Origin of the sequence: Gluconobacter cerevisiae, assembly GCF_015244675.1 — a bacterium.
Classification (GTDB): Bacteria; Pseudomonadota; Alphaproteobacteria; order Acetobacterales; family Acetobacteraceae; genus Gluconobacter; species Gluconobacter cerevisiae.
In genome coordinates, this window is sequence record NZ_JABCQO010000001.1 from 288,358 (window position 1) to 400,471 (window position 112,114).

The 112,114-nt window shown below is 60.1% G+C and carries 113 protein-coding genes, 1 tRNA gene and 2 pseudogenes (2 of these 116 running past the window's edge); 70 read left to right on the forward strand and 46 right to left on the reverse strand.

The features are described 5' to 3' along the window. The 5 genes in view from HKD21_RS01205 to pstC are tightly spaced (at most 38 nt apart) and all read right to left on the reverse strand, a layout consistent with a single transcriptional unit that may run on beyond the window. A protein-coding gene (locus HKD21_RS01205) for a response regulator (protein ID WP_194253842.1) crosses the window boundary here: on the reverse strand, window positions 1–15 show its beginning. 708 nt of this gene lie to the left of the window's left edge; the window shows 15 of its 723 coding nt (coding positions 1–15); it begins with the start codon at window positions 13–15; its stop codon lies off the left edge, out of view. Then, window positions 12–746: a phosphate signaling complex protein PhoU gene (phoU, locus tag HKD21_RS01210; protein WP_194253843.1), complete on the reverse strand. Its 735-nt coding sequence runs from the start codon at window positions 744–746 to the stop codon at window positions 12–14. The genes HKD21_RS01205 and phoU overlap by 4 nt, the downstream gene beginning before the upstream one ends. 6 nt (window positions 747–752) lie before the next feature. Further along, the gene (gene pstB, locus HKD21_RS01215) at window positions 753–1,541 is read right to left on the reverse strand and encodes a phosphate ABC transporter ATP-binding protein PstB (protein WP_194254083.1); all 789 of its coding nucleotides are present in this window, start codon (window positions 1,539–1,541) and stop codon (window positions 753–755) included. A 38-nt stretch (window positions 1,542–1,579) separates the two neighbouring features. Next, window positions 1,580–2,452 carry a phosphate ABC transporter permease PstA gene (gene pstA, locus HKD21_RS01220; protein ID WP_194253844.1) on the reverse strand — a complete coding sequence of 291 codons (873 nt, stop codon included), beginning with the start codon at window positions 2,450–2,452 and terminating at the stop codon, window positions 1,580–1,582. Beyond that, window positions 2,449–3,429, reverse strand: a complete 981-nt coding sequence (pstC, locus tag HKD21_RS01225) for a phosphate ABC transporter permease subunit PstC (RefSeq protein WP_194253845.1) — start codon at window positions 3,427–3,429, stop codon at window positions 2,449–2,451. The genes pstA and pstC overlap by 4 nt, the downstream gene beginning before the upstream one ends. 363 nt (window positions 3,430–3,792) lie before the next feature. Here pstC and dps point away from each other — a divergent pair, with 363 nt between their 5' ends. Beyond that, window positions 3,793–4,332, forward strand: coding sequence for a DNA starvation/stationary phase protection protein Dps (gene dps / locus HKD21_RS01230; RefSeq protein ID WP_194253846.1), 540 nt, complete (start codon window positions 3,793–3,795; stop codon window positions 4,330–4,332). Window positions 4,333–4,394: 62 nt separating this feature from the next. Here dps and HKD21_RS01235 read toward each other — a convergent pair whose 3' ends face one another. From HKD21_RS01235 to HKD21_RS01270, 8 genes are all read right to left on the reverse strand, one after another. Continuing rightward, on the reverse strand, window positions 4,395–4,838 hold the full coding sequence (locus HKD21_RS01235) for a hypothetical protein (RefSeq protein ID WP_194253847.1): 444 nt from the start codon (window positions 4,836–4,838) through the stop codon (window positions 4,395–4,397). Between the two features lie 111 nt (window positions 4,839–4,949). After that, a complete protein-coding gene (locus HKD21_RS01240; protein ID WP_194253848.1) occupies window positions 4,950–6,176 on the reverse strand; it encodes a glycosyltransferase family 4 protein in 1,227 nt (408 codons plus the stop codon). 136 nt (window positions 6,177–6,312) lie between these two features. Further along, window positions 6,313–7,269 carry a hypothetical protein gene (locus tag HKD21_RS01245; protein ID WP_194253849.1) on the reverse strand — a complete coding sequence of 319 codons (957 nt, stop codon included), beginning with the start codon at window positions 7,267–7,269 and terminating at the stop codon, window positions 6,313–6,315. Between the two features lie 182 nt (window positions 7,270–7,451). Then, entirely contained in the window at window positions 7,452–10,415 is a 2,964-nt protein-coding gene (locus tag HKD21_RS01250; RefSeq protein WP_322782886.1) for a glycosyltransferase, read from the reverse strand. Window positions 10,416–10,420: 5 nt separating this feature from the next. Then, window positions 10,421–12,193, reverse strand: a complete 1,773-nt coding sequence (locus HKD21_RS01255) for a tetratricopeptide repeat protein (RefSeq protein ID WP_194253850.1) — start codon at window positions 12,191–12,193, stop codon at window positions 10,421–10,423. Between the two features lie 94 nt (window positions 12,194–12,287). Continuing rightward, complete coding sequence (locus HKD21_RS01260) at window positions 12,288–13,748, reverse strand: HlyD family type I secretion periplasmic adaptor subunit (protein WP_194253851.1); 1,461 nt, start codon at window positions 13,746–13,748, stop codon at window positions 12,288–12,290. Between the two features lie 2 nt (window positions 13,749–13,750). Then, window positions 13,751–15,901, reverse strand: a complete 2,151-nt coding sequence (locus HKD21_RS01265) for a peptidase domain-containing ABC transporter (protein ID WP_194254085.1) — start codon at window positions 15,899–15,901, stop codon at window positions 13,751–13,753. A gap of 430 nt (window positions 15,902–16,331) precedes the next feature. Beyond that, complete coding sequence (locus HKD21_RS01270; protein ID WP_194253852.1) at window positions 16,332–17,105, reverse strand: SDR family oxidoreductase; 774 nt, start codon at window positions 17,103–17,105, stop codon at window positions 16,332–16,334. A gap of 121 nt (window positions 17,106–17,226) precedes the next feature. On the opposite strand from HKD21_RS01270, the gene HKD21_RS01275 reads away from it, so the two are divergent. Together HKD21_RS01275 and HKD21_RS01280 are read left to right on the forward strand one after the other, a co-directional pair. Next, the gene (locus HKD21_RS01275) at window positions 17,227–18,144 is read left to right on the forward strand and encodes a LysR family transcriptional regulator (protein ID WP_194253853.1); all 918 of its coding nucleotides are present in this window, start codon (window positions 17,227–17,229) and stop codon (window positions 18,142–18,144) included. Window positions 18,145–18,223: 79 nt separating this feature from the next. Beyond that, window positions 18,224–19,678: a protein adenylyltransferase SelO gene (locus HKD21_RS01280; RefSeq protein WP_194253854.1), complete on the forward strand. Its 1,455-nt coding sequence runs from the start codon at window positions 18,224–18,226 to the stop codon at window positions 19,676–19,678. An 18-nt stretch (window positions 19,679–19,696) separates the two neighbouring features. Here the strand turns inward: HKD21_RS01280 and HKD21_RS01285 are convergent, their stop codons facing one another. Next, window positions 19,697–19,903, reverse strand: a complete 207-nt coding sequence (locus tag HKD21_RS01285) for a hypothetical protein (protein WP_099285674.1) — start codon at window positions 19,901–19,903, stop codon at window positions 19,697–19,699. A 222-nt stretch (window positions 19,904–20,125) separates the two neighbouring features. On the opposite strand from HKD21_RS01285, the gene HKD21_RS01290 reads away from it, so the two are divergent. The 7 genes from HKD21_RS01290 (at window position 20,126) to mdoH (ending at window position 28,550) form a co-directional block, all read left to right on the forward strand. Then, a complete protein-coding gene (locus HKD21_RS01290) occupies window positions 20,126–21,415 on the forward strand; it encodes an adenosylmethionine--8-amino-7-oxononanoate transaminase (RefSeq protein ID WP_194253855.1) in 1,290 nt (429 codons plus the stop codon). Next, window positions 21,412–22,590 (forward strand): aminotransferase class I/II-fold pyridoxal phosphate-dependent enzyme, encoded by a 1,179-nt coding sequence (locus HKD21_RS01295; protein WP_194253856.1) that lies wholly within the window; start codon window positions 21,412–21,414, stop codon window positions 22,588–22,590. The genes HKD21_RS01290 and HKD21_RS01295 overlap by 4 nt, the downstream gene beginning before the upstream one ends. Then, the gene (locus HKD21_RS01300; protein ID WP_194253857.1) at window positions 22,587–23,213 is read left to right on the forward strand and encodes an alpha/beta hydrolase family protein; all 627 of its coding nucleotides are present in this window, start codon (window positions 22,587–22,589) and stop codon (window positions 23,211–23,213) included. The genes HKD21_RS01295 and HKD21_RS01300 overlap by 4 nt, the downstream gene beginning before the upstream one ends. After that, a complete protein-coding gene (locus tag HKD21_RS01305) occupies window positions 23,200–23,994 on the forward strand; it encodes a methyltransferase domain-containing protein (RefSeq protein WP_194253858.1) in 795 nt (264 codons plus the stop codon). The genes HKD21_RS01300 and HKD21_RS01305 overlap by 14 nt, the downstream gene beginning before the upstream one ends. Beyond that, the gene (bioD, locus tag HKD21_RS01310; RefSeq protein WP_194253859.1) at window positions 23,991–24,641 is read left to right on the forward strand and encodes a dethiobiotin synthase; all 651 of its coding nucleotides are present in this window, start codon (window positions 23,991–23,993) and stop codon (window positions 24,639–24,641) included. The genes HKD21_RS01305 and bioD overlap by 4 nt, the downstream gene beginning before the upstream one ends. Window positions 24,642–24,804: 163 nt before the next feature. Then, window positions 24,805–26,388 carry a glucan biosynthesis protein gene (locus HKD21_RS01315; RefSeq protein WP_194253860.1) on the forward strand — a complete coding sequence of 528 codons (1,584 nt, stop codon included), beginning with the start codon at window positions 24,805–24,807 and terminating at the stop codon, window positions 26,386–26,388. Beyond that, window positions 26,364–28,550 (forward strand): glucans biosynthesis glucosyltransferase MdoH, encoded by a 2,187-nt coding sequence (gene mdoH, locus HKD21_RS01320; protein WP_194253861.1) that lies wholly within the window; start codon window positions 26,364–26,366, stop codon window positions 28,548–28,550. The genes HKD21_RS01315 and mdoH overlap by 25 nt, the downstream gene beginning before the upstream one ends. A gap of 85 nt (window positions 28,551–28,635) precedes the next feature. On the opposite strand, the gene HKD21_RS01325 is transcribed toward mdoH, so the two are convergent. Continuing rightward, complete coding sequence (locus HKD21_RS01325) at window positions 28,636–29,127, reverse strand: DUF2501 domain-containing protein (RefSeq protein ID WP_194253862.1); 492 nt, start codon at window positions 29,125–29,127, stop codon at window positions 28,636–28,638. Window positions 29,128–29,324: 197 nt separating this feature from the next. Between HKD21_RS01325 and HKD21_RS01330 the strand changes: the two genes are divergently transcribed. Continuing rightward, entirely contained in the window at window positions 29,325–31,436 is a 2,112-nt protein-coding gene (locus HKD21_RS01330) for a S9 family peptidase (RefSeq protein WP_194253863.1), read from the forward strand. A 108-nt stretch (window positions 31,437–31,544) separates the two neighbouring features. Here HKD21_RS01330 and HKD21_RS01335 read toward each other — a convergent pair whose 3' ends face one another. From HKD21_RS01335 to HKD21_RS01350, 4 genes are all read right to left on the reverse strand, one after another. Then, on the reverse strand, window positions 31,545–32,495 hold the full coding sequence (locus HKD21_RS01335; RefSeq protein ID WP_194253864.1) for an efflux RND transporter periplasmic adaptor subunit: 951 nt from the start codon (window positions 32,493–32,495) through the stop codon (window positions 31,545–31,547). 39 nt (window positions 32,496–32,534) lie between these two features. Then, on the reverse strand, window positions 32,535–32,735 hold the full coding sequence (locus HKD21_RS01340; RefSeq protein ID WP_062027417.1) for a DUF1656 domain-containing protein: 201 nt from the start codon (window positions 32,733–32,735) through the stop codon (window positions 32,535–32,537). Next, complete coding sequence (locus HKD21_RS01345) at window positions 32,729–34,738, reverse strand: FUSC family protein (protein ID WP_194253865.1); 2,010 nt, start codon at window positions 34,736–34,738, stop codon at window positions 32,729–32,731. The genes HKD21_RS01340 and HKD21_RS01345 overlap by 7 nt, the downstream gene beginning before the upstream one ends. Window positions 34,739–34,906: 168 nt before the next feature. Beyond that, window positions 34,907–35,344, reverse strand: coding sequence for a hypothetical protein (locus HKD21_RS01350; protein WP_194253866.1), 438 nt, complete (start codon window positions 35,342–35,344; stop codon window positions 34,907–34,909). Window positions 35,345–35,560: 216 nt separating this feature from the next. On the opposite strand from HKD21_RS01350, the gene ykgO reads away from it, so the two are divergent. The 3 genes from ykgO (at window position 35,561) to HKD21_RS01365 (ending at window position 36,691) form a co-directional block, all read left to right on the forward strand. After that, window positions 35,561–35,686, forward strand: a complete 126-nt coding sequence (gene ykgO / locus HKD21_RS01355) for a type B 50S ribosomal protein L36 (protein ID WP_194253867.1) — start codon at window positions 35,561–35,563, stop codon at window positions 35,684–35,686. A 17-nt stretch (window positions 35,687–35,703) separates the two neighbouring features. Beyond that, on the forward strand, window positions 35,704–36,357 hold the full coding sequence (locus HKD21_RS01360) for a tetratricopeptide repeat protein (protein WP_228120709.1): 654 nt from the start codon (window positions 35,704–35,706) through the stop codon (window positions 36,355–36,357). Window positions 36,358–36,448: 91 nt separating this feature from the next. Further along, window positions 36,449–36,691 carry a hypothetical protein gene (locus tag HKD21_RS01365; RefSeq protein ID WP_194253868.1) on the forward strand — a complete coding sequence of 81 codons (243 nt, stop codon included), beginning with the start codon at window positions 36,449–36,451 and terminating at the stop codon, window positions 36,689–36,691. Window positions 36,692–36,701: 10 nt separating this feature from the next. On the opposite strand, the gene HKD21_RS01370 is transcribed toward HKD21_RS01365, so the two are convergent. After that, window positions 36,702–38,942 carry a primosomal protein N' gene (locus tag HKD21_RS01370; RefSeq protein ID WP_194253869.1) on the reverse strand — a complete coding sequence of 747 codons (2,241 nt, stop codon included), beginning with the start codon at window positions 38,940–38,942 and terminating at the stop codon, window positions 36,702–36,704. A gap of 45 nt (window positions 38,943–38,987) precedes the next feature. Between HKD21_RS01370 and HKD21_RS01375 the strand changes: the two genes are divergently transcribed. Further along, window positions 38,988–39,941 carry a tyrosine recombinase XerC gene (locus tag HKD21_RS01375; RefSeq protein ID WP_194254087.1) on the forward strand — a complete coding sequence of 318 codons (954 nt, stop codon included), beginning with the start codon at window positions 38,988–38,990 and terminating at the stop codon, window positions 39,939–39,941. Next, entirely contained in the window at window positions 39,938–40,852 is a 915-nt protein-coding gene (locus HKD21_RS01380; protein WP_194253870.1) for a retroviral-like aspartic protease family protein, read from the forward strand. Before HKD21_RS01375 ends, HKD21_RS01380 begins: the two co-directional genes overlap by 4 nt. A 15-nt stretch (window positions 40,853–40,867) precedes the next feature. Here HKD21_RS01380 and HKD21_RS01385 read toward each other — a convergent pair whose 3' ends face one another. The 5 genes from HKD21_RS01385 to HKD21_RS01405 form a co-directional block, all read right to left on the reverse strand. After that, window positions 40,868–41,455: an NMCC_0638 family (lipo)protein gene (locus HKD21_RS01385; RefSeq protein ID WP_194253871.1), complete on the reverse strand. Its 588-nt coding sequence runs from the start codon at window positions 41,453–41,455 to the stop codon at window positions 40,868–40,870. 191 nt (window positions 41,456–41,646) lie between these two features. Continuing rightward, window positions 41,647–42,192 carry a hypothetical protein gene (locus tag HKD21_RS01390; protein ID WP_194253872.1) on the reverse strand — a complete coding sequence of 182 codons (546 nt, stop codon included), beginning with the start codon at window positions 42,190–42,192 and terminating at the stop codon, window positions 41,647–41,649. Between the two features lie 73 nt (window positions 42,193–42,265). Next, a complete protein-coding gene (locus HKD21_RS01395; protein ID WP_194253873.1) occupies window positions 42,266–43,540 on the reverse strand; it encodes an ammonium transporter in 1,275 nt (424 codons plus the stop codon). After that, window positions 43,540–43,878: a P-II family nitrogen regulator gene (locus HKD21_RS01400; RefSeq protein ID WP_174694216.1), complete on the reverse strand. Its 339-nt coding sequence runs from the start codon at window positions 43,876–43,878 to the stop codon at window positions 43,540–43,542. Before HKD21_RS01400 ends, HKD21_RS01395 begins: the two co-directional genes overlap by 1 nt. Window positions 43,879–44,014: 136 nt before the next feature. Then, complete coding sequence (locus HKD21_RS01405) at window positions 44,015–45,238, reverse strand: mechanosensitive ion channel family protein (protein ID WP_194253874.1); 1,224 nt, start codon at window positions 45,236–45,238, stop codon at window positions 44,015–44,017. A 294-nt stretch (window positions 45,239–45,532) separates the two neighbouring features. Here HKD21_RS01405 and HKD21_RS01410 point away from each other — a divergent pair, with 294 nt between their 5' ends. Genes HKD21_RS01410 through cysE form a run of 3 tightly spaced genes read left to right on the forward strand, consistent with a single transcriptional unit; the run spans window position 45,533 to window position 48,258 of the window. After that, window positions 45,533–46,210 carry a hypothetical protein gene (locus tag HKD21_RS01410; RefSeq protein WP_194253875.1) on the forward strand — a complete coding sequence of 226 codons (678 nt, stop codon included), beginning with the start codon at window positions 45,533–45,535 and terminating at the stop codon, window positions 46,208–46,210. A 54-nt stretch (window positions 46,211–46,264) separates the two neighbouring features. Beyond that, window positions 46,265–47,482: a UbiH/UbiF/VisC/COQ6 family ubiquinone biosynthesis hydroxylase gene (locus tag HKD21_RS01415; RefSeq protein ID WP_194253876.1), complete on the forward strand. Its 1,218-nt coding sequence runs from the start codon at window positions 46,265–46,267 to the stop codon at window positions 47,480–47,482. Further along, window positions 47,479–48,258: a serine O-acetyltransferase gene (cysE, locus tag HKD21_RS01420; RefSeq protein ID WP_194253877.1), complete on the forward strand. Its 780-nt coding sequence runs from the start codon at window positions 47,479–47,481 to the stop codon at window positions 48,256–48,258. The genes HKD21_RS01415 and cysE overlap by 4 nt, the downstream gene beginning before the upstream one ends. Window positions 48,259–48,301: 43 nt before the next feature. On the opposite strand, the gene HKD21_RS01425 is transcribed toward cysE, so the two are convergent. Further along, the gene (locus tag HKD21_RS01425) at window positions 48,302–49,462 is read right to left on the reverse strand and encodes an aldose epimerase family protein (RefSeq protein ID WP_194253878.1); all 1,161 of its coding nucleotides are present in this window, start codon (window positions 49,460–49,462) and stop codon (window positions 48,302–48,304) included. A 316-nt stretch (window positions 49,463–49,778) separates the two neighbouring features. On the opposite strand from HKD21_RS01425, the gene HKD21_RS01430 reads away from it, so the two are divergent. Together HKD21_RS01430 and HKD21_RS01435 are read left to right on the forward strand one after the other, a co-directional pair. Then, window positions 49,779–50,597: an MlaA family lipoprotein gene (locus HKD21_RS01430; protein ID WP_194253879.1), complete on the forward strand. Its 819-nt coding sequence runs from the start codon at window positions 49,779–49,781 to the stop codon at window positions 50,595–50,597. 10 nt (window positions 50,598–50,607) lie between these two features. Further along, window positions 50,608–51,201: an MlaC/ttg2D family ABC transporter substrate-binding protein gene (locus HKD21_RS01435; RefSeq protein ID WP_194253880.1), complete on the forward strand. Its 594-nt coding sequence runs from the start codon at window positions 50,608–50,610 to the stop codon at window positions 51,199–51,201. Window positions 51,202–51,275: 74 nt separating this feature from the next. Here the strand turns inward: HKD21_RS01435 and HKD21_RS01440 are convergent, their stop codons facing one another. The 4 genes from HKD21_RS01440 to HKD21_RS01455 form a co-directional block, all read right to left on the reverse strand. Further along, the gene (locus HKD21_RS01440) at window positions 51,276–51,617 is read right to left on the reverse strand and encodes a pilus assembly protein N-terminal domain-containing protein (RefSeq protein WP_322782887.1); all 342 of its coding nucleotides are present in this window, start codon (window positions 51,615–51,617) and stop codon (window positions 51,276–51,278) included. A 111-nt stretch (window positions 51,618–51,728) separates the two neighbouring features. Then, the gene (locus HKD21_RS01445) at window positions 51,729–52,226 is read right to left on the reverse strand and encodes a GNAT family N-acetyltransferase (protein WP_194253881.1); all 498 of its coding nucleotides are present in this window, start codon (window positions 52,224–52,226) and stop codon (window positions 51,729–51,731) included. A gap of 75 nt (window positions 52,227–52,301) precedes the next feature. Further along, window positions 52,302–53,981, reverse strand: coding sequence for an energy-dependent translational throttle protein EttA (gene ettA / locus HKD21_RS01450; RefSeq protein ID WP_194253882.1), 1,680 nt, complete (start codon window positions 53,979–53,981; stop codon window positions 52,302–52,304). Between the two features lie 76 nt (window positions 53,982–54,057). Then, a tRNA-Ile gene (locus HKD21_RS01455) sits at window positions 54,058–54,131 on the reverse strand. A gap of 218 nt (window positions 54,132–54,349) precedes the next feature. On the opposite strand from HKD21_RS01455, the gene HKD21_RS01460 reads away from it, so the two are divergent. The 6 genes from HKD21_RS01460 to HKD21_RS01485 all read left to right on the forward strand — a co-directional run bounded on the left by HKD21_RS01460 (window position 54,350) and on the right by HKD21_RS01485 (window position 61,802). Further along, entirely contained in the window at window positions 54,350–56,518 is a 2,169-nt protein-coding gene (locus HKD21_RS01460; RefSeq protein ID WP_194253883.1) for an FUSC family protein, read from the forward strand. 146 nt (window positions 56,519–56,664) lie between these two features. Continuing rightward, window positions 56,665–57,066, forward strand: a complete 402-nt coding sequence (gene adhS, locus HKD21_RS01465; protein ID WP_194253884.1) for an alcohol dehydrogenase subunit III — start codon at window positions 56,665–56,667, stop codon at window positions 57,064–57,066. A gap of 173 nt (window positions 57,067–57,239) precedes the next feature. Next, window positions 57,240–57,761, forward strand: coding sequence for an inorganic diphosphatase (gene ppa / locus HKD21_RS01470; protein WP_194253885.1), 522 nt, complete (start codon window positions 57,240–57,242; stop codon window positions 57,759–57,761). 213 nt (window positions 57,762–57,974) lie between these two features. Continuing rightward, window positions 57,975–59,561, forward strand: a complete 1,587-nt coding sequence (locus tag HKD21_RS01475; protein ID WP_228120711.1) for a carbohydrate porin — start codon at window positions 57,975–57,977, stop codon at window positions 59,559–59,561. 428 nt (window positions 59,562–59,989) lie between these two features. Further along, entirely contained in the window at window positions 59,990–61,249 is a 1,260-nt protein-coding gene (locus tag HKD21_RS01480; RefSeq protein WP_146887078.1) for a tyrosine-type recombinase/integrase, read from the forward strand. A gap of 106 nt (window positions 61,250–61,355) precedes the next feature. Continuing rightward, window positions 61,356–61,802 carry a helix-turn-helix domain-containing protein gene (locus tag HKD21_RS01485; RefSeq protein WP_029329636.1) on the forward strand — a complete coding sequence of 149 codons (447 nt, stop codon included), beginning with the start codon at window positions 61,356–61,358 and terminating at the stop codon, window positions 61,800–61,802. A gap of 258 nt (window positions 61,803–62,060) precedes the next feature. On the opposite strand, the pseudogene tnpC reads toward HKD21_RS01485, so the two are convergent. The 4 genes and pseudogenes from tnpC to HKD21_RS01505 all read right to left on the reverse strand — a co-directional run bounded on the left by tnpC (window position 62,061) and on the right by HKD21_RS01505 (window position 67,220). Further along, window positions 62,061–63,650: pseudogene (tnpC, locus tag HKD21_RS01490) on the reverse strand (IS66 family transposase). A 65-nt stretch (window positions 63,651–63,715) separates the two neighbouring features. After that, on the reverse strand, window positions 63,716–64,063 hold the full coding sequence (gene tnpB / locus HKD21_RS01495; RefSeq protein WP_010515587.1) for an IS66 family insertion sequence element accessory protein TnpB: 348 nt from the start codon (window positions 64,061–64,063) through the stop codon (window positions 63,716–63,718). Beyond that, window positions 64,060–64,500 carry an IS66-like element accessory protein TnpA gene (gene tnpA / locus HKD21_RS01500; protein WP_010515588.1) on the reverse strand — a complete coding sequence of 147 codons (441 nt, stop codon included), beginning with the start codon at window positions 64,498–64,500 and terminating at the stop codon, window positions 64,060–64,062. The genes tnpB and tnpA overlap by 4 nt, the downstream gene beginning before the upstream one ends. Before the next feature lie 293 nt (window positions 64,501–64,793). Next, window positions 64,794–67,220 carry a heavy metal translocating P-type ATPase gene (locus HKD21_RS01505; RefSeq protein WP_077813805.1) on the reverse strand — a complete coding sequence of 809 codons (2,427 nt, stop codon included), beginning with the start codon at window positions 67,218–67,220 and terminating at the stop codon, window positions 64,794–64,796. A 43-nt stretch (window positions 67,221–67,263) separates the two neighbouring features. Here HKD21_RS01505 and HKD21_RS01510 point away from each other — a divergent pair, with 43 nt between their 5' ends. From HKD21_RS01510 to HKD21_RS01550, 9 genes are all read left to right on the forward strand, one after another. Next, window positions 67,264–67,536 carry a metal-sensitive transcriptional regulator gene (locus tag HKD21_RS01510; protein ID WP_194253886.1) on the forward strand — a complete coding sequence of 91 codons (273 nt, stop codon included), beginning with the start codon at window positions 67,264–67,266 and terminating at the stop codon, window positions 67,534–67,536. 2 nt (window positions 67,537–67,538) lie between these two features. Continuing rightward, window positions 67,539–67,946, forward strand: a complete 408-nt coding sequence (locus HKD21_RS01515; RefSeq protein ID WP_231502865.1) for a hypothetical protein — start codon at window positions 67,539–67,541, stop codon at window positions 67,944–67,946. Between the two features lie 76 nt (window positions 67,947–68,022). Further along, a complete protein-coding gene (locus HKD21_RS01520) occupies window positions 68,023–69,855 on the forward strand; it encodes a copper resistance system multicopper oxidase (protein WP_146887085.1) in 1,833 nt (610 codons plus the stop codon). Next, a complete protein-coding gene (locus HKD21_RS01525; RefSeq protein ID WP_018307593.1) occupies window positions 69,852–70,658 on the forward strand; it encodes a copper resistance protein B in 807 nt (268 codons plus the stop codon). Before HKD21_RS01520 ends, HKD21_RS01525 begins: the two co-directional genes overlap by 4 nt. Window positions 70,659–70,738: 80 nt before the next feature. Continuing rightward, the gene (locus HKD21_RS01530) at window positions 70,739–71,131 is read left to right on the forward strand and encodes a hypothetical protein (protein ID WP_018307592.1); all 393 of its coding nucleotides are present in this window, start codon (window positions 70,739–70,741) and stop codon (window positions 71,129–71,131) included. Between the two features lie 66 nt (window positions 71,132–71,197). Beyond that, window positions 71,198–71,761, forward strand: a complete 564-nt coding sequence (locus HKD21_RS01535; RefSeq protein WP_007284535.1) for a c-type cytochrome — start codon at window positions 71,198–71,200, stop codon at window positions 71,759–71,761. Between the two features lie 133 nt (window positions 71,762–71,894). Then, window positions 71,895–74,030: a 2Fe-2S iron-sulfur cluster-binding protein gene (locus HKD21_RS01540; protein ID WP_194253887.1), complete on the forward strand. Its 2,136-nt coding sequence runs from the start codon at window positions 71,895–71,897 to the stop codon at window positions 74,028–74,030. After that, window positions 74,030–74,758 (forward strand): hypothetical protein, encoded by a 729-nt coding sequence (locus tag HKD21_RS01545; protein ID WP_077814491.1) that lies wholly within the window; start codon window positions 74,030–74,032, stop codon window positions 74,756–74,758. The genes HKD21_RS01540 and HKD21_RS01545 overlap by 1 nt, the downstream gene beginning before the upstream one ends. Further along, a complete protein-coding gene (locus HKD21_RS01550; RefSeq protein WP_077813803.1) occupies window positions 74,755–75,537 on the forward strand; it encodes a cytochrome c family protein in 783 nt (260 codons plus the stop codon). Before HKD21_RS01545 ends, HKD21_RS01550 begins: the two co-directional genes overlap by 4 nt. A gap of 270 nt (window positions 75,538–75,807) precedes the next feature. Here the strand turns inward: HKD21_RS01550 and HKD21_RS01555 are convergent. Beyond that, window positions 75,808–76,562, reverse strand: a protein-coding gene (locus HKD21_RS01555; protein ID WP_352130247.1) for an IS5 family transposase whose coding sequence is annotated in 2 segments (ribosomal slippage) — window positions 75,808–76,221 and window positions 76,224–76,562 — 753 coding nt in all. Because the reading frame shifts where the segments join, the coding sequence is not laid out codon by codon here. A gap of 837 nt (window positions 76,563–77,399) precedes the next feature. Between HKD21_RS01555 and HKD21_RS01560 the strand changes: the two genes are divergently transcribed. Continuing rightward, window positions 77,400–79,457, forward strand: coding sequence for a ParB/RepB/Spo0J family partition protein (locus HKD21_RS01560; protein ID WP_194253889.1), 2,058 nt, complete (start codon window positions 77,400–77,402; stop codon window positions 79,455–79,457). 97 nt (window positions 79,458–79,554) lie between these two features. On the opposite strand, the gene HKD21_RS01565 is transcribed toward HKD21_RS01560, so the two are convergent. Then, window positions 79,555–80,277: a hypothetical protein gene (locus HKD21_RS01565; protein WP_029604276.1), complete on the reverse strand. Its 723-nt coding sequence runs from the start codon at window positions 80,275–80,277 to the stop codon at window positions 79,555–79,557. Window positions 80,278–80,580: 303 nt separating this feature from the next. Between HKD21_RS01565 and HKD21_RS01570 the strand changes: the two genes are divergently transcribed. After that, window positions 80,581–80,778, forward strand: coding sequence for a hypothetical protein (locus HKD21_RS01570; protein ID WP_010516885.1), 198 nt, complete (start codon window positions 80,581–80,583; stop codon window positions 80,776–80,778). A 26-nt stretch (window positions 80,779–80,804) separates the two neighbouring features. Here HKD21_RS01570 and HKD21_RS01575 read toward each other — a convergent pair whose 3' ends face one another. From HKD21_RS01575 to HKD21_RS01590, 4 genes are read right to left on the reverse strand one after another with little or no spacing between them, the layout of a single operon-like run. Next, entirely contained in the window at window positions 80,805–83,939 is a 3,135-nt protein-coding gene (locus HKD21_RS01575) for an efflux RND transporter permease subunit (protein ID WP_010516883.1), read from the reverse strand. Then, window positions 83,939–84,973 (reverse strand): efflux RND transporter periplasmic adaptor subunit, encoded by a 1,035-nt coding sequence (locus tag HKD21_RS01580; protein WP_003618801.1) that lies wholly within the window; start codon window positions 84,971–84,973, stop codon window positions 83,939–83,941. The genes HKD21_RS01575 and HKD21_RS01580 overlap by 1 nt, the downstream gene beginning before the upstream one ends. Beyond that, entirely contained in the window at window positions 84,970–86,412 is a 1,443-nt protein-coding gene (locus tag HKD21_RS01585; protein ID WP_012813328.1) for a TolC family protein, read from the reverse strand. The genes HKD21_RS01580 and HKD21_RS01585 overlap by 4 nt, the downstream gene beginning before the upstream one ends. Further along, the gene (locus HKD21_RS01590; RefSeq protein ID WP_010516881.1) at window positions 86,405–87,055 is read right to left on the reverse strand and encodes a cation transporter; all 651 of its coding nucleotides are present in this window, start codon (window positions 87,053–87,055) and stop codon (window positions 86,405–86,407) included. Before HKD21_RS01590 ends, HKD21_RS01585 begins: the two co-directional genes overlap by 8 nt. A 73-nt stretch (window positions 87,056–87,128) precedes the next feature. Here HKD21_RS01590 and HKD21_RS01595 point away from each other — a divergent pair, with 73 nt between their 5' ends. The 5 genes from HKD21_RS01595 to HKD21_RS01615 all read left to right on the forward strand — a co-directional run bounded on the left by HKD21_RS01595 (window position 87,129) and on the right by HKD21_RS01615 (window position 91,890). Further along, window positions 87,129–87,527, forward strand: a complete 399-nt coding sequence (locus HKD21_RS01595) for a MerR family transcriptional regulator (RefSeq protein WP_070325597.1) — start codon at window positions 87,129–87,131, stop codon at window positions 87,525–87,527. A 353-nt stretch (window positions 87,528–87,880) separates the two neighbouring features. Next, window positions 87,881–89,083 (forward strand): hypothetical protein, encoded by a 1,203-nt coding sequence (locus tag HKD21_RS01600; RefSeq protein ID WP_062497132.1) that lies wholly within the window; start codon window positions 87,881–87,883, stop codon window positions 89,081–89,083. Between the two features lie 83 nt (window positions 89,084–89,166). Next, complete coding sequence (locus HKD21_RS01605; protein ID WP_010517766.1) at window positions 89,167–89,607, forward strand: hypothetical protein; 441 nt, start codon at window positions 89,167–89,169, stop codon at window positions 89,605–89,607. Beyond that, complete coding sequence (locus HKD21_RS01610) at window positions 89,594–90,640, forward strand: DUF7146 domain-containing protein (RefSeq protein WP_010517764.1); 1,047 nt, start codon at window positions 89,594–89,596, stop codon at window positions 90,638–90,640. The genes HKD21_RS01605 and HKD21_RS01610 overlap by 14 nt, the downstream gene beginning before the upstream one ends. Before the next feature lie 320 nt (window positions 90,641–90,960). Continuing rightward, window positions 90,961–91,890, forward strand: a complete 930-nt coding sequence (locus HKD21_RS01615; protein WP_010517762.1) for a DUF2493 domain-containing protein — start codon at window positions 90,961–90,963, stop codon at window positions 91,888–91,890. Between the two features lie 30 nt (window positions 91,891–91,920). On the opposite strand, the gene HKD21_RS01620 is transcribed toward HKD21_RS01615, so the two are convergent. Together HKD21_RS01620 and HKD21_RS01625 are read right to left on the reverse strand one after the other, a co-directional pair. Continuing rightward, window positions 91,921–92,244 carry a helix-turn-helix domain-containing protein gene (locus tag HKD21_RS01620; RefSeq protein ID WP_010517760.1) on the reverse strand — a complete coding sequence of 108 codons (324 nt, stop codon included), beginning with the start codon at window positions 92,242–92,244 and terminating at the stop codon, window positions 91,921–91,923. Further along, a complete protein-coding gene (locus HKD21_RS01625; RefSeq protein WP_010517758.1) occupies window positions 92,228–92,614 on the reverse strand; it encodes a type II toxin-antitoxin system RelE/ParE family toxin in 387 nt (128 codons plus the stop codon). The genes HKD21_RS01620 and HKD21_RS01625 overlap by 17 nt, the downstream gene beginning before the upstream one ends. On the opposite strand from HKD21_RS01625, the gene HKD21_RS01630 reads away from it, so the two are divergent. Together HKD21_RS01630 and HKD21_RS01635 are read left to right on the forward strand one after the other, a co-directional pair. Further along, complete coding sequence (locus tag HKD21_RS01630) at window positions 92,613–92,765, forward strand: hypothetical protein (RefSeq protein WP_010668868.1); 153 nt, start codon at window positions 92,613–92,615, stop codon at window positions 92,763–92,765. The genes HKD21_RS01625 and HKD21_RS01630 overlap by 2 nt on opposite strands. Window positions 92,766–92,881: 116 nt before the next feature. Further along, window positions 92,882–93,322 carry a hypothetical protein gene (locus HKD21_RS01635; protein ID WP_010517753.1) on the forward strand — a complete coding sequence of 147 codons (441 nt, stop codon included), beginning with the start codon at window positions 92,882–92,884 and terminating at the stop codon, window positions 93,320–93,322. 367 nt (window positions 93,323–93,689) lie between these two features. Here the strand turns inward: HKD21_RS01635 and HKD21_RS14330 are convergent, their stop codons facing one another. Then, a complete protein-coding gene (locus HKD21_RS14330; protein ID WP_010517748.1) occupies window positions 93,690–93,920 on the reverse strand; it encodes a hypothetical protein in 231 nt (76 codons plus the stop codon). Here HKD21_RS14330 and HKD21_RS01640 point away from each other — a divergent pair. The 17 genes from HKD21_RS01640 to HKD21_RS01720 all read left to right on the forward strand — a co-directional run bounded on the left by HKD21_RS01640 (window position 93,919) and on the right by HKD21_RS01720 (window position 104,193). Beyond that, entirely contained in the window at window positions 93,919–94,245 is a 327-nt protein-coding gene (locus HKD21_RS01640; RefSeq protein WP_018308129.1) for a DUF736 domain-containing protein, read from the forward strand. The two genes, HKD21_RS14330 and HKD21_RS01640, sit on opposite strands and share 2 nt — an antisense overlap. 340 nt (window positions 94,246–94,585) lie before the next feature. Beyond that, window positions 94,586–94,738, forward strand: a complete 153-nt coding sequence (locus HKD21_RS01645; protein ID WP_010518334.1) for a hypothetical protein — start codon at window positions 94,586–94,588, stop codon at window positions 94,736–94,738. A gap of 180 nt (window positions 94,739–94,918) precedes the next feature. Continuing rightward, window positions 94,919–95,203, forward strand: coding sequence for a helix-turn-helix domain-containing protein (locus tag HKD21_RS01650; protein ID WP_018308128.1), 285 nt, complete (start codon window positions 94,919–94,921; stop codon window positions 95,201–95,203). Window positions 95,204–95,333: 130 nt separating this feature from the next. Next, window positions 95,334–95,597 carry a DNA -binding domain-containing protein gene (locus HKD21_RS01655; protein WP_010518332.1) on the forward strand — a complete coding sequence of 88 codons (264 nt, stop codon included), beginning with the start codon at window positions 95,334–95,336 and terminating at the stop codon, window positions 95,595–95,597. 138 nt (window positions 95,598–95,735) lie between these two features. After that, on the forward strand, window positions 95,736–95,954 hold the full coding sequence (locus tag HKD21_RS14335) for a transcriptional regulator domain-containing protein (protein ID WP_010518331.1): 219 nt from the start codon (window positions 95,736–95,738) through the stop codon (window positions 95,952–95,954). Between the two features lie 88 nt (window positions 95,955–96,042). After that, window positions 96,043–96,522 carry a DUF2285 domain-containing protein gene (locus tag HKD21_RS01665; RefSeq protein WP_231867261.1) on the forward strand — a complete coding sequence of 160 codons (480 nt, stop codon included), beginning with the start codon at window positions 96,043–96,045 and terminating at the stop codon, window positions 96,520–96,522. A gap of 222 nt (window positions 96,523–96,744) precedes the next feature. Next, a complete protein-coding gene (locus HKD21_RS01670) occupies window positions 96,745–96,996 on the forward strand; it encodes a helix-turn-helix transcriptional regulator (protein WP_010668883.1) in 252 nt (83 codons plus the stop codon). Further along, window positions 96,993–98,084, forward strand: coding sequence for a replication initiator protein A (locus HKD21_RS01675; protein WP_018308126.1), 1,092 nt, complete (start codon window positions 96,993–96,995; stop codon window positions 98,082–98,084). Before HKD21_RS01670 ends, HKD21_RS01675 begins: the two co-directional genes overlap by 4 nt. After that, a complete protein-coding gene (gene parA / locus HKD21_RS01680; RefSeq protein ID WP_018308125.1) occupies window positions 98,081–98,719 on the forward strand; it encodes a ParA family partition ATPase in 639 nt (212 codons plus the stop codon). Before HKD21_RS01675 ends, parA begins: the two co-directional genes overlap by 4 nt. Further along, complete coding sequence (locus tag HKD21_RS01685; protein ID WP_018308124.1) at window positions 98,716–99,459, forward strand: DNA-methyltransferase; 744 nt, start codon at window positions 98,716–98,718, stop codon at window positions 99,457–99,459. Before parA ends, HKD21_RS01685 begins: the two co-directional genes overlap by 4 nt. Further along, the gene (locus tag HKD21_RS01690; RefSeq protein ID WP_018308123.1) at window positions 99,456–99,698 is read left to right on the forward strand and encodes a ribbon-helix-helix protein; all 243 of its coding nucleotides are present in this window, start codon (window positions 99,456–99,458) and stop codon (window positions 99,696–99,698) included. Before HKD21_RS01685 ends, HKD21_RS01690 begins: the two co-directional genes overlap by 4 nt. Beyond that, complete coding sequence (locus HKD21_RS01695) at window positions 99,695–100,195, forward strand: DUF2840 domain-containing protein (protein WP_146893096.1); 501 nt, start codon at window positions 99,695–99,697, stop codon at window positions 100,193–100,195. The genes HKD21_RS01690 and HKD21_RS01695 overlap by 4 nt, the downstream gene beginning before the upstream one ends. Further along, a complete protein-coding gene (locus tag HKD21_RS01700; protein ID WP_010666222.1) occupies window positions 100,192–100,749 on the forward strand; it encodes a S26 family signal peptidase in 558 nt (185 codons plus the stop codon). Before HKD21_RS01695 ends, HKD21_RS01700 begins: the two co-directional genes overlap by 4 nt. Window position 100,750: 1 nt before the next feature. After that, complete coding sequence (locus tag HKD21_RS01705) at window positions 100,751–101,089, forward strand: DUF736 domain-containing protein (RefSeq protein WP_010666221.1); 339 nt, start codon at window positions 100,751–100,753, stop codon at window positions 101,087–101,089. Between the two features lie 4 nt (window positions 101,090–101,093). Further along, window positions 101,094–101,765 carry a lytic transglycosylase domain-containing protein gene (locus tag HKD21_RS01710; RefSeq protein WP_010666220.1) on the forward strand — a complete coding sequence of 224 codons (672 nt, stop codon included), beginning with the start codon at window positions 101,094–101,096 and terminating at the stop codon, window positions 101,763–101,765. 294 nt (window positions 101,766–102,059) lie between these two features. Then, the gene (locus HKD21_RS01715; protein ID WP_010666219.1) at window positions 102,060–103,799 is read left to right on the forward strand and encodes a relaxase/mobilization nuclease domain-containing protein; all 1,740 of its coding nucleotides are present in this window, start codon (window positions 102,060–102,062) and stop codon (window positions 103,797–103,799) included. Window positions 103,800–104,037: 238 nt separating this feature from the next. Continuing rightward, entirely contained in the window at window positions 104,038–104,193 is a 156-nt protein-coding gene (locus HKD21_RS01720; protein ID WP_186812895.1) for a hypothetical protein, read from the forward strand. Between the two features lie 71 nt (window positions 104,194–104,264). Here the strand turns inward: HKD21_RS01720 and HKD21_RS01725 are convergent, their stop codons facing one another. Both HKD21_RS01725 and HKD21_RS01730 read right to left on the reverse strand, forming a co-directional pair. Next, window positions 104,265–104,489, reverse strand: a complete 225-nt coding sequence (locus HKD21_RS01725; protein WP_081107315.1) for a GDCCVxC domain-containing (seleno)protein — start codon at window positions 104,487–104,489, stop codon at window positions 104,265–104,267. After that, window positions 104,482–104,844: a mercuric reductase gene (locus HKD21_RS01730; protein ID WP_062497130.1), complete on the reverse strand. Its 363-nt coding sequence runs from the start codon at window positions 104,842–104,844 to the stop codon at window positions 104,482–104,484. The genes HKD21_RS01725 and HKD21_RS01730 overlap by 8 nt, the downstream gene beginning before the upstream one ends. Before the next feature lie 69 nt (window positions 104,845–104,913). On the opposite strand from HKD21_RS01730, the gene HKD21_RS01735 reads away from it, so the two are divergent. The 7 genes and pseudogenes from HKD21_RS01735 to HKD21_RS01760 all read left to right on the forward strand — a co-directional run bounded on the left by HKD21_RS01735 (window position 104,914) and on the right by HKD21_RS01760 (window position 110,145). Beyond that, window positions 104,914–105,345, forward strand: coding sequence for a MerR family transcriptional regulator (locus tag HKD21_RS01735; protein ID WP_062497128.1), 432 nt, complete (start codon window positions 104,914–104,916; stop codon window positions 105,343–105,345). Between the two features lie 427 nt (window positions 105,346–105,772). Beyond that, on the forward strand, window positions 105,773–106,114 hold the full coding sequence (locus HKD21_RS01740; RefSeq protein WP_194253891.1) for an ArsR/SmtB family transcription factor: 342 nt from the start codon (window positions 105,773–105,775) through the stop codon (window positions 106,112–106,114). A gap of 8 nt (window positions 106,115–106,122) precedes the next feature. Further along, window positions 106,123–106,461, forward strand: a pseudogene (locus tag HKD21_RS14345) (arsenate reductase ArsC); the annotation flags it as partial. A 141-nt stretch (window positions 106,462–106,602) separates the two neighbouring features. Further along, complete coding sequence (gene arsC, locus HKD21_RS14350) at window positions 106,603–107,040, forward strand: arsenate reductase (glutaredoxin) (RefSeq protein ID WP_231100611.1); 438 nt, start codon at window positions 106,603–106,605, stop codon at window positions 107,038–107,040. Further along, entirely contained in the window at window positions 107,040–108,335 is a 1,296-nt protein-coding gene (locus HKD21_RS01750; protein WP_062497122.1) for an arsenic transporter, read from the forward strand. The genes arsC and HKD21_RS01750 overlap by 1 nt, the downstream gene beginning before the upstream one ends. A gap of 23 nt (window positions 108,336–108,358) precedes the next feature. After that, on the forward strand, window positions 108,359–109,057 hold the full coding sequence (gene arsH, locus HKD21_RS01755; protein ID WP_062497199.1) for an arsenical resistance protein ArsH: 699 nt from the start codon (window positions 108,359–108,361) through the stop codon (window positions 109,055–109,057). Window positions 109,058–109,065: 8 nt separating this feature from the next. Continuing rightward, complete coding sequence (locus HKD21_RS01760; RefSeq protein ID WP_062497120.1) at window positions 109,066–110,145, forward strand: ArsO family NAD(P)H-dependent flavin-containing monooxygenase; 1,080 nt, start codon at window positions 109,066–109,068, stop codon at window positions 110,143–110,145. 132 nt (window positions 110,146–110,277) lie between these two features. Here the strand turns inward: HKD21_RS01760 and HKD21_RS01765 are convergent, their stop codons facing one another. Then, window positions 110,278–110,694, reverse strand: coding sequence for a hypothetical protein (locus HKD21_RS01765; protein WP_062497118.1), 417 nt, complete (start codon window positions 110,692–110,694; stop codon window positions 110,278–110,280). A 1,309-nt stretch (window positions 110,695–112,003) separates the two neighbouring features. On the opposite strand from HKD21_RS01765, the gene HKD21_RS01770 reads away from it, so the two are divergent. Further along, window positions 112,004–112,114 carry the 5' portion of a conjugal transfer protein TraG gene (locus HKD21_RS01770; protein WP_146892499.1) on the forward strand. 1,881 nt of this gene lie beyond the right edge of the window, so 111 of the gene's 1,992 nt are visible here — the first part of the coding sequence; it begins with the start codon at window positions 112,004–112,006; its stop codon lies off the right edge, out of view.

Sequence of the window (112,114 nt, forward strand, 5' to 3'; positions counted from 1 at the left end):
GGATGGGCCCTTCACCGGACGTCGGGCTCCTGCATCGTTTCCGTCGCCGTCAGGACAGGAGTCGGGCCACCGCGCGGCCGCAGGGACGGAAGATTATCGCCCGTCACGGCGTAAAAGACGCGTTCGGCGATATTGGTCGCATGATCGCCGATCCGCTCCAGGTTCTTGGCGATGAACAGCAGTTCCGTGCAGGCGCGGATGTTGCGGGCATCTTCCATCATGTACGTCACAAGTTCACGGAACAGGGCCGTGTAGTATTCGTCCACCGCGCGGTCCGAATGCCAGACTTCCATGGCGCGGTTGGAATCCTGCTGCGTGATCGCATCGATCGAACGACGCAGGTTTTCCTGCACGAGACGTCCCATGCTGCGCAGACCCGAGAGCGAAATCTGGTTTTCCGGCATCCGAATCCGCAGCGAACGGCGCGCGATGGAAGACGCGTAGTCACCAATCCGCTCCAGATCGCCCGTGATTTTCAGCGCCGCCACAATCTCGCGCAGATCGCCCGCCATCGGGCTTCGCAGTGCCAGAAGACGGATGGCAAGACCTTCCACCTCACGTTCGAGCTGGTCCACTTCCGGGTCCTGACGCGCCGCCGCATCGGCTGCTTCCTCGTTGCGATCCGCAATAGCAGACAGCGCAAGGGCAACCTGATTTTCCACGATGCCGCCCATCTGCGCCATCATGGAGCGGAGCTGGCCCAGCTCCTGTTCGTAGCTTTTGACGATGTGGGATCTGTCAGCCATGACGCGTTATCCAAACCTGCCGGTGATGTAGTCCTGGGTCTGCTGCTGCTTCGGATTGGTGAACATCCGGTCTGCACTGTCCACTTCAATCAGACGTCCCATGTAGAAGAAAGCGACCTGATCCGCACAGCGTGCAGCCTGTTGCATGTTGTGTGTCACAATCGCAATCGTGAATTCTTCCTTGAGTTCGTCAAGCAGTTCTTCGATACGCGCCGTGGAAATTGGGTCCAACGCCGAGGTCGGCTCGTCAAGCAGCAGGACTTCAGGTCGCGTCGCAATGGAGCGCGCAATGCACAGACGCTGCTGCTGACCGCCGGAAAGACCGGAAGCGGGAGCGTTCAGGCGGTCCCGGACTTCATTCCACAGCGCCACGCGTGTCAGAACGTCCTGAACGCGCGCATCCATGTCTGCTTTGTTCAGCTTTTCATGCAGACGTACGCCAAACGCGATGTTGTCATAGATGGACATCGGAAACGGTGTCGGCTTCTGGAACACCATACCCACACGGGCACGCAGAATATTCAGGTCCAGATCATGTTCCAGAATATTGCGCCCGTCGAACATCACTTCGCCAGTAGCACGCTGGCCGGGATACAGATCGTACATGCGGTTAAAAATCCGCAGCAGCGTGGATTTACCACAGCCACTCGGCCCGATCATGGCCGTTACCCGACGGGCCTGAAAATCCATCGAAATGTCATGCAGAGCGTGATTTTCGCCATAATAGAAATTCAGGTTGCGGACAGCCAGCGCCACTTCAGGGCTCTTCGCCACCTGCGGATCAGTCTTGGTCATCATGGAATCCTGTGTCATCTCCTGCAGTGTTCCCGGGGTCATGCGCGTCGCGCCGAAACGCGGACGGCAATATTGATGGCCAGCACACCCATCGTGACCAGCAGCGCACCGGCCCAGGCAAGCTGCACCCAGTCTTCATAGGACGCACCGGCATACTGGTAGATCGTCACCGGCAGGCTCGCCATCGGGCGGGTGAGGCTGAAGGACCAGTTCTGGTTGCCCAGCGATGTAAACAACAGCGGCGCCGTCTCGCCACTCACACGCGCCAGCGCCAGAAGGATGCCCGTCAGAACGCCCGTCTTGGCAGAGCGCAGGCACAGCGAGAGCGTCACTCGCCAGCGCGTCGCACCCAAGGCCGCGCCCGCTTCACGCATGGCGGTCGGGACAAGACGCAGCATATCCTCGGTCGTGCGAACAATGATCGGCACAGCCAGAATGGCCAACGCAACAGAGCCAGCCAGCGCAGAGAAGTGTCCGAACGGCGCGACCATGACCTGATAGACGAACAGACCGACCAGAATGGACGGCACCGACATCAGCACGTCCGAGACGAACCGGACGCAGGATGCGAATTTATTGGTGTCCGTGCCGTATTCTGAAAGATAGATCCCGCATCCGAGCCCGAGCGGCGTCGCGAGCAGCAGTGCCAGAAACGTCTGGATCAGGCTGCCCACAATTGCATTCGCCAGACCCGAAGATGATCCCGGCGGCCCCATCGGCTTCATGATCGCAGCAGCGGACAGACCGGCAAGACCACGGGACAGAAGAGTCCACAGAATGGACGCCAAAACCAGCACGAGGATGCCGGCCATGACCATCCCGAAAGCGGTGGCCACATGATCGGCGCTCCGGCGACGGGCCGCACGGGGGTTGGGCTTCCAGCCGCTTATGGAGACGACAGTATCGCTCATTTCGTATTTCCCCGCAGCATCCGCGCAAGCGCCAGGCTGGCGAATGACAGCAGCATCAGGATGAAGCCCAGCGCCAGCAGCGCAGACAGACGCAGCGACCCAGCCGGACTTTCCGGAAACTGAAGGGCGATCAGAGACGCAACCGTGCTTCGTGGCGCAAACAGCGACCACCCAACATCCGTCACATTGCCAATCACGAAGGTGACGGCCATGGTCTCACCCAGTGCGCGCCCCATACCCAACACGATCGCACCGATCATGCCAGAGCGAGACCACGGCACTACGACCTTCCACATCACGTCCCAGCGTGTGGCCCCAAGACCATAGGCGCTTTCACGCAGCATGTTGGGCATCGCCGCAAAGACGTCCCTCATCACTGCCGTCATGAAAGGCGCGATCATGACAGCCAGAACCAAGCCGGCCGTCATGAGACCCGTTCCAAAAGGTGCGCCATGAATGATGAATTTTATGCCCGGAACATGCTTGAAATGATGGGTCAGAAACGGCTGAACCGTCCGGGCCATGAAGGGGACGATGGTGAAAAAGCCCCACATACCAAAGATGATTGAAGGCACGGCAGCGAGAAGCTGCACAGCCGTACCCACGATCGCAGCGATCCGGGGCGGCGCCATTGCCGTCAGCCAGAATGCCGTACCAAAGGCCAGTGGCAGCGCAATCGCCACACCGATCAGCGTACTGACAATCGTTCCGAACAGCGGCGCCCAAGCACCATAAAGATCGGCGACAGGATTCCAGACATCATGGACGGCAAATCCAAGACCAAACGTCCGAAAAGCCTGGCTTCCGCCAACCCCCATGAGGACCACAAGGCCGCCCAGCACCACGAGAACCAGCAGCGCCGAGGCCGCCACCAGAAAGTGGAATGCGGTATCAGGCCCGCTGCGGCGGCTTCCACTTCTGGAAGCACCGGCCTTGTCGCGGGCCTCTTCGGACGGCGTGGCTGTGGCAAGGGTCATGCGTGAAAAGCTCTGACTTTAAAAACGGGCGTTATCCGGCGACCGAAGCCACCACATCAGTGCATTAGCCCTCCTGTCAGGGAAGAACAACCGGAACAGGAACGACACCGGATGAAAGATTTATGTCATCCCCGCACCAAACGCCCGAAACATGCCTTGTCGAACCCTCGGAAAAGCAGGGGAAAACAGTTTTCCAAAACAGAAAATCATCCTCTCACAAACAGGGCTGCCCCAGATAAGGAACCTCCATACGGATGACACGTTTGGGACACTGACAGCCCCGCTGTAAAAGCGGAGTGCCAAGGTATTTTAACGGTCCGGACAGCCCGAAAAGGCTACAGACCGATGTTCAGGAGTATTCCCATGATTTCGAGAACAGACCGCCACGTGACGCAGAACAACACTGCGGACAACACAAAGAATGTTTCCATCGAAACGCTGAATGCACGTCTGTCAGATCTGATTGATCTGGCATTGATCACCAAACAGGCGCACTGGAACCTCAAGGGACCGCAGTTCATCGGCGTCCATGAAATGCTCGATGGTTTCCGCACCAGCATCGATGATTTCTCAGATACGGTTGCCGAACGCGCTGTCCAGCTTGGTGGTACGGCTCTGGGCACCGTGCAGGACGTCTCCAAGAACAGCGCCTGTACGCCTTATCCGAACAACATCTACCGCGTTGCAGACCATCTCGCAGCCCTGATTGACCGCTACGCGACAGTTGCGAACAACATGCGTGAGTCCATCAAGGTGACGGACGAAGCGGGGGATGACGATACGGCAGACGTCTTCACGGAAGTGTCCCGTGGCCTCGACAAGCACCTCTGGTTTCTTGAAGCCCATGTTCAGGAGCCTACCGGCCAGATGCGTGATGGCGACCACAAGGGTAGCCGTAGCTGATCTGGACGATCTTCATAAAGATATCAAAAGGCCCCGCAGGTTTCTGCGGGGCCTTTTGATGTTCAGAGACAGCGCTCAAGATGCTCCCGGGCGAAAACAAGCTGTGTAGGGTCATGAAGCCGAAAATCCGCATCCGAATGCGGCAACAGGCAGGCTTCAGAACTGTTCTGTAGCGGCTCATGCGACACAGAAGCAGAAGACGATTGTTCTTCTGACAGGGCCGCCGTAGTCAAAGCCGCCAGATGTTCAAAATCACTGGTTCCTAATGGCCCCGGCTCAACGTGGGGCCTTTGGTGAACGATCCAGTTTTTTGTCAGCTCTTTCAAACTGCCCCATTCCCTCACACCCTCCAAAGACGGCGTCTCAGCCATTCCCTCTGTTGTCGCAACAGCAAGAGCCTGAAAATCGGAGTCTGTAAGCAGGGCAGGATGGGACGATACGTCCTTTCTGCAAACCCAACTCCTCAGAGAGTTTTTTATAGCCGAAACAACTTCGTTCTTAACCATGACCTGCGCGCTTCATCATGTTTGACCGATGCCACATGCGGAAATTAGTCAGTTTTGCCGTCAGAAACGGCAACAAAAGGAAACCGAATTCCTGTTTTTTGCCTTTCGACGTCATTTCGTCTTCATGATCCGCTCAACCAGCTCGTCATAGCGATCCAGATAATCATTCAAGCACAGTTCGGCCTCAGCATAGCGTCGGGCTTCCTGCCCCAATCGACGGGCGCTGCGACGATCATCCAGAAGCTGCAATGTTGCCTCCGCAATTGCGTCTGAGTCCAAAAACGGCACCAGACGCCCTGTGACATCATGCGTGATGAATTCCCTGACCGGCGCTGTATCGCTCCCGATAACCGGACAACCTGTCGCCATGGCTTCACGCAGGGACCAGGACGCAACGAACGGATAGGTCAGATACAAATGAGTATCCGAACGCCGCAGCAAGGCTCGGAAATCATCGTATTCGACCTTTCCGACAAAATGCACACGATTGAGGTCCAGCTTACCCTCCAGTTCGCGCAACATGAATTCACGCCAGCTTCCACCGCCGGGAGGAAGTGTGCCGTAACTGACCCTGTCTCCCCCCACAAGAATGATCTGTGCATCCTTGCGTTCGGCCAGAATACGCGGGAGCGCACGCATGACCACATGGAACCCCCGATAAGGCTCAAGGTCCCGCGCAACATAAGTGACAAGTGCATCTTTGGGTGTGATCCGGACGCCGTTCACGACGAGATTGCGCCGTTTGGCCTGAGGCTCGGGCGAACAGAGATCCAGATTAACCCCTTCCCGCAGCAGGGAAATTTTCTCCCGCGCCCATTCAGGATAGGTTTCGCGCTGGAATTTTGTGGGGCTCTGACCATAACCGTTTGTCAGACAAAGCGCCTGCAGATTAATTGAATTCTTGACCCGCACAGCAGCTGCCAGCTCCGCAGAAGGCGGAAACTCCGGATCAAACCCTACGTCATTCTGATCTGCGTGATAGAAAAACTCGAAATATCCGAGGATCGGGCAACCGGGGAAGACATCGCACAGATTAAGAAGTTCACCCCAGCCGTGATGTCCGACAATAATATCAGGCTCATAGCCCAAGCCCTTGAGCGTGCGGGCCGCAGTTGCAACGGCTTCGGCACGGAGCAGGCCATATTCAAACTCTCTCAGATGAGGATGCGTCTCCATCGAAGGCAGGCGCGGGACGCGGTAAATGGCGCGTCTGACACCGGGAATATGGTTATTGTTCGCCTCCGAAATAAAGACGATCTCGTGACCCTGTGCGAGAAGATGACGGACAAAATGAAGAAATTGCCCGGGAAAATTCTGATGAACGAATAAGTAACGCACGTTTTCTCCGGAGCGACTGGAAACCTCCGTGAAGTCCTGTTCGCGCACGGAGAAGACAGCGGATGACAGAGGCTTTCAAAGCGGCCGGGGGAACAAAAGTTCCTTCCCCGGTCACTACGTCAGGCCTCAATGGCAGTCAGGAAGCCGCAGCAGATTTGCGCTTTCTGGATGCGGCGGGTTTGGCCGGAGCATCAGCGGCTTTTGCCGCGCGGGCCTTCGGAGCAGCTTTTACAGGAGTTTCCTGCGTCTCTTTTTCAGGCACGATTTCAAGGAGGAAGGCTTCCAGCGGGGCGAGGCTTTCAGCTTCAAGCGCCTCGGACCCATCAACAGGGCCAAGACGTGTTCCATCCGTGAAGGAAGCCGTAAGGCGAACCTTCAATGTTTTCGCGGATTCGCCCTTCAGGCGAACGCGCAACCCAAGGATAGGAAGCGCCATGCCACGCGACCCACAATACTGACCGCCTTCAGCCCAAGGGGAAAGCCATCCCTTGCCGAGGACGGCCTGATATTCAATGTCAGAAGCCGGAACGCCATTTTCGGGAGCGACACTGAATCCCTCGATCCAACCCTGGCTGCCTGGAACGCCCATCCAGTGCCCGATACCACCCGTCACATCGCCACGACGTTGAATATGTGCGGAAATATCCTTGGAAACATCCTGCTCCGCCGCCGCTTCAGCCTTTTCAACAATGGGAGACGCGGGAGCAGCCTCTGGAACAGCAGCCTGAGCAGGTGCTGTAGTCACAGGACCGGCAAGCTGTGCAACCTGCAGACGGGGTGCCGCATGGAGGCTGTCAGGCTCCTGATACGTCGTCACCAGAACAGCGGCCGGACCACGCATGACCCGCACCAGAGCAGCGCCGTTTGAACCACCGATCCAGCCATCTTCTTCAAAGGTGCTGACGGTCACGATCCCGGGAGGCGTACCCGGCGCACGTGAAATCCGGACGCCCGGCAATCCGGCAGGACCTGCAGGAGCCTGACCAGCAGCATGGAAGATGCAGAAAATTCCTGCATCCAGCACCATCATATGTGCCCCGGCCTTAAGGTCGATGACCCGGTTCTGTCGTGGTGCTTCGGCGGCGTTAGACATTCCCTACTCCCAATTGCGTCCGTTCTTGCGGGCAATAATACTGGCATGTTTCTGGACTGTCACGAATGGTCGTCACAGTTGTGGGCGGTATTCCGACGATATGTTGCAACAGCTTTCGACAAATACCGGTTTCTGTTCAAGCACCATAATGGACTGTTTCGATAGAAAAGGTAAACCATCCCTCACTGAAACGTCCCCCAACGCCGAATCAAGATCATGGCAAGCTGAAACGGCGGTATCCCAAGCGGTACAGCCAGACCAGTTCCGCTTCGCGCGACCCGCTCTCCCTGTGCTCCCAGATCGAAACAGACCGCCTCCAGACCACTACGCCAGACATGGCCCAGAGCATAGCACCAGGTCTCCGGCGCGATAGACGGAATCAGCCCGACATCCGGCTGCTGCTGACGGATCAGGGCCTCCACTTCGTCTTCACGATATTCACCCGTAACCCGCACTCCGAGCGACATCAGGGCATCATCATCATGCGTGTGCCCAACCAGAGAAAGCTCAATCGGCAGGCGGTGTTTCTGGATCTCGGTGGCCAGCGCCAGCAGGACATCATACCCTTTCCAACGACTGATCCCACCCACGACACAAACCCGCAGCGGCTGCCCGTATGCGGCGTGATGACCTGTCCGGATACTCTTGCGAAGCGTAGCATCATTTTCCAGTGCGACAACTTCAATGATTACGCTAGGGAAGTGTCGCCTGATCCGACGCACAGTGTCTTCAGAAGGCGCCATGAGTCTGCGGGCGTCAGACAGCTCCTGTCCTGAGCGTGCCACAAGATCAGAAACCGAAATCTCTTCTCCGAGATAACTCCCCCAGCGTGTCACACACTGTTCACATCCCGTTATATCCGGCTCGCCACAATAACGCCCCTCCCCATCGCAGAGCGAAATACGGGGGCAAAACCAGACATGGTCGTGAATAAACACGTCATACGGCACCCCAAGTCGCTCATGTAATGTTCTGACGCAGGGCGCATGACCTATCAGATGATGCCATTCGACGGACTGGACCCGCACGGCCCGAAGCACGTCCAGCAGACACGGAAGCTCCTCGGGAAGGCGGAACGTCAGGTTGGGGAAGCGCTTGTCGTCCAAAGCATCTTCCAGACAACATCCTTGTTCATGGGGGCGCAGAGCAAGCGCAAAGCCACCCTCAGCCTCGAACACCTTCGAGCGCTCACGCACCACCCGCCCTACGCCACCTCCCGCATCATGCTGCACCATCAGGATAGCAGCCCTGCCCTCGGCCACGCGGATCAGACGTGTGATATCCAAGCTGCGCCGCATTGCATGCAGCGGATCGGCGTCGATAAAGCGCTTCACCAGAAGATCATAGCCAGGATGCAGGGCATTAAGGATCTTCAGATTTCGTGCGCCAAGAGACTTTCTCGCTGTCCCGAATGACACCGACCCGATATGGGCGACAAACAGTTCGGGTGCGGGGATATGACGAAAACCGCCCGCAGACGCCCGAAGACAAAAGTCGTTTTCCTCGCCATACCCCTGACCGAACAGATCCTCCCGAAACAGACCAATCTCGGCCAGACAGTCTGCGGAAATCGCCATACAGAACCCATGAGCGGTGGGGAGGTCCGGCCCGTCACAAGAGGTCTTGCCCGTTGCTTTGAATGTCTCCTGACACAGCCGGTCCAGCGCCCGCATATCCGCAAGTGACGGAACCGGATTGGGGCGATCTACGGCGGGATAGGACAGGATCGTCGCGTCATTGGAGAATGGCGTCACCGTTCCGACGTCGGTGAAGGCCAACCTTGCCCGCATCCGTTCAACCCAGCCTGCTGGAACGAGCGTGTCGCTGTTGAGCAGCAGAACATCCCTTCCCTCCGCCGCCCGCATGCCGTCATTGGCGGAGATCGGAAAACCCTGGTTCTGGAAATGGCGGATCAGAACGATCCGGCCTTCCGCTGCCAGTTCATCAAGCGCTTGTGCCAGACGAGGCTCGGGGGTCGCGTCGTCCACGACGATCACCGACACATCAGCCGGGCATGTCCCCAGCACGGTGCGCAAACAGGCCATCGTCCGACGCAGATCCGCGTAAACCGGGATTACGACCGCACATCCAGGACTTACTCGGGGGCAGCACGGACGCGACTTCCAAGGTCTGACTTTCACGGGCCGCAACCGAGCCGGAAGGCCGCCCCGCCGCCTCGCCGCCAGTCGCCCTACGAGCGGATCCACCGGGGCTCCCGTCAACAGACGTCCATTTTCGTCGCGCAGTGCCAGAGGACCAGTGTCGCTTTCTGGAACATTGCTGGTCGGGATATGAAAAACCTTCGTGCGGGCCAGAGGAATGTCGCTGTCCACATCCTCTGCGAATGTCTCGGCCCGGAAGGAAGACCCATCCCAGAGAGTGACACGAGGGCTGTATTCAGGCTCAGCCGGAGCCCAGATCCAGCCTCTCAGGCCGTCGGACGTTGCTTCAACAAAAGATTCACATCGCGTCAGGACAGCAATATCCAACGGACTGCCGAGAACATGCCGACGACCAACACGCACTTCCAAAGAGCGGGCCGAACGCCAGCCTTCCGGCAAATCGTATGTGCCGCCTTCGTTTCCCTCAATCCGTTCCTGCCCGTCCAGAAACAGTCTGAATGGTCGGGAGACTTCGATGAAAACGGTGTCTGTATTGGATGCGGTCATCCAACCTGGACGTCCCGCCGCAGCAGCGATCTGTCTGGCCAAAGAATGCGTTTGCGGTGTGGCATGGAAACGCGAAAGAGCAGCCTGCATTCTGTGGATGGCCTCTTCCATGCGCTCGAGCCGCACAAGGCAGATCGCCTCCAGAAACGCCGCTTCCCGCAGACCGAAATCCTGACGCAAATCCTCCATTCGCACCAGACAGTCGCTGATCCGCCCTGCCGACAGGCAGGCCAGCCCGACAGACCATTTCAGATTGGGATTATGTCGGGACATCCTCTCTGCCCGCTCCAGCCAGAACAGGCCCAGAGAGGTATTGCCCGTCTGAAGGGCGGCCTGTCCTCTGGCAAAAGCCTCCTGCGCTCTGCGGCTCATGGCCTCGCGCCACCGGAGCCGGTCTTCTTCGCTGACAGCCCGACCAAAGCCCGCGAATGACGCACTCAGTTTCTGTTCGCTGGATGCGGAACGGTCAGAAGACACGCAGATCAGTCATCGTCATCGGGCTGCGCTTCATCCAGAAGGGCCAGTTCTGTTTCTGCATCCTTGATATTCTGTGCTTTCGCACGTTCCAGCCAGATTCGCCCTTCAACCGGGTCCGTCACACCGGCCAGTCCACGACAGAGGTAACGCCCCAGCATCATCTGGGCCAGCCCATTACCGCGTTGTGCGGCTTTGCGGAACCATATCTGCGCCTGAGGCCGGTTTTCGGGGATATCATGTCCCCCACCATAAAGTGCTGCCAATGAGAACATAGCATCCACATTGCCGCTTTCAGCAGCATTCTGGTACAGCGCCAAGGCTTTCTCATGATCCCGACGTCCGTTGACGCTTCCATCAACAAGCAGCCCGGCAACCGCAACCTGAGCCTCGGCCATGCCGGCGTCCGCAGCCTTTTCCATCCAGTACAACGCTTGTGTTGGATCGGGTTGTACGCCGCGCCCTTCAAGGAGCATTCTGCCATACCAGTACTGGGCGTTCACCACACCGTCTGCAGCTTTCTGCATCCAGCGTGCAGCCTCGCGCCCATTCTGTTCGCCAGTCACGCCCTCGGCAAAACATACGCCGAGATTGTAAGCCCCTACCAGATCGCCTTTTTCAGCCGCTTTTTCAAAACGGGCGTGCAGAGCCTGTTTTTCATCAACTGTGGCTGCGGCTCCTGCAAGGATCAGGTTTCCAAAATCAGCATCTGCATGCACATCCCCGGATTCAGAAGCGATTTTGAACCAGTGCGATGCGACATCAGGGTCCTGATGCACTCCGTTTCCGGTCAGATACAACAGCCCCAAAGCCCGCGCGGCGCCGGCGTGTTTCTGTTCTGCGGCCAGCCGATACCATTTGGATGCTTCGACGAGATTGGGCGGCAGATCTCCACCATTGGCGCACAGATCGCCAAGCAAGGCGGCAGACTGGGTGTCACCATTTGTCGCGGCCCGTTTCAACCAGGTTTCCGCACGTCCATAATGTCGGCCTATTCCGGTGCCTTCCAGAAGCATCAAGCCGTACCGGGCCTGCGCAGTAACGATATTGCGTTCTGCGGCCTGGTGGAAATAGCTGGCAGCCTTGCCGAGATCGCGCGGCACGCCCGAACCCGATTCATACATCCGGCCAAGAATATCAAACGCCGTCCCAAGACCTCCTTTCGTCGCTTCCATCAAATGACGGGCGGCAGAAGAAAGCTCCTCATCTGTCCGGGCAGTGTCGAGAATGGAAAGCGCCACCCCCAGATGCCCCTGCGAACATCCGGCAGCAGCAGAACGGTCGTACCATGAACGGGCCTGCGACAGATCCCGCAGGTCTTCAGGCCCACTCGTAAGAATATAGCCCAGAAGCGCCTGCGCATCCGGAGAGCCTGCTTCCGCAGCGATTTTGGCCCAATGGAGGCCAAGATGAAAATCCGGATGTCTGGGACCAGAGGTTGGAACGTGAGAAAGATCCAGTCCATCGCGGACTGACTGAATTTCAAACCCTTCCGGAAGCCCTACCGTATAAAGCGTTGCCAGAACGAAAGCTGCTTCAGTATGCCCCGCTTGGGCAGCCTGATAGATCCAGCGGGCTCCATCTCCCAGACTGGGAGGAACGCCGATCCCATCCAGATAGGCACGCCCGACACGGAAGGAGGCTTCCCCGTCTCCAGTCGCCGCGAGGCGACTGAAAAGAGCAAATCCCTGAACCGTCTTCCCACTTTCCGTCAGACGGATCGCGTATTCCAGCTTCCCTTTTGACGAAAACAGAGCAGCAAGGCGAGATTTGAATGACATGGGCAGCACGGGTCCTGAATCACTGTCATGTTGGAACGCCCGAACTTTGCCGGGCGTTCCACTTGAGTGTTTTTAGAAACGCTCAAGTTCGTTGTTACGGCTCCCTCATACCATTCGTAAGGGCAGGCGTAAGGTTGTTGAACAGATACTGCAGTACGGTCCGTTTTCCGACGTCGATATCAGCAGTCAAAGACATGCCCGGCATAGGATGGAAGAACGAAGGCTGACCATGCAGCGTGTAACGGTCAATCCGCAAACGAACACGATAAACGCCCAACGCAGTGGAATCTTCTGAAGACGCACCTCCATTTCCACCAGCTGCACCATTCTGCGACGATGGCGTGAAAGCATCGGCACTGATGACACGAACCGTTGCTTCTGCACCCCCATACTGTTCGTAAGGAAACGTCGAGAATTTCAGGATTGCGTGGTCTCCGACCTGAACGAAACCTACGTCCTGTGACCGCATCACGGCTTCCATCTCCAGTCCGTATCCTGTGGGAACAAGGGTGATGAACTGCCCCGCAGACTGAAGAACAGAGCCGACCGATCCCTGCGCGATAGTCAGGACAATACCGTCTTCCGGAGCACGCAGAAGAACAAGATCCTGACGTAGTCGGGCTTTTTCAAATGAACTGCGATATTCCGACAGATGATGACCAGCTTCCGTCAGTTCCGAGTAAATCTTGGCCTGCCAATTCCCGATATAACCGTCACGTTCCGCCTTCATGGCGGCCAGCTTTTTCTCGGCAGAATTGGCGCTCTGCTGGGCGGATATCTCCGCGCGCTCGGCTTCCATCATTTCGGTCTGGGCACCGAGGGTTGAAAGACGGGATCCGACCTGATCGGCCTGTTCCCGCTGACGCATCTGAAGGACTTCGGACGCAACCCGCATTTTGCTGCCATACATGGCCGCATTGGCACGGTAACCCTGAATGTCGCTCTGAAGACCGGCGATCTGCTGATCGTAGTTTTCGATATGGCCCTGATATTCGGCCTTGCGGCGCAGGAATGCAGCCCCCTGCTCCACAGATGCCGGATCGTTCAGATCGACCTTGTAGTCCTGACCGGCAGCTTCTGCTTTCAGGCGGTTATATTCCGCCTGATAGGCATCGCGCTGCATCCGCATATTCGTGATGTCAGCTTCGGTAACGGTCGGATCGAGATGGGCAAGAACCTGGCCCTTCTTCACGAAATCGCCAACCCGCACATCAATCGAACGAATAATTGCCGTTTCTAGCGGCTGCACAACGATCGTCGGCTGCGTGGAAATCAGGCGTCCGGGCGTTGAAACAACACGGTTGATCGGGAAAAATGCCATGGCGGCCAGGGACGCCATAAACAGCCCCCCGATCAGCAGGATAACGTAACGCGCTGAGGGCGTGGCCGGAAGATTGACGAGCCCGGCTGTCGGCGAGTGGAATTCCAGCAACGCCAGCGGAATATCATCAGGAGCAAACGGGTCCGCAGCAGAGCGCGGAATATGCTGGTTGAAATCTTCGTCACCCTGCTGGGGCGTCCGATCATCTTTCGGAATCATGTCGGAAGAGCTCATGATTACTCTCCTTCAGTCAGTTGCCCGGCTGTGCCAGGAACGTCGTTATCTGTCATGTGCCGGTTCTGCTGAAGCCAGAGCATCCGGTAAATCTCGCAGCGTTCGAGCAGAATCTTGTGCGGTGCGATATCGACCAATTTACCCTTATCCATGACAGCGATCTGATGGCAGTTCACAAGAGAGGAAAGACGATGGGAAACAATCACCATCGTACGCCCCTTGCCGATCCGTTGCAGATTGGCGTTGACGAGTGCTTCAGATTCCGGGTCCAGAGCCGAAGTCGCCTCATCCAGGATCATCAGTTTCGGATCACTGATGACAGCACGTGCAATCGCAAGTCTCTGCCGCTGCCCACCCGAAATATTGGTCGAGCCTTCTTCAATCCATGTGTCGTAGCCGGCAGGCATACGCTCAATGAACTCCTCAGCACCCGCAAGGCGTGCCGCCCGGATGGCATCATCAATCGTCAGACCAGGCCGACCAGCCGTAATATTGTCACGGATAGTGCCACGGAACAGGAAGTTGTCCTGAAGAACAACACCAAAAGAACGGCGCAGATGGGTAAGGTTAATTTCCCGAAGATCCACCCCGTCGAGGCGCAGATAGCCGGTGTAGTTACGACTGACGCCTTGCAGAAGGCGCGTTACTGTAGATTTTCCTGACCCGGAACGTCCCACCAGACCCAGCATCGTACCAGCCGGAATATCGAACGTCACATCATTCAGGGCCTTGGTGGTCGATCCCGGATAAGAGAAATCAACATTTACGAAAGACAGCGCCCCTTTGATGACAGGACGCATTCCGGTCGTCAGCGCCTTGGTCTCCGTCGGCTGGTTCAACACTTTTCCGGCTTCGCTGAGGGAAACACTGACCTCATTGAATGCTTCCATCAGTCTGGCAAGATTGACGAGCGGACTGGCAACACGCCCACCCAGCATCATGAAGCCCATCAGCGCGCCAGCCTGAATCGAACTTGCATTTGTAAGAATCAGATAGGCACCGATCAGGATAATGCCGCGGTTGATGAAAATTTCGAATGGCATGGCAAGCGTCTGCGGCCAGCTGGCCATACGTCCGGCTGCCAGCTTCCATCGGACAACTTCGGCCGTCCGCTCATCCCATACTTCACGTCGTGTCGATTCAAGGGCAAGCGTCTTGACCGTCCGGATACCAGCGACAGTCTCGTAGAGAACAGAGCCACGCTTCATTTCTGCCAAAACCTGTCGGCCGATAACGCGCGTGACAGGAGGCAGGAAGATTACCACGATGAGACCGATACATCCGGCGGCGGCAATCGTCATCCAGGCAAGGGTAGCACTGAGGATGAACAGAACAGGAAGGATCACAACAAGCGTGAACAGATCCAGCAGGGTTGTCATCAACTGACCGGTCAGAAAGTCTCTGACCTTGAAGACGGACATGAACCGGCCCAGAATCTCACCCGTCTGTTCGCGTTCATAGAACTCGAGTGGAAGTGCGAGAAGCCGGTTGAAAGCATGCAGCGAAATTCTCGCATCCAGACGGGTAGAGAGAATCAGGGAAAGCTCGCGTCGGGCGTAGGTCAGCAGAATTTCATAGAACGACAGAATAATGACAAAGCCGCTCAGCGAAATGAGGGTCGCCATGGAGTGGTAATTCACCACCCGGTCGACGACCTGCATAACGATCAGTGCCGGAAAGATCTGAAGGATGCTCAACACCAGCGACGCAAAGGCGATGTCGCGCATGACCTTCTTTTCGCGGAGCACCATCTTGGAGAACCACAAAAGGTCGAACTTGGCGTCTGCTTCAGATTCGTCACGACGGCGTTTGACCAGCAGGACATCTCCGGTCCAGACCTGCATGAGTCGCAGCTCATCGACCGGAACTGGCGCATCCCCTTCTCCACCCATCGGATCGCGGAGCCAGACCACGCCTTTTTCAGCATCAGCACGGACCATAAGGCCAGCTGATCCGTCCTTGAACATCAGGACAACAGGCGGCGCATTGCGGATCTTGATCAGGTAGCGCCACCGAAGGCGCATCCCCTTGGCAACGGCACCCTGTTCATTGAGCCATCTTGCCAGAGTGGCGGGGGACGGTGTGTCCTCTCCTGGCTCAGCCGCAAAATCGCGGATATCCAGTTCCAGACCGTGGTAACGGGCTGCGGCCAGGACGGCGTAAAGCCGGATGACGGTCGGACTGACTCTTCCGCCCGGGCCTGACAAGCTCTGGGTATGCTCCACGAAATGTCCTTTATGCTGTTGCTACGCCCGGGGCGAACCAAAAGGCGACACCAAGGCAGGAACGCCAGTTTATTTTCTCATGAATAGAGAAGACTCTCTTTTCCGTCACCACCCCTACAGGCCGGAACGGAAAAATACCTGACATCAGCATAGTCCAGGAGGATCAAAAACTCATTAACAGCTTTGGGAACAACATCAATTATCACGCAGGCCGCTTTATCAAAGACCCACATAACATTAGAAAATTCGAATCCGGGTCTCGTTATTCCCGGTCAAGGCCTTTCATTCCTGCTGTTTTTATCAAGGCATTCCAGTCTTGAAGGCACGCTTTTCTTGCGCGCCCAAGACTGGAAACCCATTACTTCGTCGTATAGCCACCATTGACCAGAATTGTCTGACCAGTCATCCACCAGCCGTCCGAAACCAGGCAACGAACAATCGGGACGATATCTTCAATATCCGTCAGGCCAGTCCGGCTCAGTGACGACAGCGCGGCTGCGGTCTTGTGATAGGCCACGGCTTCAGGCGCTTCCTGACCGTAGAAGAAGGGCGTGTCCATCGGACCCGGACCAATGGCATTGACGGAAATGCCGCGACTTCCGAATTCTTTTGACGCCGCGCGTGTCACATGTTCGACGGCAGCCTTCGAGCCGGCATAGGTGGAATAGAACGGCGTATAAGCACCCAGCAGGGACGTCACGATCGTGAGCAGCTTGCCGTTATCGTTCAGATGACGTCCGGCTTCCTTGATAAAGAAATAGGCGGCTTTCGCGTTGACCGCGAACATCTCGTCATACTCGCCCTCGGATGTCTCGAGGATTGGCTTCTTAAGAACTTTTCCGGCTGTGTTGATGGCGATATCAGGCTTCCCGAAGGCTGCAACAACCTCTTCGAACAGTCTGGAATTCGCCCCGGCAGTGGTCAGATCGCCCTGAAATGCCTGCGCCTGAACACCGAGTTTCGTGAGCGCCACCACCGTCGCGTCCGCATCCGCTTTCGTGGCGGCACTATTGTAATGGATGGCGATGGCAGCCGCGCCCTGAGCGGCAAGATCCAGAGCAATCAGTCTGCCGAGATTTTTGGCGCCTCCCGTGATGAGAGCGGTTTTTCCCTTGATGCTGTGATCGGCCATGAGAGGATATCCTCGCGTTAATGGATGATGAAAGGGACTATGATTTGTCGATAAATCTGGAAAAAGCATGAAATTCTGACATCATATGTCAGAAAATCCGAACAGACACACGGAAGACATCATGGACCGGATCGACCTGCTTCGTATTTTCATCCGCGTTGCGGAAAGCGGCAGTTTCACACATGCGGCCGATACACTCCAGATGCCCCGCTCCACGGTTTCGACCGCCATTCAGGAGCTGGAAAACCGGCTCGGCACGCAATTGCTGGCGCGGACGACGCGTTCCGTAAGGCTCACCGATGACGGACAGAGATTTCAGCAGACAGCCCAGCGGCTGCTGGGCGATTTCGAGGAAGCCGAGAACCAGTTCCGGCTTCATAGTTCGGAAACGCGCGGTCATGTGCGGGTCAACCTGCCCAGCCGGATCGGGCGACTGGTGGTGGCCCCCGCCCTGCCCGCGTTTCTGGAGCAGTATCCGGGGCTCGATATCGAGCTCGGCATGACGGATCGCAGTATCAATCTGGCCGAAGACGGGACCGACTGCGTGCTCCGGGTCGGCCCCTTGCAGGATTCCAGTCTGATCGGGCGCAGGCTCGGCCTTCTGCCAGTCTTCAATGTCGCAAGCCCGTCCTATCTGGAGCGTTTCGGCATTCCCCTGACGCCGGATGACCTGTCAGCCCATCAGGCCGTTCTCTATGCCTCGCCATCCACCGGGCGGATCGAGGCATGGGAATGGGAGCGGGACGGACGGGAGGAAAGCCGTGCCGTTCAGGGACGCGTAACGGTGAACAGCGCGGAAGGGGCGGTCGCCTGCTGTCTGGCTGGCCTCGGCCTCGCGCAGTTGCCAGCCTATGATGTTCTTCCTCATCTCCGGCGTGGAGAACTTGTGGACGTCCTGCCGCAATGGCGGGCCGCATCCTTGCCGATGACGCTGCTCTTTCCACACAGAAAGCATCTCTCCCGCAGGCTCGAAGTCTTTACGGAGTGGCTGACGGGGCTTTTGGAGCAGCACTGCTTCCCAGTTGAACTCCAGGACTGAATGAAGAAGACAGCTCTTCCCTTTTGGACTTCTGTGGGCCATCTAAAGACAGACTTTTCCAGTCCTGATTGGATCTCCGATGCAGCTTTCCCGCATCTATGCGTCCCTGCCCGAGCAGTTTTCCGCCCCCCTCACCCCGACGCCGCTGTGCAATCCGCAGATCGTGGCCCTGAACGAGCCCTTGGCGCGGGAACTGGGAATGGACCCGGACTGGCTCCGCAGCCCTCCGGGACTTGCATTTCTGAGTCAGGGAAGCCGACCGGATGGCACACCTCCGGTGGCAATGGCCTATGCGGGGCATCAGTTCGGGCATTTCGTTCCAAGCCTCGGAGACGGGCGGGCGATGCTGGTCGGAGAAGTCACGGATCGGGCGCGGCGGCTTCGGGACATCCACCTCAAAGGCTCCGGGCCGACGCCGTTTTCACGACGCGGAGACGGACGGGCGGCTCTGGGGCCGGTCCTGCGGGAATATGTGGTGAGCGAGGCCATGCACGCGCTCGGCATTCCAACCACGCGCGCACTGGCCGCCCTGACAACGGGCGAAGACGTAGTGCGCGAAACCATGCAGCCCGGCGGCGTCATCGTGCGGATTGCGTCCAGCCATGTGCGGGTCGGGACGTTCCAGTATTTTGCGGCGCAGGGCGATACACAGAGCGTCCGCATTCTCGCGGATCACGTCATCGGGCGTCTGTATCCGGAGCTGTCGGAAGCCGAAAATCCCTACCTGGCATTTCTTGAAGCCGTAACGGCCCGACAGGCGGAACTGGTGGCGCGGTGGATGCTGGTCGGGTTCATTCATGGCGTCATGAACACGGACAACATGTCCATCGCAGGGGAAACCATCGACTTCGGCCCCTGCGCCTTTCTTGACGCTTATGATCCGGCAAAGGTTTTCAGCTTCATCGATCAGAACGGCCGCTATGCCTACGGGAACCAGCCCGACATGGCCCTGTGGAACCTCGGCCGTCTGGCGGAAACCCTCCTGCCGCTCCTGGACACCAACCATGAACGGGCAGTTGAACAGGCCAAAAGCGCGCTGATGCGCTTTGATGGCGTCTTCAACGAAACCTATCTCGGTGGATGGCGCAGGAAGCTGGGGCTGGCCCTTAAAGAAGACGGAGATGCCCGGCTGGCGGGGCGACTTCTGACGGCCATGCATCGCGGAGAAGCGGATTTCACGCTCACATTCCGCAGACTTGGGGACGCTGTTCGGAGCGGCCAAACCAGAGAAGTCATGTCGCTATTCGGGCCGGGCTCGAAGATTGAAGACTGGATCGGGGACTGGAAGGCTCGGCTGGATCGGGAAGAGCGCTCCGCAGAGGCCTGTCATGCCGACATGCAGGCCACGAATCCGCGCATCATTCCGCGCAATCACCGGATCGAGGAGATGATCCGTTCAGCCGTGGCGGGCGATTATGCGCCGTTCCATCGTCTGAACGAAGCGCTGTCGCATCCGTTTGAAGACAGAGCTGACGGGTTCGAAGCCCCGCCGACCGCTCATGAGCAAGTGAAAAACACCTTCTGCGGCACCTGATGCGCCGCAAAAACAGAATCAGGCTGGCTGCGGCGTCAGCATACGGCTGCGGTTGAACAGGCTTTTGACCTGGGCATAAAGCGCGCCAAAGTCGGACATGCAGGCATTGTGCAACGCGCGTACGCTCTCATGCGTCGCATAGAACCGCAGGGTGTTCAGGCTTCCCGTCATGATGGCTGTCCCCAGAAAGACACCATCGACATGAATGACCTTGGAACTCAGCATTGGTCTTCAACCTCGTCATGGCTCCCGCGTCGGGAGCACAGAATGTTTCCACGTTCTTTTAGGAACGCGTCACTAACGGGCCTCATGCCACATCGTTGCCTGACAAAACGTGACCCTTTTATGATACGGCGTCCCGCCTGCGGAACGATCCTGCCTTTCCTTATGGCGTCACAAGAGACGGGGGGATGGACTCACCTCCAGCCATGCGGGAAAACGCAAGCCATGTCTCGCAACGCTCCTTCTGCCCCTGATACCACCCTCTTGGCTGCCGCCGATCTGCCGCATCTGTGGCTGCCCTACACGCAGATGCAGACTGCCCCTTTCCCCGTGGAAGCTGCGCGCACGTCCGGCAGCCGGATCACACTTGCGGATGGACGTGAGCTTGTGGACGGCGTGGCAGCCTGGTGGACGGCGTGTCACGGCTACAGCCATCCACATATCCATGCTGCCTTGGTCCGGCAGGCGGAGCAGATGCCGCATGTGATGTTCGGCGGGATGGTTCACGAACCGGCCACCCGTCTGGCTGCACGTCTGGCGGCGCTGCTGCCGGGCGATCTGGAGCGCGTGTTCTTCACCGATTCCGGGTCGGTCGCGATGGAAGTCGCGATCAAGATGGCGGTGCAGTACCACATCAATCGCGGGACTACGGGCCGGACGAAAATCCTGTCCTTCCGGGGCGGATATCACGGCGACACGCTGGGTATGATGTCCATCTGCGACCCCGAGGAAGGGATGCACAGCCTATTCGCTGGCGTATTGCCCGAGCAGGTTCTGGCCGATCTGCCCGTGGATGCGGGCAGCATGACGCGACTTGAAACCCTGCTGACAGAACGCGGCGACAGCATCGCAGCGATGGTCACGGAGCCGCTCGTTCAGGGCGCGGGCGGGATGCTGTTCCATGACCCCGAAGTTCTGCGCCGTCTACGCGGCCTGTGTGACCGGCATGGAATCCTGCTGATCCTCGACGAAATCTTCACCGGCTTTGGCCGTACCGGAACGATGTTCGCCTGCGAGCAGGCCGGAATCGTGCCGGACATCCTGGCGCTCTCCAAAGCCCTGACAGGCGGCACCATGGCGCTGGCGGCCACTGTAGCCCGGCGGCATGTCTTCGAAGCGTTCCTGTCCGACAGCGCCGGACACGCCCTGATGCACGGACCGACTTTCATGGCCAATCCGCTGGCCTGCGCGGTTGCCAATGCCTCACTGGACCTGTTCGAATCTGAGCCAAGACTGGAACAGGTTGCGGCGATCTCTGCGCAGCTTGCGCAGGAACTAGAACCCTGCCGCGCGCTGCCAGGCGTCAAGGACGTGCGCGTTCTCGGCGCCATCGGCGTCGTGGAACTTGAGACGCTGGACAATCCGGACGCGCTGCGTCGCGCCTTTGTGGAGCGCGGCGTCTGGATCCGGCCCTTCCGCAACATCGTCTATCTGACGCCCGCCTTCACGATCACGCCTAAAGAGCTCACACGCCTGACGACAGCCATCGTGGACGTGTTGCGGGAGGCCGCATGAGCCTGTTCGACAACCATTTCACAGCCGCCCTGAGCGAGCGCGAAACCGCAGGGACGCGGCGGACCCTGCGCCCGGTTGTTCGGCAGGACGGCATGATCGTCCGCGACGGACGGCGGATGCTGGATGTGTCGTCCAACGACTATCTAGGGCTGGCGGATCACCCGCTGCTGCGCGAACGTGCTGCCGACTGGGCGTTACGCTTCGGGACAGGCGCGCGCGCCTCGCGGCTGGTCAGCGGAACACTGGACCTGCACCGGCAGGTCGAGACGAAAATGGCGGCCTTCAAAGGCTGTGAGGACGCGATCCTGTTCGCCTCGGGCTGGCAGGCCAATGCGTCCATCATGCCCGCTTTGTGTGCACTCTCCGTCGCCCGAACAGGCGCGCCGATGCTGGTGTTTTCGGACCGCCTGAACCATGCCAGCCTGCATCACGGCTGCGCGGCGGCTGGCGTGCGGCAGATCCGGTTCCGGCATAACGACCTGTTCCATCTGGAAAGCCTGCTGAATCACGAGGCCGAAAAACCCGGCCTGCGGATGATCGTGACGGAGAGCGTGTTCTCCATGGACGGAGACCGGGCGGACATTCCGGCCCTGCGAGCACTGGCGGACCGGGCGGGCGCGTTCCTTTATATAGACGAGGCCCATGCAACCGGCGTTCTGGGGCCGAAAGGACGCGGACTGTCCTGCGGAATGGCCGATCTGACGATGGGCACATGCAGCAAGGCGTTGGGCGGGATGGGCGCCTATGTCGCGGGCTCGAAACCGCTCTGCGACTATCTGGCGAACCATGCGTCGGGCTTCATCTACAGCACGGCCCTGCCGCCTGCGGTTCTGGGGGCGATCGATGCGGCGCTGGACGTCGTGCCGAGTCTGGATGAGGAACGCACCCAGCTGCTCGGACAGGCGGAACGGCTTCGGACCATGCTGCACAACGCAGGGCTGTCCACGGCGGACTCCACGACACAGATCGTGCCCGTGCTGATCGGGGAATCCGAACGCGCCATGACGGTGGCCGCCCGACTTGAGGACGCCGGGTTCCTGACCGTGGCCATTCGCCCGCCAACGGTCCCTGCGGGAACCGCGCGGCTGCGACTGGCGCTCCATGCCGGGCTGAAGGATGCAGCAATCGACCGCCTCGGACAGGCCGTCATCGCTCTGACAAGAGACATTGCATGACACGAGCGCTCTATCTTGTGCATGGCTGGGGCTTCGATGCGTCTTTCTGGGCACCACTACTGGCTCATCTGCCGGATGTGAGCGCGCAGGTCGTGAATTGCGGATATTTCGGCTCCGAACATCGCCCTTCCCTGCCCGACACACCTTATCTGGTGATCGGACATTCCGCCGGATCGCTGGCGCTGCTGGGGCAGGATCTGCCGGGATGTGACGGGCTGGTGTTTTTCAACGGTTTCTCACGTTTTACTGCCGCATCGGACTTCCCGAATGGTACGCCGGAGCGGGTTCTGACGCGGATGCGCGCACGCCTGAAGCGCGATCCGGTTGCCATGCTACACGATTTTCGCGCCCTTTGCGAAACGGATGCGCCCCTGCCCGGCACGCCGGATGCTGAAACACTAGACCGGGGGCTGGAGGCGCTTCAGCAGCAGGACCATCGGGCGCAGGCAGCCGACTGGGGAAACAGGCTGCACTGGATGACGGGCACGGACGATCCGTTCGGGGCCGCGCAGGCTGGGTTTACATCGCCGGGAGAACGGGTTGCGGGCGGCCATCTCCTGCCCCTCACCCATACCGAACTCTGTGCGGAGTTCGTGCGAGGGAGACTTGATGACGCGTCCTGACGCCCCCCTGCGCCGCGACAGCATCGCCGCGCGGTTCGATGCAGCGGAGGCCTATGACGCCGCCGCCCATATCCAGCGTCGCTGCGTCACAGCGCTGATGGACCGCATCCGGGAAGAAATGGCGGAACACGCGCCTGTCTCCATTCTGGAATTCGGGTGTGGAACGGGTTTTTTAACGGCTCAGCTTGCTGGACATTTCCCGCAGGCCAACCTGCTGGCGAGCGATCTGGCTCCCGGTATGATCGCACGGACACGCCAGAATCTATCAGGCGCGAACATCCATTTTCACGTCATGGACGCCGAACATCCGGACGTGTCGGGGCCGTTCGACCTGATCGCCTCCAGCCTGTGTCTGCAATGGTTTTCAAACCGGGCCGAGGGGTTGCACAGACTCTGCAATCTCCTCGCGCCAAGAGGGCGGCTCATGGTTACGACGCTGCTGCAAGACAGTCTGGACGAGTGGAAACAGGCCTGTCTGGCGGAGGGCGCGCCTTGCGGCGTGCCTGATTATCCGTCCGTATCGACCATGCAAGCCGAATGGCCCAGTAGTGGTATCGGATCGTGGGACGTGCTGACCTTGCGCGATCCTGTTGGCAGCGCGCGCGAGTTCCTGCGCGGTCTGCGGCAGATCGGGGCGTCTCTGCCCCGTCAGGACAGTACTCCCGCCAGCATCGCCGCCCTGCGTCGCGTCATGCAATATTTTGACCGCACGAGCTCCGACGTGACCTATCAGATCGGCATCGGGACGTTTGTGAAATCTGGAGAAGGAGTACGGCCATGAGTTCTCAACGCGGTGTCTTCGTCACGGGAACGGACACCGGAATTGGCAAGACACTTGTCAGCGCCATTCTGTGCCGCGCCTGGAACGCCACCTACTGGAAACCGCTTCAGACCGGTCTTGCAGATGAGGATGGCGACACACCGACCGTGAGGGATCTGGCCGGTCTGGAGCCGTCCCGCATCGTCCCCCCCGCCTACGCGTTTCAAGCGCCCCTCGCTCCGCTGGCAGCAGGCGATCTGGAAAACGTGACGGTCAATCCGGGGCGGCTCGTCCTGCCTCAGGTGTCGGAACCGCTTGTCGTGGAAGGCGCGGGCGGACTGATGGTCCCGGTGCGGGAAGACATGATGATCGCGGACCTGATCGGACGTCTGGCCCTGCCCGTTGTTCTGGTTACGCGCAGCGGGCTGGGAACGATCAATCATACCCTTCTGAGCCTTGAGGCCCTGCGTCGGCGGGCCATTCCGGTTCTGGGCGTGGTTCCGGTCGGGCCGCCCAATCCCGGCAATGAACGCGATGTTGCGCGCTTCGGCAAAACGCCTATCCTGTTCAGGATTCCGCAGCTTGATGCGATAACGGAAACGGTCGTCTCTGAATTATCGGGGCACGTTCCGTCACTTGATGTCTTGCAGCAACAGATTTCACAATAATGTGTCATCTGGGACGTGTGCCATAAAAAGGCCGCGTCAACCTTTGTGAAATAGCATCCTCACCATAGAAGGACTCTTCGCAACGAAAGGCTTCCGGCGTATCGCTGGATAAAGTGGGCTTCGTTCCGAAGACGCCGACAGAAACTGGGATATTGGGAAAAGTATGAGTATCCTGCGCCGTGATCTGGTCAAGCTTGGGGCCGGACTGACCCTTTTGGGAACAGCCACCCGTATGGCACATGCCCAGTCCACAGCTTCCTCCCCCGCTCCGTCGGGTGCAGCCCCAAAAGGTGCTGTCCCCCCGCCTGCACCGCAGCCGACGCCTTTTGACGACGGTACGGTCCGGCTTCTGGCGCAGCGCCTGTCGAAGAAAGCCTATTCCCCGCCGTCCCAGACGCTGCCCAGTGCCATTGCGAACATGGATTTCGACCAGTTCCGCAGCATTGCCTTCAATCCGGACAAGGCCCTGTGGCACGGCCAGAATCTGGCGTTCGACGTGGAGTTCTTCCCGCGCGGCTTCCTCTACAAGCCGCGGATCGGCATGAACGAAGTCACGGGCGGACAGTCCACCCCCATTCCCTACGACCCCGACGCCTTCACCTATGCCAACCCCGTTCTGCGCGTCACAGACGATCTCGGCTACGCCGGCCTGCGTCTGCGCTATGCCATCAACACGGCAGGCATGATGGAAGAATGCGCGGTCTTCCTTGGCGCATCCTATTTCCGGGCCGTGGCCAAAGGCCAGAATTACGGTCTGTCAGCCCGCGCTTTCGCAAACGGCACCGGCAATCCCAAGGGCGAGGAATTTGCACTCTTCCGGGAGTTCTGGATCGAAAAGCCGGAACCGGGCGTGGAATCCATCGTCATTCATGCCCTGCTCGACAGCCCGTCGCTGGTCGGGGCGTTCCGCTTCACCATTCGTCCGGGCGATACGACTGTCTTTGACGTCCAATCCTCTCTTTTCCCGCGTCAGGATATTACGGAATCCGGCATCGCCCCCCTGACGGGCATGTTCTATTTCGACGCAAACGCCCGCAATCACGTCGATGACTGGCGGCCGGCCGCGCATGACAGTGAGGCCCTCCAGATCTGGACGGGCGCCGGACAGCAGCTCTATCGCCCCCTCACCAACCCGACCGACCTCCAGTTCTCGGCCTTCGCAGACAGCAGTCCGCATGGTTTCGGTCTAATGCAGCGCAAGCGCTCGTTCCATGATTACGAGGATCTGGCACTCAACTACCAGAAACGCCCGTCTCTCTGGATTGAACCCATCGGCAACTGGGGCGACGGCGCCGTCGATCTTGTGGAAATCCCGACCCCCAACGAGGTGAACGACAACATCGTCTCGTTCTGGCGCCCTAAACAGCCCATGAAGGGTGGTCAGGAATACAGCTATATCTACAGAATGTACTGGGGCTGGGACACGCCCTGGCCGACCCAGATGGCGCGTATTGCGGCCACAAGAATCGGGAGTGTAACCGACCACCCCGAAGCACGATTCTTCGCGATCGATTTCACGGGCGCCCCCTTCCAGAACGTGCCGCAGGGCATGAATTTCCATCTGATCACGCAGGCTAGCCCCGGCACGATCCGCAATGTCGTCGTCGAGCCAAACCCGGAAATCCAGGGCTGGCGCGCCACTTTCGAGTTCGTACCAGGCGATGCCAAGACGTGCGAACTTCAGGCCCAGCTCGCCAATGATCAGGGCCCGGTTTCAGAAAAATGGATGTATCGTTGGACGCCGTGACCGAATTTTCTTCTAACGCCACCCCGGAAGCTGCTCCGTTCCTGCCGCCTGAAGCACCGCTGGCTATGAAGCCGCAAAACCTTCATCAGCAGCCGGACCGTCATGGGCGGCCCTTCGATCCCCTACCGACGACGCCGTCTTTCCTGTGGGCGCGCCGTCTGTTCGTCTTTGGTGGCGCGATGCTGCTGACGGGCTATGGAATTTACAGGATCAATCAGGTTTTCAACTCGCTGGGCGTCTCGGCGCTTGGTGTTATTATCCTGATCCTGTTCGCCATTCTCGCCTTCTGGATCGCGCTGTCCTTCATGTCCTGCCTCGGCGGTTTCTTCTCGCTGATGCTGCGGGGCGGTCTGGGGCTCGGCATCCATCGGACCGGGCCGCTGCCGGAACTGAAAAACCGCACCGCCGTCCTGATGCCGACCTACAACGAGGACCCGATGCGCGTTCTCGCGGGTCTGCGCGCCATTCATGACAGCATTCTGGCGACGGGACAGATCGACGCCTTCGATTTCTTCATCCTGTCCGACACGACCAATCCGGACGTCTGGGTGCAGGAAGAGCGCGCCTTTCTGGAGTTCCGCAAAGCCACGAATGGCGAAAAGCGGGTCTTCTATCGCCGCCGTCACAAGAATACGGACCGCAAGGCCGGCAATCTGGGTGACTGGGTGACGCGGTTCGGTTCGTCCTACCAGCAGATGCTCACGCTCGATGCTGACAGCGTGATGGATGGTAGCCTGATCGTCCGGATCACGGCAGCCATGGAACAACATAATGGCGTGGGGCTGATCCAAACACTCCCGGTCATTGTGGGTGGTCGCACGCTTTTTGCCCGGATGCAGCAGTTTGCCGGCCGCGTTTATGGACCGCTGATCGCGCATGGCATTGCCTGGTGGCATGGCTCGGAAGGCAATTACTGGGGCCATAACGCCATCATCCGCACACAGGCCTTCGCTGAACAGGCCGGACTACCGCATCTGAAGGGCCGGCCGCCCTTCGGAGGGCACATTCTGAGCCATGACTTCGTGGAAGCTGCCCTCATGCGCCGTGGCGGCTGGGCCATCCACATGGTGCCGGGACTGTTCGGCTCCTATGAAGAAAGCCCGCCATCGCTGACAGACGTCGCCATCCGTGACCGCCGCTGGTGTCAGGGAAACCTGCAACACAGCAAGATCCTCGGCACGAAAGGCATGCACTGGGTCAGCCGTGTCCATATGCTGACGGGCATCGGGTCCTACATCATGTCCCCGCTCTGGCTGCTGTTCCTGCTGTTCGGCATCCTGATTTCGCTCCAGTCGCATTTCTATCACCCCGAATATTTCGGCTCGACCCCGACGCTCTATCCGCATTGGCCGCGTGTTGATCCGGTGCAGGCCAAGCTTGTCTTCATTGGGACGATGGGCATTCTGCTCGCACCGAAGGCTCTGGCGTTCATTGCCATGCTGTTCGATCGCGCGGCCCTGAAGGGTTCTGGCGGCGTTTTCCGCCTTGCGGTCTCTATCGTGCTCGAAACCCTGATCGGCGGCCTGATCGCGCCGATTGCCATGCTGATCCAGACGTCCGGCGTCATTTCGATCCTGCTGGGCCGGGATTCGGGATGGAATGCGCAGAACCGTGACGATGGCAGGGTTTCGCTGAAGGAAGTGGCCCACGGCTACTGGATTTACACCGTGTTCGGCCTGCTTCTGGCCATTGCGGCATGGTCAGTCTCACAGGCGCTGTTCCTGTGGATGACGCCGGTGCTGCTGGGGCTGGTTCTGGCCATTCCTCTGGCCGCACTGACGGCGAGCCGGGACGTTGGTCTGGGCCTGCGCCGCGCAGGGCTTCTGCTGATCGAGGAGGAAACCGCCCCTCCGCCGATCCTTCAGCTTGCTGCCGCAAACGATACCGCACGTGAACGCGCCGCCCATGCTCCCGATGCTCCGCCGGAAGAAGCCTTCGCCGCACTGCGCGAGAACGCTACCCTCCTCGGCGCCCATGAAGGCGCGCTTCCCCCGGCCCGCAGCCCGGGCAGCCCGATCGACGCGCATCTTCTGGTGGGCCTGCTCAAGCTGCGGGAGGCCCCGTCCCTTCAGGTCGCGCTGGAACGTCTCTCCCGTCAGGAGAAGGCGGCGGTTCTGGGAAGTGCCGAAGGTCTGGCACTCATGGAAAAACTCGCAGCCTGAAGAGCCACAGGACATCACGACACAAAAAACGCCTCGGCCATTACAGCCGGGGCGTTTTTTATTGCAGACCCGTAGGCCGTATCAGTTACTTGAAAGACTGGGCTTTCTTAACAAGGTCGTTGCACGTCGTAACGCGCTTGTCCTTGGAGAGCGTGCCGATATCAAAGACGTTACCGTCCGTCATCTGAAGCAGACCCTTGCCGCCCAGCGAGTAGAACTCGTCGCTGTGCACATCCGGACGCTTGGCGATCTTGCGAGCCGCGACGATCGGCGATGTTCCGAGCACCAGCTTGTGTTGCGTACAGTAGTAGGTCAGACCGGCGATATTGCCTGCCTGTGCGCCCTCAATGGAGGGAAGACCATCGGCACCCAACACACCCGGCGACGCAGCGCTCAGGACATTTTTACCGCCTGCAACGGCCTGAACATGAGCGCCGGGCAGTCGCGCCTGCGTTCCGGCGGGAATGGTCGTCACAGGGCTGCTCTGCGGGATCGGCGGAACGGTCTGGGCCACGGCAGCGCCGGAAATGCTCAGGCCAGCGGCGGCAAGAACAGCAAAATACTTGCTTGAAATCATGATACTCTTCTTTCCACATCACAGGATGTCCTGCCTGCATCCCAAAAGGAGAAACAGAATTCATCCGGTCTGGAACATCCTAAAGAATGCTCCGTTGCCCTGAATAACACTTGAGACCAGTCGTAGTTTCTTGAGAGGGCTTCTTTTCCAGTCAAAGGCCGATTGAATGCCGGGCGTTTCTGCGTCACAGTTTGGTCATGTCACAGCGCCCCGATGCTCCCTCCGCCACACCCGTTCCTCCCATCGCCCGTCGTGAGGCGCTGAGCACAACGCAGCTTGGCCGCACGCGGACGGATTTCTATGCCTGGATGAAGGATGAGAACTGGCAGCAGGTCCTGCGGGACCCGTCCGTTCTGCGCGAAGACATCGCCACGCATCTGAAGGCGGAGAACGCCTATGCGGAAGCCGTTCTGGCCGGGATGGAGCCACTGCGCGAGACGCTGCTTCAGGAAATAATCGGCCGTATTCCGCCCGCGGAATCTTCGGTCCCGGTTCCCGACGGTCCGTGGGAATATTCCGTGCGCTTCGAAGACGGTGCCCAGCATCCGCTCCGTGTCCGTTGCCCGCGCGGTGGCGGGGCGGAACAGGTTCTGCTCGATGCCGATGCCCTATCCAAACAGCATGACTATTACGCGCTCTCGCAGACGGACCACTCGCCCGATCATCGCTATTTTGTCTATGCGGAAGACATTCAGGGCTCAGAGGTCTATCGCATTCAGGTCGCGGACCTCGAAACCAGCACGCTCTGCGCCGACCCCGTCCCCAGCACGACGGGCAGCTTCGCCATTTCCCCCGACAGCCAGTGGCTGTTCTGGATTTACCGCGACGATAATGGCCGACCCTCGAAGATCTATCGCCGTCCGCTGACGGGGGGTGAGGATGTTCTGGTGTTCGACGAAACCGATCCGGGGTTCTTCCTGAGCATCGGCGTCAGCGCGTCGCGCAAATGGATCGTCATCGAGCGCGGCGACCATGATACGAACGAAACGCTGCTCATCCCGGCCTCCGCTCCCACGGCCCTGCCCGTCGTGGCAGCACCGCTGGTGCGGGGCGAGCGCTACTCTCTGACGCACTGGAATGACCGCTTCATCATCCTGACCAATGCCGGTGGCGCCGTGGACTTCCAGTTCATGCAAACGCCGGACACGGCCACGGGACGCGAGAACTGGACGCCCTTCGTGCCCTACCGCGAGGGCCACTATCTGCTGGGCGCAAGTGCTTCGCGCGGGCATCTCGCCTGGGCCGAGCGGCGGGACGGCAACATCCATATTCTCGTGGTGCCCGAAGGCATGCAGGGCGATGTCCGGGCGCAGGCAAAAGCCATCGGCATGGACGAAGCGGCCTATGACCTGACGATGTTGGGCACGCTAGAATATGACGCCCCGGTACTGCGCTACATCTATCAGTCGCCCACCAATCCCGCGCACTGGTACGATTACGATATGGCTACCGGCGAGCGCGTTCTGCGCAAGATCCGCGAGGTCCCGTCCGGCCATGATGCAAGCCGCTACGAAACGCGCCGCCTGTTCGCAACGTCGCCAGACGGCGCACAGGTTCCGATTACGGTCCTGATGCGCAAAGGTCAGATTCTGGACGGCTCCGCGCCACTACTTCTGTATGGCTACGGCTCCTACGGCATCGCCATGGACGCCGATTTCTCAACGACCGTGTTCAGCTTAGTGGACCGGGGCTGGATTCACGCCATCGCCCATGTCCGTGGTGGCTCCGAAAAGGGCTGGAACTGGTTTCTGGACGGTCGCGGAACAAAGAAGCCCAACACCTTCATCGACTTCATCGCCTGCGCCCGACATCTCGTGTCCGCAGGTTACGGCTCAGCCGGACGCATCGTCGCGCAGGGCGGATCAGCCGGTGGACTGCTGATGGGCGCGATTACGAACATGGCGCCGGAGCTTTTCGCGGGCATTGCCGCGCAGGTGCCGTTCGTGGACATGCTTAACACCATGTCCGACGTCTCCCTGCCGCTCACACCGCCGGAATGGCCGGAATGGGGCAACCCGCTGGAAGACGCGGCCGCGTATGACCTGATCGCCAGCTACTCGCCCTATGATAACATCGTCGCCAAAACCTATCCGCCAGTTCTGGCAATGGGTGGCCTGTCAGATCCGCGCGTGACGTACTGGGAGCCCGCGAAATGGATTGCAAAACTGCGGGAAGTGACATCCGGCGGCCCGTTCCTCTGCCGCATCAACATGGAAGCCGGGCACGGCGGCTCGTCAGGTCGCTTCAAGCGTCTGGAAGAAGTCACCCTCGTCCAGGCCTTCGCCATCTGGGCCATAGAGCACGCTTAAAAAGACCTCGTGAATAAAAGTTTTTGGTGAAGCTTTTTTCCAAAAAGCTTCGACGCTCTCCGCCTTTTTGAAAAAAGGTGGAACCCAAAAACTTCTATTCCAAAGTCCTTATCTGTGGCCGAACAGATGCCGGATGTCGTCACCGAAATGCTGGAAAGCAGCGTGGGTGGAACGGTGGCGGCGGTTGCCCTCTTCTGACACGACAGTTACAGTCGCCGTCATGCCGGCGGCCAGCGTCAGATCATCGGGGATCTTGTCGATCTTCACACGCACCGGAATACGCTGGGCCAGACGCACCCAAGTATAAACCGGATCGACTTCGGGCAGCCCTTGCTTGTTCACCTGCGCGTTGTTGCTGGCGATACCACGCGTGATGCTTTCGACATGCCCGAACAGCGGATCATGATACCCCATCAGATCCATACGAACGAGATCGCCCTCATCGAGATCATGGACCTTCGTTTCCTCGAAATAGCCGTCCACCCAGTAGGAGCTGGTGTCGATGATGTGGATGTTGACCACGCCAGCGGTCGCGAAGTCACCGGGACGCATGATGAGGTTGGTCACGATGCCGTCGATGGAACTGCGGACTTCCGTTCGTTCAAGGTTGATTTCAGCCTGACGTTCGGCGGCTTCGGCTGCGGCATACTGGGCCTGCATCTGCTGCGAAAGCGCCTCGTACTGCCGCTTCTCCTCGACTGAAACGGCAGTTCCGGGGATGGCCTTGCGCCATTGGGACTGCACGATACGGAATTCCAGATCGGCCTTGCGCTCGGCCACATGGGCCTTTGCCGTATCAAGTGCCACCTTGAAATCGAACGGATCGATGACGTACAGCACCTCGCCCTTGTGGACGAACTGGTTATCCTTCACCAGAACTTCGGTAATCTGTCCCGAAACGCGCGGCGCGATATTGGCGACCTGCGCACGCACCTGTCCGTTCCGCGTCCAAGGCGAGGCGGTGTAATAATCCCACAGGATGACGACCACGAGAGCAGCCACCACGAGAATGCAGAGCGTGATGGTCAGGCGGATCAGGCGATGGGCACTGGAAAGCACGGGACGGTCACCTTGTATGCGGTTCGAAACAGGAAAAGGTCAGAGGATCAGGGTGTAAAGGCCGATCAGGCAGATCAGGATACCGAACTGGGCCAAAGGCGGGTCCCAGACGAAACGCCACAGATCGAACCAGGCCAGAATCCAGCGCAGAACGGCCAGTGTCAGCAGGGCTAAGGCCAGATTGATGACGAAGGCCGACACCAGCACGCCATCAAGGTCAACGACCTGTGTCGTCACCATCGCTTGCGTCCTATTCCATAATGATGCACGGCCGAGCGGTTCAGACGCACCATCGTCCGCACCGATTCCAGACCGCCGATACAGTTGATGATCATGGACTGCTCCTCGCGGATACCGTCTGAAAGCCGCTCGTAAAACATGGCCTGAAGCTCGGGAATTTCAGCTTCCAGAAGGCCCAGCCTGTCATGCGCCAGCAAACGCCGCACATGGCGGACCATGGGTTTGAGACCGGGAAGATGCGCCGCCTGATCCAGATAATTCCGGACGCGCGCAATGGTGCTGGAAAAATCTTCCAACGCCACGAAGCGGTTGAAAACACGGCGGGAGCGCAGTCCCGGATCGTGCAGCCGGTCTGTCCACATCAGAAACTGGCTCAAACGCTCGTATTTTCGGCTCAGAAGCGGCGGCCCCATCCGCTCGCCGTGCCCAGCAAGCTGCAGTTCCAGATCATGGGCGATGGAGACCGCCAGCCGAAAGCGGTGCCGTCGTGCGGTCGGCGGCCAGAGCAGCACCAGCAGCACGAAGGATAGCACGGCGGCCATCGCATAAAACGTGTTGCGCGTGATGAAGGCCAGCGGGTCGTAGTTATGATGATTGCCGAGCGCGATGAACACCAAAAAGAACACACCATAATTAAAGCCGATGGCGCTGGTTTTCGGATTCATCAGCAGCAGGCAGGAAATCACGGTCTGCGGCAACAGCACCAGCGCAAGGCTCAGCATGCTGCCCACATGCGGCAGGATCATGAAATCCAGCCATGCCGCCACGAGAATACCGGCAGGCATCCCGATAATGGCGCCCTTGCCAAACTCTGCCGTGTCGATGGCAGTGGAGGCCAGTGTCAGAACCAGTGCCGTCTGGGACAGGGACGTTACGGAGGCCGGGATGCTGGAGCCTAGACACAGCGCCGCTGCAACGCTAAAGCCCAGCAAGACGCGCATGGCATTGATGAACGCCGTCACATAGTCCGGGTTACTCTCAAGCTGCGCCAGTTTGAGCGCATCGCCCGCGGGTGTAGCGCGCAGAAGCGTGTTCATGCCGGTGCGGATATGCAGACGGTTACTGAGAAGCGTCGAACAGCGTTCCAGAAACCACGCCTCCCGCGCCGAAGGCACGAAATCCGGATCTTCCGCACGGATTTCGTCCAGAATCGTGTCCATCGTTTCAAGACGGGTCGTGCCATCCTCGGACCGCTCGTGCCAGGCCCGGACGTGCCGGATCAGGAGCTCGGAAATACCACCGGTTTCCAGCAACCATGCAATCGCACGGCTCGTGGTCAGAACCGTGAGCATCCCAATAATGCCCAGCCGTGCGCCTGCCATCCGCAGACGTCCGCGCTCGACTTCTGTTCTTGCGTAAGAAATCTGGGTCATAAGCGCGAGAATTTCGCCGCTCAATCCGATCATTTCCTCAGGCGTGGCGATCGGATCGCCCATAATGGCGGACTTACCGGTCTGGCGGACACGATGCGACAGCGTCTCCATGGCCTTGGAAAGCCTGCGCCACGCTTCGGGCGAGCCGGACAGAATGTTGACGACCGCAATGGATGCAACGCCGATGGCGATGTCAGACGCACGTGCGATGCTGACGGGATAGATGTTCTGCGGATCATCCATCGTCGGGAGCGCTACGAGTGCGACGGTATAGCCCGCCAGCAGAGCGCCATAAGAGCGAAAATCGCGCTCCAGCGACCCCACAAACGCACAGGCCGCAATCCACAGAGCCGCACCGCCCAGAAACAGCGCCCGCTCCTGATTGAACATCGCCACGAGAATGATGGAAACACTGACGCCGAGCACAGTCCCGGCCAGACGGTAGAACGCCTTGGACAGCGCCTGTCCCCGCAGGGGCTGCGCGAGGATCATGACCGTCACGCCAGCACTGGCAGGCGAATCAAGCTGGGACCAGAAGGCCGTTCCAAGCGCCAGAACAAGTGCAGACCATGTCCTGAGACTGAACTGAACCCATCCGGGGCGGAAGACTGACTGTAGTGCAGCGGTCAAGAGCGATGCCCCTCACCCGACACAGACTTCATCAGAAACAGTCCCACGGCCCTCGTTACCAGAATCAGACTTTAAACCTTAGGGGCGCTTTCGCGGAAAAGTTAGTCCTCGAATCTTCTGGACATGTTTTGACAGACGGCGTTTTGCCTTCTGCTTTGCCGGGAAAAGTTAGTCTTCTTCGTTCGGCAGGGCGTTGCAGGCCGCTGTCAGCTTGGGGTCCGGATGCGCAGCGGCCTTGCGGCAGTAAGTCCGTGCATCTGCACCACACATATTCGTGACATCCTCCATTTCAGAGGACAGAACGTCGCGCGCAACGCCGATATCCTGGTTGTGTTCCGGGTCGATGCCCTCTTCCTTGCTCAGAGCCGTCTGGGCCTGATGCATTTCCTTGAGCGCATTGATGCAGGAGTCGCCTGCCGCATCCGGGTTGGTTTGAAGAACCCGAAGGATCTTGTTGATGGCGAAACCCTGCTGGTTGATCGTCGGATCATCGTCATTGGTCTTGGCATCCCCGTCTTCGGCTCTTGCGGCCACAGGCGCGGCAAGAGCAACGGCGAGAGGAAGAAGAGCCAGCAGCAGGGCGGGGCGGGAATGGCGCTTGATCATGAAAGTGACGTTAGGAGAAAATCCCGGCCGGACAAAGACCCTGAACGACGCTGTTGCAGGTTGTTGCAAATCGGCAGCATCACGGAATTCCGCCACAGACTTGGCTTGTCAGCTTGACTCTACAGGGCGGGATGGGTAATCGGGGCCATTCTTTCGCGGGCGTTCCGGCCCGCTGTCCGGTCCGCAAGGGCCTTACCCGTCGAGAGCCTGATCACCATGAAGATCCGCAACAGCCTGAAGTCCGCAAAGCTTCGTGACAAGGATTGCCGCGTTGTCCGCCGTCGCGGCCGCGTTTACATCATCAACAAGAAGAACCCGCGCATGAAGGCTCGCCAGGGCTGAACCCCTTGGTCTGCCGGATGACGGACGGACGGCGCTGGCTGATGGCTGGTGCCGTTCTGCTTTGTACTCCGGCTCTGACTTTTCTGCCAGTTCAGGCTGCGCCCGCCGCAAATCCTGCCGCGTCCAGCTCCGCAGCCCTCCCGGCTGCCAAACCGCCCGCCTCCTCTCCCCGCCCCCCGCGCAAGACGCTCCATGACCGCCTCATGGAAGCAGAAAAGGCGCTCGCCATGGCCGGGAACGAAAAGCAGGCTGGTGAGATCTCCGAACGTGCGGAAGGCCTCCGCAGCCGCGCCCTGACCGGCAGCGTGCAGATGCTCATCAGCGATTCGCATGATGCACTGGAAAAACATGATTTCCAGAAGGCGCAGGATGATCTGACCGCCGCCATCACCATCCAGCCTGACCAGCCCATTCTCTACCGCCAGCGCGCGGCAATCCGGCTGGCAGCGGGGGACAATAACGGCGCGATCGCTGATCTGGGCGTCACCCTTCAGGCCGATCCCGGCGATCCTACGGCGTGGGGTATGCTTGCGGAAGCCGAACATGACCGCCACGAACCCGAGGCCGCCCTACGGGCCTTCCATCAGATGCTGCTTCTGAATCCGAAATCGCCCGATTCTGACACCCAGCTCAAAACGCTGGAAAAAGCCCGCGACGGCCAGCAGGACTGACGTCACTGCGCGGTGTCTTCCATGTGCTGCTCTGGCAACCCCTTGTAATGTTGTGTGTTGATCCCCTGATTCCATTTTTCAGGAGATCCTCATGACCAAGCCATCCCCCGCTACCGAAACCGCCATCGCAGATGCCAGCGCCAAGAAAAGCTGCTGCTCCAAGATGAAGACCTGCTGTCAGAAGGCCACGCGCGCCCGTGAAATTGGCCTCGCCGGCATGACGGCCATGGCGACGTTCGGACCCAAGCGTTTCCGCCCGTATTTCCAGCAGATTCTGGCTGTCATCGCGGTCGTCACCGCCTCGGTGGAGTTCTTCCGCAAGCGCAAGGGCTGATTTTCCAGCCTTAAAGGAAGGAAATGGGGTCGATATCGATATCGACCTTTGCTCCACCGGTGGGTTTGATATCCCCCAGCCACTGACGCAGGATCGGCTGCACGGCAATGCCCCGCATGGTCCGTAGCAGCAACCTGCGCCTGTGCCGTCCGCGCAGGACGGCAAGCGGAGCGGGAGCCGGTCCCAGAACCTGCACCCCTTCCCGCTCCGGCGCGGAAAGCGCAATTTCCCGCGCCAGCGCGTCCGCCGCATCCGCACTCGGCGCGCTCACGATCAGCGCGGCCAGCCGTCCATAAGGCGGCCAGAACGAGGGCCGTCTCTGCTCGGCTTCCTGCTCCATGAAGGTCTGGAAATCGTTGGAAACCAGCGCCGTCATGACCGGATGTTCGCCGACATAACTCTGAAGCAGCACGTGCCCGCGATGCTCCGCACGGCCTGCACGGCCCGCAACCTGATGCAGAAGCTGCACCGTCCGCTCGGCTGCCCGCAGATCCCCGCCCCCAAGCCCCAGATCCGCATCCACGACGCCCACGAGCGTCAGTTTTGGGAAATGCCAGCCCTTGGCGACGATCTGCGTACCAATGATGAGATTGACCTCCCCATCCGTAATCTTCCGCACAGCCTCCGCCGTGGCAGCCGGGGAGCCGAGCGTATCGGAGGACATCACCAACAGTTTCGCTTCCGGGAACCGCAGCTTGGCCTCTTCCGTAATGCGCTCGATTCCCGGCCCGATGGGGACGAGCGAATTCTCGGCGTGACACTCCGGACAGTCCTTGGGAATCCGTTCGTTATGCCCGCAGTGATGGCAGGTCAGGATACCCCGCGCCCGGTGCTCCACCAGCCAGGCCGAGCAGTTCGGACACTGCATCCGGTGTCCGCACGCCCGACACAGCGTCAACGGCGCATAGCCGCGCCGGTTGAGGAACAGCATGGCCTGCTCCCCTTTCTCCAGCGTCTCATCAATGGCGGTGCAGAGCTTGGGAGACAGAAACAGGCCGCGTTCCGGCGGATCGGCCCGCATATCCACGAGTGAGACATCCGGCAGGGTCGCTCCGCCATGGCGCGCCGTCAGGAGTTCGTGCCGGTAGCGTCCACTCTCCACATTCGCCAGCGTTTCGAGCGAGGGTGTGGCGGAAACGAGAATGGCCGACGCATCTGCCAGACGCGCGCGAACAACCGCCATGTCCCGCCCATGATACATGACGCCCTCTTCCTGTTTGAAGGCGCTTTCATGCTCCTCGTCCACCACAACGAGACCCAGATCAGCAAACGGCAGGAACAGCGCAGACCGCGCCCCTACCACAACGCGGGCACTCCCTTCCGCCACGGCGCGCCATGTCTCGCGCCGCCGCTTGGCTCCAAGATCGGAATGCCAGACAGCAGGTTCGGCCCCGAAACGCCGGATAAAACGGTCCGTCCACTGGGCGGAGAGTGCGATTTCCGGCAGCAGGACCAGAACCTGCTTTCCCTTGGCCAGACAGGCGGCCACGGCCTCGAAATAGACCTCCGTCTTGCCCGATCCGGTCACGCCTTCCAGCAGCGTGACCTGAAACCGCCCGGCCTCGACGGGGCCGCATAATTCCTGCGCGACTTCAGCCTGTTCTTCGGAGAGCTTCGGCGCGCCATGCGCCGGGTCTGGCAAACCGAACGGAGCAGCCGGAGCAATGACGGCCTCCCGCAGCAGACCGGCCGTAGCGAGGCCGCGAATGACGGCCGCACTCGCCCCGCTGCGGTCTCCCAGTTCAGCGGTGCTCATGGGTGTGGAAGACGCAAAATTCAGCACGGACCGACGTGCGGGCGTGATCCGCAGATCGCCCTCCGGCGCTTCCGTCCGCACCCAGCCCAGAGTAGGTTTGGGGGCATCCTTCAGATGAATGCGCGTGGCCATCGCCAGAACAAGCCCCGGTGGGGTGAGCGTATAGGCCGCAACCCAGTCGATAAAACGACGCAGGCTCTGTGGAAGCGGGCGCACGTCCATTTTTCCAACGACGGGCCGCAGACGTTCGAGCGGGAGTTCACGCCCCACGGGCAGCGCGAAATCCTGTGGCAGTGTGCGATCGGTTTCCCACACGCAGCCCACGGTTTCCCGGCGGCCCAGCGGGACCGTCACGAGGTCTCCCGGCTCAAGCGACATCGGCGCGAGATAATCGAGCGGCCCCGGAAATGGCAGCGGCACAAGCACCGAAACGCGCGTTCCGGTGGAAGGTGGCTTTCGCCGGGGATCAGGCTTGGATAGGCTGTTGGATGCCATGACCGTGTCTAACCTCCTCCGCTCCGAAATGCCATGACCGCATCCCTGATGGCGCTCGATGCCCTGCGCGACTGGACCGAATGGCTGACGCATGAAAAGCGCTTCAGTCCGCGCACGGTCGAAGCCTATCGCCACGACATCCTTCTGGCGCTGACGTTTTTCCAGCAGCATCTGGGCGGGGAAGTCACGCTGGCGGATCTGGGGAAACTCTCACTTGCGGATCTGCGCGCCTGGCTCGCCCATGAAACAGCCCGCAGCGAAAAGCCGACCCGCCGTGCCACCAGTGCCGACTCGCGAGCACGCTCGCGAGCGCGGCATGTCTCGGCCCTGCGGTCTTTTTTCCGGTATCTGGCCCTGCGGCATGATCTCTCCAACCCCGCCCCGTCTTTGCTCGCCACGCCGCGCATGAAGAAGCGACTGCCCCGTCCGTTGGGGCAGGAAGCGGCGCTGGCGGCCCCGGAAGGCATTTCCGATGACGCCGAGACCAGTCAGGCCGCTCTGCGCGACCGGGCGCTGTTCACGCTGCTTTACGGCACGGGACTGCGGATCGGCGAGGCACTGTCGCTGGATATCCGGGACCTGACGAATGCGGGGCAGAACATGCTGCGCGTGGTCGGCAAAGGCGGCAAGGAACGGCTCGTGCCTTTGCTTCCGGCAGTCATCGAAGCACTGGAAAGCTGGACAGCGGCCCACCCCACTCCCGCGCCCGATGCGCCCCTGTTCTGCGGCGTGCGAGGCGGCCGTCTCAATCCCGGTGTGGCCCAGCGCGCCATGCGGAACTGGCGCAAAGGCGAAGGCCTGCCCGATTCCGCAACACCCCACGCCCTGCGCCATTCTTTCGCAACACATCTGATGGAAGGCGGCGCGGACCTGCGCACCATTCAGGAACTCATGGGCCACGCCAGCCTGTCCACCACACAGGCCTATACGCTGGCGGACGAAAAACACCTGCTGGATGTCTGGCGCAAAGCGCATCCCCGTGCGGATCAGGGCTCATGAAACGCGTCGTGTCCGCTGCACTGGTTCTGGGCTGCTACATGGCGACAGCCCATGCTGCTCCCGTCTGCGAAATGGCGCGCGCCGTGGTGCTGCCACTGCGCGATGATGGCGGTTATCTGAGCGTGCCAGTGACGGTGAACGGCCACAGTGCCTCGATGATCGTCGATACAGGCTCCGAAGGCAGCCTCATGACTCCGGGTGGCGTCGCAGCCTTCCGCCTGCCCCCCGATCCCCAGCACCGGACGATGATGCAGGGTCCGAACGGCGCGCCGCGCGTCGTGCCAAATATCCGGATTCAGGACCTGAAACTCGGCACACCGCGTTCGGGAGAACTCGCGCTCGGGGCCGGAACGATGGCGGTTGGCGCTCTCCCCGGCTCTCCCATGATCACGCCGCCCGTTTTCGGACTACTGGGTGCGGATGTTCTGGCGGATTACGATCTGGAATTCGATGTCCCGCACCAGCACCTGACATTATGGCGCGTCCGTCTGGGCTCTCATGCCTGCCAGCCCCCACCCGCGTGGAGCGGCCGCTGGACAAGCGTGCCCGTCCGCCGGACCTCAGGCCGCCTGACGGTACCTTTCACATTGGATGGATTGAGCGGGACGGCCCTTCTGGACAGCGGCGCGCGCTCGCATATCGTCAGCACGGATTTCGCCCATCGTCTCGGCCTGACGGACGAGCAACTCGCCCTTGATCCGGGCGGCATGACGTCGGGCGTGGATCTACACGAACGCGCGTATCACTGGCACCATTTCAAACGCTTTGAACTGGGCGGCACCGTCTGGAGCCGCCCCGTCCTGACCGTCGCTCCGGTCCACGATCAGGCCGACATGCTGCTGGGCTCGGACTGGTTCGCCCATCATGACATCTGGCTGTCCTACGCTACGGGGCAGCTCTTTTTCCGGTAAATTCTACCGACGATATTATGACCCATCACCGGCAGGCGCAGGCGATCGCGCTGGCGGGTCTGAACTCTCGGGAGGCAATGTCGATGTCAGAATAACTTCTGCCATAGGACCGGAAATTCCATGCGCCGTGATGGAAAGCTGAAGATGGACAGCACCCTGTTCATAGGAAAAAATTTTCTGGGCCGCACCACGCTGCGGGTCCTGCTGCTGCAGGAGAAGGTTGAGCGTGGCATGGCGGGCCAGAAGCTGATCCCGCAATTCCGTCTGGACGTTCGCGACGTTTCCCTGCCGCATCACGACCTGACAATGCCCTTTGTCGAGCGACACAAGGGCCATCTGTCCATAGACCGTACTGGCCACATAAACACGTCCCGGATTGCCGTGCAGAAACCCTTCCCGCGTCGGGGGCGGCCCTTCAGGAAGGTGGTAGCGTGCAGCCCATTCCCGCAAACCGGAAGGGTTACCCGTGAAGGAAAGACAGCTCTGGCCAAACAGACCGACAGCATTCGCAGCGCCCAAATCGCGGGCGGAGGCCGGCACACAGAACAGAAGGGCGACCAGAACGGAGGTCGGCCCGATTATTCCGCAAAATCGTAATGTCATGGTTCCTCTTTCTTTCCTTCACCACTGACCGACACGTTACACTCCGAAACTGTTCACGAGAAACCCGGAAAACCTTGTGGAAATTCCATAAATTGGCTGGGCATGCCTTGAACTGACCCTCAGAAATAAAAAAAAGCTCCTCCCGCAAAGGAGGAGCTTTCGGGCCGATAAGGCTCGGGGGACGTGTCAGATCATTCGCCCTTGAGGCGGGAATTGCACTGCGACCAGTAGCCGCCGCCTTTCTGGATCCATTTCAGGGATCCATTGCCGCCATTCGCCTTGTTGGCGTTGTACTGGGCGACGCAGGTTTTCTGGCGGGCGCGACCGGCGGAGAGTTTGCTGAACTCGGGGGAAATGGCAGTCGGAAACACGACATTGCCCGAGGACGCAACGGCAGCCTTCGGAGCGATCGGGGCTTTCGTACCGGCCGGAGACGAGTCCGCAGGCGCGGCGCTTGCAGGGGCGGCTGGGGCCGTCGTGGTTGGTGCCGTTGCCGGAGCAGCAGCCGCAGGCGTTGTGCTGGCTGCGGCAGCCGGGGCGGCGGCCTTGGCTGTATCGCCACAGGAAGCGGCCTTGAATGCCTTATAGGACTGGCCGTTCAGGGAGCCGTTCTGCTTGGCCGTCTTGAACGCGGCATGGCATTCCTTGGCGGTCAGGGCGTGAGCGGGTGCGACGCTCAGTCCTGCGGCCAGCAAGGCGGCGAGGGAGAGGCCGGAAAAGGCTTTTGTAAACGTCATGCAGAAAGAACCTTCATTCTGAAATCGGCGGGAGATAAAAGCCCCCCGCAGCTTGAGCATCAGAGAAGCGCGATCAGTTGATGCGCTCACCGTGCAGAACCATGTCGAGACCTTCACGCTCTTCGTCCGGCGACACCCGCAGGCCCATCACCAGATCCAGAACCTTCAGGATCACGGTTGTCATGATAACACACCAGACAATCGTCACCCCTACGGCCTCGGTCTGCGCGATGACCTGATGAACACTGGCGACCGTTCCTTCCGGGTTGGACGCCGTGGCCGAAAGCGGACCATAGGCAAACGCACCGGTCAGAATGGCGCCGATGATGCCACCTGTTCCATGAACGCCGAACGCATCAAGACTGTCATCGTAGCCAAAACGATGCTTGAGCCATGTGGCGCTCCAGAAACATCCCGCTCCGGCGATCAGGCCGATGACGACCGCACTTCCCGGCAGTACGAAACCCGCCGCTGGCGTGATGGCGACCAGACCGGCCACCGCACCCGAAATAATGCCCAGAGCCGTCGGCTTCCCCGTCCGCGCCCATTCGACAACCATCCAGGCCACGCCGCCCGCAGCCGCAGCGACCTGCGTCGTCAGCATGGCCATGCCCGCGCGGCCATTAGCGCCCAGAGCAGACCCGGCATTGAAGCCGAACCAGCCTACCCAGAGCAGGGACGCGCCGATAATGGCGTAGGTCAGATTAAAGGGCGAAAAGTCTTCATGGCCCAGCCCCTTACGGCGACCGAGAATGATGGCACAGACCAGACCGGCCACACCGGAATTGATGTGCACGACCGTCCCGCCCGCAAAGTCCACCGCACCAAGCCCAGCGACCCAACCAGTCGGGCTCCAGACCCAGTGCGCGACCGGGGCATAAACGAGCAGAAGCCACGCCACGCTAAACAGGCACATGGCGGAAAACTTCATACGATCCGCATAGCCGCCCGTGATCAGGGCGGGGGTGATGACGGCAAACGTCATCTGGAACATCATGAAGACGCTCTCAGGGATCGTCATCGTCACGGCAGCGGGCGTTCCAGCGCCCAGCGTGAAGGCGGAATCAACGCCTGCACGGAAATTGTCCGCCACGCCATGCAGCATGACGCGCGACAGATCCCCGATCCACGGCGAGCCGGTCGAGAACGCAAGGCTGTAACCCGCGACCATCCAGACGAGGCTGGCAATGCAGCAGATCATGAAAGACTGGATCAGCGTCGCCAGCACGTTCTTCTTGCGGACCATGCCGCCATAAAAAAGCGCCAGACCGGGAATGGTCATCATCAGCACGAAAGCCGTACTGACGAGCATCCAGGCCGTATCGCCCGTATCGATGGGCGCGCGCATCAGAGCGCGCCCTCGCCGGTTTCTCCCGTGCGGATACGGATGAGCTGGTCGAGGCTGGAGACCATGATCTTGCCGTCACCGATCTTGCCGGTGCGGGCTGCGGTCATGATGGCTTCGATCACGTCCTCGACGATCGCGTTGGAAACGGCGACCTCGATCTTGAGCTTGGGCAGGAAGCTGACGTGATACTCGGCGCCACGATAGATTTCGGTCTGGCCTTTCTGGCGACCGAAACCCTTGACTTCGGTAACTGTCAGACCCTGAACCCCCAGCGGGGTCAAGGCTTCACGGACGTCATCAAGCTTGAAGGGTTTGATGATGGCAGTAACGAGCTTCACGAACGGCATATCCTCGTTGCGATCAGGTAATCTTTGTCAGAGTATGCCTCAGATCATGCCAGTCTCATAATGATATTGGCAGTCCAGCCGTCTCGTTTCTGTTGAAATTCCCATGAAGAGTGGCCCAAACGCCCCCTCAGGCGCGACCGGGCATGGCGGTGGGTGGGGAGCCGGGCATATCCGGGCCGCGATAGGGACCATCCTGCGGCCGGTTGACCGGCGGCGCGACCAGAGCATCGGGCCATGCGTTCTGATCGGGAGCGCCAGAGACGATGGCCGTGCGGCCTCGCGGCAGACATTCCGGCATTTCCAGACGCAGGCGACGCAGCATCCGTTCGCGGATGTCGCACGCCAGATTCCACATCGCGTCCGCATCCGGCGCCCCTGCGATCAGACGGATGGACATGACCTGCGCATTGCTGTCCGCGATCTGGCAACCGATGGAGGTCTTGTCCTGATCCCAGTCCGGGCATTTGGCCAGTTCCTCGAAATACATCTCCCGCAGGCGGTCAACCGGCGTCTGGTAATCCAACCAGAGAAACAGGGAGGCGATCAAAGACGGCGAACTGTGCGTCCAATTCTGGAACGGATTCTCAAGGAAATACGAGATCGGCACGATATAGCGGCGACGATCCCACGTCCGCAGAACAACATAGGTCGCGTTGATTTCCTCCACCCACGCCCAGTCACCGTTCAGAATCAGCATATCTTCCATACGGATGGGCTGGGTGACGGCAATCTGGATGCCCGCGATCAGGTTCGTCAGGGCCGGACGCGCGGAAAGACCGACGATCAGGGACGCCGCACCAGCGGACGCAAACAGCGACACGCCGAATTTCTGCACCGAATGGAACACCATCAGCGAGGACGCGACCGTCAGCACACCGAACGAAATCTCGATCAGGCGTCGCAGAACACGGATCTGCGTCTGGTGCGAACGGACCGTGATATCGTCCATGTGCTCCTTGGCACTGATCCGCGTCAGATACTGATCCGTCAGCAGACGGAACGTCCGGATGATGCCGAAGCCAAGATTGAGAATGAACAGGCAGATGAAAATCTGTTCCAGAAACGACGTCGTTGCATCGGTGAACCCGATCGTCGCCTGAAGAGCCGCGCTGGCGGCGATAATCATCAGCCCATTGCGGATGGGCGCCCGCAGCCGGGCAATGATGGCATGAATGAACTGGATACGACGCAGACCCGGCAGCCGCGGAAGGGCATCCGTGATGATACGACTGGACAGCAGCGCAATACCCGCCGCGAACATCAGAACCAGAATCGAACCAAGCGGAGCCGGGAGCCAGTCCAGCATATGTCCGAGCCGGCTGATGGAATTGACGTAGGAATGTTCGATCATGCGGTCTGCGGTTCCTTATCTTCTCGCTGCACCTGTTCTTGGCATCTGCTGATTGAGCGGTACGGGCACCCGCAAAACAACATCATCGACCCCGGTTCGTTCCCGAATCAGATGACCAGATCGAAATCATCATGAACCGTGTCGGTTGAAATCGTTTCCGTTAGAGCACAGAAGCGTCACAAAGATGAATCTTGGCGCTCAGTTTTTACCTGAGCGATACGGTTTGACTATGGATCGCAGATTCATTTTCATGCTGATTTTAACGTTATAGTTCAGCAGTTCAAGGACAGCCGCATGGGGTACAATCTCGAGATTACGCGCAACCCCATCTGGTCTGGCAGGCCCGGCAGCCCCCTGTCGCTCGAAGAGTGGTTCGACGTCATCACGAGCGATGACGAACTCCAGTTCGCCGTATCGAGCGAACCCAGGAAATATCCGACACAGGACGCGGAATGGCTCAATCATCCCGCCGCCTCCAAAAAGCCGGAAGACACGTTGTTCTACTGGGCCGGAAACGCCATCAGCTGCAAATATCCAGATGAACAGCAGATGGCCAAGATGGTCCGGATCAGCAGTCGCCTCAAAGCCGTTGTCGTTGGCGACAGTGGTGAGCGCTACGATCTGGACCCGAACGGCAAGGTCGTGGTCAATGATGAGGCAGCCCCGGAACTACCCCTGCCCCTGATTTACGGTGCGGGTGCGCGGTCCTGCGCGGATTTCACACAAGCCATCGGCGACACAGCATCTCCCAACAGCGTGATTTTCTACAACTGGTATCTCGGGTTTGTGACGGCCATCAACGCCGCCCGCCACCAGGACGGAAAAAGCGTGATGACACTGAATCTGACGCCCGAAGTGGTGCGCGAGGATCAGGCCTTTCTCATCCAGTACTGCCGGGAACACCCCGAGCGCAGCTTCCATCAGGCTGCCCTCACGCTGCTTCAGATGCGCCTCGCCCGCTGCCCCCCATAAGGAAAGCGCCCCCTTCCGCTCAAACCCTCGCAGGAGTAGGACAGGGGCAGGGAGATGAGTACGATGAAAAAAACCCATTACGACCTCTGCATCAACGGCGCCGGACCTGTGGGCGCTACGCTGGCGTGTCGTCTGGCGGCAGAGGGCGTGCGCGTCCTGCTCATCGACCGCAATGCCCTGCCCGGCATGGAAGATCCCGCTCTGGACGGGAGGGCCTATGCCATTGCGGAAGGCTCCCGCCGGATGCTCGCGGACGCAGGCATCTGGGACAATCTGCCCAATGTGGCCCAGCCGATCCACGAAATCCGCGTGGCAGACGGACGCCCGCATGAGGCCCCCTCCCCGCTGACGCTGCATTTCGGCCCGGAAGACGCCCCCGAAGGACAAAGTTTCGGCTGGATGGTCGAAGCGCGGGAGCTGCGACTTGCGATCAACCAGACGCTGAAGCAGTACGACACGCTTGATGTCCATGCGCCGGATCTGGGAACATTCACGTTCCGCCCGGATCATGTCTCCATCCGTCTGGCCTCAGGCAAAACCGTGACGGCGAAACTGGCCGTGGCAGCGGAAGGACGCCGTTCCCCCCTCCGCCGTCAGGCGCGGATTGGCCTGACCAAGATTCCGTATAACGAGTACGGTATCGTCGCCACGATCGCGCATGAAAAGCCGCATCATGGCGTGGCGCTCGAACATTTCCTGCCGGAAGGTCCGTTCGCACGCCTGCCCATGCCCGGCACCGCCGAACATCCGCACCGTTCCGCCATTGTCTGGGCCGAAGGCGAAGGCCGCGCCCAGCGTTTCCATGATCTGCCGGACGAGATTTTCGCACGCGAGATCAAGGCCCGCATGGCGGACGAGGATCTGGGCAAGATCACTCCGACCGGTCGTCGCTGGATTTACCCGCTCTCCGCGCAATACGCCCACAGCTATATCGGCCCGCGCCTCGCTCTAGCCGGTGACGCCGCGCACGGCATCCACCCCATCGCAGGTCAGGGACTAAACATCGGGTTCCGGGACGTGATTTCGCTCGCAGACCTACTGATCGAGGCGCATCGCATGCGCAAAGACATGGGCAGCCGCGAGCTTCTCGTCCGCTATCAGCGCAACACCCGCCCCGGCAACATGGCAATGCTGGCCGCCACGGACGCGCTCGAACGCCTGTTCGGCAACGACAATCCGGTCCTGCGCCGCCTGCGCGATATGGGCATCGCGAGCGTCCAGCGCTTCCCCGCCCTGCGCCGGGCCTTCGTCCGAAAGGCCATGGGCATATGACGGAAGCCATCATCGAAACGCCCCCTGAAAGAACAGCAGACCTCACCGCCTTCTGGCAGGATATGCAGTCACAGGCCTGCAGTTGCCACGACCCGCTGATTCAGGACGTGTTTTCCACCAATATCGGGGACCATCCGGACTTTGCGTCTGCACTGGCCTCCCTTCTGGGCACGAAACTCGCGGACCGCTCCATCCCGGCCACGACCATCACCCGCCTCGTCGCCTCGATCCTGAGCACCGACCCCGACATCGCCGAAGCGGCAGCAGCCGACATTCTCGCGACCTATGACCGCGACCCGGCCTGTCCGGACCTCGTCACGCCCTTCCTGTTCTTCAAGGGATGGCAGGCGCTTCAGGCCTACCGGATCTCGCATCATCTCTGGACGCGGGGCCGTCAGCATCTGGCCCATCATTTCCAGAGCCGCATCAACGAACTGTTCGCCATCGACATTCACCCCGCGGCCCGTCTGGGGCGGCGACTGAGCATCGACCACGGCACGGGGATCGTCATTGGCGAAACCAGCATCGTCGAAGATGACGTCTCGCTGTTTCAGGATGTCACGCTGGGCGGTATGGGCAAGCTGAGCGGCAACCGTCACCCCATCGTGCGACGCGGGGCCATGATCGGCGCAGGCGCACGAATTCTCGGACGCCTCGTGATCGGGGAATATGCGCGGATCGGCGCGGCTTCGGTCGTTCTGGAAGATATCCCGGCCTATTCCACCGCAGTCGGCAATCCGGCGCGGATCGTGGGCACCACACCCCGCCCGGCATAAAGCACTCAGGGTCCGGAGCCTGCGCCCCGGACCCTGCTGCCTGTTACTTGTTCGAGAACTTGAAAATCGTCGTGTAATCGAACGTCTGACCCGGCTTGAGTTCAGTCGTCGGGAAAGACGGATGGTTCGGGCTGTCGGGATAATGCTCGGCCTCGAACGCAATCGCATCGCCCTGACGATAGGCATGACCGAACACCCCGGCATAACCACCATCCAGCGAGTTGGACGTATAGACCTGAAGCCCCGGCTGGTTCGTCAGGATTTCCATGCTACGGCCCGAACGCGGATCATAGACCTTGCCCGCCAGACGCGGTGCCTGACCGGACGGCCCGTTGACGACCCAGTTCATGTCATAACCACGCGCATACATCATCTGCTGGTCGTTGCTGCGCAGACGATCACCGATGACGGTCGGCTTGCTGAAATCAAGCGGCGTCCCGGCGACAGGCGCGATCTGGCCAGTCGGAATGGATGTTGCGTCGGTCGGCGTAAAGCCATCCGCGTTGATCTGAAGAATTTCCGGCTCGATGGAGCCCGAACCCTCGCCGTTCAGATTCCAGTAGCTGTGATTCGTCAGGTTCAGAACCGTCGGCGCGTCAGTCGTGGCAACATAATGCAGCGACAGGGCGTTGTCCGTGCCCAGCGTATAGGTCACATGCGTCGTCAGCTTGCCGGGAAAGCCCTGATCGCCGTCCGGGCTGACCAGCTTGAGCGTCACATACGCGCCATTGTCGTTGGTGCCGGTCTTCTCGATCGTCCAGACGTTCTTGTCGAAGCCCTTCTTGCCGCCATGCAGCGCATTCGGCGGGGCCGTCACGTCCGTATGATAGATCTTGCCGTCCACGGGAAAGCTGCCGCCGGCGAGACGGTTGGCGTAACGGCCGATGATGGCGCCGAAGAACAGACCGCCTTTCGCGCTATCAACCGTATAGCCCTTCAGGTTGTCGAACCCGAGAACCACGTCCTGAACATGCCCTTCGCGGTCCGGCGTCTCGACGGACTGGATGATGCCGCCATAGGTGATGATACGGGCCGTCGTGCCGAGACCGTTCTTGAGGGTCACGATCCGCACGGGCTTGCCATCCGGCGTGCTGCCCCAGGGCTGATTGGCCACGGTAGGGTGCGCCTGCGCCACACCGGCACTCAGGGCCAGAGCCGCAACAGTGGCGAGAAACGTACCCTTCGAGCCGAAGAATCTGGACATTGAAAACCTCCCGGGTGTTGAGTTGAGGCCACACTGATCCCAAAAATCCCGAAGGGTCAAAGCCCGGAAAGCAGCCGAAAAGCATCTGGATCGTTAAAGCATCTGGCCTCTTCAAACGCGCAGCATTTGCAGACATACAGGGATGCACGCTATCGGAGGATACGTTATGACTACGCCCCTCCGCAGTTTTCCGCGACGGATGGCGCGTGGCCGATCGGGGTTCATGGAGTCCTTCAGGGAACGGATTACGAAAATTTCCGTTTTCCGGTGACTTCTTCGTGAGCACTGGGCCGGGAAGGGTATTTTGGGGATGGTTATGGACTTTCGGCAGGACGACAACGCAATCCGGGAGACGCGCTCACGCCGTGTGTCACGTCGCAGCAGGACTCTCGCAGGTGCGCTCGCCCTGCTGGCACTGGGCGCCTGTGGCTCAATGCGTAACCCTCCCCCGACAGATCCGGACGATCTTGCGGACTACAAGGCCGCGAACGATCCCTACGAGCCCTTGAACCGCAAGATGTACAACGTCCAGATGTGGGCCTATCACAAGGTCCTGCGTCCGGTCGGCAAGGCGTGGATCTGGGCCATTCCCAAGCCCGTGCGTCACTCTATCGCGAACATCAACGAAACCTGGCGCGAGCCTGCAGTGTTCTTTTCCGACGTCGGCGCGGGCAAGCCGCGTCGTGCGGGCGACGCCTTCATGCGCTTTGCAATCAACATGAGCGCTGGCGTCGGTGGTTTCTTCGATGTCGCCGGTCTTGTGGGCTACAACCAGCATGAAACCGATCCGGGCCTGACGATGGGCACCTGGGGCGTGGCAAGCGGGCCTTACCTGTTCATCCCGTTCGTCGGCCCGTCCAATTTCCGCGATGGCGCGGGTTACGGCATTGGTCAAGGCCTGACGCCGATCAACTATGTGCCTCGCGGCTATGATCTGCTAACCTTCAACTGGGCTTACAACGTGGCCGGGACAATGGAAGGCTACGCCAGCTCCATCGACCAGATCGACCATGTCGAACAGGACAGTCTGGACCCGTACTCCTATATCCGGAGTGCATGGCAGCAGAACCGCCAGAGCCAGATCGACACGATCAAGAACGACGACCGCGCAACCACCCCCGACTGGTACAACTGAGGACAACGACATGTTCAACGTATTTTCGCGCCGCACTGTTCTTGGGGCCGTTGTCTCCCTCGCTGTCGCAACGGGGGCCGCGCAGGCCAGCACGGCAACGGACTTCGTGAACTCCTTCGGAGGCCGTCTGGTACAGGTCGTCAACTCGCACGAGTCCCTGGACCAGAAGAAGAAAGAAGTCCTTCCCCTGCTTAAGGAGAATGTCGACATCACGGGGATCGGCCGCTACTGCCTTGGCAAGTACTGGCGTACGGCAACGCAGGCCCAGCGTGACAAGTACATTTCCCTGTTCGATCAGGTTCTGGTCAACACCATCACAGACCAGATCGGCAGCTATCAGGGTGTGAGCTTCCGTGTGACCTCAACGGCTGCAATCCCCGAGGGCGAGCGCGTCAACGCCCTGATTGACCGCCCGGGCCAGCCGGAAGTCAACATGCAGCTCATCATCGGCGGCACCCCCCCCAAAGTGGTGGACATGTACGGCGAAGGTGCCAGCCTGCGCATGAACCAGCGCGGCGATTACAGCTCCTATCTCGCGCGCCATAACGGTGACGTCGACGCACTGAACGCCGCTCTCGAACGTCAGCTCAGCCACCACCAGTAAGACATCAGGCAGGACCGCCCAGAGCAGACCGGTCCTGCCTTCCTGCTCAGTGCCCTGTATTCAGCGCACCATGTTCAGCGCACTGGGCGCTGCACCGTGACATGATACCGGTAGATCGTGTCCCGACCTGTAAACAGGACGTCTGTCCTGCCCTCCCGTCGTCCCATGATTTCCGCGACCTGATGGGACACGAGATTGATACTCAGAATATCCGGAAGTGGCGTCGCAGCTGACTGGACGTTTGGGGGAAGAGCCACAATCTCGCTCGCACCGGCCTGAAGCGTAATGGTCCGGTCCATGATATGCACGCCATTGACCACGCTTTCCACGGGCTTTGACATCTCGGCAGAGGCATGAGAAGCAAAAAACAGGACGACAAGTCCCAGACCTCGTGTGCAGACAGTCCCAAATCTCACAGACAACTCCCACCCCGGATGTAACAAACCTTTTCGGTTTAATATGGATAGGCAGGAGCATCTGAAAACACAACGGCTCCCCTTGCCATCCGGAAAATCCGTGAAGGTTTGTCAGCCCGCCGTGATGTCGTAAAGAAACATCGTATCGCCATCGCGATCGAAAGTGGCCGTATGGCGCAGCCCCAGACTGCCCAGAACCGTGCGGGAGGCCAGATTGTCTTCCCGCGTGACGGCCACGATACGCTTTTCACCCGTATCCAGCACATAGCGCAGGGCCGCAGCAGCAGCTTCACGAGCAATGCCACGCCCGGCAGCCCATGGGAAAATGGAAAACCTCAGACCCAGCCCACGCCCGTCAGGACGCTCGTGAACACCAGTAATCCCGACGAAGCGGCCATTTTCGCGGATCGAAAATATTCCTACGCCCCGCCGTGCCCAGAAGCTGACGTCTTCCGCCATTTCCTGCTCGGTCGTTGTACGGTTTCGGACGCCGCCCAACATCCGCGCAAACGCACCGGCATCACTTTTGAGCGCAACCATGTCTTCGAGGTCCGGCCAGTTGACCGGAGTCAGAACAAGCCGGGCGGTTCGGATTTCACGCCCCAGCACGCAGCTCTCCCCAGACCATCAGCAGAAACCTTCAGCGGACAGGATCGCCCCGTCCGCTGAACGGAAAACGCCGGATCAGCGGGCCAGCGGGCGGTACTTGATGCGGCCGGGTTCGGTAGCGTCCGGGCCCAGGCGACGACGCTTGTCAGCTTCGTAGTCCTGGAAGTTGCCTTCGAACCACTCGACATGGCTGTCACCCTCGAACGCGAGGATATGCGTGGCCAGACGGTCAAGGAACCAGCGATCATGGGTGATGATCACGGCGCAACCTGCGAATTCTGCCAGAGCGTCTTCGAGAGCACGCAGCGTATCGACGTCAAGATCATTGGTCGGCTCATCGAGCAGAATGACGTTGCTATCTTTCTTGAGCATCTTGGCCAGATGGACGCGGTTGCGCTCACCACCCGACAGGATGCCCACGCGCTTCTGCTGGTCGGAGCCCTTGAAGTTGAACGCGCCAACATAGGCCCGTGACGGAACCGTGCGCTTGCCAAGCTGGATGACGTCCGTACCGCCGGAAATTTCTTCCCAGACCGTCTTGTTGTCATCAAGCGTGTTGCGGGACTGATCGACGTAACCCAGCTTCACCGTCTCACCGATCTTGAGCGAGCCGCCATCAGGCGTGTCGTCACCCGTGATCATCTTGAACAGCGTGGATTTACCCGCACCGTTCGGCCCGATGACACCCACGATGCCACCCGGCGGGAGCTTGAAGTTCAGATTGTCGATCAGCAGACGATCGCCATAGCCCTTGCTGAGATTCTCAGCCTCAATGACCGTGCCACCCAGACGCGGACCCGGCGTGATGACGATATCCGCCGTCCCGCCTGCGCGCTCGGCATTGGCGGCCAGCATTTCCTCATACTTCGTGATACGGGCCTTGCTCTTGGCCTGACGGGCCTTGGGCGAGCTGGAAATCCACTCCTGCTCGGCCGCAAGGGCACGCTGACGGGAGCTTTCTTCCTTCTCTTCCTGGGCCAGACGCTTGCGCTTCTGTGTCAGCCAGGACGAATAGTTGCCTTCGAACGGATAGCCGCGGCCACGCTCGATTTCGAGAATCCAGTTGGTGACGTTGTCGAGGAAGTAACGGTCATGGGTGATGACCATGACGGTGCCCTGATAGTCACGCAGCGTCTTTTCGAGCCAGCTCACACTCTCGGCGTCGAGATGGTTGGTCGGCTCATCGAGCAGCAGGATTTCAGGCTTTTCAAGCAGCAGGCGGCACAGGGCCACGCGGCGCTTTTCACCACCTGAGAGGTTCGTCACCGGGCTGTCAGCGGACGGGCAGCGCAGGGCGTCGAGCGCGATCTCAAGCTTGCGGTCCAGCTCCCAGCCGTCGCCAGCATCGATCTTCTCCTGAAGATCGGCCTGCTCGGCCAGAAGAGCCGTCATTTCGTCGTCGGACATCGGCTCGGCGAACTTCATCGAGATCTCGTTGAAGCGGTCCACAGCTCTTTTCAGCTCACCGAAACCCAGAGCCACGTTCTCGCCGACCGTCAGGGTCTCGTCGAGCTTGGGTTCCTGTTCGAGATAGCCGATGCGTGCGCCTTCTGCGGCCCAGGCTTCACCGCCATATTCTTTCTCGATGCCGGCCATGATCTTGAGCAGCGTGGATTTGCCCGCACCGTTCACACCCAGCACACCGATCTTGACGCCCGGCAGGAAGGACAGCGTGATGCCCTTGAAGACTTCACGCCCACCCGGATAGGACTTCGTGAGGTCCTTCATGACATAGACGTACTGGTAGGCGGCCATGGGAGGTCTCCTCAATCGGTGGATGGGCGGGGAAGACGCGGAACATCTGTCCCGCGAAAATCAGATCGGCACACCGTGCGCCCGGAGGGACTCGAACCCCCAACCAAGCCGTTATGAGCGGCCGGCTCTAACCAATTGAGCTACAGGCGCGCGGGTGCAGTCCGCAATCGCCCAACTCGGGTCTTTTTGCAAGGGCTGACATGGTGGAATGTGTCTTTTTAAGTTAGTGTGTCACGCCTTCCCGTTCCCTAAAGGCCGTTCAGGCGACCTTTGCTGCCGTTGCGAGATGGCCTCACTGGTCCGTATTGCCCGAAGGGATGTCCGATGCCTGCAAATAGCGCGAAAATACCCAGCAGTACCTCCCAGACATGATACAGGCCGGGCCGGTCGCGCTTATCCGCAAACTGCGCTGGCTCTACGCTCCCGATCCGGTCATGGCCGGATATGCGCTCCGGACGACCTTCACGTCCCTGCTCGCGCTCGGAATCGCGCTGCGGATGGAGCTTGGCAGCCCGCAATGGGCGGCGCTGACCGTCTGGATGGTCGCACAGGGCACACGCGGACGCAGCCTTGCGAAAGCCAAATGGCATCTGTTCGGCATGGTGGTCGGCGTCATCAGCGGCATTATTCTGGTTGCGTCCTTTCCGCAGTCGCCCCTGATGTTCATTCTCCTGCTGGCGGGCGGGATCGGCGCGTTCTGCATGATCGGCACCTTCATGCCCGGTCCGGCATCCATGACAAACTACCGCATCCACGGCATGCGGGCCTCGGGCTTCACCTACGCCATCGTCTCGCTCGACGGCATTGCGGACCCGCACCATATCTTCTCGATCGCCATGGCACGCGCCACCTACATTTTGTTGGGCATCGTGCTCGAAGCCTCGATTTCCGGACTGTTCCAGCTCGGTCTGACCAAACGCACGCGCCATCAGCTTGCCAGCACATTCGAAGACACGCTCAAACCCGCCCTGACCGGCATCGCAGACATCCTAACCGGCAAGGAAGGAGCGATGCAGAACGTACAGGGTATCTTCACCCAGATCACGACGCTCGGCGATCAGGTGGAGTTCGCGGAAGTCGAACTGGGACGCCGCGACCATGCCGGAGACCACGCCCGCGCCGCGCTGGCGGATATCGCGGTCCTGCTCGCCCGCGCCCTCGATCTCGCGACCCTCATGCGCCTGCCGCTCAGTCAGGACGACATGTTCCATCAGGAAGCAGAGGCCATCCGGGAGGTGTTTCTCAAACTTCCCGCCCGACTGGAAGGGCCGGAAAGCATGAGCGCCATTCTGGCCGATCTGCTGGCCCTGCGCCGCCAGTGCCGCCAGAAAGTGGTGATCGATTTCAACACTGTTCAGCCAGACGATGCCGCACGCGAAGCCATTCTGCGCCACGGCATGCTTCAGCAGGCTCTCGTTGAACTGATCGACGCACTCCGCATGGCGTTAAGCCAGTTCGAGGCCAGCCGACACCCCGAAGCCCACGACCACTTCCATGCGCCAATCCGCTCCTACCGCGACTGGCAGCAGGCCGTTACCAACAGCCTGCGCTCTTCCGTCACAGTCTTCGGGGCGGGCCTCATCTGGATCTGCACCGCATGGCCCAACGGACTGACCTTCATCATGTTCGTCTGTATCGTGTGCAGCCTGTTCTCGACGCTGGAGCGTCCCGCATTGGCCACGCAGGCGTTCCTGCGCGGAGCCTGCTGTGCGGTCGTCGCAGCGGGCATCCTGAATCTGGCCCTGATGGGCAAATCCACGACGTTCGAAATGCTGGGCATGTGGTCCGGACTGGCCATGATGATCGGCGGACTGGCGTTTGCCTATCCGCCCCTGACCCTTCCGGCTGTGTCGTACAACCTGTTCCTGCCCATTCTGATCGGCCCGTCCAATCAGGCCAAAACCGACGAAATTACCTATTTCAACACGGCCCTACCGCTCGTTCTGGGCCTGCTCTACGCCTCGTGGATGTATCGCGTCTTCCTGCCCTACGACCCGGCCCATCAGCGTTGGACCATGCGCGAAAACATCCTGCGCGACCTGCATCGCATCGCGGATGGCAGCGCCCGGGAGACGGTGGACAGTGTAGTCTCGCGCAATGTGGACCGTTTCGTCCGGCTTATGACCAATTCGGGTTCGACCCCCTCGCCCGTCATTCAGGCCTATCTGACGGGAATCCTGTCGGGCATGCGTGTCATGCTCAATCTTCTGCGCCTTCAGGCCGTCCGTCGCGATACACGACTGGGAGGAGATGCCGGAAAGGCGCTCGCCCTCGTCATGGGGCGCATGAGCCATTTCAGCGGACGCTATCACGGACATTACGGCCGTACCCTGCGCGCAACGAAGCTCGCAATCCTGCATCTGCGCACATGCGAGCGCAACGAATCCCGCCCCCGCGAGCGCTTCATCCTGATCGCCGCCCTGACCAGTCTGGACGTCATTGCCACGGAACTGGACACGAACCGCGTTTTCTTCGACGCGAACAGCCCGTATCTCGATCCGTCCGTGCGATCCGAGGAACTGGAATCCACCGGTTGACACAATCCTCACGAACTGATCACGAAGAAATGTTCTGAAACACACTTCCCTTTTCCGGGAAACGGAGGAATTGTTCGTTTTCAGCCGCGGGATACCGCGGACGACAGGTTTAAGACCTACTGGGTTTCAGAACTAAGGATACCGTGATGTTTCGTCGTATCGTGCCCGCTCTCGGCCTCGCCCTCGGGCTCGGTCTGGCTTCCCAGGCCGCCATGGCACAGGAACAGTCCCCCCCGCCCCCGCCGGCCGTTCAGGGCACGCCGAGCAAGGACTTTACGGGCGTTTCGCCCGCCAACCTCGCTGGCATCATGAACTACTGCGTCGAGCAGCAGTACGTGTCCTATGACGAAGGCAATCCGGTTCTTTACGGGCTGAGCGAGAAGTACAAGGCCACCGAACAGACGGTCGGCAATTTCGACTACGCGCTCGGCACCGCCGGTTACTTCGACAGCAACGGCAAGCGCTTCTACCTCGTGGCTTACACGAACGAAGACGACCGCCGCGCCGCCTGTCACGCCGCCGTCAAGGCCGCACAGCCGATGCTCTGAGCCCTGCCCGCAGGACCCGGATTTTCGCAAAAACTCCCCTGCCCCGCGGCACGGGGAGTTTTTTTATGCCTGCTTCCCATCCCCGGCCCGGACTTCTTCCTTTCCGCTCTGGGCAGGGGCCACGGGCGCCGGTACTATCATCGCCTCTCCAAACAGTTCAGGACATGAACATCATGGACATTTCCAAGATCTCGCCCGGCAAGGACCTGCCCAACGACATCAACGTCGTCATCGAAATCCCGCAGGGATCGCAGGTGAAGTACGAAGTGGACAAGGACAGCGGCGCCCTCGTCGTGGACCGTTTCCTCTTCACGCCGATGGCCTATCCGGCTGCCTACGGCTTCATTCCGGGCACGCTGGCCGCCGATGGCGATCCGGCCGACGCCCTTGTCCTGACGCCGTCCGCCGTCGTGCCGGGTGCCGTGATCCGCGCGCGCCCGATCGGCATGCTGAAGATGGAAGACGAAAGCGGACAGGACGAGAAAATCATCTGCGTCCCGCACGACAAGGTCCACCCGCAGTTCACGAACGTCCATTCCGTGGACGACCTGCCGGAAATCACGAAGAAGGCGATCACGCATTTCTTCGAGCGTTACAAGGATCTGGAACCCAACAAATGGGTCAAAGTCACGGGCTGGGCTGACAAGGCCGCAGCAGGCGAAGTCATCATGGCTTCGGTCGCCGCCGCCAAGTAAGCCTCGGCTCCAGTCGGAGGGACGCCCTGTGGCGCCCCCTCCTGACGGATATGCTTTCAAAACCCCCTGCTTCCTCCCGGAGGCAGGGGGTTTTGTTTGATATCACATATATTTGTGAAAAATTATGATACAAGTAACATTATATTGTGTTCTTTACCGGTAAATATATGTTACCTCGGAAAGGCTAACCTGCTTTTCCAAGGAATCAGCGGATTGTCTCGAGTCCATCTCCACGCAGCTTTCTGCCTGGCCACATTTCTTCCGTCCTGCGTCATGGCCCAGAGTGTTGGGACCCAGACCGCCACAGGGACCTCCTCAACACCCAGAACGGGATCCGCTTCCGACCGGACGCTCTCGACCTTTCAGGCCTATAGCCCGGACGCAAAAGTTACTCAGATCAAGGTTACAGCACCGCAGCAGGGAATTCCGCCGGTCATCTGGCCGTCCGAAAACTCGGAACTCCCCAGCGAACGCGTCAACACGCCTCTGAACCAGATCTATTTCGGCAATGAATGGGTCCCTCCTCTTCCAAAGCCCGAAGCTCTTCTGACCGATCCGTTCGGCTGGAATACGTGGCTGCGAGACCGTGGCGTTGCGTTAACGATGGACACCACCAACGAGTTTTCCGGCGCCATCACAAGTCCGACGCCGGGCTATGGACTGAGACAGGGCAGCAGCAACGCCGGCCAGTACAGCCTTGAGAACGATATCGACTGGGAAAAACTCGCCAATGTCCGGGGCTTCTCAACCCATGCGCTCGTCGTGGGCCGGTACGGTATCCCTGGCAGCCGCATGTTCGGCGACAACCTCAACCCCAGCTCCGAAATCTACGGCGCAGGCGGCAACGTGGTCGTCCATCTCGTCTATGCTTACGCCGAAGAGACAATCGCCAAAGGCCGTGTGGACCTTGCAGCCGGTCGTATCCCGTTCCTGAACGATTTCTCGTCCAACCCGCTGTACTGCACCTTCCAGAACAATGCGTTCTGCGGAAACCCGAAAGCTTCGTCAGACAACACAACCCATTCGTCCTACCCTGATGCAGGCTGGGCCTTCCGTGCCCGAACCCGCCCGACCATCAGCACCTACATCCAGACGGGCGTGTATTTCGCACAGGCCGGAATTTACGGCAACACGCAGTACCGCACGGGCTTCAAGTTCAACGGCGGCGACATCCACGGCGAAGCAATCCCGGTCGAAGCCGGTTGGGAGCCACTGTTCGGCAAAGACAAGCTGCCCGGCCACTACAAGGTCGGCTACGCCATCGACAACGCACCCCACAAGGACAACTACTATGACATGAACGGGCAGCCCTATGTCATCAGCGGTCTGCCCGCCCGCACCGTGAACTATTCATGGTCCGCCTGGGTTCTGGCCGACCAGATGGTGCTGCGTCATCATGTTCAGGGGAATCCCGATGCGGGCCTGATCCTGCTGGGGGGCATGTACGCCAACAGCCCGCGCACCCAGCTCCGTGGCCAGCAGTATTTCGCAGGCCTGATCGATACCGGATTCTGGGCTTCACGCCCGCTGGATACGATCGGTATCAACTTCTCCTATGTCCGCGTTTCCAAAAACGCGACCGCGACGGAACGGCTTCAGGCCCTGTATGGCGTGCCGCTCATGGCAGGCTCCCTGACACCCCAGACATTCGGCGAAGTTCTGGAAGCCACATACCGCATCCATGTGATGCGCGGCGTCACCTTCGCGCCTGACTTCCAGTATTACTTCCGTCCGGGCGCGCAGAAAGCCCTCAAAGACGCCGCAATGCTTGGCTTCAAGAGCCACATTCAGTTCTTCTGAACTGAATTCTCTATCCGGGAAGTATGCCCTCACGGGTGCCTTCCCGGATACACCGCTGGCCTGACCGGCGACTTTCCAGAAAAGCCAAATTTCGGACAGCACCCGTCGAACAGACTCACGTGCGTAGCGAAAATTTCCCGACCGCAATACGGAAGGGACTTGCCAATTATTTTCGGTATTTTTTGATTTTTCTGGAGCGGGCGATGGGATTCGAACCCACGACCCCAACCTTGGCAAAATTGGCAGAACCATACGCCGGGGTGCGCCTGACTCCCATAATTTACTATAAAACAACATATTACATGAAATCTCCTACTCCGTAATGCGCTCGGATTTGCTCCGGTTTTCGACCATCTGCTTACAAAATGCTTACATTCTGTCGCTACCCCCGATAATGTAAGCAGGAAGCACGGTGACGGGGAAGCCCCATGGCGAAATTGACGAAACGGGCTGTCGATGCCCTGAAGGCTCCAAAGCAAGGGCAAGCGTTCCTTTGGGACAGCGAGTTGCGAGGATTCGGTGCCAGAATCATTCCCTCTGGCTTGAAGACCTTTATCTTGCAATATCGCAATGCCGACGATCGCAGCCGTCGCATTGCGCTTGGTCGATTCGGAGCCATCACCGTCGAACAAGCCCGTGATCTTGCGAAGATCAAGCTGGGCCTGCTCGCTCACGGAAAAGACCCGGCAGCAGAGGTCGAGGCGCATAAGGCAATCACGGTCGCCGCCCTTTGCGACTGGTATCTCCAAGAAGCTGCGGCCGGGCGGATCATCGGACGTCGGAACCGGCCGATCAAAGCCTCGACGCTCGCGATGGATAAGAGCCGAATCGAGACACACGTCAAACCGCTTCTCGGCAAGAGGCTCGTTCGCTCGCTGAAAGTGGTTGATATAGAGGGAATGCAGGCCGACATTGTGGCCGGCAAGACGGCCAAGCCCCGCAGCACCAAGCGAGGCGGCGCCACGACGGGCGGCCCAGGTGTTGCCTCGCGAGCGGTTTCGACTCTGCAAAGTATCCTCGGTCACGCTGCGCGCCTTGATAAGATTGCTACTCATCCCTGCCAAGGCGCGCGACGGCTTGCGGGAAAGAAAAAGCAGCGGAGGCTGAATATCCTCGAAATTGGGAAGCTCGGCGACGCCATGCGACATGCTGAGCGTAACGGTGAAAACCCGATCGCACTAGCAATCGTACGCTTCCTGCTACTGACCGGCTTCCGAATTTCCGAAGCGCAAGGGATGCGGCGCGCATGGGTTCGTCCCGAGGGCGGCTATATCGACTTCGCCGACACCAAGAGCGGCGCCCAGATTCGAGCCATCGGACCGGCCGCAATGCAGGTTCTTCAGAACCAGCCGATCCGTAAGGAGTCGCCATATGTCTTCCCGTCCGATATCAGTGAAGGACATTATACAGCGGCGAAAGCCTGCCTTGAGAGACTCTGCGCTTCGGTCGGCATCGAGGATGTCACGCCACATACTCTGCGGCACACCTTCGGCAGCGTCGCAGGTGATCTCGGCTTCTCCGAATTAACGATCAGGGCGCTTCTCGGCCACGCCGCGCAAAGCGTGACCCAAGGCTACGTGCATATCGACGAAGCCCTGAAGTTGGCCGTTAGCCGCACCTGCGACAAGATCGCTTTGCTGTTGGATGGAGAGAAGAAGGCGGGCCGGGCTGAGGGGCTGGCAGCGTGACGGCATCGGGGGGACCAAAGACCACTTGCGGCCGGAATACCTCGCCGACCGGTTTCAGTTATTGCAGTTAAGGGCGCACGCGACTGGATGCGTAGGAGAACCCGTCGTGGCAAGCCACGTCGTCACGTTCGCCGGTCTGTCCGACCAGGACCGCAAGAAGGTCGCCCCTCTGCCGAAGCTGGTAGAAGGCGATCGTTTCGAGTTGCATGTCCGGCGCCGGAACGGGCAGGATCAGACCATGTCCTTGCCGCCGGCGGCAGCCAGTGCCGTCGAGGCATTGATCGACCACCTGCTCAACGGCGAGCGGGTGGCGGTCCTTTCGGAAGATCAGGAATTAAGCCCCACCGAGGCGTCCACCATCCTCGGTATCTCCCGACCGCTCGTCGTACTGCGGATGGATCGCGGCGACCTTCCGTTCCGCTATATCGGCAAGCACCGCCGCGCGTCGCTCAAGGACGTGCTGGCGTTGAATACGGAACTCGATGTTCGGCAGAAGGCCATGGAGGATTTGGCCGCCGACTCCGAGAATCTCCATCTCCATTATGGCATTTAGTCCCGTTGTCGCAATCTACGACGCCTGTATCCTCTACCCGTTTCACCTTAGGAACATCGTCGTCCAGGCGGCGGCGGACGGTCGATGCGCGGTGGACCGACGCGATTCATGACGAGTGGATACGAAACCTTCTGGCCAACACGCCGGACCTTTCGGCCGAACGCTTGGCGACTACGAAGCAACTCATGAACGCCGCGCTGCCGAAGGCGACAGTAACCGGTTACGAACGTAAGCATCCGGAGAGAGCCGCGGGCGTAATCAGGCTTTGATGGTATTATTGCTGTGGTGAAGGGTTTTCCAGTGCCATGGCAGGAGTTCATGGAGGCGTGGATTTGGCATATCGTTGATACGGGCGAGGACATCTGCGAGTCATGCTTTGGGATCGACAAGGTTCAGACGGGCGGTGACGATCAGGGAATACATGGCGGCAGCGCGTTCTCCGCCCCGGTCTGACCCGGCGAATAACCAGGCTTTTCTGCCGAGGGCTATCCCACGGAGCGCACGCTCTGCGGCGTTATTTGTGAGACAGATGCGCCCATCATGTAGAAACCGTGTGAACATATCAGGTCGTCTGAGAAAATAGCTCATGGCCTGTGCAATGGGATTTTTTGATGACATGCGTTGGCACGTGTCACGCATCCACATGAACAGGTCCTCTACCATGGGAGCACTGCTTTCCTGACGGACCGCGAGCCGATGCTGGTCTGGGGTGCCGTTTATCACACGTTCAGCCTCGAAGATGGCGTCGATGCGGCGCACTGCCTCTATCGCCAGCGGGGCCTTGTCCTTCTCCGCGATTTTGAACAGCCCCCTTCGTCCGTGCGCCCAGCATCCTGCAGACACGACAGGTGCAGGCTGACGGCCCGGTTTTGTCAGAGCGTTATATCCGGCATAGGCATCGGATTGCACGATCCCCGTCCAGCCCGAAAGATGATCGACAGGATGTTCGCCCTTGCGGTCCCGTGAATAACGGAACCACACGGCTGGCGGTGCTGTGCCTCCAAAGGGGTGATCGTCGCGCACATAATTCCACAATCGACCGGTGCGTGTTCGGCCCTTCGCCAGCACGGGCACGGTGGTGTCATCCGCATGCAGACGACCAGCTGCCAGCACATGGACCCGGATCAGCGCGTTCAGAGGGGCCAGGGTCGCTGTGCAGGCTCCCACCCAGTCGGCTAACGTTGACGTGTCGAGATCAATCCCTTCGCGTGCAAAGGCATCACTCTGCCTGTTCAGCGGCAGATGCTGGAGATACTTGTCGCACAGAATGCCCGCCAGCAGTTCTGGCCCTGCACGCCCCCGTGAGATCGGGTAGAAAGGCGCTGGTGGCTGGGTAATGCTCTCGCAATCCCGACAGGTGAACTTCTCCCGCACCGTCTGGATGACTTTGAACTGGCGTGGGATCACTTCCAGCGTCTCAGTGATACTTTCGCCCAGTTTGCTCAGGCGCATCCCGCCACAGCACGGACACTGTGTTGGCGCAGGAAGAACCATCCGTTCGCGTGGCAGGTCGGCGGGTAAGGGCTGCCGCCCCCGGTTATTCCGCGGTGCTGTTGCACGGACAGCGAGGTCCGCCGCATTTTCGAACGTGTCTTCGGCTTGCGTTGTTTCCAGCTCCTCCAGCTCAAGTTCCAGCTGGTCCAGCAGGCGCCGTCCCCGTTCCGATGACGTCCCGAAGCGGTCCTGACGCATCCGTGCAATAAGATGTTTAAGATGGGTAATCTGCGCTTCAGCGCTGACTGCTCGGGCTTCAGCGTCTGTGGCCCGGGTTTCGGCAGCACGGGCACGCGTCTCGGCGGCGGCAAGTGCCGCACGTAAGGCCGTTATGTCATCCATGCTTCCCGTCATGAAAAACAGTTCAGCACAAAACCGTTCAAAAGGGTACAGGACTATGGATCACGATCCCCTTTTTGTTACCCCGCCAGTTCAGGTCGCCATGTTTTCTGCGGATTACGCCAGTCGATCCCTTCGAGCAGACAACTTAATTGTGACGCACTCAGATGGATGGCCCCGTCCTTTGCCGAGGGCCAGATGAAATACCCACGTTCAATCCGTTTTGCATAGAGGGACACTCCAATCCCGTCATGCCAGATCAGTTTCACCAGATCGCCGCGTCGGCCACGAAAGACAAAAACATCACCAGCATAGGGGTCTCTCCCCAGAAACTGTTGAACCCTCAGCGCCAGACCGGGCATGCCAAGGCGCATGTCTGTCGCACCTGCCGCCAGCCATATCTTCAGACCAGAGGGAAGAGGGATCATGAGCGTAAAACCTGAAGGAGTTTCCTCAGATCTTCAATCGCGATCCGGCTGTCAACCATCAGCTTCTCACCACCAGGAAAAAGAATGCTGGCTTCATGTCCACTCCCGCAGGACTGGTCTCCTCCCAGCCCTTCAACAGGGGATGTCATATGAACCGGCACAAAAGAAAGCTGCTCTTTCGCAGACGGGTTTACGAAATCCAGTCTCTGACGCCATCGGTAAACGACGCTGACGTGGACACCAAACTGGCGCGCAACAGCACGGACTGACTGACCAGTTTCATAAGAAGCCAGCACAACCCGACGTCTGAACGCGTCATCATAGGCCCGGCGCCGTTCGCCAACAATTTCAATAACCGGATGAAGGGCTCGCGATGCTTGTGTCGCAGCGAATGTCGCTGCGACACAAGCATCATTCTGTTCTGATCGCTCTGTCATGAACAGAACACATCACCACACCATAAAATCCACAAGGCGTCTCACACCGGAAGCTTACTTACGAACAGCAATTCCGACCATATACGTTGCTCGATCCTGATGACCGTCCCGTCGCCGCGACCGCGATCGAGGCAGACGCGCCGATAATCGTCACATGGAACCTAGACGACTTTCCTGTTGCCGAATTAAGAGAGCATAGCTTGGCGCAGCAGTCACCGGATGTCTTCCTGGTCGACCTCTGCACGCGGGCCCCGGATAGGCATTGCCTTCTGAACGAAATAGGCAATCTGCTTTCACCGAAGTCTCAGGGCATTGAGCCGCAGTGCGTTTGTCACGACGGCCAGGGATGACAGGGCCATCGCGCCTCCCGCGAACATGGGCGACAGCGTAAGGCCAAAGACGGGATACAGTACGCCTGCGGCAAGTGGGATGCCGATCCCATTGAACAGGAAAGAAAATGCCAGATTCTGCCGGATGTTGCGCATCGTCGCCTGTGCCAGGCGGCGGGCGCGTACCAGTCCGGCGAGGCTGCCTTGTGCCAGTGTCATCCCGGCGCTTTCGATGGCGACATCGGTGCCTGTGCCCATGGCGATTCCGATATCGGCGGTGGCCAGGGCCGGCGCGTCGTTGACGCCGTCGCCCGCCATGGCGACACGGGCTCCCTTCTGTTGCATGTCACGAATGATCGCGGCCTTATCCTCGGGTTTGAGGTCGGCATGTACCTCGTCGATTCCCGCCTGCCGGGCCACGACTTCCGCAGTCCGGGCATTGTCACCCGTCAGCATCACGATCCGCATGCCGGCTGCGTGCAGTGCCGCGATGGTCTCCTTCGCGTCGGTCTTCAGCGGATCGGCCACGACCAGCAACCCAGCGGCCTGTCCGTCGATGCCGACGAACATGACGCCCGCGCCCTCCGCCCGGTGGGTGTCCGCGACAGGGATCAATGCCGACGCATCGATGCCCTGCTGCCGCATCTGGGCCTGGTTTCCGACGACGACGGCATGCCCGTCCACGGTGCCGGTCACGCCCAGGCCGGTCTGAGACGCGAAATCCCCGACCGGCGCGGCCTGAAGGCCCTGCTCCGTCATCGCGGCGACCAGCGCCTGGGCCAGCGGATGCTCGGATTGTGTTTCCAGTGATGCCGCCAGTCGCAGGACGATGCTGGAATCCCATGCACCTGATGTTTCGGTCGCGATCAGCCGGGGCTTGCCTTCCGTTACGGTGCCGGTCTTGTCGATCACCAGCGTATCGACCGTATCCAGTGCCTGCAGGGCCTCGGCGTTGCGAACCAGCACGCCAGCTCGCGCCCCGCGTCCCATGCCGACCATGATCGACATCGGAGTGGCCAGGCCCAGCGCGCACGGACAGGCGATCACCAGGACCGCAATGGCGTTCAGCAGTGCGTGTCCGAAGCGCGGTTGCGGACCGACCAGAAGCCAGACAACGAAGGTCAGCAGGGACACAAGCACGACCAGCGGCACGAACCAGCCGGAGACCCGGTCCGCCACCGCCTGGATCGGTGCGCGCGTACGCTGGGCGGCCGCTACCATGCTGACGATCCGGGCCAGCATTGTGTCCGAGCCGACGGCCTCGGCCGTCATCAGCAGGCTGCCGGTGCCGTTGATGGTTCCGCCCGTCACCTTGTCACCCGGGCCCTTGGCGACAGGTGCTGGCTCTCCTGTCAGCATGGCTTCGTCCACGCTGGAGCGCCCGTCCATGACGGTGCCGTCCACCGGGATGCTTTCCCCCGGCCGGATGCGGAGCCGATTGCCGGGCACGATCTGGGCCAGCGGTACGTCGTCCTCGCGATCCTGCGCGCCGACCCGGTGTGCGATTTTCGGTGCGAGATCCAGCAGGGCGCGAATGGCGCGACTGGTACGGGCGCGGGCGCGCAGTTCCAGGACCTGCCCGGCCAACACCAGGGCCACGATAACACCTGCGGCTTCGTAATAGACCGGGACCGACCCGTCATGCATGCGGAAGGCAGCAGGGAACAGGCCAGGAGCTACTGTCGCGGCGATGCTGTAGAGAAAGCCCGCGCCGACGCCCAGCATGATCAACGTAAACATGTTCAGATGCCGGGTGCGGAGAGACATCCAGCCGCGTTCGAGGAACGGCCAGCCGGCCCACAGCACGATTGGTGCCGTAAGCGCCAACTGAATCCAGTTCGTCAGGCCGCCATCGAAAAATGCCAGCCCTCCCATATCCGCCGCCATGGCGATGACGACGAGCGGGACCGCCAATATGCTCGCTCCCCACAGGCGCCGGCTGAAATCCACGAGTTCCGGGTTGGGCATGTCGGCGTCGGATGGCTCCTCCGGTTCCAGCGCCATGCCGCAGATGGGGCAGGAGCCGGGGTGATCCTGTCGGATCTGGGGGTGCATCGGGCAGGTCCAGATCATCCCGGCCCGCCTGGGCTGAGGCTTGATGGGCGTCGTGTCCGCCTTGTGCAGGTAATGACAGGGGGCGGCCTCGAACTTTGTCTGGCAGTGCGCGCTGCAAAAATACCAGGTCCGGCCATCATGGTCGGCATGATGCGTCGCCGTCGCGGGATCGACCGTCATGCCACACACAGGATCCTTGACCAGGTGCGCGTCAACTCCGGTCGCTGCCGGGGTGGGACCCTCTCCATGGAGATGGGACGCGCAAGCTGCTGTATTGTCGTTCGTCATGAAGCCCCCTTGCTTGTGGCCGCCAGCCGCGGCGTCGAAGTATGCCATAATCGCTTGCACTTCAAGGTATGCCCCTGTAGGGTATAGTGCAATGAGGCAGTCACGGGTAAAGATTTCGCAGGGCCTGAAACGGGTCGAAGGTCAGGTGCGTGGCATCCAGAAAATAGTGGACGAAGACCGCTATTGCGTGGATGTTCTGCTTCAGCTTCGGGCCGCCAAGGCGGCGTTGCATCGGCTCGAGGGGCTTGTTCTGCGCGAACATATCGCGGGCTGCGTCGTGGAGGCGATCGAATCCGGCGATCCGGTGGAGCGTCAGGAAAAAATCGGGGAACTGATCGAAACGGTCAGCAAGATGACGGGGTAGACGTGCAAGAGATCGGCGCGATACGGTTGGGACGGTTGCTGGCCTGCCTGCTTCTGCAGGTGGGGCTGATGCTGGCATCCGTCATGCCGGGTCATGCCGCCACGTTGCCCTCTACAGTTGCTGTGGTTACCCAGCCGATGGCCGACATGCCAGGGATGCAGATGCCATCCCGTGCGGATACGACGACCGCACATTGCAATCATGAACCGTGCCACGACCATCATCCATGTCATCATTGCGGCGATTGCTGCGCCCAGGGTGCCTGCGTCGCCAATTGGCTGATGCCGCCCTCCGTGACCAGGGCGTTTGATTACTCAGGTGTTACGGCACCTTTCGGCCTGTCTCGCTCGGATCGCATCGTCGGTCATGGGTTCGCGCCGGCCCTGCCACCGCCCAGAGAGATGGCCTGATTCTGTTCTGACAGTCTCAGGGCTGGTCATGGACCTATGACCGGCTCCGCCTTCTCTCTTTTGCGGACTATTATTCATGTCAATACGATCCCTTGCGGGACGGAGCGCGATCACGCGCCGTCGTTTCGTCGTCGGGACGGGCCTGTGGGGAGCGGCACTGGCCCTCCCGCAGGGCAGCGCGAGCGCCTACGCTTCGGTCTATACACCGGCGTCGGGGCGGCCCGACCCGCTGCCTGGCACCCGTTTCGACCTTACGATCGGTTCTGTACCGATCAATATCACCGGTGCGCGCATGCACGCGGTGGGTGTGAACGGCTCCACGCCCGCGCCGATCCTGCGCTGGCGTCAGGGCGACACAGTCGAACTGAATGTCACCAACCGGCTGGATGAGCCCAGTTCGATCCACTGGCACGGAATCCGGGTGCCGGCCGACATGGACGGCGTGCCCGGTCTGAGCTTTGGCGGGATCGCGCCGGGTGACACGTTCACCTATCGCTTCCCGCTGCATCAGAGCGGCACCTACTGGTATCACAGCCATTCCGGCTTCCAGGAGCAGACGGGCCTGTATGGGGCTCTGATCATCGACCCGAGAGACGGTTACGCGCAGCATTTCGACCGCGATTATGTGATGGTCCTGTCCGACTGGACCGACGTCGATCCTGAGGACATCGTCTCCAACCTCAAATTCCAGAGCGATTACTACAATTTCCGCCAGCGTACGGTGGACACGTTCTTCCGTGACGCACATCGGCAGGGGCTGGGTGCGACGATCCGAGATCGCCTGCAATGGGGTGCCATGAACATGGCGCCGACCGACATTCTGGATGTGTCGGGCATCATCTACACCTACCTGATCAACGGCCAGTCGCCTGCTGCAAACTGGACGGGCCTGTTCCGACCGGGCGAGCGCATACGCCTGCGCTTCATCAATGCATCGGCGATGACGCTGTTCGACGTGCGGGTTCCCGGCCTGACGATGACCGTTGTTCAGGCCGACGGTAATGACGTGGAGCCCATCCCGGTCGATGAATTCCGCATCGGGCCAGCGGAAACCTACGATGTAATTGTCAGCCCCACCGCCGATGGACCGTACACAGTCTTTGCCCAGGCCGAGGATCGTACCGGATACGCGCGCGGCACGCTCGCCACCCGTTCGGGCCTTGCCGGGCCGGTTCCCCCCATGGACCCGCGCCCTCTGCGCACCATGACCGACATGGGTATGGGGAATATGGACATGAAGGGCGGCATGGCGGGCATGGAGATGGGGAGTTCGCCGGGGAAGCCCGGTGATGCCCCTGCCGGCGGCGGCATGGACATGGATCACATGGACATGAAGGAGGCTAACAGACCCGGAGCCGCTGCGATGGATATGCCGGGCATGGCGGCTGCGTCGCGGCATAAAACAGAGTTGAAACCCGGCGTCGCGGTGCAGAGTGTCGCCATGATGCCGATCAACCGGCTGGCGGAGCCGGGCGACGGGCTGGAGAATAATGGTCGCCGCGTTCTGACCTATGCCGATCTGCGGGCCACGATCCCGGGCGCGGACCCACGCCCGCCGTCGCGCGAGATCACCCTGCACCTGACCGGCAGCATGGAACGCTTCATCTGGGGATTCGACGGCAAGAAGTTCTCGGAAGCGGAACCGATTCGTCTGACTTTGGGCGAGCGGGTGCGCTTCGTCCTGATCAACGACACGATGATGGAGCATCCAATCCATCTGCATGGATTGTGGAGCGAACTGGAAAATGGGCAGGGTGACTGCCGACCCTACAAGCACACGATTACCGTCAAGCCGGGTGAGCGGCTGAGTTACTTGGTCACGGCGGACGAACCCGGGCTGTGGGCATATCACTGCCACCTGCTCTACCACATGGAGGTGGGCATGTTCCGCACGGTGGTGGTGTCGTGATCCGGGGTCTGATAGGTGGCACGGTCCTTGCCGCTGGACTGGCTACCGCGGTACCTGGCACGGGACGCGCCCAGTCAGTCCCGGCACGCCAGAGCGAAGGAACCCAGGAAGCGCAGACCGCCTCGGCTCCCGCGCCCGTGGTCTATGTCAACGGCATCCAGCCGGTCATGGACCATAACATCTATATGCATGCGCTGCTCGACCAGTTCGAGGCGCGCTTTGGTGCCGATGGCGGGCAGTTCCGTTACGATGGGCAGGCTTGGTTCGGCACTGACTACGACAAGCTCTGGCTGAAATCCGAAGGCACGGTCGGCACAAACGGCAAGTTCGGTGATGGAGATCATGAGGCCCTCTATGATCGTGCCATCTCCCGGTATTTCGATGTCCAGACTGGCGTGCGTCTCGATATTGACAACGGCCCCACACGGGCCTGGGGCGCGATCGGGGTCGAGGGACTGGCTCTATATTTCTTCAATGTGGAGGCCACGGCCTATTTCAGCGACCGGGGTGCGGCGGGGCGTCTGCAGGGCTCATACGATATCCTGCTGACTAATCGCCTGATTCTCCAACCCCAGGTCGAGATGAACTTCTATTCCGCGTCCGATCGTGCGCGCGGCGTCGGAACCGGGCTGTCCGATATCGATACGGGATTGCGGCTTCGCTACGAATGGCATCGGAAATTCGCGCCTTATATCGGCGTGAGTTACTCCGGCACGTTCGGTCAGGCCGCCGACATGGCGCGTTCAAGGAATGAGCGTGTCCAAGACCTGAATTTCACCTTCGGGATCAGGACGTGGTTCTGACCGCTCCTGCCCGATGTGAAGTCGTTGCGGGGCGCTCCGTGCGGCCCCGTTTCAGATAACAAAAGATAAGGAACTTACAAATGCTGACTATCAATTTCAGGTTCTCGGCCGCTCTGGCCGCACTTCTGGCCACGGTCTCGGTTGCGCATGCCCAGACCCCCGCTCCGGCACCGGCCCAGCCGCAGGGTCAGGATATGTCCGGGATGCAGGGCATGTCCGGCATGTCGGGGATGGACCACGACAAGATGAAAATGGACGGCATGTCCGGTTCCGGCATGGAGGGCATGGAGAAGGGCATGAAAATGAAGGGAAAGATGGGAGACTGTATGAAGATGAAGGGCATGAATATGTCGAACGGCCACGCCATGGCGCCGTCAGATCACAAGATGAAAATGGGCTGCGGTGACAAGGAAAGCGGCATGAAGATGCCGATGGGGCCGCAGGGCATGCCTGACGCGGTTCATCAGCGCTGATCGGGTCCTGACCGGAGCGGGGCGGCGCCATCAGCGTCGCGCCTGGAAAGGCCAAGGGAGGCACGTATGACAAGACTGATCTGGGGGTTCGCCGGTATCCTGCTGTTTGGGATCGGCGCAGGAGCGACCGTCGTTTTCGGTGGCCTGTATGATGTGGGCGCCACCTCGCCGCACTGGCGGCTGACCTATCGTGTTCTGGAAACGGCACGCCTCCATTCAATCCGGCATCACGCCGAGGGCATTACCGCACCTGTCGATCTTGAAACGCAGGCACGGCTCGTCGGCGGCGCATCGCATTTTTCGACGCATTGCGCCTCCTGTCATTCCGCGCCGGGCGTCGAGGCCGAGGATATGGCGGTGGGGATGTATCCGAAGCCGCCGGTTCTGAAGGATGTGGCGCAACGCTATACACCGGGCGAACTGTTCTGGATCCTCAAGCATGGCATCAAGATGTCGGGCATGCCGTCCTGGGCGGATCATGGTGATGATGATCTCTGGAACATCGTTGCGTTTCTCGGGAGCCTTCCGGGAATGAACAGTTCTGACTACCAGGCGCTGGTCGCCCAGGCAGGAGCAGCTGGCGGACATCATACGCATCACGACATGGATATGCCGATGCCCCGACCGTAGATGCCGCTGCGATAATTGATCGAGATCAAGGAAAATATGCCATACCCCCGTATAGTAATTTCTTATTCCTGACGACGTCCGGAAAATGGGTCGGTATGCGCTTTGCCGAGGATGATGACGTGTTGGAGAAACCATGAGGCGCATCTTTTCGAGCGTGAGTGTCGTGATCATGACGCTGCTCGTCAGCATGTCAGAGGGACTCGCTCAGGCTCCGGGTGAGTCTCCCACTGTTCCGGCCATGTCCAGCGGCACTATGGCGGGGCCTACGGCAGGCAGTCCGCCACCTTCTCTGGCGCTGCGGCGGGATCAGCCGGAGGACGATGGGCCTATGGCAGCGCCCCGGGATGCCGACCGGGGTGCCGAATCGTCCGGCGGAATGAAGACGCCCCCCGCTCGACCCGACTCAGGCATGTCCGACATGGGCAGCATGATGTCGATGGGTGGTGACGAGCATGCGAGCCATCACCCTGGCATGGGCGCGGCGGTCCCCCCCGGTGCGCCATCATCCAGGCCGGCTGAGCAGGGCGATATGATGAGCCGCATGCTGCCTCAGGCTGGGCAGGCATTGAGTGCGGTTCCCGGAGCAGACAAGGCCGACGCGGGTTGTTGCGGAGCGCGCGGTCACACGCCGCTTTATACTTTCATGATGACGCATCCGAAGCTGACCGACGTCGAACGTCAGATGCTGGCCGATATTGCGGCACAGAGGCTTCAAGACGGTCTTCGCGAAGTCGGCGCTGCATCGGTCGATGCCGCTCAGTCCCTGTCGTGGGAGACGATGCGTCGGTCCAGCCAACATCTCCATGACGGTGTTGCGTTGCTCGATAGCGGAATGGCCGCGCGCGCGGCCGCGACCGGCCTCGTTAATCCTCAAATGGTGGCTTTCAACTGGTTCACGGCACAGATGGGTCTGCCGACAATCGCGGCGAGCCAGCAAAACGGCCTATTTTTCGGACTGACGCCGACTCACCTGGTGTTCATGACGATCCTGATCCTGGTATCGATCGCTCTGCTGATCTTGCAGGTCCTGCGGTTGCATCGTGTGCAGGAGATTCTCACGACCACCACGGCATTCGCACCGAAACCAACGGTTCCGCCCATGCCACCATCGTCGACCGGCGGCGGTCCAACACCTCCTGTTCCCCCGCCTCCCCCTGTACCGGGACCAGGCGGTGGAACGGCCACTCCGATCGTCGACGTACCGCGACACGGCCTCTGGCGTGGCAGCCTGAAAGTGGCCCGGATCATTCGGGAGACGCCGGCGATCGTGACGTTCTATCTGGTTCCGGCCGATGGGGGGCGGATTCCCTTTGACTTCAAACCCGGCCAGTTCGTGCAACTCACCATCGAGCCGACGTCTGGCAAGCCCGCGAGCCGGTCCTATACGATCGCATCGTCGCCGGGGCAGGTCGAACATCTCGAACTAACGATCAAACGCGAGGAACACGGGCTGGTCTCGCGCTACCTGCATGACACGGTCAAGGAGGGTGATCTTTTAAAGATCGCGGGTCCATCGGGTATGTTTACCTTTACGGGTGAAGAGGCAGACTCGATCGTCCTGCTGTCCGGCGGCGTAGGCATCACACCGATGATGGCGGTCCTGAGATACCTGACCGATATCGTCTGGCCGGGCGATATCTACTTCGTCTATTCCGCTCATGCCAGCATCGACTATGTGTTTCGCCAGGAAATCGAGTGGCTGGAACGTCGCAATGACAAACTGCACGTTATTGCCACCATGCGGCGGTCGCCGGGGACAGAGTGGTCGGGGCCGGAAGGGCGCATCACGAAGGAACTGCTTCAGCAATCGGTGCCAGATCTCACAAACCGACGTATCCATGTCTGCGGCCCACCCGGGATGATGGCAAGCATGAGAGCGTTATTGACGGATCTCGGTGTGCCGGAAGCCAATGTTCATAGCGAGGCATTCGGACCAGCCGCGATGAAGGCCGAACCTGCGGTCGGGCCTGTGGCGGCCCCCTCATCTCCGGCCGTCACGCCTGCCGCAACGACCATTACGTTTTCCACTTCAGGGAAATCGGCTCCGTTGCAACTGGATGAAACGGTTCTCGACGCGGCTGATGCGGCAGGCGTCAATATTCCATCCTCCTGTCGATCCGGTATCTGCGGCGTATGCACGACACATCTGCTGCAAGGCCAGGTGACGATGGCGGTCGAGGATGGGCTCGATCCGGCTGACAAGGCCAAGGGTTTCATCCTGGCCTGTCAGGCGAAGACCACGGGTGGTCCGCTGGTCGTGGAGGCGTGATGCAGGAGCGCAGCGAAATCATTGTCGGCGCCCTGGTCGTCCTGCTGGTGCTGTTCCCGCTGGGCTTTCTGGTGCATGTCGCGCCGCGCTTTCCCGGAAGTCTGGCTGGCAGCCTGATTGGCATTTGCGCCGCTATCCTGATGCTGGTGCCGCTGATTTACGTAGCGGGCAAACGCATTCCCGTCGTGCATCGTTATTTCGCGCCGCGTGTCGAGAGCCGAACCCTTCTGTCGGTGCATATCTATGCTGGCGTCCTTGCACCCATTTTGGGCCTGATCCACGCCGCCCATAAATTCGATAGCCCGATGGGGATCTCGCTGACCGGCATCATGCTCGTCCTCGCCATTAGTGGCTATGTCGGGCGCTACATGTTGATCCAGATCGGGCGCGGATTGCGCGGTCGCACCCAGGAACTGGCCCAACTGCGCACGTCTCTGGCAGATGCCGGGGTGGCGCATCTGATGCCCGAGACGCCGGATGTGCCCCGTAATATCGTCCAGCGCCTTTTTCTGACCTCGGCCTATCCCGGTACGCGGGGTACATCGGATCGCGAGGCCACGATTGCCTCCGCGCTGGCCGATGTTGAGTATGCGGTCAGGTCGGAGAGGGTGGCGAACGCACTGTTCGGGCGTTGGCGCAAGATTCACGTCATCCTTGTGGTCATCCTCTATTTTCTGCTGATTCTGCATATCTGGTCAGGCCTGTATTACGGGCTGAGGTGGCTATGAAGCCCGCTGTCATACTCTATACGGTCTTTGCGCTTGCGGCTCTGATCGTCGGACTGGTTGTGCCCCTTGCCGTGCATCGTTCCGGCAGTAACGCAGTTCCAGGTTGGGAAGGGTTGGTGAATCCCGGACCGATCTCGAAAGCGCACCAGTTTATCGCGGGCCAGTGCGAGACATGTCACAGGCCTTTCACAGGTGTGGTGACCAATAACTGCGTGACATGTCATTCTCTGGCGTCGTTCGCCGACAAGCAATCCACCCGGTTTCATGTCGCGGCGACGCAATGTACGTCCTGTCATGTGGAGCACGGTGAACGGCCACATATGACCGTGATGGATCATAGTGCATTGACGAGGGCGGATTTCTGGTCAGACACCGTTGCGCAACTTCGCTCAGCCGGGCTGGTTGGAGCGTCGCCGATTCCGGGAAGCGCTGCGGCTATTCCGACTGATCATCGACTTGACCGTGATGCCGTTCTCCATCTGAATTGCGCAAGCTGTCACTCCAACGTGGATCCTCATCGCGCCCGCTTTGGTCCTGATTGCGCGAGTTGTCACTCCACCAATACATGGCTGATCGCCGCGTTCGAACATCCCGCCGATCAGATATCGACGGATTGCAACGCCTGTCACAAGGCGCCGCCCAGCCATTACATGATGCATTTCAAAATGATTTCGCAGCACGTCGCGCATCAGGATGCCCCGGTGGAGCATTGCTATGCCTGCCATACCACCGATGCATGGAACAATATTCGAGGGTATGGATGGTATAAGCACCATTAAATCTTACGAAATTTGCGTCAGAATATCGCCATTTAACGCGTGTGTGATGATGAAATCACTGGAAGCGGCGGCATTGCCCAAAAAATATATTGTAAATCAGAAAATATATCGAACGTTACGCATGATTATTTCGCATGTCGTAAACTTTTGAAGCAAGCAGTTGGCTTACTCTGGCCCGAATAGGGTTATTTCCAGGTTAGGGCTAGATAGAAAAATTGACATTTCTTCAAAAAAAATCTATAATTATTAGGAAACTCCTACGGCGTGTCGTCAGTTAAGCAGGATGATGATTGAGGCGAACTGAACCGCCGCGAGGAAGGTGGATTTCAGTTTGTCGTAGCGGGTTGCAATAGCGCGGAACTGCTTCAGTTTATTGAAGAACCGTTCGATAAGATTACGTTCCCTGTAAAGAGCGAAGTCGGTTTTCCGCGGCATCGCTCTATTGCGTTTTGACGGTATGACCGGGGTAATCCCGCGCTCTGTCAATCGGTCGATCAACCTGTCTGCGTCATACGCCCTATCAGCAAGGAAGGCATCCGGATCGATGTTTTCCAGCATCGGTTCCGTCCGGTTAATATCCGCATCCTTTCCCGGTGTGATATCGATCTCCACCGGATTGCCCAGAGCATCGCAGATAGCATGGATCTTTGTGGTCAATCCGCCCCGGGATCGTCCGATGGCCTGATCCGCGCCCCCTTTTTGAGGGCTCCGGCACTGTGCTGATGCGCCCGGACAATGGTGCTGTCGATCATCATGTATTCATTGTCGTGATCTGCTGCCAAATGGCGAAAGATCCGCTCAATAACACCAGTTTCACACCAGCGACGCAGACGTCTGTGCACGTTTTTCCAGTCCCCGAAACGGCCCGGAAGATCACGCCAGGGAATGCCTGCACGGTAGCGATACAGCACAGCTTCTACGAAAAGGCGGTTGTCTGCAGCAGTGCCTCCGACATGACCCTCACGACCCGGAAGAAAGTCTTTTATACGCTCCCACTGGTCGTCACGTAAGCCATAGCGCCGCATCTGTTGTTCTCCTCCAAAGCCGGAAAAACAGTCAGCACAGAGCAACAGAACGTACAACCCTCACTTCAAGCTCTCAGGTCTTAACTGACGACACGCCGTAGGAGTGTTCAGGCTTTACTATATGCTTACCATTGATGATGGTGGAGGAACGTTATGATCGCATACTTGAGGAATTCGTTTAAAATAACGACGTGTATCTCTTTGATCGCTTTGCTTTCTGCGTGTGGCACGACGACAGATCGTCGACTCAGTGAGGACAAACAAAGTTGCCGGAGCATGGGGCATACTCCGGGAACGGCTGAGTTCAAGAACTGTCTGGCGGATTTAAATGCCCGAAGGTGTGCCACTTCCCGGCAAAAGGGGTGGGGAGAACATCACGACGTATCGCTGGACTGCACAAGGTTGCCCTAAATACGTCGTCCAGTAGGTTTTGAAACATCGTTTGTGTATATCATGATGTAATTAATAGGTGTCATGATGTCGCGATCCGGCTTCAGTCAGAAGCGCCGAATGGCGAGGCGTCGTTTTTGTTTGAGACATTCGGTAGCTTTTTCTGTGGATTACACGGGGCCTAGCATATTCTGTTGACGGTGCGGTTCATGTTGGTGTTTTGATTCAGATACAGATCTGAACATCACATCTTTTGCGATGTATACTGCGAGTACACATGTCCAGTTTCGAGGAGCAGATAACGCAGGCTGGACGACCGACAAGAGGATGGTTAAGGACTTAATCGGCCTCGGGTTTTTCATGAAAAGTCAGAGGGTGGGAGTGATTTCGTGACGGATAAAGAGGGGGGAGAGAGTCTTCCGCCGGTCCGTCACGGAGTGTCCCGCCATGGCGAGCGCCATCCAGAAAATCGCCCTCAATGCGTCCCGTGATATCCCTTTCAACAGGCTGGTGCTGTCGCAGTCCAACGTGCGGCGTGTGAAGGTCGGCCTGTCGATCGAGGAGCTGGCCCGCGATATCGAACGTCGTGGGCTGCTCCAGAGCCTGAACGTCCGGCCCGTTCTGAACGGCGAGGGGGCAGAAACCGGCACCTATGAAGTGCCAGCCGGCGGTCGTCGCTTCCGCGCGCTCGAACTGCTGGTAAAGCAGAAGAAACTGGCGAAAACGGCCCCGGTGCCCTGTGTCGTGCGCGAGGCCGGATCGGCCATTCTCGCCGAGGATGATTCCCTGGCCGAGAACGTGCAGCGCGTGGCGCTGCATCCGCTGGACCAGTTTCGTGCCTTTCGCGACATGCTGGAGAAGGGCATGTCCGAGGACGAGATCGCCGCCGCGTTCTTCGTCGTGCCCACCGTGGTCAAACAGCGCCTGCGCCTGATGACCGTGTCCGACAAACTGCTCGAGATTTACGAGCAGGACGGCATGAAGCTGGAACAGCTCATGGCCTTCTCGATCAGCGACGATCCTGCGCGGCAGGAGCAGGTCTGGGAGATTATTGCCCAGAGCCATAACCGCGAGCCCTATCTGATCCGCCGCATGCTGACGGAAAAAACCGTGCGCGCATCGGATCGCCGCGTAAGCTTCGTCGGGCTGGACGCCTATCTTGCGGCTGGCGGTCCCGTCATGCGTGACCTGTTCGAAGCCGACGATGGCGGCTGGCTGGGCGATCCCACTCTTCTCGACCGGCTGGTGATGGAAAAACTGGCGGCAGCGGCCGAGGATATCCGAGCCGAAGGCTGGAAATGGGTCGAAACGGCTCTGTCCTTCCCCTGGGGACACACACGGCAGTTCGCGGAGATCGACGGGACGACCGTTGAACTTTCCGATGAAGAAGCGGGCCGTCTGACCGCTCTGCACAGCGAGCAGGAAACCATTGAGGCGGAATACGCGCAGGCCGATGAGTTCCCGGAGGACGTCGATACGCGGCTGGGTGAAATCGAGCAGGCTATCGAGGCGCTGGAAGAACGCCCTGTTTCCTTCGATCCGGCGGACATGGTCCGGGCCGGTGTCTTCGTCAGCCTGGATACAGACGGCACGCTGCTGGTCGCACGGGGTTTCGTCCGGCCGGAAGATATGCCGGTCGAACTCGAAGTCGATCAGGACGAATCAGACAGATATGACGACGCCATTGACCACCGCGGCGATGGCGATGATGCCGAAGGGGATGGGAGGGAAGGCGCACCCGATACCGACCCCGAGGAGGAATACGGACTGAAACCGCTTTCCGATCGCCTGCTGACGGAACTGACGGCCTGGCGCACACTGGCCCTGCGGGATGCGTTTGCCAGCAATCCGCATGTCGCGCTGACCGAACTGCTTCACACGCTGGTACGCGATCTGTACTGGCAGGTTTCGGGCGCAGATTGCCTGGAAGCCTATGTCCGGGAAATCCCGCTGCAGGTCCATTCCCCCGACATGCCCGGCAGCCTGCCGGCCCACGCGCTGCGCCAGCGCAACGAGGGCTGGAAGCACGATTTGCCGGAAGACGAGGCTGCACTCTGGCTGTGGCTCGACCGGCTGGACGACACCAGCCGTCTGGCCCTGCTAGCGCATTGCCTGTCTTTCGGGATCAACGCGCTGCATGAATCGCCTCATGGTCCGTCTCTGGCACGCAGCGTCAGGGAGCGGCTTGCGCGAGCAGGCCGTCTCACCACTGCGCTCGCGCTCGATCTGGCCGAAGCAGGCTGGCAGCCAACGGTGGAGAACTATCTCGGCCGCGTCACCAAGGCCCGCATCCTCGAAGCCGTGCGCGAGGCGCGGGGAGCCGAGGCGGCAGAGCGTATCGCCCATATGAAGAAGGGTGACATGGCGCAAGCGGCTGAGCGGCTGCTGGAGGGCTCCGGATGGCTGCCCGAGGCATTGCGGACGAGGAACGTGGCGGAGCGAAGTGAAGGGGGAGCAGGGGTAGCTCATATGCCCGATAGCCCGGACGCGGTGGCGGCCGAGTGATGTCAGCCCGCTGACTGGTATTGGCGCCTTTCGGTCTCCGGAAGGCGCCTTTTATATGGGAACGACGACATCACGCCGGAATGGCTGTCGACGGTGGTCAGTGACGGGTCACCGGCTGCAGGTGTCGATCCGTTTCAAGCCTGAGGGCCGCTGTCCATAAGGGTGTTTTGGTATAGAAATCCCGCCTGTTGAGGCCGGTACCGGTTCGGTGCTCGTTGAGCAGTCCTGCCCAGCACAGTGGACGCAGGACATGGACGTACAGACTGGCGGTCAGCTTGAAATCCCGGTGACGGATCTCCTCCTCTTCACCCCCGTAGAGAACCGAACATAGTCGCTCTTCGGTGACGGCAGCCTGGGCTTCGATATTGATGACGTTGAGAAAGATATCCCAGTTGCCGAACAGCGGCTCATCGCTTCGGGTGTAAGGACTGTGGTCAACGACAAAGAGGAGATGGGTCGTTAACAGCATCCAGAGCCGGGCAGGCTCCGATCTGAGTTTTCTCGCCAGGTCGGTCAGCCGCAGGGTTCCCTTGAAATGCCGTGCGAGCTTCGCACTGAGCAGAACCTCATGCAGGATCACCAGCGGCGGGAAATCGTGTTCATTGAGGACTTTGTTAACGGCGTAGAGGTCTTCGACCGTATAGGCTGGCCAGTCAAATGCCTCGGCGGCCCACGCGACAAAATAGCGCTTGAGCGCCTTGGTGGGCGTGAGGCCGATCGGGCCGTTTTCCTCAATATAGCCGATCGTCAGCAGCGCGGCCTTCAGGATGAGGGCATGCGACAGGGGGAGGTCGGTGTCGGGCGAACGAAACGGATTCATTACATAAACAATGAACCAGGTCGGTGCGAGTTGCCAGTCTGGCTTTGCGACGTAGGGACGATCTCCGTCCCGCGTCCTTCATTGTAATGTCGGTTGTCGCCTACATGTCGGACATAAAAGTGGGTTGGCTCGCCTTTCGCATAACGGACATAGTCCGCGCAGTCCCCCGCTATCACTTGGAGCCGAGAGTGGGGTGATCGTTATGGGAAATAACCAGCAAGAATACAGGCGCTTAGGTTGGCCGTAGCAAGACACGCCCGAAGCCACTGGGCAGGGAGTATAAATCATTTGGATCGGGCAACGATGCTTTCGGTTTTCGGCCTTGACACGATGATGTTCGGTGCGGGCGGCAATCCAGATTTTCTGGACAGCGTCAAGATTCATGAAGGCAATTCCGAACCCAACCAGAAGGTCGAGCCAGACCGAATGGTGGCCGAGCGTGATACGGAAGCAGTTTTCATTCTGGGTTCTATTGGCATATCGGACATAATCTTCAAGTAGTTCTGTGCAGCAGTGGCCCATACCTGTCACTTGAACAAGGTTTCCGGAACTCCCGTTTCGTTTTCAGAAAAACTACCAAATTTGACAGCAAGAATAGGCAAAACAAACAGGTTAAGTATCATTGATGTCATGAGCCCTCCAAGAATGACAGCTGCCATAGGTCCTTCGATTTCCCGCCCAGGCGCATTCATATCAACAGCCAGAGGCGCCAGTCCAAGCGCCGTAACGAGCGATGTCATGAGTACGGGGACGACGCGGTCTCTGGCCCCCCGGAGCGCTGTTGTTACTCCCCATGTGAGATGTTCCCGCTCGACCAAAGTCTCAAAATGCGAAATCATCATCACCGAATTCCGAAGCGTAATCCCGAATAGAGTAACGAAGCCGACTGTTGCCCCAAGAGTTAGCGTTGTGCCGGAAACAATGATTGCCAGAATGCCGCCGACAAATGCGAAGGGAAGATTGACGAGTATCAGAGCGAGATTGCGCCATCCTTGTGTGATTATTGAGAGCAGAATCATGACCGCTATGGCAGCGAGCCCGGAATTTATAAACAGTTCCTTGCGTGATTGTGATTCAGCTTCCGCTGCGGATGTAAACTGAACGTAGGTTCCAAGAGGCAGTTTGATATTTTTTGCTATAGCCGTGCGTGCGTCCTGAACGAAAGATTGAGCTGATCGTCCTGTAACATTTGCGGTGACAGTCTGTGTTCTCTGTGCTCCCAGATGTGACACCTGATAGCGACCGTTCGTCTCATATATGTCTGCGACAGCGCGGAGTGGTACGTAGTTTCCGTGAACAGTATGCAGTGGCAGGAAGCCGACAGACGCAACATCATTACGACTTGCGTCATCAAGACGAACCATAACATTAAAAGCCGCAGAACGCTCGTATATCTGCCCCACGGTTTCACCCTGCCAGGCTGTATGGATGGATCGGAGTACATCCGCCGACCGAAGCCCCCAGCGCTCCAGATCAGCAGGGCGTAGCCGAATAGCAAGTTCCGGAACACCAGGGGGTGCTTCTATCCGGACATCTGTTGCGCCATGTATCTGATGCAACATGCGGACAATATTATTTGCCTGGATATCCAATACATCCAGATCATCGCCAATAATATTGATTGCCACAGCCGAAGACGAACCAGAAAGGGTTTCGTTTACGCGCATCGTCAAAAAACTACTGACAGAAAAACTGGCCCCAACGAACCCGTCAAGCGCTTTGCGAACGCGGGCATCAATCTGTCGGGAAGCCTTCCCATCCACCTGATTCAAATCAACCTCAAACTCGCTGGTATGTGGTCCAGACGTGTCCTCATCCAGCGAGGCGCGTCCGACTCTCTGAGCAACCGAACGGATTTCGGGAAGCTGACGAAGTTTTTCTGTAACCTGTCTACCTAATTTCAGAGACTGTTCCAGGGAAGTCCCCGGAGCAGCCGTCATATGAATGATAAGGTGACCTTCCTTGAAATCAGGAATGAAATCGCTTTCAAGGAATGGAAGGGCCGCAAACCCTATCAAGGTGGTCAGGATCATCCCGCCTATAACAAATCGGGGATGGCGCATTAATCTGGCCAGAAGACGTTCATAAGCTCTGGCGGTCCACCCTGCCAGGGGGGGCTCTCTCCGGGTTTCTCCAGGCGTCGCCAAGAGCCATGCGCAGAGTGCAGGTACAACGGTTACAGCAGCGGCAAGAGAAGCCATGACCGCAAGAACATAAGCTGTTGCCAGTGGAGCAAACAGTCGTCCCGAAAGTCCGGGAAGGGCGATGACAGGCAAGAAAACGATAATGACAGCAAAGGTCGCGTAAACCACTGCACTGCGGACTTCAACGCATGCATCGAGTACGACGCGCGCTGTAGATGCGGGCTGGACCAGAAGCCGGTTTTCACGCAATCGGCGTGTAACATTTTCGACCCCGATCACGGCGTCATCCACGACCTCGCCGATGGCGATAGCAAGCCCCCCCAGGGTCATGGCATTCAAAGTAACCCCGAGTGTCTCCAGCAACGACAGGGCTATCAGAATAGCCAAAGGTATGGTGGCGCAACAGATTGCAGCGGTTCGCAGGTCAAAAAGGAAAAGAAAGATTACGGCAACCACCAGAAAACCGCCCAGAAGCAATGCTTGTGTGGCATTCCCCAATGCGGTCGTAATGAAATTGGCGGGTCGGAACAGGTCAGCATGCAATGTAATCCCCTGTCCCTGCAATTGCGGGCGGAAATCGGTAAGTGCCGCCTCGATTTCCCGGGTCACAGCCATCGTATTGGCACCGTACTGTTCCCATATATTAACCACAATGCCTGTCTTTCCCTCGATACTGGCCGCGCCGAAGGCGGGAATAGGGGCTTCAGTTACAGTGGCAATACTGCCCAGTGTGACAGCACCATTATCAGAGCGGACAATCACAGTGCGGGCCAGACTTTCTGGCGTCAGGGCCTGACCGTCAGACTGAAGAACGACTCTTTGGTTCGGGGTATCAATAAAGCCGGCCCCCTGTATGCCAGTTGCTTCCTGGGCAGCCGCAAGGACGTCATCAAGTCCGATATGATGCAAGATGAGTTGGTCTGGATGTACCTGTATCTGGAGTGACCGACGCTCCCCGCCAAACACACTGACTCCAGCCACACCAGGCAACGCCAGCAGACGCGGCCTTAATGACCAGTCAGTAAGCGTGCGCAACTGCATGAGGGACTGTTGTTCCGACGTCAGACCAATCACCAGTACCAGACCGGCGGATGAGGTCAGTGGCGTCATAGTCGGAGCATGAACACCGGCTGGCAATTGCTGTGCAACAACATTCATTTGTTCCCCGACCAGTTGCCGGGCGCGATAAATATCGGTCGATGTCGCAAACAGGACGTTGACGACTGACAGTCCCTGAATCGAAGTCGATTGCACGCGCTGAATACCCGGGAGGCCGCTCAGGGCAATTTCCATTGGGCGACTAACCAATGTTTCGACCTGTTCCGGCGTAAAACCAGCGGCTTCGGTCTGGATCGTGACCCGTGGCGGAATGAATTCCGGAAACACATCATAGCTGGCATGTCTCAAGCCATACAGGCCATAGAAGAACAACAGACATGCGGTTGCGATAACCACGCCCCGGAAGCGGATCGAAAACCCGATAATAGCTGCCTGAAGGCTGAAAGAACGTCCCGTCATCAGTCGTCATCGCCTCCTGATTCAAGCTGAGCTCGGAATTCTTCAGACAGAAGTAATTGCGTACCCCCTACGACGATTTGCGTTTCGTGTGTGATTTGTCCTGGAGTATCTTGGATCAGGTAGCCACCTTCTCGGTCCGGCACGTCGGTCGTAAGGGGTAGGCGTGTAAATTTTCCGTGTCCGTTATCACGGTATATCCACGACTTACCTTGCAGCCAGATAATAGCTGATGCAGGTATCCGGATACCGGGACGTTCCTCTTCGGTAGGCAGGAGAACGGAAACATTCATGCCCGCGACAAGCTGACTTTCAGCCGACGCAAAATAGAAAAAGCTACGCCCCTGAATAGCAGGATCGGTCATGGTTACAGGAGACAAATAGTGGAGCATTGTCCCGTGTCCACCCGTGTTTCCATAATCGGTCACATCCGCCTGACTTGGTGGGGTTGGTAGATCCGTATCTGGTGGAAGGGTCACCTTGACCAAGACCACTTGTTGTTGAAGTAACTGTGTAATGAAAATTGTATTTTTTTCGGTAGCGTCAGATATGACCGAACCAAATTGCTGTCTGATAATATTAAGTGCGTTATTCACCCGGACCTGTTCTGCTTTTACCATAGCTGAGTTGGACTGAAATCTGGCTGTTGTCTCCTGGAATTGTTCCTGAGAGATATTCTGCCGGTCGCGATACAGTCCTTTGTCACGATCGAGTTTCGCACGGGCAAGCGTCTGCTGTGCCTGCATGCTCTCCAGCCGCGCTTTCATGTCAGCATAATCACTAACAAGAGTGATAAGTTGTGTTGCGTTCAGAACGTAACCATAGGCGGGAACCAACTTTCTCCAAGGCACGATGCTGGGTCGTGCAGAAGCGATGCCACTCTTCGTAACTGCTTCCGGGGAGACCGTCACGGTCGCCTCTGCGCCAAGAACCGAAACTGGTGGATCATCATCATCTGCAATAGCAATGTCCGCCACGTTTAGAACTAGGAAGACAGAAAGACCTACAAGAGGCAGCCAGAAGGCCCTCGCTTTCATGGTGAGTTCCTTTGGTTATTTTCAAGCAGGCCGGAAACCTGCGCGGCACTGGTGTGATCAAAAATGGGCTGCTGCATGCCATCTTCGATCTGACCTATGGCTTGCCGTTGCTGAATTTCTGCTTCAAGAAGAGCGGTCTCTGCTTGAATCTGCTCTATATGAGTCATAACCATCGTTGGTCGGTCGATTGCGCCTGACTGAAGGCGGTGCTGCATCTGGTTCAGCCTTACCCGTACGGTTTTGGCAAGTTCATCCGCCTGTAGCAGAATTGATGTCGTGCCGCGGTAATTGGCCGTAGCCTGCGAGATGGACTTAAACACCGTGTTCTCTGCACGCCGGAGACGAGCCGCCGCCTCATGCTCCTGCCCAACAGCTTCAGCTATGGGGCCTTCGTTCTGATTGAAAATCGGAATTTGCAGAGAGGGATTTACCTCAAAGCGATTTGAAAAATCCCAGTTATAGGAGGGACTGATGGTGACATCGGGATAGCGTCGGGAAACTTCGACCCGTAGAGCCTGTCGGGCGGCGTCATAAGACGCAAGAAGTTCCCGCAGATCCGCGCGTTGCATTACGGCTTGGTATCTCATGTCCTGTGAATCGCGGTATTCCATGAGGTCGGGACAGACATCAAATGCTTTTGTATCAAGAGCAATGGAATCAAGTGCTTCGGCAGGAACCCCGATTGCTCCTGCCAGAGCTGCCTTACGGACGGCATACTCGCGCCGCAGATCACTGACAGACAACTCGGCATGGATCATTTCCGTCCGTACCTGCGATATTTCGAGAGCGGATGCTCGCCCCTGATCAAAACGTGCCTGTTCCAGGGTAAAGAGTTCGCGTTTAGCTGCCGCAGTCTCTTCCACAAGCTTGAGGCGCCCGGATACAGCCCAGACGCCGAGAAGAGCAGACCGCGTGTCGCTGCGTAGTTTCCATGCAGTATTGATGACTTCCCATTGCGCGACGGCAGCCCGATATCTGGCTTCTTTGATACGGTGATAACGCCTGCCGAAAAATTCGATCAGTATTGACGCGCCGTAGCCGACGTAATGAGCCGATGGGCCACCCAGCACCGTGAAACTGGGATTGGGCAGTTGACCGGCTGTCTTGATTCCAGCGCGAGCCGTTTCCAGTTCAGCTTTAGCTACAAGGATATCGGGATGAAAATACAAGGTAGCAAGCGTCAGGCGAGTGATGCCCCATGCGTTTTCCTGACTCGATACGTTTGGTCCGAGAACTTTTGTAATGAATTCTTGCAATCCGGCATCCGTAAATTGACGGCTGGAAAATTTCTGGACATCTGATTCCGGCGAAATATTTGAGTGATCACTATTTGTACAGCCACAGAGCAGGGGAAAAATCAGGAGAATGAATGCCGCATTATAGCGTGTGCGTCTCCTTACCTGCTTAATATATTCTAGAGTATTATATGATTTATACATTGATATGTCGTGATATATCTGATTTGTTATCTGTTAGTTCTACTCTCGATTGTCGCATAATCTGCACACCTCCACTAATACCAAGCATCGCAAGGATGGCAGCTACCGCAATATCCGGCCACGCAGAACGAGTGCCAAACACGCCCAGAGCTGCCAGCACAACGGCAACATTTCCGATCGCATCATTACGAGAGCAGATCCATACAGAACGGCGGTTGGCATCACCTTTCCGGTGTGTCCATAATATGAGGGCACAGGCCAGATTGACCGCGAGGGCAAGCAGACCAATGCCGCCCATTGCGTCTGGGTGAGGCGGATGGTTGCTGTTCATTACTATCCACCCAGCATTGGCCATTACCCATAGCCCAGCCATGAACAGGGTCAGGCCTTTCAGAAAGGCCGCGCCAGCTCGCCATCGCAATGCCATTCCGGCAACACTGAGGCTTATTGCGTAGTTGGCGCTGTCGCCAAGGAAATCAATCGCGTCCGCCTGTACGGATGCAGATCCAACCGACACGCCAGCCCCAGCTTCAACGGCAAACATGCTGGCATTGAGAAAAAGCGCGATCAGGAGCGCTCTCCGCCATGATTTATTGATTGGTAGCGGCGTATCTGTGCATCCACCACAGCATCCTCCTGCCATCCAGCGCCTCCCTGACGAATCATCTGTTTTAATGTATGCTCCCTGTAGCAACTACAGGGTCAAGAGGCAGGGAATGCGATCGATTGGTGCCTTGGGGAAGGCGACGAATACCAAAGTCGAGACGATCCGCTATTACGAACGGATCGGTCTTCTGGCTCCGCCACAGCGGACCGATGGCAATTATCGCACTTATGATGATGAGGCACTCGCGAGACTGTCTTTTATTCGTCGATCTCGGGATCTGGGTTTTTCATTAGACCAGGTAAGAGCTCTATTATCCCTAACGGATCAGGGAACCCAGGATTGTAAGACAGTTGATAGAATTGCTCGTGACCATATGGCAGAAATTGAGCGCAAAATTGCGGATCTCATCGCATTGCGCCATGAACTTTCTACGATGATAGAATCATGCGGGGGAGGTAATATTTCAGGATGCCGAATTATTGAAGCACTTTCTCCGTTTGATAATTAGTTCTCCTGACTTTTTTCGCAGCCAGTCGATTCTGCATTTGACGGAAGATTACCCGAAATAGTTATACGGCCTCATCCTCACGTGTCAGAATCTGAAAAATCCTCATGGAAAATTCAAGGACTATACGTGCTCCCATGGTGGCAGTTTATGATCAGGCCAGTTCTGAAGCAGACATTCGGCTTCCCCCCCCATTGCAGTCGTGATTTCCGGTAGGTGACGGGGACGCCGTGTTCCGGAATGAGGGGCCAGGTGTTTCTGCGGTTGGATGGGATCCCGCGTGGGAAGTGGTGATCAGAGGAAGAGGGTGGCTTCGCCTTCTGTGCCGAATAACCGGCATCAGAGGAGAGTTTTCCATGACTACAACCACCATCCTGCCCCCTGCGTTCCGTGGTGCGGCGTCCGGCGGCTTCCGGATCGATCCTTCGCGCGGGAAGCGTAGTGCCCGCGTCTCGTCCGAATGGTTCTCGCGCCCCGATGATGAGCGGTATCTCTCGCTGTCCGAGCTGCATGCCGCCACGCTGGCGCGTGCGGATCGGGCTACGGCCCGCACGGTAGAAAGCCGCGCCATCCGAGTGGAGGCGAGCCGCGACAATGCCGAGCGCCTGACCCTGACCGTGCCGGGGCAGAATGACCCGATTGCTCCCACACACTGGTCCTTTGGCCAGATGTGCAGCCTGGTTGGTGCCCCCTCGTCGTACCTGCGCAATCTTCCGGCTCCGCTGGCGGCAATCAACCTGCAGCACGGGTTGCTGTCGCACCGGGCCGAACTGGTCAAGACGCTGGAAACCGAGGACGGGCGCGTCGAACTGCGTGCTTTAACTGGTCCCGATTACGGTCGTATCTGGGACCATGAACTGGTGGGCGCGGTGCGCAAGATCGCCGGTGATGGCACCGGCGATACCAACTGGAAGGTGCCCGGTGTGATCGACTGGGCCACGATGACCCATAACCCCTATGTGGACATTACGAAGGAAACCACGACGCTCTACGCATCGGATCGCGATGTGTTCCTGTTTCTCGTCGACGATACACACCCGATTGAGGCGGGACGCCTGCCCAATGGTGAGCCCGATCTCTATTTCCGGGGTTTCTATGCATGGAATTCAGAAGTCGGCAGCAAGAGCCTCGGCATTGCGTCATTCTACCTGCGCGGAGCGTGTCAAAATCGTATGTTGTGGGGCGTCGAAAATTTCGAACAGATCACGATCCGGCATAGCAAGTTTGCAGCCTCACGCTTCGTGCATCAGGCGACACCGGCGCTACGGAACTTCGCCACAGCCAGCCCGGCCTCGTTCGTCTCGGGCATTCAGGCCTCGCGCAAGGCGCTGGTGGCGAAAACCGACGAGGACCGCGAAAGTTTCCTGCGTCGTCGCGGGTTCTCGAAGCCAGAGACAACGAAGATCATCGAAACCGTGCTGCATGAGGAAGGGCGCAAGCCGGAGAGCGTGTTCGATTTCGTGCAGGGGATCACGGCGCTGGCGCGGACAAAGGCCAATCAGGACACGCGGCTGGATCTGGAGGAGAAGGCCCGCAGGCTGATGGAGCGTGCGTCCTGAAAGACGACTGCACGCTTTTCCGTAAAGACGTTTTTACGAGCCCGGCCACTGCGCCGGGCTTTTTCGTTTCGGGAGTTTTTCCGATGGCTGATTTCTTCACGCATTTTTCCTGCGTTCTCGATGTGGGCACAGTGGACAATGCCGCAAAGGCGCTCGACCTCTACAATGCGTTCATGGACGAACTGGCGGCGGAAGATCCACCCTCTGACGGTTTTGTCCTATCGATCGTGCCCGAATATGGCGGCACGAAACTCTGGATGCACGATGAGACGATCGGAGATCCGCATCAGGTGGTGGAATTCGTGCTACGCTGTGCGCGAATATTCCGGTTGCGGGGCCGATGGGGATTCCAGTGGGCCAATACGGCCTCACGTCCCCGGATAGGCGCCTTCAGCGGCGGTGCGCATCTGCTTGACCTTGGCAGGCGCAAAACGATTTCATGGATGACCACCGATCGCTGGCTGGCGATCGCCCTGGACGGAGGCAATCCCGACACAGGAGGGCAGGGCGATGACCTTGCATGATGCAGGCGATCTCGCCCGTCGGCTGGCGGAGAACGCGGAGGCGGTGTGCCGGCAGTATCTGTCCGCCGGTCGCCGTCACGGCAATTACTGGCTGGTCGGTGACGTGCGCAATACGCCCGGCCGGTCGCTGTTCGTCCGGCTCCACGACACCGCCAACGGCAGGGCGGGAAAATGGACGGACGCTCAGTCGGGTGAGCATGGCGACCTGCTCGACGTGATCCGCGAAAGCCTCGGCCTGGTGGATTTCCGCGACGTGGCCGACGAGGCACGCGCCTTCCTCAGCCTGCCGCATCCTGACCCAGTGCCGCCGTCACAGGACCGACCTGCCCGTGAGCGTGCTTCCGCCAGTTCTTCCGAAGCGGCACGACGGCTCTGGGCCATGTCCGGGCCGATCATAGGCACATCCGTAGACGCGTATCTCCGTAGACGCGACATTACGCTTTTGCACGGAACCGAAGCCCTGCGCTTCCATCCGCGTTGCTTTTACCGCCCGGACGAGGACGGTCTGACCGAGACCTGGCCCGCCATGATCGCCGCTGTCACCGACCTCGACGGCACTCTGACCGGTGTGCATCGCACCTGGCTGGCGGCGGACGGCCGTGGCAAGGCACCGGTCGACCATCCGCGCCGTGCCTTGGGCGGGCTGCTCGGTCATGCCGTGCGCTTCGGGGTGGCATCCGACGTGCTCGCCGCCGGGGAAGGCATCGAGACGGTGCTTTCGCTGCGGCAGGTTCTGCCCGATCTGCCATTGGCCGCCTGCCTGTCTTCGGCACATCTCGCTGCCCTGATCTTTCCGCCGCTGCTACGCCGTCTCTACGTCCTGCGCGACGACGATCCGGCCGGGGATCAGGCGCTGGCGACGCTGCACGCCCGCGCGGGTGACGCCGGGATCGAACTGATCGGCCTGTCGCCACGGCTGGGCGATTTCAATGATGATCTCCGTGCGCTGGGACGCGGCGCGCTGCGGGCGATCCTGCATCCGCAACTCGCGCCAGCGGACGTGGCACGCTTTCTGGAGGCCGCCGATACCTGAGCGGGCCGGAAAGAGGAGTGGGAGGGCCGTCTTCTGTCGGCGGGCCTGTCCTGCCTCCCGTCCGGCAGGTCCGCGCCCCGGCCTTTCAAGTGGGGAGCGGGCGTCAGCCGGGCCGGGCCTTCAATGGCGTGAGCCGGCTATTTTCCGTCGCGCCCTGTGGGGGCGCTTTACATCGCGAGGCAAAATAGCCGGCCCCCTGCCATCCTTCGCTGTGCTGCGGCCGCGCGCCAGCGCGCGGTTCCGGCCCGTCCCTGGTCTGCCGCTGTCCGCCCCCGGAAAGGCCGCGAAGGGCGCAGCCGGAGACCTGGGAGGACAGCCTCATGACCCGCATGACCGACGATTTCGAACCGCCGCACGCCGCTTCATCCACCGCGCATGTGCTGACCGAACTCCAGATGTATGGCTACCGTCCCTTCGCGGACGAGCCGGACCCCAGGCCGCTACCCGAAGCGCAGCGCATCGGGGGTGCTGTGGCCGACATCTTCGACGCCATCGCTGCGACGCTGACCGACACACGGCTGGAAGCCGATCTCGAAGCATTGCTCTGGTCCACCGTGAACATCTTCCACCGCATGGTCGGCCAGGTTGAGCGTGAGCTTGACCGCAACGAGCAGGCGCAGAAACGGAGCCAGCAGGAACAGGATGGCAGCGAGATCCGCTCGGTGGAACTGGAGCGGCTGATCGCCGAAGGGCTGACCCTGATCGAGCGCCGCAACGCCTACGAGATCTTCCGCGACGAGGCGCAGGAGCAGTTCGAGCGCCTGACCCTGAGCGCGTGGCGTCCGAAGGCCGGCTCGCTGGTGTCACGTCGCACCATGACGGCCTCCATGATCGACAGCCGCGATTTCCTCAACGCCCGACGCCGCGCCGAGGGCGAGTTGCTGGTCCCGCCCGGCCCCAAGGTGGTCGTGACCGGGGGCCTGGACTTCGACGACCATATCCTGATCTGGGACCGGCTGGATAAGGTGCGGGCCAAGCATCCCGACATGGTGCTGCTCCACGGTGGCTCGCCCAAAGGTGCTGAGTTCATTGCCTCACGTTGGGCCGATCACCGCGATATCGTGCAGATCGCCTTCAAGCCGGACTGGACCAGGCATGCCAAGGCCGCGCCCTTCCGTCGTAACGATGCGCTGCTCGACACTATGCCGATCGGCGTCATCGTCTTCCCCGGTTCAGGCATCCAGGAAAATCTGGCCGACAAGGCAAAGCGGCTCGGTATCCCGGTCCTGCGGTTCGGAGGCGGCGCGTGAGCGCTCTCTCCTTCCCCGCAAGCCAGCGTCTCAGGCAAGAACCTCAAGACCGTGCTTCTGAATGACGCTCAACAGCTTGAGCGCCATCCCGCTCGGCCGTTTGGCGCCGCTCTCCCACTTCTCGACCGTGCTTTCGCTCGTGTTCAGATACCGCGCGAAGACCGGCTGGCTGACATTGTTCGCCTCGCGGAGACGCTTGATCTCGATCGGCTCGATCGCAGGGGGCACCACCAGATGGCGCGTGTCAAAATCACGCATCGTCGCCTTGTCGAGCGCGCCGACCTTGTGCAGCATTACCGCCCCGGAATGAATGGCCTCGGAAATGTCGCTCCGGAAGCTATTTTTTCTCTTCATCGCCATGGCATATCTCCGTCAGGTCTCGATCCTTCAAAAGCCGTTCGACCTGTTCCCCGGTCAGCACGGCATAGGCTTTGGCGAGGGTCCGGAAGTCTTCCAGTTCATCGCTATCGATATTGTCCCGGTCCTTCTTCGCGAACAGATAGGCGTAGATCCAGTATCGACCGCCTTTCGCAAGAATAATGCTGCGATGCAGGTTCTTGTTCAGGCGCTTCTTGAAGACACCACCACCCAGATCGACGGCCTGACCCTTCATGACCTCCCGGATCGCTTTGCAGAGTTCATCGTCTTTGATGCGAGCTTTCCGGGCCGCCCTGGCGAACCAGGCGGTCTTGAATGCCCGCTGGGATGGCTCGGCATTGGTCATGACCTCCTATGTAGCACCAGGTGCTATGGATCGCAAGGTTCTTCGCAACGCCACCGGATCACGGGGGAAGGCAATAACGCTCGACCTGATTGACCGCAACGTCCGCATACCAGCGATAGATTTCGATGATATCGTCACCGGCGGGACGTAAGCCGCGCGGATTTTCGTTCCGGTCACCGTATCATCTGCGCTATAATGCGGGTTGCGCCGTGGTGGTGGTGGCAGGCGCGACCGTCCGACATTGTCGGTTGCACGGAGACCGCCGCCATGTTCATCCTTGCTCCCTTCCTGCTCGTCGCCGGCATTGGCTTCCTGTGCTGGTTGTTCTTTACCGTGGCAGTCTTCGCCCTGCCCTGCGCCATGGGTCTGATGGCCGGGTTCTGGGCGTATGGTGCGGGTGCTGGTGTTGTCGGCGGGATCATCGTCGGTTTCGTCGCGGGCGCTGCAACCTTCGTTATTGGCCAGGTCGCCTTCGCCTTGGTGCCGTGGATGTGGCTCAAGCTGCTGATCGTCCTGCTCTATACGGTGCCCGCCATTATCATGGGCTACAGCACGACACATGGGATCGCCCAGATGCTGATGCCGTCTCCGGCGTGGCAGCTCTTTTTCTCCATCATCGGCGCGATCGCGGTGGGCGTCACCGCTTTCATCCGCTTTACAACCGTGGCCCCACCCGGACCGTCCGGCGGCAATATCGCGCGGGTCTGACACCGCTCTGGCAACCGGCGAGGCAGGACAGGATCGGGGGCTTTCGCATCTGGCCGCCTCGCTGTCAGGAGGGTATGGCAGGAGCGATCGATGAGGCCCTGATTGCAGCATATTGGCTGAAGGTGCTCTTTCCCTGGAGCGTGGACGTCCAGCGCTTCCTGTCAGCATCGGCCGGTGGAATCCCGGAAGGCAGGGCGTGTCCGTGCGAAACGCAGTCCCGGAACGGGGCGTGTGCAGGGTCGGAAGCAGGGCATGACGATGCCTTCCCCTTCCTGGCCGACACTTGCGTGGGGCGCGGGTGGCCATAGTCTCCGTGATGTGTGCTCTGTCGGGCCGCGCACGCATGCCGCCTCTCAAGATGGCTGATCTAGCCGAAGGTCGGCTGCGCCTCGATCGGCCATGGCGCAACAGCGGTCCATAATTTTCTTCCCCTGACGGCTGCGCCGTCATTCCTCGCGAAACAAGAAAATTCCGTCCCGCCGTCCTCCGCTGCGCTTCGGTCCCTACGGGATGCGCCGCCGCTCGCCTCCGTCTGTCCGATCGCCATCGAGGCCGCAATGGTGCGGGCTCGGTAACAGAGATCACGGAGCAGTATCATGGCTACCATCGGCACCTTCAAGAAAGTCGGCAACGGATATAACGGCGAGATCGTCACCCTCTCGCTCCAGACCCCCAACGTCCGCATCGCCCCCGAGACCACGCGCCTGAACGAAAATGCCCCCAGCCACCGCGTCTTCGTCGGCCGGGTCGAGATCGGAGCGGCCTGGTCCCGGCGCTCCAACGAGGGGCGCGACTATCTGAGCCTCAAGCTCGACGATCCGAGCTTCAACGCCCCGATCTTCGCCAACCTCTTCGATGACGAGGACGGCGAGGGCTACAGCCTGATCTGGTCCCGCCCCAACGGCCGCCGCAACGGCGACTGAGGTGCCAGCGATCCCCCGCCCGGCCGGTCCGGGTGGGGCCTTCGCATGACCGATCGCGAACCGGCGGGTGGGCGCACCAGTCGCGCCGCGCCCAATCTGCCAATGTGTGGGCAAGAAAGGGGAACAGGGCTTCCCTCAGCCTTCCCATTGTACCATGCCCGGCGTGAACCGCCTCAAGGACGCGCGGTCCCCCCAATTTTGCCCGGCGCACCCTACGGGCACACCAGACAAAATCGGCTCCCCCGCGCGCCGCTGGGGCGGTCGCCTGCGGCGATCCTTGACCCGATTCACGCGCGCATGAGGCGACGGCCTGTCTTCGAAAAACGAAAGGAGCAGGACGATGACCACGCTACACGACCAGATCCAGATGCTGCGCGCCGAACTGACCAGCTTTCACCTCAGCCGTCGTGAGCGGGCCAAAATCGAGCGTGAACTGAACCAGGTATGCGCGCAATTCGCAGCAAAATGCCACGACGGGGAGGCCTCCGCGTAAGCGGGGGTCTTTTCGTCTGGTCGCCCGTACCGACGGCGGACCCCACTGACGGTCCTATCAGAAGCAGGACGCCGGTGTTTCCTCACTATCCAACTGAAAGAACGATATTGAATCTCCATTATACGACTATTATAGTCGTATTTCTGGTGTGCATGCCCTGCATGTCGGATGTGATCATGGATGATCACTGGCCGACAGGTAAGGGCGGCACGGGCACTCCTGAACTGGACACAGGAACGGCTCGCTGAAAAAGCCCTCGTAGCATTGACCGCGCTCAAGCGCCTTGAATCCGAGCGTGGCCTTGGTGTCCATGAGGGCACGATCGACCAGGTCCGCCGCGCGCTGGAAGCAGCGGGCATCCTGTTCATCGAGTCCGGGCAAGGGCGTGGTGTCATGTTTCTTCACGAGACTTCCGATCCACAGACGCGACAGGATGCGGGCCGTCGCAGACGCGCGCCGTCCTGATCGGCCTGGCCGCGCAGCCTTCCCACTCGGCCCCGCGTTGTTTTTTGCGTCAGCGCGGAACCGTCGAACGGTCGTCATTCCACGAATTTGTTATCGAACCGACCCAACAGCGCTATCACGAGGGATCGTCATGACCCACCCATCCTTCCAGGATCACCCGCCTCTGACGGCGCGTGTGAACGCCTATGACGAGCAGCATCTCGACCTTTATCTCCGCCTCCTGATCGCCGACGAGGAAGGTGCCGACTGGCGCGAAGTCGTTGCGGTGCTGTTCAAAATCGATCCTGTCTGTGAACCCGTGCGCGCCAGGGCTGTTTACGACAACCATCTTGCACGGGCGCGCTGGATGACCAAAGCCGGCTACCGGCATTTGCTGGAGCCGCGCCTGCAATAGCCGGGCTTCGCCGGCCCACGCGCTGGTCCCCCACGGCACTCTCCCCAATAGAAAATCAGGGTCTATGCGCTCGCGGTTCCGATCCGGCTAATTGAGGCTGCCCCCTTGCCGTATGAGGGGCCAGACAGGGAGGTCACCATGCCGACATCCTTCTGGCGTTCACAGGAAATACGCGACCGTATCAGCACTCTGGACCGTTCCGGTTTCGCCGTCGAGTTCCTGCGCCGCAACGCGACGTACCGTCGCGAGTATGCCCGCCTGCAACGACGCATCGCCCGCCGGGCAACGGACGCCGCCGCAGAGCGCGCGGCGTTCGCCGAACGCTGGGGGTTGGGCTTTTGTCCATGCTCCCGATGAACCCGCCCGCCGCGGCCGCATGGTCTGGAGGCCCGAGGTCTCCCCGGCCACGCTGATTCTCACGCCGGCACCCTCGGGTTTCGCGACGGTGACCCCGATCGAACCCGCCATGCTGGGGAATATCCTGGCCCGTCACGACGATGCGGATGGCGGGTGGCTTACGATCGGCGACGCGGTTGGCGATCTCTTTCTTCGGCTTCTGGACCCTTCGGCCTTGCAACGCCCCGCCGTGCTGCTGCCGCTGGACGCTGCCGGCGAGCTTCGTCTCGACGTGGCGTTGCGCTTTTTCCGGCATCTGCGTGGCAGCCGCGTTGCCCTGCTTCCACGCGCGCTCCAGCTCACGCCGCTCCAGCGTGCGCGGCAGATTCAGCTTCTGATCGCCTTCGACATTCAGGAAATTGGTGGCGGCCCACGTGAGGTCGCCATAGCCGCCGGCCGTTCATGGCAGGCGATTTTACCTTCCATCGAGTGGAAGAACACTGCGGCGCGGCGCTTTGCGGATCGCCTGATTCAGGACGCAGAGAACCGGGTAAACGGCGGTTACCTGGATTTCTTACACGGCAAATAGCATCAGCCGTTTTTCGCTCTCCTGCGCTGTTTCCCTCCATTTTTTCGACGGTGGCCTGCGCCCGGCTGCGCACGGTAACTCTTGCGCGCGTCATGGTCCGCCGAAGGTGGACACTGAGTCTGAAAAATCTTCGTCCACCCCCAACGCCTGCTTTCTTCGCCACCGTCATCCCGATCCGCCGCGACTTCGCCGCGACGCTTCAAAACCGGACGGAGGCATATCATGCTCAACAGACCCACGCCCTCACCGGCGCGCTATCTGCGCACCCATGAGGCTGCGCAAATTCTCGGACTTTCGCCGCGCACACTGGAAAAATATCGCTGCCACGGTACAGGACCGACGTTCCGCAAGCTTGGTGGTCGCGTCGTCTATCTGATCGATGACCTCGACGTATGGGCAGCCGCCGGTGCGTGCAAATCCACCTCCGACCCGAATTATGACGCGGCGCGTGCCGCCGGGCATGACCCACGATGAATGCCGCGCCGGGTATTCCGCGTTCCAGGCGCGCAAGCGAACGCAACAGGCTCGACCCGTTCGTGGTCTCCGGCGGGGATGCCAGCCCGCGCGATCAGCGCGACCTGATGGAGCGACCGTTCTTCTCGCTCGCGAAGACAAAGCGCACGGTGCCGATCTTCTATGAAGCCGGTGACGTCCGTGTCGAAGTCTTCGGCATGCCCGACCATGGCATGGCGACGATCTGGGACGCCGATGTGCTGATCTGGGCCGCCAGCCAGATCGTCGAGGCGGAAAATCTTGGTCTTACGACATCGCGCTTCCTGCGCTTCACGCCCTATCAGCTTCTGAGCAGTATCGGGCGTCAGACGGGAGCGCGGGATTATGGGCTACTCAAGGCGGCACTGACCCGGCTCCAGTCCACCGTGGTCGCCACTACGATCCGCAACGGCCAGAACTGGCGCCGTCAGCAGTTCTCCTGGATCACCGAATGGGAGATCTGTGCCAGCCAGACGGGCCGCGCCGCTGGTGTCGAGATCGTCATTCCCGAATGGTTCTATCGCGGCGTGATCGACCGCTCGCTCGTGCTTGCCATCGACCCGGCCTATTTCCGCCTCACCGGCGGCATCGAACGCTGGCTCTATCGCATCGCCCGCAAGCATGCTGGCCGCCAGCGTGCGGGCTGGACCTTCGAGATCGCCCATCTGCATGCGAAATCCGGCAGCCTGGTGCGTGTCTCGGATTTCGCCATCCAGATCCGGCATATCGCCGCCCGCCAGTCGTTGCCCGGCTATCGCCTGGGCATCGAGCGCGACGGCGCGCGCGAATTGCTCCGCATCCTGCCGGCCGACTTATCCACAATTCCTGTGGATAACCATGTGAATGGTATCGGGATTTCACACGCAACCCTTATCGGGACATCACACGCAGGACTATCGGGACTTCGCACGCACGAATCGCAGCTAAGTCTTTGGCCTGAAACGGCGATTCCGGCCCTTAACTTATCTAACTTAGAATCTAACTCTTATGTTGATGGGGCGGGCCGCCTTGCGGATAACGGCCCTGGTCCCTCCGTTTCCGGCCCAAAAGCACGCGGAGACGGGCCATGATCGTGGCCCTCCTCAACCAGAAGGGCGGCGTCGGCAAGACGACGCTGGCGCTGCATCTCGCGGGCCAATGGGCTCGGGAAGGCCGGCGCGTGACGGTCATCGATGCCGACCCGCAGGGCTCGGCGCTGGACTGGTCGGCGCAGCGCGCACGAGAGGGACTGCCCCGCCTGTTCGGCGTGATCGGCCTGGCGCGCGACACGCTGCATCACGAGGCGCCGGAACTGGCTCAGGGGGTGGATCACGTCGTCATCGACGGTCCGCCTCGGGTGGCGGCGCTGCTGCGCTCCGCCCTGCTGGCGGCCGATCTGGTGCTGATCCCGGTGCAGCCTTCGCCGTTCGACGGCTGGGCCTCGGCCGAAATGCTGCGGCTGCTGGCGGAAGCGCGGCTCTTCCGTCCCGGTCTGCTGGCCCGTTTCGTGCTGAACCGCTGCGCCGCGCGCACGGTGATCGCCCGCGAAACCCGGCTGGCGCTGGTGGGGCATGAGCCGGCGGCGCTGGCAGCGCGGATCGGCCAGCGGGTCGCGTTCGCCGACATGGCGCGCACCGGCCGCTTGGTCTGCGACTTGCGCCCGCAGGGGATTGCCGCCCGCGAAATCGCCGCACTGACAGCCGAGATTGGGGGGCTGGTGTCATGACCCTGCTGACCGGCGACAGCGCGCTCCTGATGCCCTGGCACGGCCCCTACGACATGATCCTGGTCGATCCCCCCTATGGCGATACGTCGCTCGCATGGGACCGGCGCATAGCGGATTGGCCCGGCAAGGCGCTCGCTGCCCTGAAACCCAGCGGCTCGCTCTGGGTTTTCGGCTCCCTGCGGAGTTTCCTTGCATCCAACGCGGCATTTCGGAATGCGGGCTGGAAATATGCCCAGGAACTGGTCTGGGAGAAGCAGAACGGTTCCAGCTTCCATGCCGATCGGTTCCGGCGCGTGCATGAACTGATCGTCCAGTTCTATCGCGACGATACGCCCTGGCGCGCCGTCTACAACGTGGTTCCGACCACGTCCGACGCACGGGCACGCACGGTACGACGGAAACACCGGCCGCCCCACATGGGTCGGATCGATGCCGGTCGTTACGTCAGCGAGGACGGTGGCCCGCGCCTGATGCGCTCCGTGATTCCGGTCCGTAATACGCATGGCCGGGCCATCCACCCGACCGAGAAGCCGGTGGCGTTGCTGGAGATCCTGATCCGCACGAGCTGCCCACCGGGTGGCCTGGTGGGCGACTGGTTCGCCGGCTCGGGGGCTGCTGGCGTCGCCTGTCGGCTCGCCGGTCGGCGCTATGTCGGCTGCGAGATCGATCCTGTCATGGCGCAGAAAGCGCGCGACCGTATCGCGTCCGTGCTGCCGCTCGGCGAGGGAATATCGCCATGACAGAGCGTCGCACGCTACCCGGCTTCGCGTCGCGCCCCGCCGACCCGGAACGCTGGGTCAAGGCGCCGGACAAGCCTGCGGCTGCCAACCACTTCACCGCCCGGCTGACCATCGACGTCACGCCGGCGCTGCGCGCCCGCATCAAGGTCGCGGCGTTCCAGCGCGGCATGACCGTCGCCGACATGCTGCGCGCGCTGCTCGCCCGTGAGTTCCCTGACAATCCCGGAGACGTGCCATGAACGGACGATTTTCTACGCCGCCGCATCGCCGCGCGGCGTCGCTGACCCATGTCGAACTGACCTGGATCGAGAAGCGTATCGAGCACTGGTTGCGCTTCGGCCACCGCGTTGACGAACAGATCCTTGATGGTCGCCGCCGCATTTCCAGTTTCGCGCCGGGCAGCATCTTCGCCTTCGTTCGCTGGGCGTCGAACGATCTGGGAGCCACGGTCTCCCGCGTGGACATCGTACGGGCGGTGGAGGCAGGAAGCCCGTTCCAGACCCTCCCGTTTGTGCGTCCCGGTGGCGAAATCCTGCTGCGTGTCGATAGCTGGCCGAGGGTCGAGCGCGTACTCCGGGCGATCGACGTTATTGACGCGCTGGGCATCGACCCGGCGGATGCCGCACCCGAATACTGGCGGCATCTCCACCATCGCATCAGTGCCGGACATGAGCCCCGCAGCTACACGCGTGAGCAGCAGTCAGCATGGCTCAAGCGACGGCAGGTGACGTCATGACCCGGCGTGGCTGGTTCTTCGCCACCTATTTCGCGGTGCTCGGCGTGGGCATTTCACTGGCCGTGCATCCTATGCCCCGGCTGATCTGGAATGAGACGGCGAGCGTGCCAATCGGACTTTATCGGCTGCATACGGACCTTTCGCCGCATGTCGGCGATCTGGTCGCTGTCCGTCTGCCCGAGCGCGCGGCGACGCTGCTGGCGACGCGCGGCTACCTCCCTCTCGGTGTGCCCCTGCTCAAACCTGTAGCGGCCATCGCAGGGCAGTCCGTTTGCCGTACCGGACAACGCATCACCATCGACGGAAAATTCGCTGGCGACGCGCAATCCGTCGATCACCGTGGCCGCCCGCTGCCCGTCTGGCAGGGCTGCCAACACCTCGATCCCGGCCAGGTCTTCGTCATGAACCCGGCCGAACCACGCAGTCTCGACGGTCGATATTTCGGCGTGCTGTCCCTCTCCACCGTCATCGGCCGTGCCACCCCGGTCTGGCGTCCATCCGGGAGCGGCCAGGCCGTCGCCTCATCCTCCAATCCATCCTCGAAAGGACAATAAGATGGCACAGATCGGTCTTTTCACCCGCACCAAAACCGGCTTTGCCGGGCGCATCCGCACCCTCACCGTGACGCAGGATCTTATCCTCATTCCGGCCGATTTTTCTGATGCCGAACATGCTCCGGATTATCGCGTCCATCTCACCGACGCGGACGGCCCGGAGGTCGGCGCAGGCTGGAAACGCACCGGCGAGAGGGCTGGTGAATACATCGCCGTAGCCCTCGACGATCCCGCCTTCACGCAGCCGATCCGGGCCAATCTCTTCCGCACCGCCGACGACCGCGCGGTCTGGGTGCTGAACTGGACGCGCCCGTCAAAGCGCGCCGAACGGGGAGATTGAGACGATGCGACGCGCCTTCTTCCTCGCTGTCGGCATCACCGCGATCGGCGTATTGGCTGCTGCCGACCAGACACGGGCTGCGTCGGTTTCGACACTCGCCGGCACCGATCCTTTTGCTGCCCAGATCGCTGAGGCAGTCCGCCGTTTCGACGTTCCGACCGCCTGGATAAGGGCGGTGATGCGTGCTGAGAGCGGCGGCGACACCAGCGCGATTTCGTCAAAAGGCGCGGTCGGACTCATGCAGATCATGCCCACGACCTGGGCCAACCTGCGTGTCCGTTACGGGCTGGGAAGTGATCCATTCGATGTGCATGACAACATTCTCGCGGGTGCTGCGTACCTGCGCGAGATGCACGATCGCTACGGCTCACCGGGATTTCTCGCAGCCTATAATGCCGGACCGGGACGCTACGAGGACTTCCGCGATCGGCATCGCCCGTTGCCGCCCGAAACACTCGCCTATGTCGCCGGTCTTCTGCCTCTTCTCGGCCAGAACGGTGACACAATACCGCTTCTGGCGGTGCATCCCGATCCCCTGGCATGGAGGCGCGCGCCGATCTTTATCGCACTCGCGAACGATGCGTCTGCCAACATCACCGCACGCGATCTGTCGCCTATTGCACCGCACTCCGCTGGCCTGTTCGTGACGGTTTCTGACAGGGAGCCGGCACCATGACCATGCCGAATCCGCCTCTGCTTACCGCCCATTCGCAGCCGGTCGCAGGTCAGCGCATCATCGTGGTCTGGCGTGGTCCAGCGTTTCTCATGAGGGATCGTAGCAGGGATCAGGGGGCGCACTGGGTCTGGGCAAAGAAGAGGCGAGATAAAAGGGCGCACATTGCGCCTCGGTTGGGGTGTTGGTTTTCCAGCGTTTTTACCTTTCCTACACAATGTTTCTCTCTCTCCTCCAATGTTTTCCGACCCTACTTTTCCTTGTTGCACCGGCCTTTTTCGCACATTCGGGGCGCCAATGGCCCGCGAGAATGATTTCCAGCCCCGTCTGGGCCGCATCCGCTCGCCGCGCGCCCAGCGGCTCAAGCCCTTCGTCGCCCAGGCCCTCGCCTCGGCCCAGCGTGCCGGAGGCGGTGGGTTCCGATCGGGCCGCAGCGGCGGCGGTTCCCGCTCGTCCTTCGGGCGTGGCCGCGTCGCAGCAGCCAGGGCCAATCGTCTGCTGACCAGCCGTGCCCGCCGCGTGACCGTCAAGGCCCGTGTCGTGCGCCACAGCGGGCGCAAGGCGCCACTCGCCGCCCATCTGCGTTACCTGCGCCGGGAAGGGGTCACGAAGGACGGCGAAAAGGCGCGGCTCTTCGGTCCTGGCATCGACGATGCTGACCCGAAGGCGTTCGCCGAGCGCTGCGAGGACGACCGTCACCATTTCCGTTTCATCGTCTCACCCGAGGACGCGCCCGACATGGCCGACCTCAAGGGCTATGCCCGCGAGCTGGTCGGGCAGATGGAGAAAGACCTCGGCACAAAACTGGACTGGGTGGGGGTGGACCACTGGAACACCCAGCACCCCCATGTCCATATCCTCGTGCGCGGCGTGGCCGAAGATGGCAGCGATCTCGTGATCTCCCGCGATTACATCCGCGAGGGCCTGCGCGCCCGCGCCCAGGATCTGGTGACGCAGGAACTCGGGCCGCGCAATGACGTCGAAATTCACCGCGCACTCGAACGCCAGGTCGATGCCGAGCACTGGACCCAGCTTGACCGGCAACTTGCCCGCGACGCGGGCCGCAACGGCATCATCGACATGGCGCCAGCGCCGGATCGGCAGCCTGATCCGTTCGAGGCCCTGAAGGTCGGGCGCCTGCGCAGCCTGGAAGGGCTTGGCCTCGCCCATCAGGTCGGTCAGGGACAATGGATGCTGGATGAATCCGCCGAGGTGACGCTCCGCGAACTCGGGGAGCGCGGCGACATCATCAAGCGTATCCACCGCTCCCTGACCGAGCGCGGCATCGAGCGGAGCGCGTCGAGCTATGTGCTGGGGGGTGAAAGCCTTGATGTTCCCGTCATCGGCAGGCTGGTCGATCGCGGGCTGGACGATGAACTGAAAGGCACTGCCTACGCCGTCATCGACGGGGTGGATGGCCGCACGCATCATATCCGCTTTCCCGATCTCGATGCGACCGGTGATGGCAGCATGGGATCGGTTGTGGAGCTTCGCGCCTTCGATGACAGGAAAGGGCAGCGTCGCGTTGCTCTGGCTGTTCGTTCTGACCTGTCGATTGAGGATCAGGTGACGGCGCGAGGGGCCACCTGGCTCGACCGGCAAGCAGTGGCGCGCGATCCCGCGGCGCTAGGCCAGAGTGGCTTCGGTGCCGAAGTGCGCGAGGCGATGGAGCGGCGGACCGAGCAACTGATTGAGCAGGGTCTTGCCGAACGTCGGACGCAGGGGGTGGTCCTTGCGCGCAACCTGATCGGGAAACTCAGGGACCGCGAGGTCCGGGAAGTCGGAGAGCAGCTCGCCGGCGAGACAGGCCGGGCGTTCAGCCAGTCGGCCTCGGGTGAGTATGTCACCGGCACGTATCGTCAACGCATGACGTTGGCCTCCGGCCGCTATGCGATGATCGATGATGGGCTCCAGTTCCAGCTTGTACCATGGACTCCGTCGCTGGAGAAGCAGCGGGGCCAGCACGTCTCCGGCGTCGCACGCGACGATGGCGGGATCGACTGGAGCTTCACCCGGAACCGGGGGCTCGGACTGTAGTCGTCGTAGCGATAAGGACAGTTAAATTCCCCTGGATTGAAGATAGACGCGCCGAGGGACAGGAAGTTGCTGGCGACATATCCTGACAGTCCAGTCCCAAACGGCGGTCGGAAGAAAAAATCATCGCTGCCACCGGCCCTGCCCAAAAAGCCCCATGAACCTCCCGCGAGGCGGGGGTGGGCGACGAGAGCGAGCCGAGAGGCCCGCAGAAGCGGCGGGCTGCACCCGCAGGGGCGAAATGGAATGGAGCAGCGTGACGAAGCCGGGCTTGCAGCGCGCTGTGGCGGGCCACTTCCCCGATCAGGGTCGCCAGACAACCGTCGAGCACGCCACGCTCGATCCAGCGATAATAACTCCGCTTGGGCATCGCGACCGCGATGATGGTGCTGGCTGACGTTGTTGTGGCCCAGGATCAAGCTGATTGCGGTTGAGGTGCTACGCCGCTGATTTGCGGTGGCTTGCCAATCAACGGCAGCAGCTATCCTTGCCGTCGGCCTGGACCGGCGGACACGACACGGTTCCATAGGAACAAAATACGCAGCAATCGCCCGGCTTGGGCTTGAGCACCATACCGCAACCCTTGCAGTCGTAGAAGAACTGGCACGCATTGGTCGGCATGGTCTCGGTCGCCTGATGCCCACAATGTGGACAGGTGAGCGTGGAGCGCAGTTCGATCGCGGCGTCAGGCATAACGGTAGCCAAGATAGAGCAGCACGACGCCGACCAGCAGGCCAGCAAAGGTGAATATCCGGACCGCCGGCGGCGTGCAGACACCGTCCGGTCCGCAACGCGATGCCGCAACCTGCTGCCGCCCGAGCAAGACCGCACCGAACAGGAGGAACAGCGCGCCGACGATCAGAAGCGGCGTGCGGAAGGGCGCAGTTGCGACCGCGATGCCGGAAAGCCAGGCGACGCCGAGTCCGGCTGACGTGAGCAGGATCGGGAGCGCGCAACACGAGGCGACGGCGAATGCCGCCGCAATCCCGCCGAGTGTGAGGGAGGCGGCACCGATACCCTTGGGGCGGGGTTGAAGAGGTTGCGACATACGAATCCTTGTGCGTGACCGAACCGAGCGATACCATCTGTAGCAACTACAGACTCAAGCGGAATCTTCATGCCGGCTTCAGAAACGATACCGATCGGCGAACTCTCACGCCAAACCGGCTGCAACATCGAGACGATCCGCTATTATGAGCGGATCGGCGTGCTTCCTGTCCCGATCCGACGCGGGCGTTATCGCCATTACGGTGCAGGCGACGTGCGCCGTCTGAGCTTCGTTCGCCGAGCCCGTGAACTCGGCTTCTCGATCGAGGCGATCCGGACGTTTTTGACGCTGGCTGAGGGTGGCGCGCAGTCGTGCCAGCAAGCGCACGATCTGGCAAAGGACCATCTGGCAGAAGTGCGCTCGAAGCTTGCCGACCTCGAACGGATGGCGAGCGTGCTGACGAGGGCGGTGCAGGCCTGCGAACGCGGCGACAATAGCGGCTGCCCGCTGCTCGAAACCCTCGCCGAGGTGACCCCGTCAGCCGCACCCTCAGACGGCTGAACGCACCTCATACCAGAGTCGCGTGCGCTTCACGAGTCCAACGACCGAAAGCATAACCGGGACCTCGACGAGCACACCCACGACGATCGCGAGCGCAGCGCCCGAGCCCAGGCCGAACAGGCTGATCGCGGCAGCGACGGCCAGCCCGAAAACGTTGGACGCACCGATCAACGCGGCGGGTGCAGCGACGCACCCGATCGGCGATCATGGCAGGCAAAGGCCCAAGCTTGACGGCGGCATCGTCGAGCGTCCGTGTGATGCGCGGTCCCGCCGGCCCGCCATCAGTGGAATAGAGAATGATGAATGGCCGATGTCGGGAAAGCAGCCAGTCGGAAATCGGCAATGACGCTGAGCAATCCGGCGACAGGAACGGTCCATCGGGCGAAAGGGGTTTGACAATATTCCATATATCCGTGAGTAAGGATATATGGATACCGAATCGAGCCTATCAGTCCTGAGCGCACTGTCGCAATCCACGCGACTGGAAATCTTCCGCCTGCTGGTGCGCCACGAACCGGACGGGCTGCCGGCCGGAGACGTCGCGCGGCATCTCAATGTCCCGCAGAACACGATCTCGGCCCATCTCGCCACCCTGACGCGGGCTGGCCTGCTGACCTCGCAGCGCCATAGCCGTGTGATTGTCTATCGTGCCTGCCTGCCGCGCCTGCGGGAACTGATGCTGTTTCTCGTCAAGGACTGCTGCGGGCGAAGCCCCGAACTCTGTGAGCCACTGGTTGCAGAACTGTCCTCCTGCTGCCCATCCGAGTGAGCCCCCCAATGACCGATCGCGTCTTCAATGTCTTGTTTCTGTGTACGGGTAATTCCGCACGTTCAATCTTGGCCGAGAGCATCCTGCGCAAGGATGGTGCCGGCCATTTCAGAGTCTTCTCCGCCGGAAGCCATCCCAAGGGGCAGGTCAATCCTCTCGCCTTGAAAGTACTGACGAGCTTCGACTACCCGACCGAGGGGCTGCGTTCCAAGCCCTGGGATGAGTTCGCTGTTGCGAACGCTCCCGTTATGGATTTCGTTTTTACCGTCTGCGATGACGCCGCAGGAGAAGTCTGTCCGGTATGGCCAGGAAAACCCATCACGGCCCATTGGGGCATTCCCGATCCGAGTAGTGTTTCGGGAACCGATGCCGACCGGGAACGCGCGTTCGTCTCGGCGTTCAAGGGTCTGAAGAATCGTATTTCCCTGCTTGTCGCGTTGCCGATCGCCAAGCTTGAGACTGCCAGTCTGGTGACGAAATTGCGCGACATTGGCACCGAGACAACCGGCGTTACGATCTATCACAACCCGGATTGCGGCACATCGCGCAATACACTTGCCCTGATCCGCAATGCGGGGATCGAGCCGACCATCATCGAATACCTCAAAACTCCGCCATCGCGCGCCGAACTGGTCAGTCTCATCACGCGCATGGGAATCTCGGTTCGCGATCTCCTGCGGCGCAAGGGCACGCCCTATGATGCGCTTGGCCTCGACAATCCATCCCTGACCGATGACGACCTGATCGACGCCATGATGGCGCATCCAATCCTGATGAACCGGCCGATCGTCGTCACCCCGCTCGGTGTTGCGCTCTGCCGTCCGTCCGAGGCGGTACTGGACATCCTGCCCAACCCGCAGCGAGGCGCTTTCGTCAAAGAGGACGGCGAGAAGATCGTCGATGAATCCGGAAAGCGGATCTCCTGATGCTGGCTCTTCTGCTTTTCGTTGCCACGCTGGTTTTTGTCATCTGGCAGCCTCGGGGGCTGGGCATCGGCTGGAGCGCCATGACAGGTGCCGCCGTGGCCCTGGCGGCTGGCGTGATCCACTGGCACGACATTCCTGTCGTCTGGCACATCGTCTGGGACGCGACCTTCACCTTTATCGCGCTGATCGTCATCTCGCTGTTGCTGGATGAGGCCGGGTTCTTCCATTGGGCCGCCCTGCACGTCGTGCGCTGGGGCAAGGGGCGAGGCCGGACGCTGTTCCCGCTGATCGTGGTGCTGGGAGCGGCCATTGCGGCTGTGTTCGCCAATGACGGCGCGGCCTTGCTGCTCACGCCCATTGTCATCGCCATCCTCACGCAGCTTCGCCTCAGTCCTGCTGCGGCGCTGGCCTTTATTATCGCCACTGGCTTCGTCGCGGATACCACCAGCCTGCCGCTTGTCATCTCCAACCTGGTGAACATCGTCAGCGCCAATTTCTTTGGCATTGCGTTCGATCGCTATGCCGCGATCATGGTCCCTGTCGATCTGGTGGCGCTGGGCGCGACGCTGGCGGTGCTTTGGCTGCGGTACCGGCGGCAGGTACCGGCGACTTATCCCGTGGCCGAACTCCCCGCCCCGGCCACGGCGATCCGGGATCATGCCGTGTTCCGCGCCGCGTTCCCATTGCTGGCGCTGGTCCTGGCCGCGTATTTCCTGACCGCCCCGTTCCATATCCCAGTCTGCATCGTGGCAGGTCTTGCGGCTGGGGCTCTCCTGATCGTCGCCGGGCGGGGACACGTCATTCCGGTCCGTACAGTGCTGCGCGGCGCGCCGTGGCAGATCGTGATCTTCTCGCTGGGCATGTATCTGGTGGTGTATGGCCTGCGCAATGCCGGGCTGACTGACTATCTCGCGACCGCGCTGGTCTGGCTCGGCCATCAGGGAACATTCACGGCCACGATCGGCACCGGCTTTCTGGCGGCCCTTCTCTCGTCGGTCATGAACAACATGCCGAGCGTGCTGGTGGGGGCGCTGGCGATCCAGCAGGCTCACGACATCACACCGCTGACTCGCGACCTGATGGTCTATGCCAATGTCATCGGCTGTGACCTCGGCCCCAAATTCACCCCGATCGGCAGTCTCGCCACGTTGCTATGGCTGCATGTGCTGGCATCCAAGAAGCATCGGGTCACATGGGGGCAGTATATGAAAGTCGGACTGGCGATCACCCCGCCTGTCCTGCTGGTCACGCTCGCGGCGTTGGCCCTGTGGCTGCCCTGGATCAGCCACCTGTAATGCACGAATGGACCGATATCACAATGACTGAACCTGACTTGCCGGCCCTCCACCCCGAATATCTTGAACGGGTCGATCTCGCGCGGCTGGAACCGCAACCGCGTGTGGACCATCCGCCGCGTATCCTTCTGCTCTTCGGCTCTTTGCGTCCCCGATCCTTCAGCCGGTTGCTGGTGCTTGAGGCAGAACGCATCCTGAAGGTGCTGGGGGCCGAGACACGGGTGTTCGACCCGACCGGCCTGCCGGTAGCGGATTCCGTGCCTGCGACCCATCCGAAAGTGCAGGAACTGCGGGACCTCTCAATCTGGTCGGAAGGCCAGGTCTGGTGCAGCCCTGAACGGCACGGCAACATGACGGCAGTATTCAAAAACCAGATCGACTGGTTGCCCCTCACCGAAGGCTCGATCCGCCCGACGCAGGGCCGCACGCTGGCGGTCATGCAGGTCTCGGGCGGATCGCAGAGCTTCAATTCCGTCAATGCCCTGCGGGTGCTGGGCCGGTGGATGCGGATGTTTACCATCCCCAACCAGTCCAGCGTGCCAATGGCCTATACGCAGTTCGGTGACGATGACCGGATGAAGCCGTCCCCCCTCTATGACCGGATGGTGGATGTCATGGAAGAGTTGGTGAAGTTCACATGGCTTTTGCGCGACCGGGCCGACTACCTCGTGGATCGCTACAGTGAACGCAAGGCGGAATTTCGTCTCCCGGAAAGTCTGTGAGCCGGGCAATGGCGGAACCGTTCGATGTCGTGATCGTGGGCGGCGGTCAGGCAGCGCTCGCCGCGTCCTATTTCCTGCGCCGGACCGGGCTGACCTACGTCATTCTGGACAACGGGACGCAGGCGGGAGGGGCATGGGTCCACGGCTGGGACTCCCTGCATCTGTTTTCACCCGCGTCCTACAGTTCACTGCCCGGCTGGCCGATGCCCGACACGCCCGATGGCAGCTACCCCACCCGCGACGAGGTGCTGGACTATCTGTACCGGTATGAGGCGCGCTATGCGCCGCCGATCCACCGCCCCGTATCGGTCGATCGCGTGGAGCGCGCGGAAGGAAAACTCCTGAATGTCCGGACGAACACAGGTGATTTCCTCAGCCGTGCGGTTATCGGGGCGACCGGTACGTGGTCAGCCCCTTTCATTCCCGATGTCGCGGGGCATGACCTCTTTGGCGGGACGCAACTCCATTCCAGCCATTACCGGAATGCCGCGCCCTTTGCTGGCCGGCGTGTGCTTGTGGTGGGAGGCGGCAATTCCGGGGCGCAGATCCTGGCGGAGATGTCGCTTGTCGCCCAGGCAACATGGGTCACGCTGCATGACCCCGTCTTCCTGCCCGATGACGTGGATGGACGGGTTCTGTTCGAGCGGGCGACCGCTCGCGTTCTCGGCGGCCCGTCGGCCATGCCTGCCGGCGGTTTTGGCGATATCGTCATGGTACCACCTGTGCGCGCCGCCATGGAGCGAGGCGTGCTCCACGCGGTGCGCCCGTTTGTACGTATGACCGCAACGGGCGTCGTCTGGCCCGACGGGCGGGAAGAAGCCATCGACGCGATCATCTGGTGTACCGGCTTCCGACCCGCGCTCTCCGCATTTGCGCCGCTCGACGTGATCGAGCCGGACGGGCTGATTCGCGTTAACGGACAGCAGGCCGTCAGGGAGCCACGTCTCTGGCTGCTGGGTTATGGATCCTGGTGCGGCCCCGCATGCGCCACTCTGCTGGGGGCAGGCCGCGTCGCACGATCTATGGTCAGGCAACTGGCGGCCTGGCTTGCGTCGCCGACACAGGATGTCCGATTAACGAAGAACTGAATGGATATTCCGGCGGCCGGGGCGCGACTACGACCGTCCGTTTGCCGCGCGCAGCGGCCAGCATAGAACTTGCTATCAACCACGAACTTTAGGCACTTCACACGATCCGATATCCCTGCGGATAAAGAAATCTCACGCGACGACTGTCGTTTTATTCTGATTGTTCGTATCGTACTCTGCGAGAGTGCTGCGCAATGCCTTGAGGGACGCAACCGTATCTTTCACATCGCCGATGCCGTTCGTTTCCTGATAGTTGATCATTGTATCAAGCAAGGAATAGGCATTGAGATTGCCGGTGGATGACTGGCGAAGCTGGCCGCCATTGACGCCTTGGAGTGCCCATCCGTCCAGTAGTGAGAGTTCACCGCTTTGACGGAGAGTAATTTTCCCCTGATCATAAAGTTCTGCATTCACGTCTTGCAGGTTCGATGCGGAAATGTTGCTGAAGTCAAGGGACGAAGATTGCAGAATTCCTGTCTTTTCTGTTGCGGCTCCTGATGAGGATTGTGTCGCATTGCCGATAATCGAAGATATGCCGCTGATGCGCATTTTCAGTCCTTTCCCATGGAGAGACAGAGGCCGAAGACCTCACCTGCATGATGTCCGATGTTCTCTTCTGTCTATGTCATTTCACCGTTGTCGCCAACCATGGCGTTTGAATCCCACACTAACCTTCCTGTGCGGTAGATGTCGGTCCGTCAGGATCCGGCCGATCATCAGTAATTTCAAAATCTGTACACGCGTTCGATCCATGAAGAAGACATAGAAGTGCATCAGGAACGGCCTCATTGATAATGCTGCCAAACCGCGCGCGAAGATGCTGTTTTATCCAGAATTTGACTATCTGATCCTCAGAATCGATGTCCATCTCCGAATACTTTCTATGACCGTTCAGTGAATTAAGTCACGGTCCTGCGGCCCCAACGTCGTGAGGTGATCCACGATATTTCGTACATTCATCCAGAATTGCGCGCTGTCTCTATGACCCGCCTCAACACATCGCAACACATGCGCATGAGCTTTGTTCCACGCTCCACTCCATCCGAAGGAACGGATCAAGGCGTCTGCCATGTCTGACGCACAACACGCATTGGAAATTTCGTCATCTTTTTCTATCGCCAATCCGCTCTCCGCCTCGCACGACATGACGACGACGGAAGCGAATTGAGGGCGTGACTCCCCGTTACCCGCCTGGCGTCGGGCGGGTCGAAAGGTGTTTTGCACTGGGCGTAGCCACCTCCTGCCTATTCCCCTGCTGAGAACAGCCAAGGCTGTTCACCGCAGGACCATAGGTCCGGGTGTTCTATTCGGCAGGCCACCCGACATAGGAGGCCGCCCAGTTGCAAAAAGCGTTTCGACACGCCGATTTCAGAATAACACATGGGATATCCCCGTGTCACCCTCCGTAAGCACACGTGCGCACAGCACCTTCGCGATGTATATCCGTCAATTCAACAAGAATTTTGGAAACCAACAGAGTATTGGTTAATGAAGTCGCAGCATTTCAGGCGCCGGCCAACACGGCCTTCACAAGGCACAGCACTCTGTTATTCTTTCCCAGAGAAATGAAAAGTCTCTTTGTACAATAATACTATGATTTTTCACATATTTTCCATCCGAAGGCAGGCTGCGCTGCCGATCGTCCATTCCTCATTGTCATTGCCGTCACCGTGCTTTTGAAGCTCAGCCCTATGTCCGAATCGCCTGCTACCGGTGTGTCCCAGGATCGGCTGGGCGGACCTTGTCCGCACAGCGCAAGTATTTTTTCGCTCTGGTTTGCCCGGCTGCGAACAACGCTTAAAAGCACTTGAACGCAGGAATCCGCCGTTCCTTCCTCCTCTAAAAGGGAGGGCTCCCGATGTCGGGCACCAAGATTCTTTGGGGGCAGATCATCGTCGTCTTGGCGATCATCCTGCTGACCATGTGGGCTGCGACCGAATGGATCGCTTGGAAGCTGGCCTTCCAGGCC

What these genes read in the sequence shown, in the direction of transcription:
- HKD21_RS01325 (WP_194253862.1), bottom strand. Translation starts at nt 29,127, where the DNA reads ATGATTTCAAGCAAGTATTTTGCTGTTCTTGCCGCCGCTGGCCTGAGC.
- HKD21_RS01305 (WP_194253858.1), top strand. Translation starts at nt 23,200, where the DNA reads ATGACGCGTCCTGACGCCCCCCTGCGCCGCGACAGCATCGCCGCGCGG.
- HKD21_RS01540 (WP_194253887.1), top strand. Translation starts at nt 71,895, where the DNA reads ATGAGGCGCATCTTTTCGAGCGTGAGTGTCGTGATCATGACGCTGCTC.
- bioD (WP_194253859.1), top strand. Translation starts at nt 23,991, where the DNA reads ATGAGTTCTCAACGCGGTGTCTTCGTCACGGGAACGGACACCGGAATT.
- HKD21_RS01340 (WP_062027417.1), bottom strand. Translation starts at nt 32,735, where the DNA reads ATGGTGACGACACAGGTCGTTGACCTTGATGGCGTGCTGGTGTCGGCC.
- HKD21_RS01350 (WP_194253866.1), bottom strand. Translation starts at nt 35,344, where the DNA reads ATGATCAAGCGCCATTCCCGCCCCGCCCTGCTGCTGGCTCTTCTTCCT.
- HKD21_RS01570 (WP_010516885.1), top strand. Translation starts at nt 80,581, where the DNA reads ATGCTTTCGGTTTTCGGCCTTGACACGATGATGTTCGGTGCGGGCGGC.
- HKD21_RS01365 (WP_194253868.1), top strand. Translation starts at nt 36,449, where the DNA reads ATGACCAAGCCATCCCCCGCTACCGAAACCGCCATCGCAGATGCCAGC.
- HKD21_RS01610 (WP_010517764.1), top strand. Translation starts at nt 89,594, where the DNA reads ATGACCTTGCATGATGCAGGCGATCTCGCCCGTCGGCTGGCGGAGAAC.
- arsH (WP_062497199.1), top strand. Translation starts at nt 108,359, where the DNA reads ATGACTGAACCTGACTTGCCGGCCCTCCACCCCGAATATCTTGAACGG.
- HKD21_RS01715 (WP_010666219.1), top strand. Translation starts at nt 102,060, where the DNA reads ATGGCCCGCGAGAATGATTTCCAGCCCCGTCTGGGCCGCATCCGCTCG.
- HKD21_RS01670 (WP_010668883.1), top strand. Translation starts at nt 96,745, where the DNA reads ATGCTCAACAGACCCACGCCCTCACCGGCGCGCTATCTGCGCACCCAT.
- HKD21_RS01550 (WP_077813803.1), top strand. Translation starts at nt 74,755, where the DNA reads ATGAAGCCCGCTGTCATACTCTATACGGTCTTTGCGCTTGCGGCTCTG.
- HKD21_RS01635 (WP_010517753.1), top strand. Translation starts at nt 92,882, where the DNA reads ATGTTCATCCTTGCTCCCTTCCTGCTCGTCGCCGGCATTGGCTTCCTG.
- ppa (WP_194253885.1), top strand. Translation starts at nt 57,240, where the DNA reads ATGGACATTTCCAAGATCTCGCCCGGCAAGGACCTGCCCAACGACATC.
- HKD21_RS01585 (WP_012813328.1), bottom strand. Translation starts at nt 86,412, where the DNA reads ATGTATAAATCATATAATACTCTAGAATATATTAAGCAGGTAAGGAGA.
- HKD21_RS01695 (WP_146893096.1), top strand. Translation starts at nt 99,695, where the DNA reads ATGAACGGACGATTTTCTACGCCGCCGCATCGCCGCGCGGCGTCGCTG.
- HKD21_RS01705 (WP_010666221.1), top strand. Translation starts at nt 100,751, where the DNA reads ATGGCACAGATCGGTCTTTTCACCCGCACCAAAACCGGCTTTGCCGGG.
- HKD21_RS14330 (WP_010517748.1), bottom strand. Translation starts at nt 93,920, where the DNA reads ATGATACTGCTCCGTGATCTCTGTTACCGAGCCCGCACCATTGCGGCC.
- HKD21_RS01595 (WP_070325597.1), top strand. Translation starts at nt 87,129, where the DNA reads ATGCGATCGATTGGTGCCTTGGGGAAGGCGACGAATACCAAAGTCGAG.
- HKD21_RS01520 (WP_146887085.1), top strand. Translation starts at nt 68,023, where the DNA reads ATGTCAATACGATCCCTTGCGGGACGGAGCGCGATCACGCGCCGTCGT.
- HKD21_RS01390 (WP_194253872.1), bottom strand. Translation starts at nt 42,192, where the DNA reads ATGACGTTTACAAAAGCCTTTTCCGGCCTCTCCCTCGCCGCCTTGCTG.
- HKD21_RS01580 (WP_003618801.1), bottom strand. Translation starts at nt 84,973, where the DNA reads ATGAAAGCGAGGGCCTTCTGGCTGCCTCTTGTAGGTCTTTCTGTCTTC.
- HKD21_RS01460 (WP_194253883.1), top strand. Translation starts at nt 54,350, where the DNA reads ATGATACAGGCCGGGCCGGTCGCGCTTATCCGCAAACTGCGCTGGCTC.
- HKD21_RS01385 (WP_194253871.1), bottom strand. Translation starts at nt 41,455, where the DNA reads ATGACATTACGATTTTGCGGAATAATCGGGCCGACCTCCGTTCTGGTC.
- HKD21_RS01640 (WP_018308129.1), top strand. Translation starts at nt 93,919, where the DNA reads ATGGCTACCATCGGCACCTTCAAGAAAGTCGGCAACGGATATAACGGC.
- HKD21_RS01360 (WP_228120709.1), top strand. Translation starts at nt 35,704, where the DNA reads ATGACGGACGGACGGCGCTGGCTGATGGCTGGTGCCGTTCTGCTTTGT.
- HKD21_RS01510 (WP_194253886.1), top strand. Translation starts at nt 67,264, where the DNA reads ATGAGGCAGTCACGGGTAAAGATTTCGCAGGGCCTGAAACGGGTCGAA.
- adhS (WP_194253884.1), top strand. Translation starts at nt 56,665, where the DNA reads ATGTTTCGTCGTATCGTGCCCGCTCTCGGCCTCGCCCTCGGGCTCGGT.
- HKD21_RS01615 (WP_010517762.1), top strand. Translation starts at nt 90,961, where the DNA reads ATGACCCGCATGACCGACGATTTCGAACCGCCGCACGCCGCTTCATCC.
- HKD21_RS01425 (WP_194253878.1), bottom strand. Translation starts at nt 49,462, where the DNA reads ATGTCCAGATTCTTCGGCTCGAAGGGTACGTTTCTCGCCACTGTTGCG.
- HKD21_RS01605 (WP_010517766.1), top strand. Translation starts at nt 89,167, where the DNA reads ATGGCTGATTTCTTCACGCATTTTTCCTGCGTTCTCGATGTGGGCACA.
- HKD21_RS01260 (WP_194253851.1), bottom strand. Translation starts at nt 13,748, where the DNA reads ATGAGCTCTTCCGACATGATTCCGAAAGATGATCGGACGCCCCAGCAG.
- pstB (WP_194254083.1), bottom strand. Translation starts at nt 1,541, where the DNA reads ATGACCAAGACTGATCCGCAGGTGGCGAAGAGCCCTGAAGTGGCGCTG.
- HKD21_RS01575 (WP_010516883.1), bottom strand. Translation starts at nt 83,939, where the DNA reads ATGACGGGACGTTCTTTCAGCCTTCAGGCAGCTATTATCGGGTTTTCG.
- HKD21_RS01720 (WP_186812895.1), top strand. Translation starts at nt 104,038, where the DNA reads ATGGAATGGAGCAGCGTGACGAAGCCGGGCTTGCAGCGCGCTGTGGCG.
- HKD21_RS01625 (WP_010517758.1), bottom strand. Translation starts at nt 92,614, where the DNA reads ATGACCAATGCCGAGCCATCCCAGCGGGCATTCAAGACCGCCTGGTTC.
- HKD21_RS01480 (WP_146887078.1), top strand. Translation starts at nt 59,990, where the DNA reads ATGGCGAAATTGACGAAACGGGCTGTCGATGCCCTGAAGGCTCCAAAG.
- HKD21_RS01560 (WP_194253889.1), top strand. Translation starts at nt 77,400, where the DNA reads ATGGCGAGCGCCATCCAGAAAATCGCCCTCAATGCGTCCCGTGATATC.
- HKD21_RS01735 (WP_062497128.1), top strand. Translation starts at nt 104,914, where the DNA reads ATGCCGGCTTCAGAAACGATACCGATCGGCGAACTCTCACGCCAAACC.
- HKD21_RS01315 (WP_194253860.1), top strand. Translation starts at nt 24,805, where the DNA reads ATGAGTATCCTGCGCCGTGATCTGGTCAAGCTTGGGGCCGGACTGACC.
- ettA (WP_194253882.1), bottom strand. Translation starts at nt 53,981, where the DNA reads ATGGCCGCCTACCAGTACGTCTATGTCATGAAGGACCTCACGAAGTCC.
- HKD21_RS01285 (WP_099285674.1), bottom strand. Translation starts at nt 19,903, where the DNA reads ATGCTGAGTTCCAAGGTCATTCATGTCGATGGTGTCTTTCTGGGGACA.
- HKD21_RS01245 (WP_194253849.1), bottom strand. Translation starts at nt 7,269, where the DNA reads ATGTCTAACGCCGCCGAAGCACCACGACAGAACCGGGTCATCGACCTT.
- HKD21_RS01290 (WP_194253855.1), top strand. Translation starts at nt 20,126, where the DNA reads ATGTCTCGCAACGCTCCTTCTGCCCCTGATACCACCCTCTTGGCTGCC.
- HKD21_RS01620 (WP_010517760.1), bottom strand. Translation starts at nt 92,244, where the DNA reads ATGAAGAGAAAAAATAGCTTCCGGAGCGACATTTCCGAGGCCATTCAT.
- HKD21_RS14335 (WP_010518331.1), top strand. Translation starts at nt 95,736, where the DNA reads ATGCCGACATCCTTCTGGCGTTCACAGGAAATACGCGACCGTATCAGC.
- HKD21_RS01330 (WP_194253863.1), top strand. Translation starts at nt 29,325, where the DNA reads ATGTCACAGCGCCCCGATGCTCCCTCCGCCACACCCGTTCCTCCCATC.
- HKD21_RS01415 (WP_194253876.1), top strand. Translation starts at nt 46,265, where the DNA reads ATGAGTACGATGAAAAAAACCCATTACGACCTCTGCATCAACGGCGCC.
- HKD21_RS01435 (WP_194253880.1), top strand. Translation starts at nt 50,608, where the DNA reads ATGTTCAACGTATTTTCGCGCCGCACTGTTCTTGGGGCCGTTGTCTCC.
- HKD21_RS01295 (WP_194253856.1), top strand. Translation starts at nt 21,412, where the DNA reads ATGAGCCTGTTCGACAACCATTTCACAGCCGCCCTGAGCGAGCGCGAA.
- HKD21_RS01690 (WP_018308123.1), top strand. Translation starts at nt 99,456, where the DNA reads ATGACAGAGCGTCGCACGCTACCCGGCTTCGCGTCGCGCCCCGCCGAC.
- HKD21_RS01275 (WP_194253853.1), top strand. Translation starts at nt 17,227, where the DNA reads ATGGACCGGATCGACCTGCTTCGTATTTTCATCCGCGTTGCGGAAAGC.
- mdoH (WP_194253861.1), top strand. Translation starts at nt 26,364, where the DNA reads ATGGATGTATCGTTGGACGCCGTGACCGAATTTTCTTCTAACGCCACC.
- HKD21_RS01565 (WP_029604276.1), bottom strand. Translation starts at nt 80,277, where the DNA reads ATGAATCCGTTTCGTTCGCCCGACACCGACCTCCCCCTGTCGCATGCC.
- HKD21_RS01535 (WP_007284535.1), top strand. Translation starts at nt 71,198, where the DNA reads ATGACAAGACTGATCTGGGGGTTCGCCGGTATCCTGCTGTTTGGGATC.
- HKD21_RS01740 (WP_194253891.1), top strand. Translation starts at nt 105,773, where the DNA reads ATGGATACCGAATCGAGCCTATCAGTCCTGAGCGCACTGTCGCAATCC.
- HKD21_RS01710 (WP_010666220.1), top strand. Translation starts at nt 101,094, where the DNA reads ATGCGACGCGCCTTCTTCCTCGCTGTCGGCATCACCGCGATCGGCGTA.
- HKD21_RS01545 (WP_077814491.1), top strand. Translation starts at nt 74,030, where the DNA reads ATGCAGGAGCGCAGCGAAATCATTGTCGGCGCCCTGGTCGTCCTGCTG.
- HKD21_RS01630 (WP_010668868.1), top strand. Translation starts at nt 92,613, where the DNA reads ATGACCTCCTATGTAGCACCAGGTGCTATGGATCGCAAGGTTCTTCGC.
- HKD21_RS01675 (WP_018308126.1), top strand. Translation starts at nt 96,993, where the DNA reads ATGAATGCCGCGCCGGGTATTCCGCGTTCCAGGCGCGCAAGCGAACGC.
- pstA (WP_194253844.1), bottom strand. Translation starts at nt 2,452, where the DNA reads ATGAGCGATACTGTCGTCTCCATAAGCGGCTGGAAGCCCAACCCCCGT.
- HKD21_RS01730 (WP_062497130.1), bottom strand. Translation starts at nt 104,844, where the DNA reads ATGTCGCAACCTCTTCAACCCCGCCCCAAGGGTATCGGTGCCGCCTCC.
- HKD21_RS01380 (WP_194253870.1), top strand. Translation starts at nt 39,938, where the DNA reads ATGAAACGCGTCGTGTCCGCTGCACTGGTTCTGGGCTGCTACATGGCG.
- HKD21_RS01655 (WP_010518332.1), top strand. Translation starts at nt 95,334, where the DNA reads ATGACCCACCCATCCTTCCAGGATCACCCGCCTCTGACGGCGCGTGTG.
- HKD21_RS01255 (WP_194253850.1), bottom strand. Translation starts at nt 12,193, where the DNA reads ATGTCATTCAAATCTCGCCTTGCTGCTCTGTTTTCGTCAAAAGGGAAG.
- HKD21_RS01280 (WP_194253854.1), top strand. Translation starts at nt 18,224, where the DNA reads ATGCAGCTTTCCCGCATCTATGCGTCCCTGCCCGAGCAGTTTTCCGCC.
- HKD21_RS01725 (WP_081107315.1), bottom strand. Translation starts at nt 104,489, where the DNA reads ATGCCTGACGCCGCGATCGAACTGCGCTCCACGCTCACCTGTCCACAT.
- cysE (WP_194253877.1), top strand. Translation starts at nt 47,479, where the DNA reads ATGACGGAAGCCATCATCGAAACGCCCCCTGAAAGAACAGCAGACCTC.
- HKD21_RS01270 (WP_194253852.1), bottom strand. Translation starts at nt 17,105, where the DNA reads ATGGCCGATCACAGCATCAAGGGAAAAACCGCTCTCATCACGGGAGGC.
- pstC (WP_194253845.1), bottom strand. Translation starts at nt 3,429, where the DNA reads ATGACCCTTGCCACAGCCACGCCGTCCGAAGAGGCCCGCGACAAGGCC.
- HKD21_RS01370 (WP_194253869.1), bottom strand. Translation starts at nt 38,942, where the DNA reads ATGGCATCCAACAGCCTATCCAAGCCTGATCCCCGGCGAAAGCCACCT.
- HKD21_RS01760 (WP_062497120.1), top strand. Translation starts at nt 109,066, where the DNA reads ATGGCGGAACCGTTCGATGTCGTGATCGTGGGCGGCGGTCAGGCAGCG.
- HKD21_RS01700 (WP_010666222.1), top strand. Translation starts at nt 100,192, where the DNA reads ATGACCCGGCGTGGCTGGTTCTTCGCCACCTATTTCGCGGTGCTCGGC.
- tnpB (WP_010515587.1), bottom strand. Translation starts at nt 64,063, where the DNA reads ATGATCCCTCTTCCCTCTGGTCTGAAGATATGGCTGGCGGCAGGTGCG.
- HKD21_RS01645 (WP_010518334.1), top strand. Translation starts at nt 94,586, where the DNA reads ATGACCACGCTACACGACCAGATCCAGATGCTGCGCGCCGAACTGACC.
- HKD21_RS01300 (WP_194253857.1), top strand. Translation starts at nt 22,587, where the DNA reads ATGACACGAGCGCTCTATCTTGTGCATGGCTGGGGCTTCGATGCGTCT.
- HKD21_RS01750 (WP_062497122.1), top strand. Translation starts at nt 107,040, where the DNA reads ATGCTGGCTCTTCTGCTTTTCGTTGCCACGCTGGTTTTTGTCATCTGG.
- dps (WP_194253846.1), top strand. Translation starts at nt 3,793, where the DNA reads ATGATTTCGAGAACAGACCGCCACGTGACGCAGAACAACACTGCGGAC.
- tnpA (WP_010515588.1), bottom strand. Translation starts at nt 64,500, where the DNA reads ATGACAGAGCGATCAGAACAGAATGATGCTTGTGTCGCAGCGACATTC.
- HKD21_RS01650 (WP_018308128.1), top strand. Translation starts at nt 94,919, where the DNA reads ATGATCACTGGCCGACAGGTAAGGGCGGCACGGGCACTCCTGAACTGG.
- HKD21_RS01405 (WP_194253874.1), bottom strand. Translation starts at nt 45,238, where the DNA reads ATGATCGAACATTCCTACGTCAATTCCATCAGCCGGCTCGGACATATG.
- HKD21_RS01235 (WP_194253847.1), bottom strand. Translation starts at nt 4,838, where the DNA reads ATGGTTAAGAACGAAGTTGTTTCGGCTATAAAAAACTCTCTGAGGAGT.
- parA (WP_018308125.1), top strand. Translation starts at nt 98,081, where the DNA reads ATGATCGTGGCCCTCCTCAACCAGAAGGGCGGCGTCGGCAAGACGACG.
- HKD21_RS01505 (WP_077813805.1), bottom strand. Translation starts at nt 67,220, where the DNA reads ATGGCATACTTCGACGCCGCGGCTGGCGGCCACAAGCAAGGGGGCTTC.
- HKD21_RS01685 (WP_018308124.1), top strand. Translation starts at nt 98,716, where the DNA reads ATGACCCTGCTGACCGGCGACAGCGCGCTCCTGATGCCCTGGCACGGC.
- HKD21_RS01600 (WP_062497132.1), top strand. Translation starts at nt 87,881, where the DNA reads ATGACTACAACCACCATCCTGCCCCCTGCGTTCCGTGGTGCGGCGTCC.
- phoU (WP_194253843.1), bottom strand. Translation starts at nt 746, where the DNA reads ATGGCTGACAGATCCCACATCGTCAAAAGCTACGAACAGGAGCTGGGC.
- HKD21_RS01590 (WP_010516881.1), bottom strand. Translation starts at nt 87,055, where the DNA reads ATGGCAGGAGGATGCTGTGGTGGATGCACAGATACGCCGCTACCAATC.
- HKD21_RS01530 (WP_018307592.1), top strand. Translation starts at nt 70,739, where the DNA reads ATGCTGACTATCAATTTCAGGTTCTCGGCCGCTCTGGCCGCACTTCTG.
- ykgO (WP_194253867.1), top strand. Translation starts at nt 35,561, where the DNA reads ATGAAGATCCGCAACAGCCTGAAGTCCGCAAAGCTTCGTGACAAGGAT.
- HKD21_RS01765 (WP_062497118.1), bottom strand. Translation starts at nt 110,694, where the DNA reads ATGCGCATCAGCGGCATATCTTCGATTATCGGCAATGCGACACAATCC.
- HKD21_RS01430 (WP_194253879.1), top strand. Translation starts at nt 49,779, where the DNA reads ATGGACTTTCGGCAGGACGACAACGCAATCCGGGAGACGCGCTCACGC.
- HKD21_RS01395 (WP_194253873.1), bottom strand. Translation starts at nt 43,540, where the DNA reads ATGCGCGCGCCCATCGATACGGGCGATACGGCCTGGATGCTCGTCAGT.
- HKD21_RS01410 (WP_194253875.1), top strand. Translation starts at nt 45,533, where the DNA reads ATGGGGTACAATCTCGAGATTACGCGCAACCCCATCTGGTCTGGCAGG.